The 113,992-nt window shown below is 59.8% G+C and carries 112 protein-coding genes and 1 pseudogene (2 of these 113 cut by a window edge); 70 read left to right on the top strand and 43 right to left on the bottom strand.

The window, feature by feature from the left end; genetic code table 11:
* The 3 genes in view from X265_RS37770 to X265_RS37780 are tightly spaced (at most 35 nt apart) and all read right to left on the bottom strand, a layout consistent with a single transcriptional unit that may run on beyond the window.
* Positions 1 to 603, bottom strand: partial view of an RraA family protein gene (locus X265_RS37770; protein WP_210326182.1) — the 5' portion only. The gene continues 18 nt to the left of window position 1, outside the view; the window shows 603 of its 621 coding nt (coding positions 1-603); the start codon lies at positions 601 to 603; its stop codon lies off the left edge, out of view.
* Positions 604 to 638: 35 nt separating this feature from the next.
* Positions 639 to 1,028 (bottom strand): RidA family protein, encoded by a 390-nt coding sequence (locus X265_RS37775; protein ID WP_128930019.1) that lies wholly within the window; start codon positions 1,026 to 1,028, stop codon positions 639 to 641.
* Between the two features lie 20 nt (positions 1,029 to 1,048).
* Complete coding sequence (locus tag X265_RS37780) at positions 1,049 to 2,047, bottom strand: amidohydrolase family protein (protein WP_128930020.1); 999 nt, start codon at positions 2,045 to 2,047, stop codon at positions 1,049 to 1,051.
* Between the two features lie 109 nt (positions 2,048 to 2,156).
* Here X265_RS37780 and X265_RS37785 point away from each other — a divergent pair, with 109 nt between their 5' ends.
* Both X265_RS37785 and X265_RS37790 read left to right on the top strand, forming a co-directional pair.
* Positions 2,157 to 3,215: a DODA-type extradiol aromatic ring-opening family dioxygenase gene (locus tag X265_RS37785; protein WP_164935432.1), complete on the top strand. Its 1,059-nt coding sequence runs from the start codon at positions 2,157 to 2,159 to the stop codon at positions 3,213 to 3,215.
* 172 nt (positions 3,216 to 3,387) lie between these two features.
* Positions 3,388 to 4,125 carry a TetR/AcrR family transcriptional regulator gene (locus X265_RS37790; protein WP_164933590.1) on the top strand — a complete coding sequence of 246 codons (738 nt, stop codon included), beginning with the start codon at positions 3,388 to 3,390 and terminating at the stop codon, positions 4,123 to 4,125.
* On the opposite strand, the gene X265_RS37795 is transcribed toward X265_RS37790, so the two are convergent.
* The 7 genes from X265_RS37795 to X265_RS37825 all read right to left on the bottom strand — a co-directional run bounded on the left by X265_RS37795 (position 4,100) and on the right by X265_RS37825 (position 10,968).
* Positions 4,100 to 5,266, bottom strand: coding sequence for a cytochrome P450 (locus X265_RS37795; protein WP_128930023.1), 1,167 nt, complete (start codon positions 5,264 to 5,266; stop codon positions 4,100 to 4,102). The genes X265_RS37790 and X265_RS37795 overlap by 26 nt on opposite strands.
* A complete protein-coding gene (locus tag X265_RS37800; RefSeq protein WP_128930024.1) occupies positions 5,263 to 6,423 on the bottom strand; it encodes a cytochrome P450 in 1,161 nt (386 codons plus the stop codon). Before X265_RS37800 ends, X265_RS37795 begins: the two co-directional genes overlap by 4 nt.
* Positions 6,424 to 6,492: 69 nt before the next feature.
* A complete protein-coding gene (locus X265_RS37805; protein WP_232995550.1) occupies positions 6,493 to 7,215 on the bottom strand; it encodes an ABC transporter ATP-binding protein in 723 nt (240 codons plus the stop codon).
* Complete coding sequence (locus X265_RS37810) at positions 7,208 to 7,960, bottom strand: ABC transporter ATP-binding protein (protein ID WP_128930026.1); 753 nt, start codon at positions 7,958 to 7,960, stop codon at positions 7,208 to 7,210. The genes X265_RS37805 and X265_RS37810 overlap by 8 nt, the downstream gene beginning before the upstream one ends.
* A gap of 63 nt (positions 7,961 to 8,023) precedes the next feature.
* Positions 8,024 to 8,941 (bottom strand): branched-chain amino acid ABC transporter permease, encoded by a 918-nt coding sequence (locus X265_RS37815; protein ID WP_128930027.1) that lies wholly within the window; start codon positions 8,939 to 8,941, stop codon positions 8,024 to 8,026.
* Positions 8,938 to 9,801 (bottom strand): branched-chain amino acid ABC transporter permease, encoded by an 864-nt coding sequence (locus X265_RS37820; RefSeq protein ID WP_128930028.1) that lies wholly within the window; start codon positions 9,799 to 9,801, stop codon positions 8,938 to 8,940. The genes X265_RS37815 and X265_RS37820 overlap by 4 nt, the downstream gene beginning before the upstream one ends.
* 3 nt (positions 9,802 to 9,804) lie before the next feature.
* Positions 9,805 to 10,968, bottom strand: coding sequence for an ABC transporter substrate-binding protein (locus tag X265_RS37825; protein ID WP_128930029.1), 1,164 nt, complete (start codon positions 10,966 to 10,968; stop codon positions 9,805 to 9,807).
* A gap of 154 nt (positions 10,969 to 11,122) precedes the next feature.
* Here X265_RS37825 and X265_RS37830 point away from each other — a divergent pair, with 154 nt between their 5' ends.
* Positions 11,123 to 12,736: an acyl-CoA synthetase gene (locus X265_RS37830; RefSeq protein ID WP_128930030.1), complete on the top strand. Its 1,614-nt coding sequence runs from the start codon at positions 11,123 to 11,125 to the stop codon at positions 12,734 to 12,736.
* Between the two features lie 62 nt (positions 12,737 to 12,798).
* Complete coding sequence (locus X265_RS37835) at positions 12,799 to 13,737, top strand: SDR family oxidoreductase (RefSeq protein ID WP_128955140.1); 939 nt, start codon at positions 12,799 to 12,801, stop codon at positions 13,735 to 13,737.
* Positions 13,738 to 14,006: 269 nt separating this feature from the next.
* Here the strand turns inward: X265_RS37835 and X265_RS37840 are convergent, their stop codons facing one another.
* Entirely contained in the window at positions 14,007 to 14,435 is a 429-nt protein-coding gene (locus X265_RS37840; protein ID WP_128930032.1) for a DoxX family protein, read from the bottom strand.
* Positions 14,436 to 14,543: 108 nt separating this feature from the next.
* On the opposite strand from X265_RS37840, the gene X265_RS37845 reads away from it, so the two are divergent.
* Complete coding sequence (locus X265_RS37845) at positions 14,544 to 15,431, top strand: LysR family transcriptional regulator (RefSeq protein ID WP_128930033.1); 888 nt, start codon at positions 14,544 to 14,546, stop codon at positions 15,429 to 15,431.
* 43 nt (positions 15,432 to 15,474) lie between these two features.
* Here the strand turns inward: X265_RS37845 and X265_RS37850 are convergent, their stop codons facing one another.
* Complete coding sequence (locus X265_RS37850) at positions 15,475 to 16,449, bottom strand: LysR family transcriptional regulator (protein WP_237864940.1); 975 nt, start codon at positions 16,447 to 16,449, stop codon at positions 15,475 to 15,477.
* 59 nt (positions 16,450 to 16,508) lie between these two features.
* On the opposite strand from X265_RS37850, the gene leuC reads away from it, so the two are divergent.
* The 7 genes from leuC to X265_RS37885 all read left to right on the top strand — a co-directional run bounded on the left by leuC (position 16,509) and on the right by X265_RS37885 (position 24,218).
* Entirely contained in the window at positions 16,509 to 17,933 is a 1,425-nt protein-coding gene (leuC, locus tag X265_RS37855; protein ID WP_128930035.1) for a 3-isopropylmalate dehydratase large subunit, read from the top strand.
* A complete protein-coding gene (gene leuD / locus X265_RS37860; protein WP_128930036.1) occupies positions 17,930 to 18,538 on the top strand; it encodes a 3-isopropylmalate dehydratase small subunit in 609 nt (202 codons plus the stop codon). The genes leuC and leuD overlap by 4 nt, the downstream gene beginning before the upstream one ends.
* A 74-nt stretch (positions 18,539 to 18,612) precedes the next feature.
* Positions 18,613 to 19,932 carry a 2-hydroxycarboxylate transporter family protein gene (locus X265_RS37865; RefSeq protein ID WP_237864939.1) on the top strand — a complete coding sequence of 440 codons (1,320 nt, stop codon included), beginning with the start codon at positions 18,613 to 18,615 and terminating at the stop codon, positions 19,930 to 19,932.
* 24 nt (positions 19,933 to 19,956) lie between these two features.
* Complete coding sequence (locus X265_RS37870; RefSeq protein ID WP_164933591.1) at positions 19,957 to 21,171, top strand: mannonate dehydratase; 1,215 nt, start codon at positions 19,957 to 19,959, stop codon at positions 21,169 to 21,171.
* A gap of 21 nt (positions 21,172 to 21,192) precedes the next feature.
* Positions 21,193 to 22,500, top strand: a complete 1,308-nt coding sequence (locus X265_RS37875) for a lipase family protein (RefSeq protein WP_232995552.1) — start codon at positions 21,193 to 21,195, stop codon at positions 22,498 to 22,500.
* Positions 22,501 to 22,782: 282 nt separating this feature from the next.
* Positions 22,783 to 23,103 carry a putative quinol monooxygenase gene (locus X265_RS37880; RefSeq protein WP_128930039.1) on the top strand — a complete coding sequence of 107 codons (321 nt, stop codon included), beginning with the start codon at positions 22,783 to 22,785 and terminating at the stop codon, positions 23,101 to 23,103.
* Between the two features lie 83 nt (positions 23,104 to 23,186).
* Positions 23,187 to 24,218, top strand: coding sequence for an aldo/keto reductase (locus X265_RS37885; protein ID WP_128930040.1), 1,032 nt, complete (start codon positions 23,187 to 23,189; stop codon positions 24,216 to 24,218).
* A 146-nt stretch (positions 24,219 to 24,364) separates the two neighbouring features.
* On the opposite strand, the gene X265_RS37890 is transcribed toward X265_RS37885, so the two are convergent.
* From X265_RS37890 to X265_RS37935, 10 genes are all read right to left on the bottom strand, one after another.
* Entirely contained in the window at positions 24,365 to 25,261 is an 897-nt protein-coding gene (locus X265_RS37890) for an aldose epimerase family protein (RefSeq protein WP_128930041.1), read from the bottom strand.
* Between the two features lie 58 nt (positions 25,262 to 25,319).
* Positions 25,320 to 26,054, bottom strand: a complete 735-nt coding sequence (locus tag X265_RS37895; RefSeq protein ID WP_128930042.1) for an amino acid ABC transporter ATP-binding protein — start codon at positions 26,052 to 26,054, stop codon at positions 25,320 to 25,322.
* Positions 26,038 to 26,685 carry an amino acid ABC transporter permease gene (locus X265_RS37900; RefSeq protein ID WP_128930043.1) on the bottom strand — a complete coding sequence of 216 codons (648 nt, stop codon included), beginning with the start codon at positions 26,683 to 26,685 and terminating at the stop codon, positions 26,038 to 26,040. Before X265_RS37900 ends, X265_RS37895 begins: the two co-directional genes overlap by 17 nt.
* A gap of 15 nt (positions 26,686 to 26,700) precedes the next feature.
* On the bottom strand, positions 26,701 to 27,384 hold the full coding sequence (locus X265_RS37905) for an amino acid ABC transporter permease (protein WP_128930044.1): 684 nt from the start codon (positions 27,382 to 27,384) through the stop codon (positions 26,701 to 26,703).
* 34 nt (positions 27,385 to 27,418) lie between these two features.
* Positions 27,419 to 28,216: a transporter substrate-binding domain-containing protein gene (locus tag X265_RS37910; protein ID WP_128930045.1), complete on the bottom strand. Its 798-nt coding sequence runs from the start codon at positions 28,214 to 28,216 to the stop codon at positions 27,419 to 27,421.
* A gap of 354 nt (positions 28,217 to 28,570) precedes the next feature.
* Positions 28,571 to 29,365 (bottom strand): shikimate dehydrogenase family protein, encoded by a 795-nt coding sequence (locus X265_RS37915; protein WP_128930046.1) that lies wholly within the window; start codon positions 29,363 to 29,365, stop codon positions 28,571 to 28,573.
* A 17-nt stretch (positions 29,366 to 29,382) separates the two neighbouring features.
* Positions 29,383 to 29,856, bottom strand: a complete 474-nt coding sequence (locus X265_RS37920) for a nuclear transport factor 2 family protein (protein WP_128930047.1) — start codon at positions 29,854 to 29,856, stop codon at positions 29,383 to 29,385.
* A gap of 4 nt (positions 29,857 to 29,860) precedes the next feature.
* Positions 29,861 to 30,589 carry a ribonuclease activity regulator RraA gene (locus tag X265_RS37925; RefSeq protein ID WP_128930048.1) on the bottom strand — a complete coding sequence of 243 codons (729 nt, stop codon included), beginning with the start codon at positions 30,587 to 30,589 and terminating at the stop codon, positions 29,861 to 29,863.
* A gap of 138 nt (positions 30,590 to 30,727) precedes the next feature.
* Complete coding sequence (locus tag X265_RS37930) at positions 30,728 to 31,834, bottom strand: mandelate racemase/muconate lactonizing enzyme family protein (RefSeq protein ID WP_128955142.1); 1,107 nt, start codon at positions 31,832 to 31,834, stop codon at positions 30,728 to 30,730.
* 17 nt (positions 31,835 to 31,851) lie between these two features.
* Positions 31,852 to 33,504 carry an IclR family transcriptional regulator domain-containing protein gene (locus X265_RS37935; RefSeq protein ID WP_128930050.1) on the bottom strand — a complete coding sequence of 551 codons (1,653 nt, stop codon included), beginning with the start codon at positions 33,502 to 33,504 and terminating at the stop codon, positions 31,852 to 31,854.
* Between the two features lie 233 nt (positions 33,505 to 33,737).
* On the opposite strand from X265_RS37935, the gene X265_RS37940 reads away from it, so the two are divergent.
* Entirely contained in the window at positions 33,738 to 34,385 is a 648-nt protein-coding gene (locus tag X265_RS37940; protein ID WP_128930201.1) for a type IV toxin-antitoxin system AbiEi family antitoxin domain-containing protein, read from the top strand.
* A gap of 218 nt (positions 34,386 to 34,603) precedes the next feature.
* On the opposite strand, the gene X265_RS37950 is transcribed toward X265_RS37940, so the two are convergent.
* From X265_RS37950 to X265_RS37960, 3 genes are all read right to left on the bottom strand, one after another.
* The gene (locus X265_RS37950) at positions 34,604 to 35,194 is read right to left on the bottom strand and encodes a mobile mystery protein B (protein WP_128930051.1); all 591 of its coding nucleotides are present in this window, start codon (positions 35,192 to 35,194) and stop codon (positions 34,604 to 34,606) included.
* Positions 35,191 to 35,643 carry a mobile mystery protein A gene (locus X265_RS37955; RefSeq protein WP_128955143.1) on the bottom strand — a complete coding sequence of 151 codons (453 nt, stop codon included), beginning with the start codon at positions 35,641 to 35,643 and terminating at the stop codon, positions 35,191 to 35,193. The genes X265_RS37950 and X265_RS37955 overlap by 4 nt, the downstream gene beginning before the upstream one ends.
* Before the next feature lie 246 nt (positions 35,644 to 35,889).
* Positions 35,890 to 36,807 carry a LysR family transcriptional regulator gene (locus X265_RS37960; RefSeq protein WP_128930053.1) on the bottom strand — a complete coding sequence of 306 codons (918 nt, stop codon included), beginning with the start codon at positions 36,805 to 36,807 and terminating at the stop codon, positions 35,890 to 35,892.
* Between the two features lie 122 nt (positions 36,808 to 36,929).
* Here X265_RS37960 and X265_RS37965 point away from each other — a divergent pair, with 122 nt between their 5' ends.
* The 3 genes from X265_RS37965 (at position 36,930) to X265_RS37975 (ending at position 40,859) form a co-directional block, all read left to right on the top strand.
* Complete coding sequence (locus X265_RS37965) at positions 36,930 to 38,282, top strand: MFS transporter (protein ID WP_128930054.1); 1,353 nt, start codon at positions 36,930 to 36,932, stop codon at positions 38,280 to 38,282.
* 55 nt (positions 38,283 to 38,337) lie between these two features.
* The gene (locus X265_RS37970; RefSeq protein ID WP_128930202.1) at positions 38,338 to 39,525 is read left to right on the top strand and encodes an L-talarate/galactarate dehydratase; all 1,188 of its coding nucleotides are present in this window, start codon (positions 38,338 to 38,340) and stop codon (positions 39,523 to 39,525) included.
* 83 nt (positions 39,526 to 39,608) lie between these two features.
* On the top strand, positions 39,609 to 40,859 hold the full coding sequence (locus tag X265_RS37975; RefSeq protein WP_164933592.1) for a lactonase family protein: 1,251 nt from the start codon (positions 39,609 to 39,611) through the stop codon (positions 40,857 to 40,859).
* Between the two features lie 83 nt (positions 40,860 to 40,942).
* On the opposite strand, the gene X265_RS37980 is transcribed toward X265_RS37975, so the two are convergent.
* From X265_RS37980 to X265_RS37990, 3 genes are read right to left on the bottom strand one after another with little or no spacing between them, the layout of a single operon-like run.
* Positions 40,943 to 42,238: a glycerate kinase type-2 family protein gene (locus X265_RS37980; protein ID WP_128955144.1), complete on the bottom strand. Its 1,296-nt coding sequence runs from the start codon at positions 42,236 to 42,238 to the stop codon at positions 40,943 to 40,945.
* A gap of 9 nt (positions 42,239 to 42,247) precedes the next feature.
* On the bottom strand, positions 42,248 to 43,324 hold the full coding sequence (locus X265_RS37985) for a tartrate dehydrogenase (protein ID WP_128930057.1): 1,077 nt from the start codon (positions 43,322 to 43,324) through the stop codon (positions 42,248 to 42,250).
* A gap of 27 nt (positions 43,325 to 43,351) precedes the next feature.
* The gene (locus X265_RS37990) at positions 43,352 to 44,644 is read right to left on the bottom strand and encodes an MFS transporter (protein WP_128930058.1); all 1,293 of its coding nucleotides are present in this window, start codon (positions 44,642 to 44,644) and stop codon (positions 43,352 to 43,354) included.
* A 153-nt stretch (positions 44,645 to 44,797) separates the two neighbouring features.
* Here X265_RS37990 and X265_RS37995 point away from each other — a divergent pair, with 153 nt between their 5' ends.
* The gene (locus X265_RS37995) at positions 44,798 to 45,715 is read left to right on the top strand and encodes a LysR family transcriptional regulator (protein ID WP_128930059.1); all 918 of its coding nucleotides are present in this window, start codon (positions 44,798 to 44,800) and stop codon (positions 45,713 to 45,715) included.
* A 608-nt stretch (positions 45,716 to 46,323) separates the two neighbouring features.
* On the top strand, positions 46,324 to 46,578 hold the full coding sequence (locus X265_RS38000) for a type 2 periplasmic-binding domain-containing protein (RefSeq protein ID WP_232995554.1): 255 nt from the start codon (positions 46,324 to 46,326) through the stop codon (positions 46,576 to 46,578).
* Positions 46,579 to 47,021: 443 nt separating this feature from the next.
* Here the strand turns inward: X265_RS38000 and X265_RS38005 are convergent, their stop codons facing one another.
* The gene (locus tag X265_RS38005; protein WP_128955145.1) at positions 47,022 to 47,927 is read right to left on the bottom strand and encodes a LysR family transcriptional regulator; all 906 of its coding nucleotides are present in this window, start codon (positions 47,925 to 47,927) and stop codon (positions 47,022 to 47,024) included.
* 442 nt (positions 47,928 to 48,369) lie between these two features.
* Between X265_RS38005 and X265_RS38010 the strand changes: the two are divergent.
* The 17 genes and pseudogenes from X265_RS38010 (at position 48,370) to X265_RS38090 (ending at position 64,834) form a co-directional block, all read left to right on the top strand.
* Positions 48,370 to 49,354: pseudogene (locus X265_RS38010) on the top strand (pyruvate kinase).
* Positions 49,355 to 49,586: 232 nt separating this feature from the next.
* Positions 49,587 to 50,564 (top strand): LysR substrate-binding domain-containing protein, encoded by a 978-nt coding sequence (locus X265_RS38015; RefSeq protein WP_128930062.1) that lies wholly within the window; start codon positions 49,587 to 49,589, stop codon positions 50,562 to 50,564.
* Positions 50,554 to 52,221 (top strand): GspE/PulE family protein, encoded by a 1,668-nt coding sequence (locus X265_RS38020; RefSeq protein WP_128930063.1) that lies wholly within the window; start codon positions 50,554 to 50,556, stop codon positions 52,219 to 52,221. The genes X265_RS38015 and X265_RS38020 overlap by 11 nt, the downstream gene beginning before the upstream one ends.
* A 4-nt stretch (positions 52,222 to 52,225) precedes the next feature.
* Complete coding sequence (locus X265_RS38025; protein WP_128955146.1) at positions 52,226 to 53,440, top strand: type II secretion system F family protein; 1,215 nt, start codon at positions 52,226 to 52,228, stop codon at positions 53,438 to 53,440.
* Between the two features lie 20 nt (positions 53,441 to 53,460).
* Entirely contained in the window at positions 53,461 to 53,931 is a 471-nt protein-coding gene (gene gspG / locus X265_RS38030; protein ID WP_128930065.1) for a type II secretion system major pseudopilin GspG, read from the top strand.
* The gene (locus tag X265_RS38035) at positions 53,921 to 54,385 is read left to right on the top strand and encodes a GspH/FimT family pseudopilin (RefSeq protein WP_128930066.1); all 465 of its coding nucleotides are present in this window, start codon (positions 53,921 to 53,923) and stop codon (positions 54,383 to 54,385) included. The genes gspG and X265_RS38035 overlap by 11 nt, the downstream gene beginning before the upstream one ends.
* Positions 54,363 to 54,761, top strand: coding sequence for a general secretion pathway protein GspI (locus tag X265_RS38040; protein WP_128930067.1), 399 nt, complete (start codon positions 54,363 to 54,365; stop codon positions 54,759 to 54,761). The genes X265_RS38035 and X265_RS38040 overlap by 23 nt, the downstream gene beginning before the upstream one ends.
* A complete protein-coding gene (locus X265_RS38045) occupies positions 54,758 to 55,492 on the top strand; it encodes a general secretion pathway protein GspJ (protein WP_128930068.1) in 735 nt (244 codons plus the stop codon). Before X265_RS38040 ends, X265_RS38045 begins: the two co-directional genes overlap by 4 nt.
* 82 nt (positions 55,493 to 55,574) lie before the next feature.
* The gene (locus X265_RS38050) at positions 55,575 to 56,438 is read left to right on the top strand and encodes a type II secretion system minor pseudopilin (protein ID WP_164933593.1); all 864 of its coding nucleotides are present in this window, start codon (positions 55,575 to 55,577) and stop codon (positions 56,436 to 56,438) included.
* Complete coding sequence (locus X265_RS38055) at positions 56,435 to 57,508, top strand: PilN domain-containing protein (RefSeq protein ID WP_128930070.1); 1,074 nt, start codon at positions 56,435 to 56,437, stop codon at positions 57,506 to 57,508. Before X265_RS38050 ends, X265_RS38055 begins: the two co-directional genes overlap by 4 nt.
* Positions 57,486 to 58,043 carry a type II secretion system protein GspM gene (gene gspM / locus X265_RS38060; RefSeq protein ID WP_128930071.1) on the top strand — a complete coding sequence of 186 codons (558 nt, stop codon included), beginning with the start codon at positions 57,486 to 57,488 and terminating at the stop codon, positions 58,041 to 58,043. Before X265_RS38055 ends, gspM begins: the two co-directional genes overlap by 23 nt.
* The gene (locus tag X265_RS38065; protein WP_128930072.1) at positions 58,040 to 58,639 is read left to right on the top strand and encodes a hypothetical protein; all 600 of its coding nucleotides are present in this window, start codon (positions 58,040 to 58,042) and stop codon (positions 58,637 to 58,639) included. The genes gspM and X265_RS38065 overlap by 4 nt, the downstream gene beginning before the upstream one ends.
* A 460-nt stretch (positions 58,640 to 59,099) precedes the next feature.
* Positions 59,100 to 60,377, top strand: coding sequence for an MBL fold metallo-hydrolase (locus X265_RS38070; protein WP_128955148.1), 1,278 nt, complete (start codon positions 59,100 to 59,102; stop codon positions 60,375 to 60,377).
* 82 nt (positions 60,378 to 60,459) lie between these two features.
* Positions 60,460 to 61,110, top strand: a complete 651-nt coding sequence (locus tag X265_RS38075) for a DUF1007 family protein (RefSeq protein WP_128930074.1) — start codon at positions 60,460 to 60,462, stop codon at positions 61,108 to 61,110.
* 279 nt (positions 61,111 to 61,389) lie between these two features.
* The gene (gene gspD, locus X265_RS38080) at positions 61,390 to 63,687 is read left to right on the top strand and encodes a type II secretion system secretin GspD (RefSeq protein WP_128955149.1); all 2,298 of its coding nucleotides are present in this window, start codon (positions 61,390 to 61,392) and stop codon (positions 63,685 to 63,687) included.
* Positions 63,688 to 63,703: 16 nt separating this feature from the next.
* Complete coding sequence (locus X265_RS38085; RefSeq protein ID WP_128930076.1) at positions 63,704 to 64,303, top strand: prepilin peptidase; 600 nt, start codon at positions 63,704 to 63,706, stop codon at positions 64,301 to 64,303.
* A 45-nt stretch (positions 64,304 to 64,348) separates the two neighbouring features.
* Complete coding sequence (locus X265_RS38090; RefSeq protein WP_128930077.1) at positions 64,349 to 64,834, top strand: SEL1-like repeat protein; 486 nt, start codon at positions 64,349 to 64,351, stop codon at positions 64,832 to 64,834.
* 732 nt (positions 64,835 to 65,566) lie between these two features.
* Here X265_RS38090 and X265_RS38100 read toward each other — a convergent pair.
* A complete protein-coding gene (locus X265_RS38100) occupies positions 65,567 to 66,652 on the bottom strand; it encodes a TRAP transporter substrate-binding protein (RefSeq protein ID WP_128930203.1) in 1,086 nt (361 codons plus the stop codon).
* An 88-nt stretch (positions 66,653 to 66,740) separates the two neighbouring features.
* Positions 66,741 to 68,417 carry a thiamine pyrophosphate-binding protein gene (locus X265_RS38105; protein ID WP_164933594.1) on the bottom strand — a complete coding sequence of 559 codons (1,677 nt, stop codon included), beginning with the start codon at positions 68,415 to 68,417 and terminating at the stop codon, positions 66,741 to 66,743.
* Between the two features lie 183 nt (positions 68,418 to 68,600).
* On the opposite strand from X265_RS38105, the gene X265_RS38110 reads away from it, so the two are divergent.
* The 3 genes from X265_RS38110 to X265_RS38120 all read left to right on the top strand — a co-directional run bounded on the left by X265_RS38110 (position 68,601) and on the right by X265_RS38120 (position 72,651).
* Positions 68,601 to 70,076 carry an aldehyde dehydrogenase gene (locus X265_RS38110; RefSeq protein WP_128955150.1) on the top strand — a complete coding sequence of 492 codons (1,476 nt, stop codon included), beginning with the start codon at positions 68,601 to 68,603 and terminating at the stop codon, positions 70,074 to 70,076.
* Positions 70,077 to 70,207: 131 nt separating this feature from the next.
* Complete coding sequence (locus X265_RS38115) at positions 70,208 to 71,578, top strand: amidohydrolase family protein (RefSeq protein WP_128930081.1); 1,371 nt, start codon at positions 70,208 to 70,210, stop codon at positions 71,576 to 71,578.
* A gap of 101 nt (positions 71,579 to 71,679) precedes the next feature.
* A complete protein-coding gene (locus X265_RS38120) occupies positions 71,680 to 72,651 on the top strand; it encodes a Bug family tripartite tricarboxylate transporter substrate binding protein (protein WP_164933595.1) in 972 nt (323 codons plus the stop codon).
* 27 nt (positions 72,652 to 72,678) lie between these two features.
* On the opposite strand, the gene X265_RS38125 is transcribed toward X265_RS38120, so the two are convergent.
* The gene (locus tag X265_RS38125) at positions 72,679 to 73,473 is read right to left on the bottom strand and encodes a GntR family transcriptional regulator (RefSeq protein ID WP_128930083.1); all 795 of its coding nucleotides are present in this window, start codon (positions 73,471 to 73,473) and stop codon (positions 72,679 to 72,681) included.
* Between the two features lie 553 nt (positions 73,474 to 74,026).
* Here X265_RS38125 and X265_RS38130 point away from each other — a divergent pair.
* Positions 74,027 to 74,986 carry a LysR family transcriptional regulator gene (locus X265_RS38130; RefSeq protein WP_128930084.1) on the top strand — a complete coding sequence of 320 codons (960 nt, stop codon included), beginning with the start codon at positions 74,027 to 74,029 and terminating at the stop codon, positions 74,984 to 74,986.
* 790 nt (positions 74,987 to 75,776) lie between these two features.
* Here X265_RS38130 and X265_RS38135 read toward each other — a convergent pair.
* Both X265_RS38135 and X265_RS38140 read right to left on the bottom strand, forming a co-directional pair.
* Positions 75,777 to 76,304 carry a GNAT family N-acetyltransferase gene (locus X265_RS38135; RefSeq protein ID WP_128930085.1) on the bottom strand — a complete coding sequence of 176 codons (528 nt, stop codon included), beginning with the start codon at positions 76,302 to 76,304 and terminating at the stop codon, positions 75,777 to 75,779.
* The gene (locus tag X265_RS38140; protein ID WP_128930086.1) at positions 76,292 to 76,606 is read right to left on the bottom strand and encodes a type II toxin-antitoxin system TacA family antitoxin; all 315 of its coding nucleotides are present in this window, start codon (positions 76,604 to 76,606) and stop codon (positions 76,292 to 76,294) included. Before X265_RS38140 ends, X265_RS38135 begins: the two co-directional genes overlap by 13 nt.
* A gap of 421 nt (positions 76,607 to 77,027) precedes the next feature.
* On the opposite strand from X265_RS38140, the gene X265_RS38145 reads away from it, so the two are divergent.
* Complete coding sequence (locus tag X265_RS38145) at positions 77,028 to 77,315, top strand: type II toxin-antitoxin system Y4mF family antitoxin (RefSeq protein WP_128930087.1); 288 nt, start codon at positions 77,028 to 77,030, stop codon at positions 77,313 to 77,315.
* A 9-nt stretch (positions 77,316 to 77,324) separates the two neighbouring features.
* Here X265_RS38145 and X265_RS41130 read toward each other — a convergent pair whose 3' ends face one another.
* From X265_RS41130 to X265_RS38155, 4 genes are all read right to left on the bottom strand, one after another.
* A complete protein-coding gene (locus tag X265_RS41130) occupies positions 77,325 to 77,555 on the bottom strand; it encodes a hypothetical protein (RefSeq protein ID WP_188637393.1) in 231 nt (76 codons plus the stop codon).
* Positions 77,556 to 77,592: 37 nt separating this feature from the next.
* Complete coding sequence (locus X265_RS41135; RefSeq protein ID WP_188637394.1) at positions 77,593 to 77,775, bottom strand: hypothetical protein; 183 nt, start codon at positions 77,773 to 77,775, stop codon at positions 77,593 to 77,595.
* A gap of 49 nt (positions 77,776 to 77,824) precedes the next feature.
* Positions 77,825 to 78,055 carry a hypothetical protein gene (locus X265_RS41140; protein ID WP_188637395.1) on the bottom strand — a complete coding sequence of 77 codons (231 nt, stop codon included), beginning with the start codon at positions 78,053 to 78,055 and terminating at the stop codon, positions 77,825 to 77,827.
* 209 nt (positions 78,056 to 78,264) lie between these two features.
* Positions 78,265 to 78,621, bottom strand: a complete 357-nt coding sequence (locus X265_RS38155; protein WP_232995558.1) for an XRE family transcriptional regulator — start codon at positions 78,619 to 78,621, stop codon at positions 78,265 to 78,267.
* A gap of 291 nt (positions 78,622 to 78,912) precedes the next feature.
* Here X265_RS38155 and X265_RS38160 point away from each other — a divergent pair, with 291 nt between their 5' ends.
* The 8 genes from X265_RS38160 (at position 78,913) to X265_RS38195 (ending at position 87,189) form a co-directional block, all read left to right on the top strand.
* The gene (locus X265_RS38160; RefSeq protein WP_128930088.1) at positions 78,913 to 79,092 is read left to right on the top strand and encodes a hypothetical protein; all 180 of its coding nucleotides are present in this window, start codon (positions 78,913 to 78,915) and stop codon (positions 79,090 to 79,092) included.
* Between the two features lie 612 nt (positions 79,093 to 79,704).
* A complete protein-coding gene (locus X265_RS38165) occupies positions 79,705 to 81,768 on the top strand; it encodes a hydantoinase/oxoprolinase family protein (protein WP_128930089.1) in 2,064 nt (687 codons plus the stop codon).
* A complete protein-coding gene (locus X265_RS38170) occupies positions 81,765 to 83,426 on the top strand; it encodes a hydantoinase B/oxoprolinase family protein (RefSeq protein WP_128955152.1) in 1,662 nt (553 codons plus the stop codon). Before X265_RS38165 ends, X265_RS38170 begins: the two co-directional genes overlap by 4 nt.
* A gap of 14 nt (positions 83,427 to 83,440) precedes the next feature.
* A complete protein-coding gene (locus X265_RS38175) occupies positions 83,441 to 83,800 on the top strand; it encodes a DUF4286 family protein (RefSeq protein WP_128930091.1) in 360 nt (119 codons plus the stop codon).
* 152 nt (positions 83,801 to 83,952) lie between these two features.
* On the top strand, positions 83,953 to 85,209 hold the full coding sequence (locus tag X265_RS38180; protein WP_245477392.1) for an MFS transporter: 1,257 nt from the start codon (positions 83,953 to 83,955) through the stop codon (positions 85,207 to 85,209).
* Between the two features lie 71 nt (positions 85,210 to 85,280).
* Positions 85,281 to 85,916 carry an RraA family protein gene (locus tag X265_RS38185; RefSeq protein WP_128930093.1) on the top strand — a complete coding sequence of 212 codons (636 nt, stop codon included), beginning with the start codon at positions 85,281 to 85,283 and terminating at the stop codon, positions 85,914 to 85,916.
* A gap of 21 nt (positions 85,917 to 85,937) precedes the next feature.
* Positions 85,938 to 86,312 (top strand): cupin domain-containing protein, encoded by a 375-nt coding sequence (locus tag X265_RS38190; protein ID WP_128930094.1) that lies wholly within the window; start codon positions 85,938 to 85,940, stop codon positions 86,310 to 86,312.
* Positions 86,313 to 86,379: 67 nt separating this feature from the next.
* On the top strand, positions 86,380 to 87,189 hold the full coding sequence (locus X265_RS38195) for an alpha/beta fold hydrolase (RefSeq protein WP_128930095.1): 810 nt from the start codon (positions 86,380 to 86,382) through the stop codon (positions 87,187 to 87,189).
* Between the two features lie 73 nt (positions 87,190 to 87,262).
* Here X265_RS38195 and X265_RS38200 read toward each other — a convergent pair whose 3' ends face one another.
* Complete coding sequence (locus X265_RS38200) at positions 87,263 to 88,210, bottom strand: AEC family transporter (protein WP_128930096.1); 948 nt, start codon at positions 88,208 to 88,210, stop codon at positions 87,263 to 87,265.
* Positions 88,211 to 88,547: 337 nt separating this feature from the next.
* Positions 88,548 to 89,003, bottom strand: coding sequence for a MarR family winged helix-turn-helix transcriptional regulator (locus X265_RS38205; protein ID WP_128930097.1), 456 nt, complete (start codon positions 89,001 to 89,003; stop codon positions 88,548 to 88,550).
* Between the two features lie 125 nt (positions 89,004 to 89,128).
* Here X265_RS38205 and X265_RS38210 point away from each other — a divergent pair, with 125 nt between their 5' ends.
* Together X265_RS38210 and X265_RS38215 are read left to right on the top strand one after the other, a co-directional pair.
* Positions 89,129 to 90,337 carry an ABC transporter substrate-binding protein gene (locus X265_RS38210; protein WP_128930098.1) on the top strand — a complete coding sequence of 403 codons (1,209 nt, stop codon included), beginning with the start codon at positions 89,129 to 89,131 and terminating at the stop codon, positions 90,335 to 90,337.
* 14 nt (positions 90,338 to 90,351) lie between these two features.
* Entirely contained in the window at positions 90,352 to 91,530 is a 1,179-nt protein-coding gene (locus X265_RS38215; protein WP_128930099.1) for a cytochrome P450, read from the top strand.
* Between the two features lie 676 nt (positions 91,531 to 92,206).
* Here the strand turns inward: X265_RS38215 and X265_RS38220 are convergent.
* Positions 92,207 to 94,015 (bottom strand): putative bifunctional diguanylate cyclase/phosphodiesterase, encoded by a 1,809-nt coding sequence (locus X265_RS38220; protein WP_128930100.1) that lies wholly within the window; start codon positions 94,013 to 94,015, stop codon positions 92,207 to 92,209.
* 198 nt (positions 94,016 to 94,213) lie between these two features.
* Between X265_RS38220 and X265_RS38225 the strand changes: the two genes are divergently transcribed.
* The 17 genes from X265_RS38225 to X265_RS38315 all read left to right on the top strand — a co-directional run bounded on the left by X265_RS38225 (position 94,214) and on the right by X265_RS38315 (position 110,078).
* On the top strand, positions 94,214 to 95,656 hold the full coding sequence (locus tag X265_RS38225; protein WP_128930101.1) for a sigma-54 dependent transcriptional regulator: 1,443 nt from the start codon (positions 94,214 to 94,216) through the stop codon (positions 95,654 to 95,656).
* A gap of 593 nt (positions 95,657 to 96,249) precedes the next feature.
* The gene (locus X265_RS38235; RefSeq protein WP_128930103.1) at positions 96,250 to 97,212 is read left to right on the top strand and encodes an NADH-quinone oxidoreductase subunit B family protein; all 963 of its coding nucleotides are present in this window, start codon (positions 96,250 to 96,252) and stop codon (positions 97,210 to 97,212) included.
* A gap of 57 nt (positions 97,213 to 97,269) precedes the next feature.
* Positions 97,270 to 98,868, top strand: coding sequence for a nickel-dependent hydrogenase large subunit (locus X265_RS38240; RefSeq protein ID WP_128930104.1), 1,599 nt, complete (start codon positions 97,270 to 97,272; stop codon positions 98,866 to 98,868).
* Between the two features lie 107 nt (positions 98,869 to 98,975).
* Positions 98,976 to 99,287, top strand: a complete 312-nt coding sequence (locus X265_RS38245; RefSeq protein ID WP_128930105.1) for a hypothetical protein — start codon at positions 98,976 to 98,978, stop codon at positions 99,285 to 99,287.
* 22 nt (positions 99,288 to 99,309) lie between these two features.
* Positions 99,310 to 99,627 (top strand): hypothetical protein, encoded by a 318-nt coding sequence (locus tag X265_RS38250; protein WP_128930106.1) that lies wholly within the window; start codon positions 99,310 to 99,312, stop codon positions 99,625 to 99,627.
* Positions 99,628 to 99,651: 24 nt separating this feature from the next.
* The gene (locus X265_RS38255; protein ID WP_128930107.1) at positions 99,652 to 100,134 is read left to right on the top strand and encodes a hydrogenase maturation protease; all 483 of its coding nucleotides are present in this window, start codon (positions 99,652 to 99,654) and stop codon (positions 100,132 to 100,134) included.
* Positions 100,134 to 100,442, top strand: a complete 309-nt coding sequence (locus X265_RS38260) for a hypothetical protein (protein WP_128930108.1) — start codon at positions 100,134 to 100,136, stop codon at positions 100,440 to 100,442. The genes X265_RS38255 and X265_RS38260 overlap by 1 nt, the downstream gene beginning before the upstream one ends.
* 54 nt (positions 100,443 to 100,496) lie before the next feature.
* On the top strand, positions 100,497 to 101,558 hold the full coding sequence (locus X265_RS38265) for a tetratricopeptide repeat protein (protein ID WP_232995559.1): 1,062 nt from the start codon (positions 100,497 to 100,499) through the stop codon (positions 101,556 to 101,558).
* A 28-nt stretch (positions 101,559 to 101,586) separates the two neighbouring features.
* Complete coding sequence (locus X265_RS38270) at positions 101,587 to 101,796, top strand: hypothetical protein (RefSeq protein ID WP_128930109.1); 210 nt, start codon at positions 101,587 to 101,589, stop codon at positions 101,794 to 101,796.
* A 259-nt stretch (positions 101,797 to 102,055) separates the two neighbouring features.
* The gene (locus tag X265_RS38280; RefSeq protein ID WP_128930111.1) at positions 102,056 to 102,925 is read left to right on the top strand and encodes a NifU family protein; all 870 of its coding nucleotides are present in this window, start codon (positions 102,056 to 102,058) and stop codon (positions 102,923 to 102,925) included.
* A 50-nt stretch (positions 102,926 to 102,975) separates the two neighbouring features.
* Positions 102,976 to 104,127, top strand: a complete 1,152-nt coding sequence (locus tag X265_RS38285) for an NHL repeat-containing protein (RefSeq protein ID WP_245478060.1) — start codon at positions 102,976 to 102,978, stop codon at positions 104,125 to 104,127.
* A complete protein-coding gene (gene hypF / locus X265_RS38290; protein WP_128955153.1) occupies positions 104,124 to 106,580 on the top strand; it encodes a carbamoyltransferase HypF in 2,457 nt (818 codons plus the stop codon). Before X265_RS38285 ends, hypF begins: the two co-directional genes overlap by 4 nt.
* Positions 106,550 to 106,840 (top strand): HypC/HybG/HupF family hydrogenase formation chaperone, encoded by a 291-nt coding sequence (locus tag X265_RS38295; protein ID WP_128930114.1) that lies wholly within the window; start codon positions 106,550 to 106,552, stop codon positions 106,838 to 106,840. Before hypF ends, X265_RS38295 begins: the two co-directional genes overlap by 31 nt.
* 4 nt (positions 106,841 to 106,844) lie before the next feature.
* Positions 106,845 to 107,537 carry a D-sedoheptulose-7-phosphate isomerase gene (locus X265_RS38300; RefSeq protein WP_128930115.1) on the top strand — a complete coding sequence of 231 codons (693 nt, stop codon included), beginning with the start codon at positions 106,845 to 106,847 and terminating at the stop codon, positions 107,535 to 107,537.
* Positions 107,534 to 108,664 carry a hydrogenase formation protein HypD gene (gene hypD, locus X265_RS38305; RefSeq protein WP_128930116.1) on the top strand — a complete coding sequence of 377 codons (1,131 nt, stop codon included), beginning with the start codon at positions 107,534 to 107,536 and terminating at the stop codon, positions 108,662 to 108,664. The genes X265_RS38300 and hypD overlap by 4 nt, the downstream gene beginning before the upstream one ends.
* Positions 108,661 to 109,728, top strand: a complete 1,068-nt coding sequence (gene hypE, locus X265_RS38310) for a hydrogenase expression/formation protein HypE (RefSeq protein ID WP_128955154.1) — start codon at positions 108,661 to 108,663, stop codon at positions 109,726 to 109,728. Before hypD ends, hypE begins: the two co-directional genes overlap by 4 nt.
* A gap of 8 nt (positions 109,729 to 109,736) precedes the next feature.
* On the top strand, positions 109,737 to 110,078 hold the full coding sequence (locus X265_RS38315; protein ID WP_128930118.1) for a hydrogenase maturation nickel metallochaperone HypA/HybF: 342 nt from the start codon (positions 109,737 to 109,739) through the stop codon (positions 110,076 to 110,078).
* Here the strand turns inward: X265_RS38315 and X265_RS42540 are convergent.
* On the bottom strand, positions 110,024 to 110,368 hold the full coding sequence (locus X265_RS42540) for a hypothetical protein (RefSeq protein ID WP_308421686.1): 345 nt from the start codon (positions 110,366 to 110,368) through the stop codon (positions 110,024 to 110,026). The genes X265_RS38315 and X265_RS42540 overlap by 55 nt on opposite strands.
* A gap of 18 nt (positions 110,369 to 110,386) precedes the next feature.
* On the opposite strand from X265_RS42540, the gene hypB reads away from it, so the two are divergent.
* Together hypB and X265_RS38325 are read left to right on the top strand one after the other, a co-directional pair.
* On the top strand, positions 110,387 to 111,055 hold the full coding sequence (gene hypB, locus X265_RS38320) for a hydrogenase nickel incorporation protein HypB (RefSeq protein ID WP_308421687.1): 669 nt from the start codon (positions 110,387 to 110,389) through the stop codon (positions 111,053 to 111,055).
* Between the two features lie 15 nt (positions 111,056 to 111,070).
* A complete protein-coding gene (locus X265_RS38325; protein WP_128930120.1) occupies positions 111,071 to 111,757 on the top strand; it encodes a sulfite exporter TauE/SafE family protein in 687 nt (228 codons plus the stop codon).
* A gap of 642 nt (positions 111,758 to 112,399) precedes the next feature.
* Here the strand turns inward: X265_RS38325 and X265_RS38330 are convergent.
* Positions 112,400 to 112,903: a MarR family winged helix-turn-helix transcriptional regulator gene (locus tag X265_RS38330; protein WP_128930206.1), complete on the bottom strand. Its 504-nt coding sequence runs from the start codon at positions 112,901 to 112,903 to the stop codon at positions 112,400 to 112,402.
* Between the two features lie 83 nt (positions 112,904 to 112,986).
* Between X265_RS38330 and X265_RS38335 the strand changes: the two genes are divergently transcribed.
* Positions 112,987 to 113,992 carry the 5' portion of a cytochrome P450 gene (locus X265_RS38335; protein ID WP_128930121.1) on the top strand. Its footprint extends 218 nt past the window's final position, so only the first 1,006 of its 1,224 coding nucleotides appear in the window; its start codon is at positions 112,987 to 112,989; its stop codon lies beyond the right edge, outside the window.

The raw sequence follows: 113,992 nt of genomic DNA on the forward strand, positions 1-113,992 counted from the left end.
TCCCGGCCATGACGTTGCCGATCGCTTCGCCGCGATCGATGGCTGCCGCCATCGCCCGCTCGCGCCCAAAAATGTCCTCGGCTCCGTAGCGATGATCTCCTCGGCGCGGAGTTGGTCGACGAACACCACGCCGCTGCCATCGGCTAGGACATAGTCTCCCGGCTTGACGGCGACGTTGCCGAACGTGATCGGCTCCTGGAACGAATGCTCCGCGATCCGGCCGCGAGCGGTCACGGGTACGGCTGCGCGCGCAAAGACCGGAAGCCCGAGCGCGCGACTTTCATCAAGGTCTCGGCAGGCGCCGTCAATCAGAATAGCGGAAACGCCCTTCTTGACGGCGCCGAGGCTGAGCAGGCCGCCCCAGCCAGACACATCGGTCCGTCCGCGATGCTCGACGACGATGATGTCGCCACGTTCTGCCGCCATCACCGCTCCCGCGCCGAGGTGGCGTTTCGGGAGGTTCGGCAGAGGTGCGCCGAGCTTCGTCGTAACGGCTCGTCCGGCGACTCGCGTCGGGCCGGTGAGGGCCGAGACTCCGATGACAGCGCCCGGCAAGTTGAGCTTGTCGAGCGCGTCGGACACCGCGCAGGTGTCGAGTTCCATCAGTCTGGCGACAATGTCAGATGTCGTTGAGGTGGTCACTCGAGAACCGCCATGGCATCGCATTGGACCAGCATGTTGGCCGGCAGATGATCGTTCTGGAATGTATGCCGTGCAGGTCGCGAAGCTGCATCGGGGAACGCTTCCAGCCAATGCTTGTTGACGGCCGGTCGGGCTTCCGGAACCTTGACGTAAACCGTCATCTTGACGATGCGATCCATCGCACCTCCGGCTGCCGCCATGATGCGCTTGAGATTGTCGAACATCAGTTCAACCTGTTTCTCGACCTCGTCAGGAATCTTTCCTGCCGCGAGATCCAACCCATAGACACCGCCGGTCATGACGATATTGCCGACGCGAGACGCTGCGGGTATCGGCTGAGCGCCATGGCTGAAGCCTTCGATTTCGATGCTGCGGCGTGCAGTCATTGCTGCTCCTCCCCAACCGGTCAGACGTCAAGCCGCGCGAACAGACGGCGCGCGTTGCCTTCGAAAATGCCCTTCTTGTCAGCTTCGCTGATCTCGGTGATCGATTCGATTACCGGCCTGATGTCGTCATAGGGCTTGCCCGAATTTGGATCGATGCCGCCGCCGCTGCCCGGCCGCTCGGTGCCGAAGACGCACCGATCGGCGCCGACCACGTCGAACAGCAGCTCCAGCGATTTCTTGTAGTGCAGTACCGTATCGAACCAGAAGCGCTTGAGCGTCTCGTCGAAAGTCTCGGCCTTCGCCCCCGAGGCGGCGGCGAACATTTGGCGATTCGAGCGCCAGCGACCGACTTGATACGGCACGGAGCCGCCGCCATGGCTGATCAGCAGCTTCAAGCTGGGAAAGCGCTTGAACACGTCGGACCGGGAGATCGAGGTGATGGCAAGGCTCTCTTCCGTGATGAAGTGCTCGTCATACGTTTCGCGGCCGCAGCAGGCGCAGCTGTGGATGTGACCAGGGATATCGTGCTCGCAGAGGAATTCGTATAGGGGATACCAATAGGAATCGCCCATCGGCGGCGACTTGCCGGCCCCCTCCGAAGGATCGGGATTGATCAACACGCCCAGAAAGCCGAGATCGTTGATGCACCGCTTGATCTCGTCGAACATCTTTTCAACCGGCACGCCCGTCGCTTGAGGCAGGCCGCCCACGCCGCGGAAGCGCTTGGGGTGCAACTTGATCGTGCGTGCGATCATGTCGTTGTTGTCCTGCGCCCAGCTGACGATGTCGTCCCAGCGGTTCTCGCCATGCAGCATCATGAAAGGCCGGGGTGAGAGAACCTGGATGTCGGTGCCGACGCCGTCCATGATCTGCACGTTCTGGGCTGCTGATTTCTCAAGCTCTGCATCCGGGATCTTGGCGTGATAGATGCCGTATTGGCCGCGCGCGACCTGGAGATTTCCGCGATGGGCGTAGAAGCTCGGCGGCGCGACGAGATGCGCGTGGGCGTCGATGATCATGCGGACATTTCTCCCTGGATGGATAGCGCGGGTCTTGCGACCACTAAATCTTCCACATGGTATAATTAAAAAGCGACCGTCGCAAGCCCTGGGAATTGCGTCGAGGCGATTGCCATTCGCGATCGCTCGTAGCAATATAGTCCATCTGGTAAAATTAAAAGAGAGGAAATGTCCAATGGCGAAAATCGTTCTCGGCCTCGCCGCGTCGCACACCCCCATGCTCGCGCTGGAGGGAAAGCGTTGGAGCGAGCGCGCGGCTGACGATCTCAAGAACAAAGCTCTCAATCTCTCCGATGGCCGCTATGTGTCCTACGACGAGCTCGCCCGCGAAAACGGCGCTCCTTATGCGGCGCTGGCGACCGAGGCGAAGTTCCTGGAGATCGAGGCCGCATCGCAGAAGGCTCTGGATTACATGGCCGACCGCCTGGCGCAGGTTGCACCCGACGTCGTGCTGATCGTGGGGGACGATCAGGCCGAATTGTTCAGCCTATCCAACATGCCCGCAATCTCCATCTTCTATGGAGAGGAGATCCTGACGCATGAGCGCCATCTCACGCCGCAGACGCCGAATTGGATCGGCACGGTCATGAAGGGATATGCCATGGATGCAGTCCATACGTTTCCGGGCTGTCCAGAGCTCGCCCGCGAGCTGATCCATGGTCTGATCGAGAACGACGTGGACATCGGAGCAGCAGCGAAGGTGGATGACCCGCACAAGGCCGGATTCGGCCATGCCTACGGCTTCATCATCGAGCGGCTGTTCAAGGGAAAGTCCATTCCGGTTCTGCCGGTCCTGCTGAACACCTACTTTCCGCCCAATGCCCCGACGGCACGACGCGCCTATGGCGTCGGACAGGCGATCGCGAGCCTCATTTCACGGTCGAAGTTGGATGCCCGAGTGGCCGTGGTGGCCAGCGGCGGCCTGAGCCATTTTGTCGTGGACGAGAAGCTCGATCGCAAGGTGCTCGATGCGATCAAGCGCAAGGACGTGTCCGTCCTCAAGTCGCTGACCAGGGGAGAGTTGAACTCCGGCTCTTCGGAACTCCTGAATTGGGTGATGGTCGCGGGCATGTCCGAGCATCTCGACAACGACTGGACGGAATACTATCCAGGCTATAGGACCCCGGCCGGTACAGGCACGGGTATCGGCTTCGCCGTCTGGTCCTAAATTTCCCGGCACAGCGAGCGACTGCCGCCGGCGAGGCGACTTGCCGGCGGAGTTCACGCCTGTGTCGCTCCGGTCTGTGTGTTCCGCTTGTGCGCGTCGGGCGCGGTGTTGACAAACCGGTCGCTCCGGCGGATAGGCTTCGTGCGGACATGGCATGCCACGCGGAGCTGTTTTGGCGACGGATCTGACCAAGGAAACCCTCGACGAGGTCGTGAATCAGCGCCGGCGCCAGCAGCGTTCCCTCGACACAAGGGAACGGATCCTGGAGGCCGCTTTCGAGGAATTCGCCGAGCGTGGCTTTGAGGGAGCGTCGACACGGACGGTTGCAGCCAAGGCCGGCGTTCAGCATCCGCTCGTGACTTATCATTTCAAGAACAAGGACGGGCTTTGGCGCGCCGTCCTATCAACGACGAGCGTGAATTTCAGCCGGCACTTCCAAGACTACCTTGCCGGCGTCTCTAAGCAGGACGAGGTGGGACAGCTCAGGGTTCTCCAGGAGCAGTTCATCCGCTTCGCCGCTGCCAATCCGAACTTCCATTGGCTGATGTCACACGAGGGAAAGCGCGAGAGCGAACGGCTGACCTGGCTAGTCGAAGATCGGGTCCGCAACTATTTCAACGTCGTCGCGAAGCTCATCCGTGCGGCTCAAAAGCAAGACCGTTACGTCGAGGGCGATCCCTATCATCTCCAGTATCTGTTCATCGGTGCGGTAACGCGTATCTTCATGCTTTCGGCCGAGGTCCAGCAGGTGATGGGCCACTCGCCTTTTTCAAAGAAATTCGTTGATGAGCACATCCGCACCTGCTGCGCGCTGTTTTTCCGCGAGCCGGCAGAGCAACCTCGCCGGCGTAAGCTCGCTCCGCGAAACAAAGACGCAAAACGCGTTACCAAGCGAGCGGCAAGCTCCTGAAGCCGCGCACCATCAGGTGACGAACACGAACTGCGCGGGCGAGGTCAATCTCGAAGTCCCCGAAAGTGCTCAGCACTTTCGGCAGAATGGTGCGGAGCATGGCGCGTGTCGCGGGGGCGCCGAGGCAAATATGCGGCCCCGAACCGAAGCCGAAATGGCGAACCTTGCCCCGGTCGACATTGAAGGTCTCGGCATTTGTAATTGCGCTCTCATCGCGATTGGCGGAGCCGTAAAGCAACACCACCCGGCTGCCTGCTGGAATGTCGGTTTCGCTGAGGGCGACCGGGCTGGAAGTGATCCGCGCGAAACACTGTGTCGAGGTATCCCAGCGCACACCCTCTTCGATGGTAGCTTCGACCAAGCTCTGATCGGCCAGGATGCGCGATCGCTGCTCGGGGTGGCGCCAGAGCGCATGGACCAGGTTGGGTAGAAAGTGGCCGATGGAGGCATTGCCGGCCAGGAGCACGGTCATCATGTTTGCGACGATCTCGGTATCCGTGAGGGGCGCTCCATCCTGTTGAGCAGCGATCAGGACCGAGAAGAGATCGTCCCCACGTTCGACACGCCGGCGTTCCAACTCCTCGGACAGCAGCGCAATGACCTTGGCGCGTTCTTCCTCGGAGAGCGCAGGCCCCGCGGGGCCGGAATTCCCGCGAAATAAACGCTCCGACAGCTCGGCTGCGCGCTGCGCCGAATCGGGTCCCAGCCCCAGCATCCTGCCTAGCGCGCCGAACAGCACCGGGCGGCTCACTTCGGCGACAAAGTCGCATCGGCGCCGGGTGCCAAGCGCTTCCAGGCCCTTAGCGAGAGTATCGCGGATCCAGGGCAGAACCAGCTCGATACGCGCCGGGCTCAGTCCCCGCATGATGATCCGGCGAAGCTCGTCATGCCGTGGCGGGTCGATCGAGCCGAGCGTCTTGCCCACGCGCAGCGGAGAATCGCTGAGGGCGTTCCCGGCGGAGGACGAGAGCAGGACGGGATTGTTCAGTGCATAGGCGATATCCGCATAGCGGCTCACGAACCAGAGCTTTGTGGTAGGGCAATGATAGACCGGACATTCGGAGCGCAGGCGACGATAGGTCGGATAGGGGTCATCGAGAAACCCATTGCCGGTGAGGTCGAACTCGCTCACCTCGTTCACCAGCGGATCGTCAGCTTGTAAAAGCCGCGTACCATCATGTGAGCGACGCGTTCGGCGTTCGCGACGTCGAGCTCATAGTCGCCGAGCGCCGGCAGCAGAGGGGTCATGACCGTTCGCATCATGGCCCGTGCTGCGGGCGCCCCAAGGCAGATATGGGGGCCGGAGCCGAAGCCAAAATGCCGGGTCTTTGGCCGGCTGATGTCAAAGCGGTCCGGATCCGGGATAGCGCGTTCGTCGCGATTGGCGGCCGCGAAACAGACCACGAGCCGGCTGTCTGCCGGAATTGCGATTCCGTGCAGCTTGACCTCCTTCGTGGTCTGCCGTCCGAAAGCCTGGGTTGACGTATCCCAGCGAACGCCTTCGTTCACGGCGGCATCCAGCAGGGCCGGATCGGCCTGCAACTTGCGACGCTCGTCCGGATTGGTCCAGAGCGCGTAGATCAAGTTAGAGAAATAATGCCCGATGGACGCGTTGCCCGCGAGCAGGACGGTCGACATGTTGCCCAGAATCTCGCCGTCGGAAAGTGGTGCTCCCCCCTCCTGTGCGTCGAGCAGGAACGAGAACAGATCGTCACTGCGGTCCTTGCGACGTCGCTCGAGCTGCTCGGTGAGCAGTTCAAACACCCCTTCCATCAAGCCCGGCCTCGCAGCCGGGCCCATCGGTCCCGTATCGGTATGAAAGATGTCCCGCGACAAATCCGCCGCCCGGTCCGCAGCTTCGCCGTCCAACCCGAGCATCCGCCCGAGTGCGCCATAGAGGATGGGCCTGCTGATATCTGCCATGAAGTCGCACTCACGACGGGTGCCGAACTTGTGCAGCAGTCGATCGACGTCGCGCTGAATGGCGGGCAGCATGGATTCGATGCGCGCGGGCGTGAAGCCCTTCATCACCACACGGCGAAGTTCGTCATGACGCGGCGGATCGGTCGATCCGAGCGTCCTGCCCACCCGCAAGGGTGAATCGACCAGCGCATTGCCACGCGCCGAAGAGAAGACCTCGTAGTCGTTGAGGATGCGCGCCACGTCCTCGTTTCGCGTGATGATGTAGAACCCGCTCCCTTCGTGCAGATAGACCGGATGGTCGTCGCGCAACACCTTGTAGGTGGGATAGGGGTCGTCCACGAAGTTCCGCTCCTCGGGATCGAAACGAAAGGCCATGTGGTTCTCCCAGGAAATTATTATTACGCTAAATCTACCATATGGACAGTATAATGAGCAAGCCTTCGGCTACGCGGCGCGACCGGGTTTGCGGATGCCGACATATTGTTCGAGGGCACCGCGATCCGCCGCAATAGCGCTGCTTTCTCCGTTGCGAACGGCAATGCCGCGCTCCAGGATGATCGCCTGCCGCGCCAGCCTGAGCGCGAAGCCTGCGTGCTGCTCGATCAGAATGACCGCCATGCTCTCGGTCTCGGTGATCGCGGTGATGCAGCGCGCGACGTCCTGCGCGACGACGGGGGCGAGGCCTTCGAGCGGCTCGTCGAGCAGCAGCAAGCGCGGGTTCGTCACCAGGGCTCGACCGATCGCCAGCATCTGCTGTTCGCCGCCCGACAGCTGATCTCCGAAATTGGTGCGACGTGCCTTCAGACTTGGAAACATCTCGAAGATGCGCTCGATTGTCCAAGGTCCGTTCGTCGCGGCAATCTGCAGGTTCTCCTCGACAGTGAGGGGGGCGAATATCTCGCGGCCTTGCGGCACCCACCCGATGCCCAGTCGGCATCGCCGGTGTGGCGCTAGGTCGGCGATCTCGTTGCCGCGAAAACGAATTCGCCCCGAGCGGGGCGTGAGATGACCCGCAAGGGCGAGCATCAGGGTTGATTTTCCGGCCCCGTTTCGGCCCAGAACCGCAAGAGAGCCGCCGGCCTCAATCGCGAAGGACAGTCCGCTGATGACGATTCCTTCACCATAGCCCACGTTGAGCTGGTCGACCTCGAGCAGCGGCTCAGTCACGGTCATCTCCGAGATAAATCCGCCGCACCTCCGGGTCGGTCGCGATCTCGCCGGGCTTGCCTTGGCGAAATACCGAACCGGCGACGAGAACGGTGATCGTGTCGGCAAAACGAAAGACCAGATCCATGTCGTGCTCGATGAAGAGAACGGCGATCTGATCGGGGAGGGATTCGATAGCCTGCATCAGCTCAAAGCTCTCGCCGGCGGGAACTCCCGCCGCCGGCTCGTCCAACAGCAGCACGCGGGGACGGCCGGCGAGGGCGAGAGCAATCTCCACAAGGCGCTGGCGACCGTAAGATAGTTCGGCAGTCCGCCGCAGGCAGTCGCGGTCAAGCCCGACCGAACGCGCCAACTCATACGCCTCGTCCGTGGTGTCGGGCTGCCGATGTAAGGCCTGAAGAGGCCTGCCAAGCCGTCCGCGGCGCCGGGCGACCGCGAGCATGATCGATTCCAGCGGCGTCAGATGCGGGAACAGGGCGTTAATCTGGAAAGTCCGCCCCAATCCGCGTGCGACACGCTGATCGGTGCTCAATCGATCGATTGGCTCGCCCTCCAGCAGAATGCTGCCGCTGCTCGGGGCCAGCACGCCGGTGAGCAGGTTGATCAGCGTGCTCTTGCCGGCGCCGTTCGGCCCGATCAGGGCATGTCGACCGCCTGCCTTTAGCACGAGGCTGACGGCATTGGTGACCTTCAAGGCGCCAAATTGCTTGCAAAGGTCGCGTGTCTGGAGCGCGGCAACCGTCATCTCGCTCGCCTCCAGCGCACGATCTTGCTCCGAACCAGGCTCACGACGCCGAGTAGGCCGCCTCTAGCCGTCAACACGATCGCGATCAGCACCAGGCCGAGCCAGAACATCCAATATACAGGATTGACCGTCGACAGCAGGTCGCGCATCCAGATGAACGCGGCAGCCCCAATGAAGCCGCCGATAAGCGTGCCAATTCCGCCGACGATCAGCATGACGAGGGCCGACACCGATCGTTCGAAGCTCAACGTTTCCAGTGCGACGATCTGTGTGGTCTGCGCCAGCAGCGCGCCTCGCCGCCGATATCGTGAAAGCGATCATCTTGCGCCGTGTGATGGAGACGCCGAGCATCGGAACGCGGGTCTGGTTCTCGCGAATGGCCTGCAGCGCGAGACCCTCCGGCGAGTGGACATAACGCCGGGCGACAAGATAAAGCGTCAATGCGCTGCAATAGGCATACCAGAACGCGGTTCGGCCGAAGAGATCGAACTCGAACAGCCCGAGCAGCGGCCACATCTCGATTCCCTGGAGACCGCTGTCGCCGCCGGTGAGCCAAGGCAGGCGGCTTGCGCCTTCATAGAGCAGAAGCCCGATGCAAAGCGTCACCATGAGCACTGCGGCGCCGCGGACTTTTGCAATCAGCGTGCTGAAGGCGAAGCCGAGAGCGCCGGTCACGAGCCCGGCAGCAAGAACGCCGGAGATCGGCTCGCCCCAGCCATGCGCAGCGAGCAATCCCGCCGTGTAGGCGCCGAGTCCGAAAAAGGCGGCATGTCCGAAGGACGGAATCCCGCCATAGCCGAGCAACAGATCGAGCGACATCGCAAACAGGCCGCCGATTAGGATCTGTGTGAGAAGGACGAGCTTGCCGGGAAAGAGGACATAGCAGGCCGCTGCAGCGATCCAAAAGACCAGCTCGACCAAGGTCCATCTGGCGCGAAAGCGCACCGCAGTTCGCGCGAGGTCGAGAGTGATGTCGCTCATTGCGGACGGCCGGCTAGGCCTTGCGGGCGCACCGTCAGGACGGAAAGCGCCGTTGCATAGATGATAAACGCGCCGATCTCCGGAAGCAGATATTTCCCGGCCACGTCAAGGACCCCGAACATGAGGCAGGCGGCAAACGTTCCGCGCAAGGAGCCGAGCCCGCCGACGCTGACCACGATCAGCAACTCCGTCAGAAATTTGATGGGGAAGTTCGGGTCGAGGCCAAGGAGCTTCACGCTGAGCGCGCCGCCTAGTCCAGCAAGCGCGGAGCCGAGAGCGAAGGCGAGGGCGTACAGTCTTGCGACGTCGATGCCGCAGGATGCCGTCATCCGCCGGTTGAAAACGGCCGCCCTTATCCTGGCGCCAAAATTCGTATGATCGATCAGAACAAGCAGCGACAGAAGAAGTGCCGTGCCGAAGCCGATCAGAAAAAGCCGGTAGCGGCTGACCTCGACAGCGCCGATGCGGACGTTTCCGTCCAGCCATGAAGGCACCGCGATCGCCATCTGCTCTGGACCGACCAGATAGGTGGCTGCGGCAATCGACACGTAGACGACGCCGATCGTCAGCAGGACCTGTTCCAGCTCCGAGGCCTCGTACAGTCTCCGGAAAAGGCTGCGCTCGAGGATCGCACCCACGGCGGCCGCGATGGCGGCAGCCGCTGCCACCGCCGCAAGGAACGGCCACCCGGCCTTGCCGATCAGCAATGCCGCCGTGTAGCCTCCAACCATGGCCAGCGCCGCATGCGCCATATTGGCGAAGCCCATCAGCCCGAGCGTGATGGAGAGGCCACCAGCCATCAGAAACAGCACGAACCCATAAGCGATGCCGCCGATCAGAACGTTGACGAAGCCGACCATGATCTAGCGCGCCGATCCAGGATCCTTGACGTCGGGAATGGTCGCAAACTCCAAATTGACCATCTGTCCGTCCCGATTCTCGACCCTTCGGAAGTAGATGTTCTGCACGATCTCACGGGTCGACGGGTCGATCGCAATCGGGCCGCGCGGGCTTTCGAATCTTGTTTGCTTCAGAAGCTCGATCGTGCGCTCGGGATTGAGATCGCCCTTCTGCGCATCAACGACCGTATAGATGGCACGCAGGACGTCGTAGCTGACGACCGGTATGAAACCGAGCGGCCGGCCCTGCGCGACCGCGTTGAACGCGGCTGCGAACTCTCGGTTGACCTCCGAATCATGCGTCGGGGTGTAATGGAAGGCCGTAACAACTCCGAGAGCGGCCTCGCCCGCGGCAGGTAGTGACGATTCGTCCGTGATGTCCCCGATGCCGATGATCTTGGCCGGATCCAGCCCTGCCTCCTTGAACTGGCGGAGAAAGATCGGCGTCAATTCGCCGGCAGCCATGAACACGAAGATGCCATCCGGGTTCGCGTCCTTGATGCGCTGGATATAGGCGGAGAAGTCCGTGGCCTTGAGCGGCGCCCGCACAGATCCGGCAATCACGCCGCCGGCCGCTTTGTATTCACGGACGAACATCGCCTCCGCATCGAGGCCCGGCTCGTATTCATGCACGAACGTATATACGGATTTCAGCTTTTGCTTGGCGGCGTAGAGCGCGAGCTGCTGCGCCATTTCGGTGGTCGTGAAGCCGAACCGAACGGCGAAGGGATGCTTGGCGAGGATGCCCGAAGTTGCCGAGTTGACGATGAGGAGGGGCACCTTGGCGCTGGTCGATAGCGGCGCAACAGCCATTGTGTTGGGCGTGTAGTCCATTCCTGCGAGGAAATCGACATTCTCGCTGACGATCAGCTCCTGGGCCAGGCGGCGGGCCACGTCAGGTGCGGGTCCCGTCGTGTCGCGCTTGATGATCTCGATCCTGCGACCGGCGACCGTAGTGCCGAACTTGCGGAAAAACACCTGGATCGCGGCATCGGACGCGGCGCCGGCCGCGGCGCCCGGCCCGGTATAGCTCATCAGCCAGCCGATCTTCAGCGGACGGTCGTCGGCCTTTGCCTGAATGCTGACGGCCAACATGGCCGCGGCCACGATTGCGATCCTGGCGATCATGCCGCTTATCCTCCCTTAGACTGATCATGCGGGGTCTCTCCCGGACCCTTGATACAAATTAGACCATATGGAAAATATATGCAAGATAGCGCGAGGCCGGTGGGGCTGCCCTAGCAGGACACGGTCTGACAGAAGCGAGCACAAGGGAGGGGAGATGAACGCAGATATCGGAGTTACGATCGCGAAAGCCCGCGAGCATTCGATTGGCGATCTCTTGCGCCGCTCGGCTGCCCGCGAGCCGAGCAAGCTAGCCTTGAGCTGCGGCGCGGTGCGCTGGACGTTTGCCGAACTGGACGCGATCTGCAATCGACTGGCGCGTGGCCTACCCGGCCTCGGCGTCGGGAAGGGCGACCGTCTCGCCGTGCTGTCGCGCAACTCGCATGCCTTTGCGGCGCTGCGCTTCGCGGTAGCGCGGATCGGCGCGGTGCTGGTGCCGATCAACTTCATGCTCAATCCCGACGAGATCAATTTCATCCTGAAAAGCTCCGGCGCCAGGCTGCTCGCGACCGGCCCCGATTTCGTCGAGGCCGCACGCGCCGCGAGCAGTAAGGGCTGCGCGGTGGAGAAGCTCATCTGGTTGCCGGGCGAGGATCCCGCTGCGCAGCCGGCGGGCCTCACCAGCTTCGACGATCTTCTCGATGCCGACAGCTCGTTGTTTGAGGCCTCCGTCGACAGCCGCGATCTCGCACAGATTGTTTACACCTCGGGCACGGAATCCCTGCCCAAGGGTGCGATGCTGAGCCATGAAGCCGTGATGTGGCAGTATGTGAGCTGCATCATCGACGGCGGCATGAGCGCCGACGATAAAGTGCTGCACGCGCTGCCGCTCTATCATTGCGCTCAGCTCGACGTCTTCCTCGGCCCGCAAGTCTATCTCGGCGCCTCCGGCGTGATCACGGGCAAGCCGACCGCAGACAACATTCTGGCGCTGATCCAGGCGCACGGGATCACCTGCTTCTTCGCGCCGCCGACGATCTGGATCGCGATGCTGCGCTCGCCAAATTTCGACAAGAGCGATCTGTCGTCGCTGCAAAAGGGCTATTACGGCGCTTCGATCATGCCGGTGGAGGTGCTGCTCGAGCTCCAGCGCCGCCTGCCCAACGTCAAGTTCTGGAACTTTTACGGTCAGACCGAGATCGCGCCGCTTGCGACCGTGCTGACGCCCGAGGACCAGCTCCGCAAGGCGGGCTCCGCCGGCAAACCCGCCATCAACGTCGAGACCCGCGTCGTCAACACGGCAATGGAGGACGTTGGCGTCGGCGAGATCGGCGAAATCGTACACCGCTCGCCGCATCTGTTGTCGGGCTATTACAACGATCCCGTGAAGACCGCGGCGGCTTTCGCTGGCGGCTGGTTCCACTCCGGCGACCTCGCCACCGTCGATGCCGAGGGCTACATCACCGTTGTCGACCGCGTGAAGGACATGATCAAGTCCGGCGGCGAGAATGTCGCCAGCCGCGAGGTCGAGGAGATGATCTACAAGATCCCGGCGATCTCCGAGGTCGCCGTCGTGGGCCTGCCCGATCCGCACTGGATCGAGGCCGTAACCGCGATTGTCGTGGTTAAGAGCGGCGAGAAGCTCGACGAGGATGCCGTCATCACGCATTGTGCGGGATCGATGGCGCATTTCAAGGTGCCCAAGCGCGTGATCTTTGTCGACAGCCTGCCGAAGAATCCGTCCGGCAAGCTGCTCAAGCGGGAATTGCGCCAGCGTTTCATCGGCGGCGAGACGCTCGACAAGGCGATCCAGAAAAACTTCGGGGCTTGAGGCGGCCACCCAGCCGCTCGCGGCAGGTTGGGGCCTTCGCCAGGGTTTATTGAGGTCTGTTAATGCGACACGGTCAGAAGAAGATTCCGAGCACGATTCTCATTTTCGGTGCAGCGGCTCATATCGGCGGCCCACTTGCGCACTTCTTGCGCGAGGAGGCGCCGCAGATCAAGCTGCGCCTCGTAACAAGCAATCCCGCCAATTGTGACGTCCTTCGCCGCGAGCACCCGCATGCGGAGGTCGTCATTGCCAGCTATTTTGATCTCGCATCGCTTGAGAAGGCGGTCGACGGAATGGAAGGAATCTTCGTACTGACCAGAAGCGGCACGAACGAGGCCGACGCGATGACAAATCTCGTTGTCCTGCTCAAGAAGGCAAGGTCCGCCGTTCACGTTATACGTCTTGTCGGCCTACAACCCGAAGCGAATCGAAGGCGAATTCCTCAGTCTCTCCGCGAGCATGGTCTTGGTTTACCCATCCAACACCCCATCGCAAAAGAAATCCTCGACGAAAGCGGTCTGCCTGTCACCTACCTGAACATCGGCGCAACCTTCATGGACAACTTCTACTGGATGAAGGACGGCTTGAGGAAGGAGCGAAAGCTGATCTGGCCCGAACGCTTGATTCCCTATATCGATCCACGCGACATTGCGGAAGTGGCCGGACGTCTTTTCCTGTCGAGCAATCATCGGCACATTGGTCAATTTCACACTCTGAACAACGGACAGGACATACTGAGGTTCAGCGACGTCGCCGATCTCATGACCAAGGTTTTTCAGGAAAGAATTGTTCACGACGGCAGCAGAGCGGGCTTCTTCGAGGCGTACCGGGAGCTCGGAGAGATCCGGCTGCACTATCTCTGGGATTTCTTCCAGTACGAAGAACAGAACGAGGTGGTTTGGGCGCGCAATGACTTCGTTGAGCGCACCCTAGGACGGATGCCCGTCTCCTTGAGCGAATGGCTGGCCGAACATCGGCAAGCCTTGCTGTTCGGAATATAGGCCTAAAGCGCCCTCGCGCGATGGAGATCTAGGGATCATTGCCCAGCGGGACCTCCGCTATATCGTACTCATGAAACGCTTTAAGTGGCGCGCAACTGGACACCCGGTTTGCCTGAGGCTGATTGCTGCTACCATCCATTTGGAGGGGCGAAGACATGCTGCGATGAGCGAAGCTGCATCGTGGGAGCGTGCCGCCGGGATAATTCGACGCCAATCGATCCCCTGAGAGCCTTCGGGAAGCACCGCCATGGCTGGTTAGGAGCTCGGCATCAGGATCGGCGCGGCGCGACCGGTATCTTGCGCCCGCGCCCCCAGACAACAAAGACGCTAAGGGCCAGCAAGATGAAGTTGAGAGGCGTGAGCTCGGCCTCGCCGCGAGAGACATGAAAAACGATAGCGAAGACCTGCAACACGGAGCAGCCAAGCGCGGCAAGCACTGTCAGCCGCGGCATAATCCGGGTTAACGCAGGCACGAGAACGCCAATTCCTCCGGCGAGGTCGATCAGTCCGATGACCCGGACAAATGCTTCAGAGTGCTGACCTGTCCATGGCATCATTGCCGCTAACTGCGGAATCGGCATGAACAGCTTCGCGAGCCCGGACGAAGCGAACACGCAAAAGAGGAGGGCTTGAGCGATCCAAAGGCTCACGCATAGGGGACGTTCCCGCGGGGCGGCTTGGGCGGTGGCGGTGGACATGGCAGGCACTCCGACGATCACAGGGCTGTCACCATGTTTGGTCGCTTCACGATTTTGGATCATTATCTGTTTTGGGATGGATTCATTTCCTATATGTTGATGATCTGAATGGATACGCTGGTCAGCATGAAGGTCTTTTGCCTGGTTGCCGAGCTCAAGAGCTTTGCAGCCGCGGCAGAGCGGCTGGGCATCTCGCCCGCCATGGCGAGTAAGCATGTGATGCAGCTTGAGAAGCGTCTGGGCTCACGGCTGCTCAACCGCACGAGCCGACGCGTCAGCCTGAGCGAAAGCGGCGCATTATATTTCGAGCAGACGCGTCAAATGCTCGAGTCCCTGGATGAGGTAGAGGCGGCCGTCAGCAACGTGACCGTAGTTCCTCGCGGCACATTGCGGCTAACCGCACCGGTCTGGATGGCCAATCCGAAGTTTTCGAAAGTCTTGGCAGACTATCAGGCTCGCTATCCACAGGTGCGGCTGAACATCGATCTCAGTGGACGATTGGTCAATCTGGTCGAGGAAGGTTTTGACCTGGCCTTGCGTGCGACGGGCACGCCTGACGAGGCATTGATCGCGCGGCCGATCACAAGGGTCCCATTTTATATGGTTGCCACGCCCGCTTATCTCGATCGCGCAAAGCGCCCGAAGAATCTGGCTGAATTGTCCGGACACAGCCTCTTGCACTATGCGCTGCACTCTCCAGGCGAGAGTATCACCATCCAGGGCGAAAGTGGGACGCAGACTATCAAATTCAACCCCGTTTTGCTCAGCGGCAACGAGACTCTGCTGCACCTGGCCGCCCTGGAAGGCATGGGGCTCGCGGTGCTGCCCAAATGGCTGATCAGCGAGGATCTCGCCGCCGGGCGCCTGGAACAAGTGCTGCCGGAGCAGAGCATCTTCGAAAGCCAATTGTTCGCGGTTTATCCGACGCGCAAATACCTCTCAGCCAAGGTCCGGACATTTATCGACTTCATCGCTGCTGATAAGCGACTGAGATAGCCGGGCCAAAAGCGTGACTGCTGCGGCATCAACTTTACTTACGTCATCGTGAATGTGTGGCTGCTTTCTCGATGTGCTGCCAGAATGCCTCCGCCGCCTGGGCGAGCCGCAGTTTAGGCCGGAATACGTGGATCTCGATCGGCACGTACCACTGCTGCCCGCCTGCCGCGACAATCTCGCCAGAGGCAAGCTGATCACTGATCAGGCTTTCCGGCAGCCACGCCATGCCCCGGCCTGCCTGAACCATCGTGACCAAAAGCTTCGCCAGATGCGACGTGAATGTTGTGTGAAGATGAGCTTGCAAGGGGGAGGTGGCACGCACCGCTTCCAGGATCCGTCCCATCCCTGATTCTGAACGGAAGCTCAAGAACTGTACAGGCGCGCCCTCCGTTCCCGGAAGCTTGAAGCGAGGCTTGCGGTTGCGGCGCGAAACCGGCACCGATGCGGGGATCAGCCGATCGTCACCAACATGCAGCGAGCGAAAATGCGACGGCGTCAACGCCGTCGTGGCGGCCGGATGATAATGGCAAAGCAAAAAATGGGCATCGCTCGCCAAGAGGATCCGTTCGCAGCCTTCCATATGATTGGCAACGAGCTGTACGTTGGGCACGAATGGTAGCTCGGTCTCGATGCGACGCAGCCAATCCGGAAAGAACGTCAGCGACAGCGCATTGGTCGAGGCGAACTTCAGTACGTCCGAGGCACCGCGCGCCCGCTCCTGCGCCTCGAGCCGGCCGGCACTCAATCTGCGCACGATATCGTCAGCAGTGTGACGAAAGGCTTCACCAGCGGGCGTCAGATTGACGCTGTGCGTGGTGCGATCGAGCAGCGATGCGCCAGCCCAGACCTCGAGCGCCTGTATCCTCCGGCTGAGCGCCGGCTGGGAACAGTTTCGCTCCTCTGCGGCCCGTGAAAAACTGCGCGCTGTCGCAACCGCGATGAAATCGTATAACCAGTTGATCTCCATGGAGAGCTCTCGTTTATGCAGGCCTTGCATAACGATATCAGCATCCGGCATTGGATTTCTAGTCGCGCGCGCGTCACGGTGGCCGGAAAGAAGCTTTGGAGGAAGGCGGGATGGCCGCGCGCACGTTGTATGACAAGCTGGTGGACTCCCATGTGGTCCGCAATCTGGATGATGCCGGGCTCGTCCTGCTGTACGTCGACCGAACCGTCCTCAACGAGTATACCAGCCCCCAGGCGTTTGCCGGCCTGCGCGCCGCGGGGCGGAAAGTTTGGAATCCCAAAGCGGCGCTGATGGTGGTCGATCACGTCAACCCTACAGCCGCACAACGCACCCGCGCCATGCCGGATAGCGGCGCCGCGCGCCAAGTTGACTACTTCGCTGAAAACGCCCGGGATTTCGGCATCGAATATTTCGATATTCTCGATCCGCGCCAAGGCATCGAGCACGTCGTCGCCCCCGAGCAGGGCCTCGTCATGCCAGGTATGGTCATCGCCGCCGGCGACAGCCACAGCACCGCCTATGGCGCCTTCGGCGCGCTCGGCTATGGCATCGGGACCTCCGATATCGAGCACTATCTTGCAACCTCGACGGTGCGCTACCGACGCCTCAAAACGATGCGCATCCACCTCACCGGAGACGTCCCGTTCGGGGTCACGCCGAAAGATATCGTCATGGAGATCATCCGGCGGATCGGCGCCGACGGGGCTACTGGCTATGCCGTTGAGTTCACTGGCCCCGTCGTCTCAAACATGAGCGTCGAAGGCCGCATCGTCATGTCCATCATGATCGTCGAAGCGGGCGCGCGTGGTGTCGTGGTCGCCCCGGACCAGAAGGTGCTGGACTATTTAAAGGGCCGGCCGCGCGCGCCAAAGGGCGAGATGTGGGAGCGAGCGGCCAAGAAATGGCTGACGCTCGCCTCGGACCCCGATGCCCGGTTCGACCGCGAGGTTGCGCTCGATGTCGCGGATGTCGCCCCTCTCGTCACCTGGGGAACCAGCCCCGACCAGGCAATTGCAGTGACCGATATTATCCCCGATCCTGCGCAACAGGTGGCGCCTGAACGCAAGGCCGCGGCCCTTCGCGCCCTGAGCTATATGGGGCTTCGAGCCGGTGATCCCATTCAATCCGTCCCGATCGATTTTGCGTTCATCGGCTCCTGCACGAATTCGCGCATCGAGGATTTGCGCGACGCGGCCGAGGTCTTTCGTGGCCGCCGTGTTGCGGCCGGTGTACGGGCAATCGTAGTGCCGGGATCGACCCACGTCAGAGCGCAAGCCGAGGCTGAAGGCCTTGCAAAAGTGTTCACGGATGCCGGCGTCGAATGGCGGCAATCCGGCTGCTCGATGTGCCTTGCCATGAATGACGATGTGCTCAAGCCCGGAGAGCGGTGTGCGTCCTCGACCAACCGAAATTTCGAAGGCCGCCAGGGACCAGGCGCCCGCACGCATCTCATGAGTCCGGCAATGGTGGCCGCGGCCGCGGTCACCGGCCACATCGCTGACGTTCGTTCACTGCTGGGAGTTGCAGGCCAATGATGCCATTCGATCAAGTTTCAGGCGTCGCTGCACCCATGATGTCGCCAAACATCGACACCGACGTGATCATGCCCAAAATGTTTCTTAAGGGCGTGGACCGGAGCGGGCTGGGCGAGGGCGCCTTCAATCTGCTGCGCTTCTCCGCCGGTAAACCCAATCCCGAGTTTATTCTCAATCAGGACGGTTATCGCAACGCTTGCTTCCTCGTGGTCGGCCCAAATTTCGGCTGCGGTTCGAGCCGCGAGCACGCGGTGTGGGGGCTTCAACAGCTCGGCATCCGGGCATTGATCGGCACCAGCTTCGCCGGGATATTCAATGACAATTGCGGCAACAACGGCCTGTTGACGATCTCGCTCGAACCCGATCTCGTAGCTGAGATCGCTAACGCTGTGGCACATCGTGAGCGCAACGACGTCTTCGTTGATCTTGCAGCGCAGACGATCCGCTTCGACCGTGGCCGCCGCCCGATCAAATTCGACATCGAGCCGACGAGGAAAGAGGCGTTCCTGACGGGCCGGGATTTCGTCGCATCAACCCTGGTCCTTGCTGACGACATCCGCGCTTTCGAAGCACGCCATGCTGCGGAGAATCCCTGGATCTTCTGACTGGCAAGCCAGTCCTCGCGGCCAGCAGACTGGCCGCAGCCCGGATGACGAAAATAACAAAATTGGAGGGAACTTTGGTTGACACGACTTTTCGTCCGGCCGCGCCGGAGGCAATCCCTTCGACGAAGCTCAACGGCGTCAAGATCGGCCCGTTGCCAATCAGCATATACGTCGGAGCGGCCATCGTCTGTGCTGCCGCGGTTTACTCTGGAAAGCTCCCGAACGATGTGATCGGCGGTCTCCTGGTCCTCATGCTGCTCGGCTTTCTGCTGGGCAAGCTTGGCCAGACGATACCGGTTCTCAAGCAGATCGGTGGGACCGCGATCCTATGCCTGTTCGTTCCGGCAGCACTGGTAAGCTATGGCTTGATGCCGGATGCCGCCCTTAAAGCAATCACCACGACGTTCCGGACCGCCAATTTTCAATACTTCTTCATCGCCTGTCTCGTCGCAGGCTCAATCCTCGGAATGCCCTACCGCGTCTTGGTTCAAGGCTTCATCCGCATGTTCGTTCCGCTTCTGATCGGGACCATTGCCGCCGTCTCGGCCGGCATTCTGGTCGGGCTGGCATTCGGGTATACTCCCAAGGACACGTTCTTCTTCATCATCATTCCGATCGTCGGCGGCGGCCTTGCCGAGGGCGTATTGCCGCTCTCCATTGCTTATTCCGAGATCTTGCAGCGGCCGCAAGCCGATCTTGTCGCACACATGGTGCCTGCGGCATTGCTCGGCAACGTGGTCGCAATCGTTTGCGCCGGGCTTCTTGCGCGCCTTGGCGAGAGACGGCGCGATCTGAGCGGGCAGGGCATGCTGGTCAAGACCGGCGACAATGACATCCTAGGCGACGTGCGGCCCGATCGGCCTATTGATCTCGGATTGCTGGGAGCAGGTATGGTGCTGTCCTGCGGTCTATTCGTGCTTGGCATGACCCTAGCGCCATTTACAGGGATACCTGGACCGATCATGATGATCATCGCGGCGGTCGCGTTGAAGCTGACCAAGATCCTACCGAACGAGATGGAGCTCGGCGCCTACCAGATCAACAAGTTCATGTCGACCAACCTGACCTTTGCGATCCTCGTCGCCATGGGCGCATTGCTGGTCAAATGGGAACAACTCGTCGCCTCCTTCAACCCGGGATACATCATGATCTGCACCGCGACCGTGCTGGCCATGATTGCCTCCGGCTTTTATGTCGGCAAGTGGCTAAACATGTATCCGGTCGAGGCTGCGATCGTCACCGCCTGCCATTCGGGACTGGGCGGCACCGGGGATGTTGCCATCCTTGGCGCCGCCGATCGCATGGGCCTCATGGCATTCGCCCAGATCGCCACTCGTGTCGGCGGGGCGATCATGATTGTGATCGCGACCCTGCTGCTGAAGTCGCTATCCTGATCTGGCGTGTTGGAGATGCAACAAATGGATCGGCGCGACTTTACAAAGGCCCTATTGGCCATGTCCGCCAGCGCTGGCATGTCAGGTGCAGCGGTCGCGGAGCAGGAGCCAAGCGGCGGCGTCCCTTCGCTTGCCGTGCGCGTCAACGACAAGATCAGGCTGGGTGGCCAACGCAACTTCGACAGAGGACCGGTGACCTCGCGGCAGAACATGCAGTGGCACCAGCGGTGGGGCATTCGCTATCTCGATGTCTCGCTGGAGACGAGAAACGCCGCTCCGGACGTCTTTGGAAGCGATACGCCCGACGAGGGTGCGCTTGCTCGCGCTCAGGCGCTCGGCACGGGCATGGGAGGCGCGCGGCTTCAGCCCACCACGCGCTGGAGCCTCGAAGGCATGATGCGCATCGCCGACACGCTGCAGAAAAACGATCTCATCTGGGAGAGCATCCGGATGGATTCGGCGTACATCGCGATGGCGCCGGGGCCGGAACGCGACCGTTATCTGGATCTGATTTGCGAAAACGTCCAAACCGCCGGCCGCGCCGGGGTCAAGATCATCAGCTATCATTGGAATTTGACCCCGATCCGGCGCAATCGCAAAGTTCAGGGCCGTGGTGGGTCGGAATACGACGCGTTCAAGCTAGAAGACAATTGGCGCGACCTCCCGCCGACCCCTGCAGGCCGTGTCTCAGCGGACGACTATTGGGAGCGCCTGCATGTTTGGGCGTCCCGCGTCATCCCCGTGGCCGCGGAGAGCGGGGTCAAAATGGCTTGCCACCCCTACGATCCGGGCGGCCTGCCTCTCGGCTATCTCGGTGTCGACAGCTTCGATGCCGGCGATTATGCGAACGCGCTGCTCAAATACGAGAAGCTGTACGATTCACCTCATAATGGCTTTCAATACGATACCGGGGTCTCACGGGAATCGATGCCTGAAGGGGTTGATCAGCTTGCGCTGTTATACGGTTTGATCAAGAGAAAGAAGATTCATCAGATCCACTTCCGCAATGTCCGCGCCAGCCAGAACGACTTCGTCGAGGTCTATCATGACGAGGGCGATGTGGACTTGTTCAACATCATTCGCCTGCTTCGCGACAGCGGCGGCTCACTGCTGGCCGATCATAGTCCGCGTCATCAGGATGATCCCTCTTACGTGATAGGCTTTGCGTTCGCAAACGGCTACATTCTCGGCCTCCTGCGCGCTGCCCATGAAGAGGCGCTCAAGTCCATCGCACGATAGCCCGTTATGGAACCAGATCGGATGAAGAAAATGAACAGGCTGCTAAAGCTCAATCCCAACAGGTTCACAATGAAGTCGGTGCTCGCAATCTCGATCCTTTCGGCCTTGGCATTATCCGAGGCCTTCGCGCAGAACACCGCGCTGCCGACTGGCCCCCAATGGGGCGATCAAAACCTATCGGCTTTTTATCGTTGGACCGATCCGCTGCCCACAAGGCCGGGCGTGATGCTGCGTGAAGAGCCAATGAAGGCCCAGCCGGAGATCACGAAAGCGGCTCTCGCCGAACGCATTCTCTACAGTTCGACGGATGTACGTTGGCACGCCGGGATCGTACCGGTGAGCGGGACACTGTATCTGCCGGTTGGAGAACCGCCGGCCGGAGGCTGGCCCCTCGTGGCCTGGGCTCATGGCACGCTGGGCGTTGCGGACGTGTGCGCGCCGTCCTGGGCCGGGCACAAGCCGCGCGATGCAACCTACATCCAAAAATGGCTAGAGAATGGGTTTGCGGTCGTTGCCACCGATTACCAGGGTCTCGGCGGTCCCGGCCCGCATCCTTACCTGATCTGGGAAGCTGAAGGGCATTCCGTGCTCGATGCCGTCCGGGCAGCGCGCGCCGCCCATGGCGACAAGCTCGCTCCCAAGGTCTTCATCAGTGGTCAGTCGCAAGGCTCAGGCGCAGCTTTGGGCGCAACAACGGTCGCACCGAACTATGCGCCAGATGTACCCTTGCTCGCCACAGTCGCCACAGGGGTCGTGTCGACCTTTCCCGACGGCCCTTACCGGCCTGCGGAGGCATTCAAGGTTGGCTCGCCGATTTACCTCACCCTCATGATGCTCGGCGGTTCGCTTCCCGATGAGGCACCCCCCGTAGACAACCTCGTGACTGACAAGGGAAGGCTCGTCTTACGCGCAGCACGAGAAGGCTGCACCGGCGAGATGCGCGCGATCGCGCAGAAAGATACTGTCACCGCCGACAACGCCTATGTCCAACCGATCGCGAACATCGAAGCGAGCCTTGCGTCTCCGACCGACATGAAGCCCGTGCGGCTGCCGGTGCCCGTTCTGCTTGGCACGGGTCTGGCCGATTCAGTACTGCCGCCCCGTCGCCAATATGCAGCCGTGGCGGCCTTATGCTCGGCCGGAAACGAGGTCGTTTGGAACACCTATCCTGGTGCCACTCACAACGGGGGCCTGATTGCCGCTTTCCCGGACGCATTGGCGTTCTTCAAACAGACACTTGAAGGCAAAAAGACGCCAAGCAACTGCGCGCGCATTACCGAGCCGGGGCTTCCGACGACACCGGCGCCTGGTATACCCTTCAATGACTGACTAGCGGTTCTTTGCATCTTAGCGCATCGGTTTGCACGAACCGATGCGATCCAAGCCAGGCAGTCCTTTCTGAGAAGCTCTGGGCTGCCGGTTTGACCTGCGCCTTCGGCTAAATTGAGCCCCTTCCAAGTGCGCCAGGGGAGGCTTTCGTTGGGTTAGTCTCGTCGAGCGCGATCCTTTCGATTTCTAGCGCTCGCGCCCGTGACGACCGGCGGCTTATTTCTTGTTTCTTATCGGTCGGCATATGCCGCGACCGTCTCTCCGCTCTTGAGGTAGAAAGCCATGTCAGGAACTTTAGCCATCGTCGCGCGCTTTGTCGCGAAGGCGGGTTGTGAGGAGGAATTGAGGGCTACACTACTAGAGGCTGCGGCAATCGCCCTGGCGGAGGAGCCTGGCTGTCGTCGCTTCGAAATCCTGCAGGCGGTTAATCCTGATGGCGTGGTGCTGCCGGATACTTTCATGTCCAATGAACTCTTCGACGACTACGAGGCCGTCGAGGCGCACCGTAACTCCAGGCACGCTCCCGTCCGCAAGGCTCGGATCCGTGCTCTTGTGTCGAGCCAGACCCGGATCGAGATGGGCGCTGTGATTGATGAAGTCTGATGACGCTCCCCCGAGATCGAGCATCCAAAATGAGCCGCTTTGCAACGAGGCAAGCACAGGGTGCTTATGGCTAGGACAATGTGATGGAACATAGGGGTGTCGGCCGTTCAGGGCTGAGGATCCCAGCCCTGGCCTTTGGGACAGCGACTTTCGGCGGTGGGAACGAGTTCTTTCGCAAGTGGGGCACGACCGATCTATCGGAGGCCCGACGGCTCGTCGACATATGCCTCGATGCGGGGCTGAATCTCTTTGACACCGCCGACGTCTACTCGATGGGCGCGGCGGAAGAAATCCTCGGAAAGGCTCTGGGCTCACGCCGATCGCAGGCCCTGATCGCCACCAAGCTCGGCTACCGCTCGCATAGCGGGCCGAACGGAATGGGGGCGAGCCGGCAGCACATCATAATGGCGTGCGAGGCCTCGCTGAAGCGACTTGGCTGCGATCACCTCGACCTGCTGCAACTCCACGGCTATGACGAAAATACACCGATCGAGGAAACACTGCGCGCCTTCGAGGAACTGATCAAGGCCGGGAAGGTCCGCTATATTGGGGCGTCTAACTTCTCCGGATGGCAGCTGGCCAAGATGGCCACCACCGCTGACTGGCTTGGCTTGCCGCGCCCCATCTCGCATCAGGTCCACTATTCCTTGCTGTGCAGGGACTATGAACACGAATTGATGCCCGCGGGTTTCGATCAGGGCATAGGCGCCATCATATGGAGCCCGCTATCCGGCGGCAAGCTTAGCGGCAAGATCAGCCGTGACCGGCCGCCGCAGGCCGACAGCCGAGCGGCGAAATTCGGAGGCCTGACCGAGCGCGACGCCAAGCTCTTTGACATCGTGGATGCGCTCAACGATATCGCGCAGGAGCGCGGGACAAGCGCGTCTCAAGTTGCGATCAATTGGCTACTCGCCCGGCCAACCGTCTCAAGTGTCGTCATTGGCGCCCGCACGGCCGAACAGCTCGTTGAAAACATCGCAGCCCTCGACTGGCAACTTTCCATCAAGGAGGTGGAGCGCTTGAACCAAGTGAGCGCCTCGCCAGCACCCTATCCCTATTCACATCAGTCTATGTTCCCTGAATTACTTCGTCCGCTCAGCGGAATCTCTCGGTAATGCATGCAACTGGCAGGCTAGGGTCTCGCAATGTTTGGCACTTTCGAACAATGCTCGCCTGAACGGTCCATCCCTGCCGGGGCGCGGCGCTTGCAAAGGGAGACCAAATGTCCGACGCCATCCGCAGCTTTGACCATCCGCGGCTATCAACTCATGGAAATCACAACAGAGCCCTTCAGCTCGTCTCCGGGTTCCAGAATCACAGTTCCAGTGTCAGCACAACCGCGAGCGAACAGGTTGAACCCGTCCGCAACGTGGCTGACGGGCTCTGCGCATAGATGTGCGGCATCAGCGGGCCGATGCAGCACAAAATGCGAAAATGCAGGATCCCCTCGCATTTCAATCCGATCACCATTCGAGCGGTGAATAACGCAGAGCCCGCGCCATCCACTGCGATAAAGCGTCACCTCACCGGGCGGCAATGAATCTGCTGTGGGCCCGGCAGAATGGGCATCCGGCAGCGCGGCGAGATAGTCCGTCGTCACGGCCCAGTCGATCGGTGCGTCAAACTCTATGTTGTCATCGACTTGGTGCTCGAAATAGGGATGCAGGCCGATTCCACCCGGCATCGGCGTCTGCGCCTCGTTTCGAAGATTGAGACAAAATATGGCACGCGAGGGTTCAAGTTCGACCTTAAGAGTTGCGCTGAACGCCCAAGGCCAGTCGGCGCCTCCCTTGTGCGAGTATCGCATCGTCACCTGCGATGGCGTCAGCGAGATCGTCTCCCAAGGCATCCTGTGCGCATGCCCGTGCAACGTATGCGGCAGCGCGTCGGGATGGGCCGCAAGCTCGTACCGCTTACCCTGGAAGAGAAGAACCCCATCCCTCACGCGGTTGCTATAGGGGACGAGGGGATAGATACCACCCTTGGGCCAGCGCAGTAACTGAGCGGGCTCTACCCCGGCCGGGAACGGACGCAAGACCCGTCGCGGCAAGCCGCTACCCTTGCTGCTGCACAGCTCGAGAGAGGTCACGCGTCCGCCAGCGGACGCCGAGAAGCCAAGTCGAGCCGCACCGGCCGTCAAAAGCTGGTTGGTGATCATAGAACGCCATTCAAACCATTTGAGATGGACCGTTTGAGCGCCCGTTCACTGCCGCAGCTTAATGCTCAGCTGATTCGGCGACGAACGCCGCCAGCTCGGGCGTCGCAGGCATCCGCAGGATGTCCGACGATCCCATTTCGTGCACCTTGCCATCGCGCATATAAATGACGCGGTCCGCCACCTTGCGGGCAAAGGCCATTTCATGGGTCACCAGGATCATGGTCATGCCGTCGGCCGCGAGCTGCTCCATGACACGCAACACTTCTCCCGTAAGCTGCGGGTCGAGCGCTGAAGTCACTTCATCGAACAGCATCAACTTAGGCTCCATGGCAAGGCTGCGGGCAATGGCTACGCGCTGCTGTTGCCCGCCGGAAAGCTGTTCCGGATAGCAGTCCATCTTCTCCCGCAGCCCCACTTTGGCGATCACAGTATCCGCAATTTCGCGGGCCTGCCGCTGCTTCATGCCTTTTACCATGCGCGGGGCCAACATGATATTTTCGGCCACGGTCAGGTGCGGGAAGAGGTTATAGCTTTGAAAAACGATTCCGACATCGCGTCTCAAAGACTTCAAGTCGATGTCGTCATCATGGAGCTCGTGGCCGCAGATCAGCATCGAGCCGCCTTGGATGGTCTCCAGGCGATCCATGCAACGTAGCGCCGTGCTCTTGCCCGATCCGCTCTGGCCGATGATAGCGGCGACTTCGCCCCTGTTCACCTCAAAGGTGACACCTTTAAGGACTTCCAGCTCGCCAAAGCTCTTGCGCACGTCCTTTAATTCAACGATTGGCGACATTGAGTTTCCTTTCGAGGGCTCTGCTTTGAACCGACAGCGGATAGCAGATCGCAAAGTACATCAGGGCAGCGATGCCGAAGTAGAGAAACGGCTCAAATGTTGCGTTGTTGATGATCTTTGCGTTGTAGGAGAGCTCGGCGTATCCGACCACAAGTGAGGCGATCGATGTGTTCTTGACGATCTGGACCAAGAAGCCGACTGTCGGTGGAATGGCAATGCGCAGAGCTTGCGGCAGGATGACAGCCCTCATGCGCTGCCAGCGCGTCAGGCCGAGGCACTCTGCGGCTTCCCATTGCGGCTTCGCCACCGCCTGAATGCAGCCGCGCCAGATCTCGCCCAGATAGGCGCTGCTGTAAAGTGTGAGCGCGAAGGTCGCTGCCGTCAGCGGAGATAAGGAGTCGTAGCCCAAAATGCTCGGCCCGTAAAAGCACAGACCCATGAGGACGAGCAACGGAAGTCCCTGCATGATCTCGATATAGGCCGCCGCCCCGCGCGAAATCGCCCAATTCCGCGAGATGCGTGCCAGAGCGACGATGAAGCCGGCGATGCCGCCAAACAGGAAAGTTAACAGGCTCAATACGACCGTCGCCCATAGCCCCTGGAGCAACGAGAGAATGTAGGCGCTATTCATCTGCTATCTCCATGCTCACAGCGGGGTTCCGAGCTTGCGGCGGCGAGGAAACATCGCAAGCCCGAGGAGAGCAAAACCCCCACGTACCAGTATGGCGAGACCTAGATAGATGCCGCCGAGCACGACGAAGATTTCGAAATTGCGATAAGTCTCGCTCTGGATACGGTTAGAGATCCCGAATAGCTCCTCAACGCCAACCGAGGACACGATGCTCGAGGCCAGCATCAACAGAACATACTGGCTCGACAGCGCCGGATAGACGCGCTCCAGCGCTGGCCGAATAATCACATGCAGATAGGTTTGGGTGCGCGACAGTCCAAGGCAGGTCGCCGCCTCAAGCTGGCCGCGATGGATCGATTCAATGCCCGCACGCACGATCTCAGTCGTATAAGCTCCGATATTGACCGTCAGCGCGATGGTCGCACCAACCAGGATGGGCAACCGAATTCCCATGCTCGCAATGCCAAAGATTAGGAAGTAGCACTGCACGAGCAGCGGCGTATTGCGGATGAACTCCACATACAAGGAGACGATCCAACGGGCCCAGGTTGGCCCGCCGGTCCGGACCACGGCGCAGGCACCACCTAAAAGGATGCCGAACACCGTGCAGAATAAAGTGAGCCGTAGCGTCGTCCAGATACCCTCCAACAGGAGCGGCCAATAAGCCAGCACGGCTGCGAAGTCGAAATTGTAAGTCATAGGACTTTGCTCGTTTCAAGGGCCGTAGGCCATGTCATTGAGACGCGGCGATGACTTCCTGGGGCAGGTCGGCGCCCTGAAACTTCTTGAAGATCGCTTGGAGTTTTCCGTTGGCGATGTTCTTCTTCACCCAGCTGTCGACCCATTCCTTCAGATCCGTATCCTCCTTACGCATGCCAACACCCATAGGCGCGGTCCGAAGCGGCAGCTTCAGCTCAAGCTCTTTGGCCGGGTTCTTCTTATTGATCAGGTCGACAAGGGTCGGCACCTGCGCGACCAAGTCAAGCTGGTTGGACACGACCGCCGTCATGGTCGTTGCTTCATCCTCAAAGCGCACGATTTCCGCATCTCGCGGGGCCGCCGCAGTCACATCCGCATCGTTCGTCGTGCCGCGCGTGACGGCAATGCGCTTTCCCGACAAATCAGCGAACGTCTTGATCTGCATGCTCTTCGGTGCTGCCACATAGGACGTCGCTCCAGAATATGGCAGCGAGAACGCGATCAGCTTCTTGCGCTCATCAGTGATCGACAAGGCCGAAAGGACTGCGTCTGCGCGATGCGACATCAGGAAAGGAATGCGATTGGCGCTGTTCGTCCCCACGATCTCCATCTTCACGCCGAGATCGGCAGCCAAGAGCTTAGCTGTTTCGACTTCCGAGCCAGTGGGATTGAGGTCTTCGTCCTTGAATGCCCAGGGAGGGACACTGAGATCGACGGCGATGCGAATGATACCCGCGGACTTGATCTTCTCAAGCGTCCCGGCTGTCGCTGTTTGCCCCAAGAGGGCCAGCGAGACAACAGCAGCTGTCAAAACTCTAGCAAGAGTCTTCATTTTCAATCCTCCCGATGGCAATTGACTGTTCGAATTAGAGCTACGCCCAGATTTTCGGCTAGAAGAGGTCGATTCGGACTCGGTATTCGGAGCGCATCCGCTTCCGCCCCGGCGTTATTCTCGTCGCGGCGGTGCCAGGCAGAGCGACCACTCAGGGAGCAGGCGGCGATCGATTCCTTTGGCCCGACCGCCTCGATGGCGTTCGCAAGTGTCTCCTCCAGAGTGCCAAGTATTGTTGTTATGATTGCGCGAAACGTTAGCGAGCGCGGCTTTCAACGTGAAGCCCGTCTTTCATTGTCCGCGAGAGATCGTCTCACTTCGTGAGACTGTCGCCGTTAGTGAGCGGTCTGATGCTCAATGACCAGAGGTCATGAAGGAGAACAGAAGCGCGATCTGTCCATCCAGCATGTGCGTGCCGTCTCGCGTGGCGCAGCCAATCTTGGCTGCCTCCGACAGGAGCCTTGTCGGGACCGGATCGGTGATAACGTCGGCAACGATCATGTGCGGCGCAAGTTGAGCGGGATCGACTGGTAGCGGGTCGCCGTCCCGCAAGCCTGCCGACGTCGCATTGACGACAATATCGCAATCGCGAGGAACGGCAGTATCGATGGAGACCTTGCCTGGATATGCCTTACTAAGCCTGTCAAACAGGCTGTTCTGGTTTGACGCGTCGAGGTCGTGGAAGGTCAACCGGCGGGCGCCTTCTTCGAGCATGGAGACGCCGATCGAGGAGCCTGCACCGCCCGCGCCGACCATGAACACGTTTTTGCCGGCGATGGCATGGCCCGCCTTCTTCAATCCGGCAGTCAGACCGGCACCGTCGAAATTGTCGCCGAGCCAGCGGCCGTCCTGTTCTCGTCGCATGGCGTTGATCGCCCCGAGGACCTTGGCGCGATCAGACAGGCGGTCGCAATGCGCGATCGCCCCGAATTTGTGTGGCAGCGTGATAAGAATACTGTCGATGTTGAGCATTGCTTTGAGGGCCGCCAGAGCCGTGTCAAGATTGCCTCTCTCGACCTGCAGCGGCACCAGCACACCGTCATATCCGGCATCCTCCATTCGCTTGGTCAGCCAGCCCGGTGCCAGCACCTGCGAAATAGGCGAGCCTATTAGCGCATGAACGCGTGTCTTTCCGGTCAGTGAGGTCATGAACAGGCCCGGGCGCTTCAGGACAATTTGGGCGGAGGCGAGGGCGGCGCCATGGCATAGCCCCTGGCCTCATAGTCGAAGTCATGCAGCTTGTTGACTGTCTCGGCCTTGTTGACGGGAGAGGCATAGTAGGCCCGGATCTCGGCAATCCGTGTGACGTCGTCGTTGAAGACGTACCATTCATCGCCGCGCAGCACCTCACCAAGGGCCGTCTTCCAATGGGTCCATTCGATCACCGCTTCGTGGCCGTCCGAGCTGGCCAGAACCTTCTCAATGGTCCAGCGCGATCCCATCGTTTTGACACACCAGACCCAGCCGTCGGCTATTGCCTGAGCGCCGCGCCAGGGCGCACCAGGCAGGCCGGGTGGGAAATAGTGGACAGCATTGCTCGTGAAGCAGTCCAGCAGCGCCTGGTGATCGGCATCGTTGCAGGCTTGAAAGTATCGGCGGATCAAGGCCTCCGCCTGCGCGGCTTTCGTGAGCGCACCCATCGCTTTACTCCGCCGCTCGCCGGGCTCGCCATTCCGCGTATTCCTTCAGCGTTGCCTCGTTCGGCGGGTAGGTGCCCCAAAGAGGCGCGCCAGCATCGATCTTGGTGAATAGAAATCTCTCGCGCAGCTCCTGCTCATGAGACTCCTCCGCCACCTCCTCGGCGATGGCACGTGGGATGACGACGACGCCATCGCTGTCCCCGACGATGATGTCGCCGGGGTAAACGGCAACATCGGCGCAGCCGATTGGCAATTGCATGTCAACCGCGCGATGATAGGCAGGGCGCGTCGAGGCCGTGTTGGCCCTGCAGTAAGCGGGAAACGCCATTTTTGAGATTTCTGTCCCGTCGCGGAATGCGCCGTCGGTAATGGCTGCCGCAACGCCCTTGCGCATCATGCGCGTCATCAACATGTTGCCGGCCGATGCGGCACGCGGGTCGTTGCGGCTGTCGATCATCAGGACTTGGCCTGCACCAATCGCCTCCACGGCCTCCCACTGCATATTGTCCTCACCCCGCTTGCGGAGATCAGAAAGATCCCAGTCCTTGTCTTCCCGCGAGGGAATGAAGCGCAAGGTGAAAGCCTCCCCGGCAAACGCACCAGCGCTCGGATTGAGCGGCGTGATCCCAACCAGGAATTGCTGACGATAGTTGCGCTTGAAGAGCTGCGTGGTCAGCGTCGCTGTCGAGCAGGCCTTCAGCTTTTCGAGGGTTTGGGAAGCAATCGGAGCCATGCGTATCTACCTCCAAGAACGGAATCTAAACCAGCGCAAGCAGTGCAATGCTTGCCTTCAGGCATCACCATAGCGGCAGCAGTGCTCGGCGGAAGGCCTATCAAGCTCGCAGCGAGTGCGCCGTCTCACATGTTGAGATCAGGTGCGGGGAGCGTAGCGCTTGAGGACATCGAGATCTGGTTCAAAGCCGATGCCGATGCGATCAGATGCGCTGACAACCCCCTTCACCGGCTTCGGTGTGCTCGCGAGCCACACTTCAGGGTCGACGAACAGGAACTCGATCAGCGTCTTCTCCTGCATCAAAGGCAGCATCGCCAGGGTCGCAAGATATCCCGGCCCGAAGTAAGGCGTATGTGGCATGACGCTCTTACCGTGTCGCTCGCATGCGGCCAAGATCTTGACGAATTCGGAGATCCCGCCGACTTTTGTCATACTCGGCTGTGGATAGGTAACAGCGTTGATGATCCGCATGAAATCAAAGGCCGTGCTGGCGTTCTCACCGCTGCCAACGGGGATTGCGGCCTTCTCAATCTCCTCCATACTCTTGTAGTCGTCGGGCGGGAATACCGGCTCCTCCACCCACAAGGTGTTGCAGGCGCGGAACGTTTCTCGCAAAGCGATCGTCTCCTGCATGGACCAGGCGCAATTGGCGTCAACCATCAGCGCGACACCGGGCCCGATGACCTCGCGCGCGTGCCTGATTACATCCGGGGCGATCTCGTGAAGCTTGATGTGCCGGTAGCCGCGCTCGAGCGCCCGCTTGCATTGCTCAGCGACGAGGTCCTTGTCGCCATACCTGACGAGGCTCGCATAGGCCGGCCGGTGCGTCGGCGCATTCGCCCGGAAAAGCCGCCATAGCGGCACGCCCTGCCGTTTCGCCTTCAAGTCCCACAGCGCGATGTCGACCCCTGACAGCGCGAACATGGTTATGCCGTAGCGTCCAAAGAGATGAAGTTTCTTTTGCACCTCCAGGTTCCAGGCAGCGATATCGTCGATGGCTGCCTCGGTCACAAACGGCGCGATCATGTGATCGACGGCCGCGCGCACCGCCTCCAAGCAGAAATAGGCAAAGGCATCGCCCCAGCCGACATGCCCATCCTCATCTTCGATACGAATCAGCACCATGTCGAGGCGATGCCAGCGGGACGGCGTGCCGCCCGTGCCCGGGCCGCCATCGGCGAACGGAATGCGCACCGGAAAGGTTTGCAGTGAGATGATCTTGGGTACGGTGTTGCTTTGGGGCATAATGCGAGTGGCCTGGGTCAAAGCCTTGCGACTGGATCGGCGAGGCCGCGCTCGCCGACATCGATCGACAGGAGGTGTCCCGAAAGAGGAGCATTGGCGAGGCTTTCGCGCGACAGGCCGGTGCGGGCACTGGTCACGAAGAGCTCGGACAGGGAGGCTCCTCCAAACGCGATACCGGTTGGTCTTGGCACGGGGAGGGCGACGGTTCGCTCAATCTCTCCGCTCTCATTAAGCTTCACGACGCTCCAGCCGTCCGACAATCCAACCCATGGGTTAAATTGCTCGTCGACGGCGAGGGCGCAAGGAGCGCCCGCGACCTTCGGAATATCGGCGAATTTTCGCTTTCGCGCCGCCTTTCGCTCAAGCAGATAGACGCATTGACGCGATGGCTCCGTCGCGAACAGGCCGGCATCACCGCAAAAGGCGATGTCGCTCACCTGGCCTTGCACTTCGAACACCGGTTCCATCCCCGATTGCCGTCGCCACGGTCCAACCAGGCTTATGTTGGCCTCGGCGCTGTAGGCTGCTGCCCAGATCTCACCAGCCTCCGAGACGCGCAGCACTTTGAAGGAAATACCCGGCTTTCCTTCAATGCGCTCCTGGCCGCCCGATAAATTGTCGATCACGATGTCATGGCCAACTGAATAGGCGACGCCGCCCTCGACAAGGCACAGCGAGTTGATGCCCTCAGAGAGCGCCTGCAGCGAGACGGTGAAGGGATGCCCGCCGTCGGCGCGGATAGCAGGCGCCAACAGGTCGGCCCAAACCAAGTTCTGCGCGCGCGCATCCCAGCGCGGCGCCGCGCCCACAAAGGCTGTGCTCTTCGTCCAGACCTTGTAATTTCCCGGATCATGCCGAGCGCTCTTGATGGCAGGTGCGAGCAGGCTCGAAATCCGTCTTGCGACATCAACGAGCTCTTGCCCTAATCGTTCGGCGCGCTCGGCGGTGATGCGAAAAGTCGGGCCGGCCACGCTGATGGCCGCAAGCGGTTTGCCGGCGGGATCGAGAATAGCCGTTCCGACGCAGCGGGTGCCGAGAACTATCTCTTCGTCATCGATCGCATAGCCGCGCGCACGGACGATGGCCAGATGTGCCTTCAACTGCTCGCCGTCACAAATCGTCTTCTCGGTAAACTTGGCAAGCCCGTCGCGGACCACCAAGTCGAGTTGCGCGTCGGAGAGATGAGCGAGGATCGCCTTGCCCTGGCTTGTGCAATGCATCGGTTTAAGCGCGCCGAGCCTCGCATTGGATCGCTCGGAATGTGCGCTCTCGAAGCGGCCGAGCGAGAGCACGTGGTGACCGTCTTGAACCGCGAGATAGGCGGTCTCACCGGTCAAATCGCGTAAGCGCCTCAACTCTACGGACGCAATTGACGCAAGGTCAGACGACGACCAAGCATTCTGTGCAAGATCGAGAAAGTTGAAACCAAGCGTGTAGGCCTGGGTGCGCGGATCTGCCCGGATCAGTCCACGCGAGATCAGCGCCGCAAGGATGCGATACAGGGTCGCCCTGGGGATGCCCGTCTGGTCCGCAAGACGCGCCTGGTCGAGGACGCCGGGTGATCTGCCGATCAGCTCGAGAATATCGCAGGCCTTTCCCAGAAGCGCCGTCCCGGCGACATTCTTAGGATGGATCAGCTCCGGCGACCACTCGACTTCGTGTTCAGACATGGCCCAATTTTAGGTTCACGAGACGAGACCATCCAGCCTGTCGCAGGCTTGGTGCGCCTCATCCAGCCGGGTTGCCCACATGGTGAGACCCGGAGGGGCAGATTCCGAGCCAGTGAAGCGAGGGGTTATGTGCTTGGTTTCAAAAAGGCATTTGTCTTGTGGGAACGTCGCATTGATATAACTCCTTGTGCAAAATCTTGACACTTGCAAGGTTTTGTATCATGCGGGTTTCCATGAGGAAGCAACCACAACGCCAGAGGGATAGGGCGATCTCGCTTCTTCAGAAGCGGGGCATGATGCGCCTTTCTGAATTTCTCCAGGAAGGGATCACGGCCGCAACCATTTCCCGAATGGAACAGAAGGGCACGCTCAATCAGCTCAGCCGCGGCCTTTACCAGCTACCCGATGCACTGCTCGACAGTAACCACTCGCTCGCAGTTGCTGCGAAACTCATTCGAAACGGCGTCATCTGTTACGAGTCTGCGCTCGCCTTCCATGAGCTGACAGACCGCATCCCGCCCTATGTATGGATGGCGATCGGTCCGCGCGACTGGCGGCCCAAGATTGCGCGGCCTCGCATTCAAATTACGCGCTTTGGTCCCAAGGAGTTTGACAAGGGGATCAAGCATTACACCATCGAAGGGATCTCGGTACCGATCTACACACCGGCCAAAACTATCGTCGATCTCTTCAAGAGCGGCCAACGTCAAAAAGCCTTCTACAACGTCCCCACAGGCCTTGCGCACGCCACGCAAGCGATGAAAGACGCGATCAGACTGCGCAAAGCGACACCCTCCGAAATCGCAAAATACGCCGCCGAAGCCGGCATATGGGACAAAATCGTTCAGCCGCGCCTTGAGACGCTGACCTTGAATGCGTAGGCCGCTGACGAATGTCGGAGCATCCATCCGTGGCCGCCTGCTCAATCTTGCAAACAGCGTAACGAGCCTTTCGATCTCTTGCTCACACAGTATGCGTTCGAACGGCTGCTCTACAGGCGAAATCTGCGGATCCCTGCTGTTGATTCCGACGTAGACCGAGTTAGCTAAGGAAAGCGCCTTGGTTTAGTTAGGGTTTGCCCGATGGTGGGCCGGGCATTTTATGATCGCGCGAAAGCGATGAGGGGCCCGAAATCATGGTTGTCGGCAGCCTGAAGCGCTGCAATGTAGGCCCTGCGTGCGGTGCCGGCTGTCTGCAAGCCGGCGGCGCCCCATGTAAAGCGCCGGCCCCCAAGCTGCACGATCAACAAGTCAGCAGCCAATCGTGACCAGCGACCGTTGCCGTTTGGGAACGGATGTACGGATACGAGGCGGTGATGGAAGCGAACCGCAAGTTCGTCCGGTGGATAGGTGTTGTTCTCAATCCAATACCTTGCGTCGTCGAGCACCTGATGCAGCGAAATTTCGATCAGATGTGGCGCGACACCAAGATTGCGCTCCGTCGTTCGAAATTTTCCAGCCCAGCGCCAGACGCGTTCGAACATGCGCCGATGCAAACTCTTGAGAAAACTTTCCCGCGTCGGAACCTTGCGGCGGCCAAACGCCCAGCGGTTTGCCGTCGCGATGTTCTGCTGCTCCAGTTCGTTCAACTCGCTACGTAAGGTAATGTGCGTTGGGATAAGATCTTCGCGCTCCTGAGGGGTCAGCGGTGTCGCGTGATCGTCGGCGGCATGCAGATCAGTCTCAGTCATTCGTCGTCCCAGAGGCGCGCGGGGCGTTTCAACAAATCCTCGATCGCTTGTTCCCGAAGCGCGCGGGCAGCCTGATTGTCCTCCACCGCTTGGTCCTCGAGCCGCATCGTTTGCTCGATAGCTCGTGATTGCCGCTCGGCGACCTCAGCAGCTCGCTTGGTTACAACTTCTGCGAGGGGGCGGTCGGGTACAAGCACATAGACCAGCCTGCAGCCGAGGGCCTCGGCCGCGCGTTGAAGCGTATTGAGGGTTACGCTGCCGCCTTGCTCGGATTTTTCGAGTTCCACGATGCGTGGCTGCGAAACCCCCAGCCTCTTGGCATATTGGGCGGTGGTCATGCCGAGGGCGTCGCGGATCGCGCGAATCCAGCCCTTGGGAGGGCGCTGGGAGTGCGAGAGCGCTCGGAGCGCGGCAAAGCGGCTGTCGAGATGCCGGATAGCGTCTTTCATCCGATAAGATATACCATATAACGAGCTGATAAATCTATAAGGAATACCATATTAATATTTCCCGCGGTAATAAGCTTTTTCTTATAATACACAAGGTTGACAATAAGATAAATCTTATCGAAGTGACGCAGGGCCTTCACTACGACCTTTCGTCAACCATTTAACATCATTGCAGAAGTAAGCGACGAGCCACCCCAGGGCGGCGGTGGCGGACCGAATCCGGGTCCGCGTTCTGGTTAGTGGCCTCTAGGGCTGCAGCTGCAAGGGCCGGCGGACACCGCTGCCCTCGTCCCGAAAGGCAAGCTCGCGCAGGCGCGGTAAAACAGGATTGCGATTGTCACTTCTCCAGATGGCGTGCAATTCAGCAAAGATAGAGCGCCCAAAGCGGATAGGCCGAAACACGACATTGTCGAAGCAGGCATTGCGGGTCTCTCCGGGAACAATCGCAAGACCCAACCCCGTGCTGACCAGCGCGAGGATGGCTTGTGCCTGGCTCATCGACTGCACGACATTCGGCCGGATGCCGGCGGCTCCAAACGCCATGGTCAGCAGCGAGTTCATGTAGGGGCCAGCGCTCGAATACATGATGAAGGGTTGCCCATCGAGCTGCTCAAGCTCGGGCCGGCGCCGCCCCGCGAGCGGGTGATCGAGTGGCAGGGCGAGCGCCAGCTCCTCGCGGAACACGCATGCGCTTCTGACCGTCTCGGCCGTCTGCAATGGGCGCACCAAGCCGAAATCGATTTGCCCTGATTTGAGAGCTTCGAGCTGCTCGCGCGAGGTCAGCTCGACAAAGCTTGCTTCGATGTGCGGTAGTTCGCTGCGCAAGCACGAGGCAAGCCAAGGCAAATACCCGTAAGTTGTAGCACCCACGAAGCCGATCGTCAGGGCACCACCAGCCAATAAGGCTGCTTGTCGCGCAGCCTTCACCGCATTCTCCCGTTGCTGAAGCAGCCCTCGCGCTTCAGAGAGAAACGCCCTTCCAGCGACGGTCAGCTCAACCGACCGGCTCGTTCGCTCAAGCAGCGTCACATCGAGCTGTTGCTCGAGCATCTGGATGTGCCGGCTGAGTGGCGGCTGAGTCATGTTGAGGCGCTTGGCCGCTCGCCCGAAATGAAGCTCGTCGGCAACCGCAACAAAGGCACGAATTTGTGCAAATTCGATCATTGATAACTTTAAGGTATTAGCTCGATCCAAAATTGAGTTTAGACGTGAATTGATCCTGCGTCTAGGTTGGGCTCCGTGATCGGCGAGAGATCGATCCGGGAAAACCTCGACGGGAGGATCGTATGTCAGGGAGCAGAGTGGCGCGCTTCCAATTTCGTTTCGTGATCTTGGCACTCATCACGATGTTGCTGGCACTAAGCAGCGGCGATCGAGCGACGCTCTCGATCGCGGGCCCCAATATGTCCAAGGCTCTTGGCATCAGCCCGGTCGAACTCGGCTGGATGTTTTCCGCTTTCGCATGGGCCTACGTGCTGGCTCAGGTGCCCGCTGGCTGGATCACGGACAAGCTCGGCGCAAAGCTCAGCATCCTGGTCGGATTGATCCTCTGGTCGGTCGTCACGTTCCTGATGAGCGGCGTGGCCTGGCTCGCCTATCCGTTTCTGGCCATGCTCGCCTTGCGCTTCCTGCTTGGCGTGTTCGAATCTCCAGTCGGGCCGGCTGCTGGGCGCATCATCGCTGCCTGGTTTCCATCGAGCGAGCGCGGCATTGCCGGCGCGATCTTCAACAGCGCGCAATATGTCTCCCTCGTGATCTTCACGCCTTTGATGGGCTATCTAGATCATCGCTTCGGCTGGGAGCACATCTTCACTGTGATGGGCGTCCTAGGGCTCGCATTCTCCGCCCTCTGGTTCGTCACGTACTATCCGCCTGCTCAACATCCAAAAGTCGCGCCAGCTGAACTCGATCACATTCGCTCTGGTGGCGGCCTTGTCGACCTCGGCGCAGCTCCTGTGCGCTCCGCCGAGCGCGGTCCAAAATGGTCGGATCTGGCCGAAGTCTTCCGCAGCCGCATGCTCGTCGGCATCTTCCTCGCGCAGTACGGCATTACATCCATCACCTGGTTCTTCGTCTCCTGGTTTCCGAGCTATCTCGTCAAGGCCCGCGGCTTTTCGGTACTCGACGCAAGTTTAGTGGCGACCATCCCGGCCATCGCCGGCTTCGTTGGCGGCGTCATGACCGGCTTCTTCTCAGATTGGCTTCTTCGCAGGACCGGATCGCTAAGCACCGCGAGGAAGACGCCGATTACGATTGGTCTGTTGATGACGATGCTGATCATCGGCTGCAATTACACAGACTCCACCACGTTGATCCTAGTCCTGATGAGCGCCGCCTTTTTCGGCAAGGGCTTTGGATCGCTAGGTTGGACCGTAGTGGCCGATACCGCGCCAAAAGAAGTCATCGGGCTGACCGGCGGCGTCTTCAACGCGATCGGTAATACTGCCGGCATCACGACCCCGGTTGCGATCGGCTACATCCTTGCAGCGACCGGATCCTTCAATGGCGCGCTGCTCTATGTCGGCCTCCATGGCCTACTCGCCATTATCAGCTACTGGGTCATCGTGGGCCCGATTCAACGTGCCGTCATTCAGGAAAGGCCCGAGCTTCCTCGCGCTGCGCCAATACCAGCCGAATAGACGCCGGGCCGCAGAAGAGTATTCAACGACGAAAGAGGACGAACAGATGAACTTTATGCAAAACACGACACGCATCATTGCCAATCCGCTAGCTGCGGGACTTGCGCCCGGCGAAGCCACCACCGATCGAATCGCATGGGTCAAGCTATCGCTGGTTTTCCTTCCACTTGCCGCACCGATCAGCGACGCGAAGGTGCTTACCGGCCGCCAAAAGCCGCTCACGGAGATCGCGTTCCTGTTCGCGGAGATCGAAACCGAGCAGGGCCATAGTGGCATCGGCTATAGCTATTCGAAGCGCGCGGGAGGGCCCGGGCAGTTCGCTCATGCCAAGGAAATTGCCGGTGAACTTATAGGTGAGGATCCCAATGACATCGCGCGCATCTGGGACAAGCTGGTCTGGGCCGGCGCTTCCGTCGGGCGTAGTGGACTGTCAACCCAGGCAATTGCCGCCTTTGACATTGCGTTGTGGGATCTCAAGGCCAAGCGAGCGAAGCTGCCGCTGGCCAAATTGCTCGGCGCCCACCGAGATTCGGTTCGCTGCTACAACACATCCGGCGGCTATCTCTCCATGCCCATCGAGGAGGTCAAGGAGCGCGTCTCGATGGCGCTCGAAAAGGGCATCGGCGCCATCAAGCTCAAAGTCGGCCAGCCCGACCCGATGGTTGATCTCGCCCGCATCGAGGCAGTGCGCAAACATATTGGCGACGTACCGCTGGCGATCGATGCCAATCAGCAATGGGACCGCACGACTGCACTGAGGTTTGGTCGCATTGCCGAGCAGTTCAGCCTGACCTGGATCGAAGAGCCGCTGGATGCTTACGATTACGAAGGGCATGCCGCGCTCGCCAAGGAGCTTGCAACCCCGATCGCCACGGGTGAGATGCTAACAAGCGTCGATGAACATTACGAGCTGATCCGGCACAATTCGGTCGACTTCATTCAGCCAGACGCCCCCCGCGTCGGGGGCATCACCCCCTTCCTGAAGATCCTCGCGCTTGCCGACCATAAGAAGCTGCAGCTCGCTCCCCATTACTGCATGGAGATCCACCTTCATCTGACGGCGGCTTACGGCCGCGAGCCCTGGGTCGAGCACTTCGAGTGGTCGGAAGCCATGTTCAACGAGAAACTCCATGTCGTGAATGGACGCATGATCGTGCCAAACCGACCGGGCCTCGGCTTCAGCCTCTCGGATCAGGCTCGGGCATGGACTCGCGCCACTCACGAAGCCGGAAAGCGGCCCTAATAAACAGAAGGCTGGTCCGGCCCCGCCGGCCCAGCCTTTTGAGGCCGAGTAGACTTAGCAGCACGTTACGAGGAGTTGAACGCATGAACCGCGCAGTGTCACTCAGCCGCCGTACGTTTGTAGGCCTCCTTGCCGCAGCGGGGCTATCGCCACGAGCAGTTGCTGCGCAGAACACAGCTCGCGCGGTCCTCTACGTCGCAGTTGGGTCCGAGCTGATGTGTTACGAGGCCGACGACACGAAGCTCGCCTTGCAGAAAATTGACACTATTCGCGTGCCAGAGGCGGTTCAGTACGCCTGGAAGCATCCATCAAAGCCGCTGCTCTACGTGGCTTTTAGCAACCGGTATACCTCCAAGGCTGACGACCGGCACGGGGTCGCGGTCTATGCGATCGATCAAGACACGGGGCGGCTGCAGCAATTTGGAGAGCCTGTCTTTCTCAAGAACCGCCCAGTTAACCTCACGCTCGATCCGGCAGGGCGCTATCTGCTTGTTGCTTACAACATGCCGTCAGATCTGACCGTCCATGCGCTCGGGGAGAACGGCTCCATCGGAGTTGAAATCAAGCAGTCCGGCTCAATCGATGCCGGCATCTATGCTCACCAAGTCCGTGTCTCACCGTCTGGCAAGCTCGTCGTGCTTCCGACGCGCGGCAACGATCCGGGCGCCGGCAAGCCCGAAGATCCCGGAGCCCTGAAAGTCTTCCGATTTGAAGCGGGGCAGCTTTCGCATGAGACTTCGATCACTAAAGGAAACGGACTTGGCTTCGGCCCGCGGCACGTCGACTTTCATCCGGAAAAACCGTGGATGTTCGTATCGATGGAACGCAACAACCAGCTGCTGGTCTATGGGACGAGTGACGAAGGCATCGATCCTAAGCCGCTGTTCGAAAGATATACTGCTGAAAACCACGAAGCTAGGCTACCGGTCCAGTTCGTCGGCCCCATCCACGTGCACCCCAACGGCCGGTTCGTCTATCTTGCCAACCGCTCGGACGGAACGATCGATTTCGCGGGCCGAAAGGTCCATGGGGAGGGAGAAAATACTGTCGCCGTGTTTTCGATCAATCCCGCAAGCGGAGAGCCGACGCTCATCCAGACCATTGATACCCTGACCTTCCATTGCAGGACATTCTCAATCCATCCGGCCGGACGAATGCTGGTCACAGCTGCGGTTGCGCCGCTTGACGTTCGCGACGGTGGCGCCGTTCGGACGGTTCCAGCAGGGTTGACAGTATTCGACGTCGCCGACGATGGCAAACTGAACTTCGCTCGCAAATACGAGGTCGATATCGGCAAAGATTGGATGTTCTGGTGTGGAATGGTTGCTCTCTGAGCATGCAGCTCTGCACGACGCGCTCGCGGGAGCTCTCGCACGAGCGGGCGCCTTATGTAGGCGAACGAACGAGCTTTGCCAGCTTACGACGTCTGTTGCCTAGTCGGCGCAATCAGAACGGCCCGAATGTCATTGACATTTGTGAGAGTGGGACCTGTTCGAACGAGATCACCAAGACGCTCGAAAAAGGTGTAACTATCGTGAGCCGTCAGAAGCGCGCGGGCATCGAGCTGGCTCGCAGCGGCGCGATGCAAGGTATCTGGCGTCACCAAAGCGCCGGCGGCATCCTCCGTTCCATCAATCCCGTCACTATCCCCGGCAATGGCCCAAATGCCCGCCGCTCCATCAAGGGCCACCGCAAGTCCGAGCAAGAACTCGGTATTGCGACCACCACGACCTGCTCGGCCATGACCGATGCTAACTGTCGTCTCTCCTCCTGAAAGCAGAACGGCCGGCGCCTTTACAGGATGCCCGTGCTGAGCGACCGACCGGGCAATTCCGGCCATCATGGTACCGAGCTCTCGGGCCTCCCCCTCGATTGCGTCCCCAAGTACAACAGCGCTCAATCCCTCGCGCTTGGCGAGCTGCGCTGCAGCATCAAGGGCCGTGAGTGGCGCGGCGATAATACGGACATCTTCGGCAATGTCCCCAGGCTTCGCCGTATCTTGTCCGCCGTCTAGAACGGCTTGCGCAGAGTCGGGCAGCTTGATCCCGAAACGGCGAACGATCTCGCGCGCATTGGCCTTCGTGCTGGCATCCGGCAGCGTCGGGCCGGAGGCGATCGCAGCCGGATCGTCCCCCGGAATGTCTGAGATCACGAGGGTGAGGAGGCGCGCAGGGCGCGCTGCAAGCGCCAGCCGACCGCCTTTGATCGCCGACAGGTGCTTGCGCACCACATTCATCTCCGCAATCGTCGCCCCGCTCGCGAGTAATGCCCGGTTTACCGCTTGCTTGTCCGCGAGGGTCATCGGAGGGGCGGGAAGGGCCATCAGTGCGGACCCGCCACCGGACATCAACGCTAGGACCAGGTCATCCTTCGTCAGCCCTCTGACCGCATCCAGCATCCGCAGCGCCGCGGCCTCGCTCGAGTGGTCCGGGACGGGGTGCGACGCCTCAAGGACTTCGATCCCGCCCGCCGGCACCGCGTGCCCGTGCCGCGTCACAACGACCCCCGACAATTCGACGTCGGGCCAGGCCGCATCGACCACCGCAGCCATTGCCGCGGACGCCTTGCCGGCTCCGACAACAATACAGCGTCCGCTGGGCTTTGGCGGCAGATGCGTCGTGACGGCTATGCGCGGATCAGCGCTCGCGATTGCGGCATCAAAGAGTTGCCGCAGCAAGCTGCGAGCCCGTGCGTCGGTCCACACAGCGGACATTGGGGGGCTTCACGCGTTTTCCGCTTGGATCGCGCTCACGACAGCGTCTGTCACCTTGCGGGTGTTCGCCGATCCTCCAAGGTCTGGCGTATGCAGTTCGGGGTTGGCGGTGACGCGCTCGATTGCCTTCATGAGCCGCTGCGCGGCTGCATTCTCCCCCAGATGCTCAAGCATCATAACCGCCGACCAGAATGTCCCGACGGGATTGGCAATGCCCTTGCCTGTGATGTCGAAGGCGGAGCCATGGATGGGCTCGAACATCGATGGGAATTTGCGCTCGGGATTGAGATTGGCGGTCGGGGCGATGCCAAGCGAACCGGCAAGGGCAGCGGCAAGGTCGGACAGCACATCAGCATGGAGATTGGTAGCCACGATCGTATCGAGGCTCTGCGGGCGCATGACCATGCGCATCGTCATGGCATCGACCAGCATCTTGTCCCACGTCACGTCAGAAAACTCGCGCGCGACCTCCGCTGCAATTTCATCCCACATGACCATTGCATGCCGCTGTGCATTGGATTTCGTCACGACGGTCAACAACTTGCGGGGACGAGACCGTGCAAGGCCGAAGGCAAAGCGCATGATCCGCTCCACACCGGCGCGCGTGAACATAGCGACATCGGTTGCTGCCTCCAAAGGAGATCCCTGATGGACCCGTCCGCCGACGCCCGCATACTCGCCTTCCGAATTTTCCCGAACGATGACCCAGTCGAGCTCCTTGTCCTTGACGGCACGCAAGGGCGAGGTGATGCCGGGAAGGATGCGGGTCGGACGCACATTCGCATATTGATCGAACGGCTGACAGATCGCGAGCCGCAGGCCCCAAAGCGTGATGTGGTCCGGAATTTCTGGGTGCCCTGCGGAGCCAAACAGGATTGCATCGTGATTACGGATCAGATCGCGCCCGTTTTCGGGCATCATGCGGCCATGCCGCTTATAATATTCCCCACCCCAATCAAAGTGGTCGAAGTGAAAGGTGAATGCCCCATCGCGCTTCGCCAGCGCCTTAAGAACTTCGACGCCGGCATCCACAACTTCGGAGCCGATACCGTCGCCTGGGATTGCCGCAACGTTGTAGGTCTTCATGAGAGATATCCTTCCTCTTCCGTATGATTAGTGCGCGACGGCCGCCTGATGGCGGCCGATCGAGCGCGCGAGCAGCAACGTCAGCGTGGCGGACAACAACAAGAGTGCGCAGACGAAATAGAGCCCGCCCTCGAAGCTGCCGGTGAGGTCCTTGATCCATCCGATCATGGCCGGACCGACGAAGCCGCCGAGATTGCCGATGGAGTTGATGGTTGCGATGCCGCTCGCCGCGGCCGGACCGGCCAGGAACAGTGTCGGCATGCTCCAAAGCGGCGGCTTGGCGGCGCTGATGCCGACGTTCACCAGCACCAGCGCAGCGATAACTGAAGCAACGCCAGTCGACATGCCTGCCAGCGCGAGCCCGGCCGCCGCAACGAGGCAAGCGATGACTACATGCCACGTCCGTTCGTTGGTGCGGTCCGAATGCCTTGACCACAGATACATGGCCACCACGGCGATCGTCGGCGGGATCGCATTGAGCGATCCAACCGCCATATTCGACAGGCCGAAGCCTTTGATGATCTGCGGCGCCCATACCCCCAGCGTGTACAGTCCCGCCGACGTGCCGAAGTAGACGAGGGACAAAGCCAGAACGCGTAGATCCGTCAGTCCCCGCCAGACGCTATGGCTCGCCGACCCTGCCTTGGCCGCCCGCTCCGCATTCATGGCCTCGACCAGCCAGGCCCGCTCATCATCGGCAAGCCACTTCGCCTGTTCCGGCCGATCCGTCATGAATCCGAGCACGATGAACCCAAGCACGATGGCGGGTAGCGCCTCGAGGAGAAATAGCCATTGCCACCCCTTAAGGCCGAACAAGCCGTGCAACTCCAGAAGAGCGGCCGAGACGGGCGATCCGAGGACCGTTGAAAGAGGCGCCGCTGCCATGAACAGAGCGGTGATCCCGGCACGCTGGCGCGCGGGAAACCAATAGGACAGATAGAGGATAATTCCTGGGAAGAACCCAGCTTCGGCCGCGCCGAGCAAGAAGCGAAGAACGTAGAAGCTTGTTTGCCCTTGGACGAACGCCATTGCCCCGGATATCAAGCCCCAGGTGATCATGACCCGAGCGATCCACAGTCGGGCTCCCACCTTGTCCAAAATGATGTTGGAGGGCACCTCGAACAGGAAGTAACCCCAGAAGAAAATGCCCGCACCAAATCCGTATACGGAGGAGGAGAAACCAAGATCCTTGTTCATCGTCAGCGCTGCGAAGCCGATGTTCACTCGGTCGATAAACGCGACGAAGTAGAGTAGCATCACGAATGGCACGATCCGGTAAGCTACTCGACGGATCGTGCGCTTCTGAACCTCGTTCACCACCTTGGGCCTCCTCGTTTTTCGGCTGGCGCCCCGGCTGGCAGCCATGCCTTTTATCTACGGCCAGCCTAGAAGGAAGAGACGGCGTCACTCAATACGCCCTTATTTGTACAAAAAAATGGTATAATGGCTCGGATTCGACAAAAGGGCCTGCTCATGGAGCTGCGTCAATTGAGATGTTTCGTCGCCGCCGCCGAGCAGCTGCATTTTGGCCGCGCGGCCCAACACCTGCAGATGCTACCTTCCGCCTTCGGCCGCCACATCAAACTCTTGGAAGAGGATCTTGGTACGCGGCTGTTTGCAAGGACCACGCGAGCCGTCTCTTTGACCGACGACGGCGCGCTACTTCTTCGGGAGGCGCGCATCATTCTCTCAAAGGTCTCGACCGTGGAGGCCGTCTTGCGCGGTCGCTCGCGTTCGGTCGGAGCCCGGAATCTCAAGGTAGGCGCCATAGACAGTGCTGCGGCCGGGCTTATGCCGCAGCTGTTGCGAGACTTCCGCGCGAAATACCCCGACGTCACCGTTCATCTTCTGGAGGAAAAGACGTTCCGGCTGCTTCCCAAGGTCCTTTCCGGAGCGCTCGATCTCGTTTTCATCCGTCCTCCGGAGAAGATGGACCGAAGGCTCGAATGTAAAACTCTGCTCATGGAAACCGCAGTGGTCGCCCTTCCCCGCAGGCACGCGCTTGCACGTAACGAATGTCTGTCGCTCTCGGCGATCGCTCATCAACCGATGATCGTTCCTGATCGGCGATCTCGGCCCCACAGCCACGACTTGACCATGAAGCTGTTCGAGGACGCCGGGCTGACGCCCCGCATCGCTCAGCTCGCCGATGAAAAGCAGACGATCGTGAACATGGTTGCGGCTGGACTGGGACTGGCCGTCGTCCCCCGCTGGACCTCTCGCATGGCTGTTGCGGGCGTTCGCTTTGTTCCGCTCAAGCTGGAGCGCTTTGGAGCAGTTGGACGGCTTCCGCTCGCTGCAAGTTGGCTGCGTGGTTCCCGCGATCCTATTCGCGATACGCTTTTGACGGTCCTCGAAAAGCGGTTGCGGTCTTATGCCAAAGGTGCCTGATGATTCTTGCAGAAAGCCAGGCGCCGAGCTCCGATGCGAGCGCAAATGTCAAGCTCGCCGGTCCGAAAGTGTTTGAACCGTGTTCGGTCGGGTACCGATGGTCATCGTTGAGCGCATCTGGAAAGGGAGGCAAGGAGCACGAATACTCATGAGCCGTCGATTGTCGAGGCATCCTGCAAGCCCACTTCGCGTGCGTTTCGATGTTCATCAGCGCGATCCAAGTTGGACGACCGATCGGGGGTGCGATCCGCTGCTAGCCCCCGAGCCGTAACTATTGCGTTTCACAAACACCTCTGTTCGACCGCGACGGTCGAGGAATGCAGATGACCGAGGCAAGCCTTCTCTTGCACCGGAGCGCATCTCAGATCCTGCGTGACCTTGCCGGTTAGGAAGTCATGGCCGACGGAAAGCATCTCACCAGTGATGTCATCATCGGTGCTACCCCGTCCGTCATTGCATTGGCAGGCGCGGAGCTGATCAGGGCCTACCGGGAGCGTCTGCCCGAGTACGCCCGCACTTGCTAGAGGGACGTTGACGCGCTCGATCGACGTCGCGTTGGTCCACGTCTTCAACCAGAAAGCCCACGCTTAATCAGCAAGCGCCTCGCAGTGGAGCGGCTGTTCGCAATCGGGCCGCCAGAAATGTTCGCCGGCGATCCGGTCAGCCCCGCGAGCCTGCTTGCTATACTCTTTCCCTCTGCTCAAAATCCGATTCGAAGCCTTCTCGACGCCGGTGCCGCGGGCATCGATCTGTCGGTGTCGATTGTGCTGGAGATCGACACGATGATTCCTCTAAAAGACCTCGTCCGGCAGCGCCTTGCCCCGGCGTCCTCCCGTTCTGCGCGGTCAGACATGAGTTCGTGACGGAACTTTGAGCGCCGGCTCAATCGTCAGGCCGAAATCAGAAGGGATCTGGGCCTTATCTGCCTTGCGGATCCGGCCGCCGACGCGCGTCGCCTCCGAGCTGATTGCCCGCTTCGGTATATCCTGCGCAAGATCGTCTCCGGAAAGAGAGGACACGGTTTCGTCGATCCGATAACCGCCTAAGATAGTAGGCCCCTAAATATACAGCGATGGCGCGATGAGGCGGCGCTCCACCAACTTTGGAAGCACAACAAAACCAAGATCCGCGGTGTCTATAACGCGGCCGCTTGAACCCCATGGGCTTCTTCCGAATCTACCTCGAGTGGCCCGAAATGATGTAGCCTTCCGGCCCGGTGGTTTTCCCAGTCTGCCTAACTCCCAAAAAAACGCCCGCCATAGGTGGCGGGCAGTCTGCGGGAGAGAGTAGTGCGATCGGGTGCGACTCAAGCTTCCTTTGCGTAAGCTGCAAGATCGGCCCGCAGCATCTTCAATATGTCGTCTCGGATGGGATCCCTGGTCCCGCGCGACCAAGCAGCCGCAAGGGGAAGTTTGTTCATGTCCGACGCCACGAGCCGGACATAGCGAACCCCGCGGCTCGCCAGGCGCGACGTCCAGCTAGGTACGATAGCGATCCCCAAACCGGCCGACACCAGGTTGACGATCGTTTGCTTTTCCTCCGCAATCTGAGCAATCCGGGCGTCTAGCCCGGCTTCCGCAAAGAGCTTCATCGTTAGATCGTGGCTATGAGGCCTGGACCGCCGTTCGGGAACGATCAGTGGCTCGTTCTTGAGATCCGCAACCTTGACCATCTTCCTCGACGCAAGTCGATGATGGTGCGGAAGGGCTACGACGGCTGTCTCAAAGAAGAGAAATAGAAACTCCAGCCGCTTGTTGGCGTCTTTTGGGGGGCGCACGAAGGCGAGATCAAGCCGTCCGGTCAAAAGGCGCGGCAACAGACGAATGGTCTTATCCTCGACCAGTTGAATCGTTGCATCAGGCCGACGCTTGCGAAAGTCTTTAAGAAGTTTCGGAATAAGTCCGGCGGCAGCACTGTCGATGGCACCAACGCGTATGATTGTTGCCCCTTTGCGCGAGCGCGTCCGAAATCTGACCGCAAGCGCATCGGCTTGCGTCAGCAGCGCACGCGCATCTTTAAGCAAGACAACACCGTCGTCCGTCAGCGCGACGTTTCGCGTCGTGCGCGTCAGAAGCCGCGTGCCGAGATCCTCCTCCAGCAGCCGAACAAACCGCCCCAGGGCCGAGGGAAGCATATTCATTCGTTGCGCCGCTCTTCCGAAGTGAAGCTCTTCGGCTGTTGCTACGAAGCAGCGCAGTTGTTGCAGGTCCATCAGTTCCTCCGTACGACGACGATAACATCAAAAACGCCGGTCTTATTATGTCATTCCTTTGTATAAACGATTGGAGATTGAATCCGCTCTGCCTTGATTGCAGCGTTTTCTCGATAGCGCCGTCGATGCGCAGAACAATCAAACGCCGATCGGGCCAGGAGCCCATCCGGCTTGACGAACGATCTGGAGGTCCGGTTTGCGAAAGTGATGCTGCTCTACTTGGCTGGGACGGAGACGCCGAGTGCGCCAGGCACGATCGTGCGCCGAGCGCGCTAGGCCAGGCACATGCGGCACACTTCGATCCGCTCTTGCCTCGCGGCCCGCGATAGCAACGGCCTTCTTGATCGCGTCGGCGCTCTCATTCGCATCGATTCGATACGCACGAACGTCGGCAATGTCAGGGCTGTTTGATGGGCGGCCCCGCAATTTCGCGAGGTAAAACATGCATCGTCGGCGAGCCAAGATTATTGCGACCGTCGGACCCGCCAGCCGTTCGCCAGAGATGCTCGCGGCATTGGGCCAGGCGGGCGGATACGTTCCGACTTACAGGCAGATCACGCAAGGCGTCATGGCGCAATTCGTCAACTCGAACGAAGATTCAGCCGCCCTATTGGTATTCTTCAGGACTTGCAGGGGCCAAAGATCCGGGTTGGTACCATAAGGAATGGCAGATTTTCCCTCAGTGCCGGTGACGCCGTTCGCTTTGTTCCGTCGGTCGGCGTCCGGGCATATCGATGACATCGTGCGCCTCTCCGATGGGATAGTGATCGCGCGCGTTGATCTTGGCGTCGCAATTCCGCATGCGGAGGTTCCCGGCCGACAAAAGGAATTGATCCGATCGTGCCGCCTCGACGCTCAATGGTTGCTGCGCCGACGCCGACACGCGCCGACACTTCGGATGCGGCCACAGCGATCTATGGCGGAGCCGACGCGATCATGCTGTCCGCGGAATCTGCGACCGCGCAATATCCGTGCGAGGCCGCCACCAACATGAGCCGCATAATCGAAAGCACCGAGCGACATAAAATGTATCGTTCGATCGTCAATGCGTCGGAGCCGGACGAGGAGCAGACCGCCCCGACCGCGGCGGCTGCGGATCTCGCAACGATGATCGGAGCCTCAGCGATCCTCGCCTTCACCTCGAGCGGTACGACTGCAACGCGCATCGCGCGCAAACGTCCCAAGGTACTGATCCTCGCGATCACACCGGAGGAACGGGTCTCGCGCCAACTATGCCTGTTGTGGGGGCGCCCACGGCATGAAGTCCCCCAACATAAGCTCCTACGAGGAGATGGTCGAACGCGCGACGCAAACCGCTCTCAACGTGAACTTTTGCGGAGAATGCCGATGTCATCGTCGCCGTGGCCGGCATACGTTTCGGCGATGCCGGCACAACCAATAATTTACGCGTGGTGACGATTGCTTAAGCGCTTCGCCGCCATCCTGGCCGCCCCCTTCCTCTAACCAGCTGACGTCGCAGCGCGGCCTATGCCGTTTGCCGGCCCAACCTTGCGCAACTGCCCAGCAGATCACGTCCTCGCAAGAAATTATTCTAATCGTTTGTATATTATAATGAGCATTGAGGTCAGCGAGCCAGTGACCTTAAGATTATAGATTAGCGGGCGAATAAGTTCCGTTTTGCAATCGGGAAACGTCGGGGTGAAACCATTAGCACAAGATCTTGAGGTGTTTATCGTTGCGGCGCGGCGGGGAAGTTTTGCTGCGGCGGCGACAGAGTTAGGTGCGTCGCCTGCCTACGTCAGCAAGCGCGTCGCGCTACTTGAGCGGGCACTCGGACGCGTGTTGTTCCTGCGTACCGCTCGACAAGCGGTGCTCAGCAGCGATGGGGAAGTGTTGCTGTCCAAAGCGCAGCGCGTTCTCGATGCCTATGCGGATTTTGTAGCTGACGGTCCTGAGACCGATTCCGTCGCCCGCGGCAGCGTACGAATTACGGCAAGCTCGGGTATTGGCTGCAATCATGTCGCACCACTTGTATCGGAGTTGGCGCTCCTACACCCGGAATTGGATATTCGGCTGGAAATCGTCGATCGGAGCGTGGATCTGGTTGAGGAGAATGTCGACATTGACATTCGGGTCGGCAGGGTACGCGAGCCTCACTTGCTCGTGCATCCTATTGCGCAGGGAAGACGCATTCTCTGCGCGGCTCCCAGCTATCTCAATCGACGCGGCATGCCGGAGGAACTCGGCGATCTCGCTGGACATTCGTGCCTGGTCATGCGCGAACGTGACGAGGTGTTCGAGCGCTGGACTTTGCATGGTCCCATCGGGATGCGCACCATCAACGTCACCGCTGCCCTCTCCACCAACCATGGCGATATCATCCGCAATTGGGCGATTGCCGGCCGTGGGATAATGCTGCGTTCTTATTGGGACGTGGCCAAGGGGCTCGCGAATGGCCAATTAGTCCACGTGCTTCCCCTCTGGTGGCAGCCGGCTGATATATCTGCCGTCACCAAAGTCCGCTCAAGCAGTGTGTACCGATATTATCTTTGCGTCCGCTATATTCGCGAGCGGCTCCGTGACGGGCCATTCGCACTTGCCACAAAGCGATGGCCCGAGACTCCAGGTGAAACAGAGCTCACACTTGAGGAGGCTCCCGCGCTTCATGAGGCCTGAAACCGTGACTGAGTTTGCAGAGCGCCTTCGGGGCGATGCGCATGTCGCAGCCGGCATGGGCGGCCTTGTCGCCGAAAAGCTCACGCTGCGCCAGCTTTTCGAATCGTCCGACCTGTCGGCCCAGGAGTTTGCCGACGCGGTCGCAGCCTTTTTCAAACATGACCGTGCGGCTTTAGCCGACCTCTTGGCTGGGACGAGCTTGGTCGAACACTTCTCGCCTCGCTTCCTCCGGGAAATGACGATTTTTCCGTATCAGCTCGCGAATGGACGCGCCGTGATTGCCCTGTTCGATCCCACGGACACGGCAGCGATCAGCGCCGCGGAGATTGTACTCGGCCCCGCGGTAAAGGTCGCCATCGCGTCGTTTGAGGACATTGATACCGCGCTCTCTCAGCGCCTTAGCGAAGGCGAGACCACCGCAGCGAATAGGGATAATACCATCGCTGTCCGCGAGGAGGATATCGAAAGCCTCCGCGACCTAGCTAGCGGCGCGCCGGTCGTCCGTGCCGTCTCCGAATTGATCGAAAAGGCCGCCGAGCTTCGCGCCAGTGACATACACATTGAGCCTTTCAGGACGGAACTGGCAGTGCGTATGCGGGTTGATGGCCTGCTTCGCCATATCCCCTCACCATCCCATGTACTCCCACAGGCCATAGTCTCCCGCATCAAGATCCTGGCGGGTCTCAACATAGCCGAGCGCCGATTGCCTCAAGATGGCGCCGCGCGTGTCCAACTTGGGCGAGCTGAAATGGATTTGCGCGTCGCTATCATGCCGACGCAGCATGGTGAGTCTGCCGTCATTCGGCTTCTGCCCAAGGAGCGGGGACTCCTTGCGATCGAGAAGCTCGGCTTTGCGCCCGACGACGAAGCAAAGCTCCGCGCAGTCCTGACGCTCCCGCACGGTCTCATCGTGGTCACCGGACCAACCGGCAGCGGTAAAACCACGACGCTTGCGACCGTGCTCGGCCTCCTCAACGAATCCTCCCGGAAGATACTGACGATCGAGGATCCGGTAGAATACGAAATCAAGGGCATCAATCAGTCCCAGGTAAACTCTGCTATCGGCCTGACTTTCGCGAAGGCATTGCGCGCTTTCGTGCGGCAAGATCCGGATGTCATCATGGTGGGCGAGATCCGTGATGCCGAGACAGCGGAAGTAGCGATCCACGCTGCCCTGACCGGGCACCTCGTCCTGACCACGCTGCACACCGAAACCGCTGCGGCCGCCGTGCCGCGACTGCTGGACCTCGGCGTCGAGGCGTTTCTGTTGAGTTCAACCCTCCGTGCCGTGATCGCGCAGCGGCTGGTGCGGCAGCTTTGCGACCGGTGCAAAACAACGAGCCGGCTCGAGCACTCGGAGTTTGCGGCCGATCGGCGGTACGCCGCGATCGGCCTTCGGGTTGGTGATGAAGTTTACAAGGCAGGCCGATGCGAGCGTTGCGGCGGAACGGGCTACCGCGGCCGCGTTGGCCTGTTCGAGGTCCTTGAAGTGGCCGATGAGGTTCGTCAGCTGATGAATGCGCACTGCGACGCCGTGTCGATTGATCGAACAGCGGTTCGATCTGGAATGACCACCATGATCCAAGACGGCCTCGCGAAATGCCGAGCCGGCGTCACGTCGCCCGCGGAAGTTCTCCGCGTAACGACCATACGATAACGTGATGCAAACCTTTCGCTATCTAGCTATGACCCAGAGCGGTGAGCTCGTAAACGGTATGATCTCCGCGTCCACCGCGAAGGAAGTTTTCGCGCGTATCGAGTATCTCGGTCTCGTTCCGATCGAAACAGTCGCTCAGGACACTAAGGTTGCGGTCGCTCATATCGCTGCTGGTTTTCTTGGGCGACCACGCGCCGAAGACGTGACCATCTTTACACGTGATCTTTCTTTGCTGCTCAAGGCGGGCGCGAGGCTTGACGATGCACTGGAGTTGTTGTGCTCAGATGACGACATCGGCCGCCTGCGCCCGATTGTGAGTAAACTCCGCGTCGCAGTGCTTGCGGGCGAAAGCTTCGCTGAAGCCGTCGGCAAATATCCGAGTTGCTTTCCGCCTATCTATGCGGCGCTCGTGCAAGTCGGCGAAACGTCCGGGAAGCTCGGCCACCTTCTCGATATGCTGGCAAGCGAGCGCGCGCGCACGGAGGCCTTGCGCCGAAGAATTACTGATGCGCTGCAATATCCTGCATTCGTGTTGCTCGCTGCATCCTGCGTGCTGGCATTTTTTGTTCTCGTGGTACTGCCACAGTTCGGAGCTGTGTTGCGCGATTTCGGCGCCAAGCAGGACTCGCTGATTGTCACGGTGCTTGGCGTTTCTGAATGGACGCGCTCCAACGGTCTGGCGATTCTTGGAGTCGCAGGGGCCGCCATCTTTGCAGCCTATGCCGTCCTCCGCCGGCCCGTGATCCGGTTCCGGCTGCTCGCAACACTGATGCGATTGCCGGGCCCCAGTTCGATTTTTCGGGCCTACCAAACTGCGGTGTTCTGCCGCAATCTCGGCATCCTTGCTGGCAGTCAGGTACCTTTGACCACCACCCTGCGCATCCTCGTCGATATCATGTCCTTTTCGGGCGATGTTCCCGCCTGGACAACCGCGGCTGATCAAGTACGACACGGCGCGAAGCTTTCTGACGCCCTTTCCCAGTCAACGGTCTTGCCCATGATGGCGATCCGCATGATCCGCATTGGCGAAGAAACCGGCCAGCTGCCAATACTCGCCGGGCGCATCGCGGAGTTCTACGAAGCCAAGCTACAGAGGAGTCTTGACCGGCTCGTCGCCGTTATCGGACCGGCGGCCGTGATCGGCATTAGCGTGGTTGTCGGCGGTCTCATCGTTTCCATTATGACGGCCCTGCTGTCTATCACTCAACTCGTATCGTGATCTCAAAACAGCGAGCGCAAATGACGCTTATCTCATCCCGCGCAATGGCCTGGCGGCGGCGGTCGTTCGCAGCGGGCGAGAATGGATTCACCTTGGTCGAGATGCTGGTCGTCATTACGATCATCGGGCTGATCATGGGACTGATCGGCCCCCGCGTGTTGAACTATCTCGCTGAGTCCAAGGTCAAGACGGCCAAGATACAAATCCGCAGCCTCGCCAGTTCGCTCGATCTCATGTTTCTCGACACGGGACGCTATCCGTCATCTTCGGAAGGCCTTAACGCCCTGGTAAAACCCGCAGCTTCGATGGCCGGATGGCACGGTCCCTACATCGATGGAAATAGCCTACCGAACGACCCGTGGGGTAGGCCCTATGTTTACCGGTCGCCCAGTGGGAACGCCAAGTTTGAGATCATGTCCTACGGGGCTGACGGGCATGAGGGCGGTGCGGATTCTGCCGCCGATATCTCGTCAAACAGCAATGAGAAATAGCCCGGAAGCACAAAACGGATTTACTTTGCTTGAGATGGTCTGCGTGTTGTCCATCGTCGCAATGCTGGTCGGTATCCTTCTGCCACGGCTTTCGCCTGGAACGTCGCGGCCGCGGCTCGAGGCATCGGCACTCGAAATCGCGTCCCTATTGAAGATCGACCGGAACGCGGCAGTTAAGAGCGGGATGCGCGTGCTGACCAGAATCGACGCGAGCACCCGGCGCCTGCAATCAGGTTCGAACGGCAGCGTTCTCGTGGTACCGGACGATGTGACGCTGGACGCACTATTGCCACGGGATTGCGAAGGACGACCCGCCCTTTCGACCATAAGTTTTTTCCCGAGCGGGTTCTCGTGCGGTGGCACGCTTAGACTCTCGCGTCTGAATACTGTCTACGAAGTTCGTGTGAATTGGCTTACGGGGGGAATCGAGATTGTGCGCGTTCCGGCTGTGTAATGCCTCCCGCAGCGTCGCGGGGTTTACGATCGTCGAGGCATTGGCCGCTCTCGCGATCGCCACCGCCATGCTGGCGGCGATCGGCTCGCTCATGTCGACCAGCATAAAAGGCGCGCGGAGGATTGATGATCGCATGGTCTTGGTGGAGACGGCGCGCACTCTGGCGGCAGCATTGCCGCCGCGCGGCGACGCAACCACGGGCGTAACGTCGGGTGAACTCAACGGCATTGTCTGGCGCGTCGATATATCGCCCTTGCTCAGGACAGCGTCCGACAAGCAGCAATGGGTGCCGAAACGGGTCCGGATCCAGGTTAAATCTTCAGCAGGTACGAGCTTCGCCCTGGAAACTGCGCGTCTGGGCCGGAGGTCGCAGTGATAGCCCGGGATCACCTCTCCCAAGCCTTGCACCGCGCGAGTATCGCGGGGTTCACGCTGTTCGAAGCTCTCGCGGCGATCGTACTTATGGGGATTGTTGTTTTTTGTCTAAGCACAATCGCGACGCATTGGCTACCCAGCTGGGATCGTGGCCTGGCGCGCGCGCAACGCGCCGAGCTTATTGGCATCGCCCTTGACCGTTTAACCGCCGATCTTGCGGCATCGCAGTTCATTTCCGCCAACGGCGGAAGCAAAAAGCCGCTGTTCAACGGCACAGAAGGATCTGTCACTTTTGTGCGCACGGTTACAAGCCCCAACGCCAAGTCGGGCCTCGAGATCGTTAAAATCGAAACAATCAAGGACCCTACTGGTCTCGTCCTCATACGCTCTTCGAGGCCCTTCGTCTTGTTTGAAGGTGCGATTGACCCGTCTGGCTTTGGTAATCCCGTCGTCCTGCTGCGATCGCCCTATCGGGCCGAGTTCGCCTATGCGGGACCCGGCGGCGTGTGGAAGGCGAACTGGCTGAATGTCGGCCACTTGCCGGCCGCCATCCGCCTCACGGTCCAAGATCACACCCTTGGGGAGGCGAGGGTAATCTCGACCACGACGCTTATTCATGTTGACGCGCCTGCACTATGCATCAGCGGAAAGAGCACGGATTGCACGGGAGAGCCCGACACTAGTCCCGATACGGCTCCCGCAGCGGACTCTCTCGAGAGCCGTCGGACCTGAGGCCACAATGATATTTTGCAATCCGCAGGAAGGACACTTATCTGGGGGGCGGGAGGGCTTTATCCTCATTGCGGTCCTCTGGATGTTGATTGCACTCGCGACACTTGCGTCCATCTATTCGATTTACATAGGCAGTTCTTCCTGGTCGAGTTCGGTGATCGAGCGCCGTCTGCAAGCCGATCAATTGGTGTCAGCCAGCCTTAATCTCGCGACCCAACGCCTTGCTGTGGCAGACCAGCGCGATCGACCTACGCATGGCCACTTCAGCTTCCGGCTAGGCCAAGCCAACGCATCGGTCAGATTCGTTTCCGAAGCGGCCCGGCTCGATCTCAATCAGGCCCCGCGCGAACTACTATCGAGTTTCTTCATAGCGATCGGCGCATCGGAGGAGGATGCCCCGCGTTTTGCTGCGCGGATTGTTGGTTGGCGAGAGCGCTTAAGACCATCCGATCGCGCTAATGAAGCGCAGCTTTACCGCGCCGCCGGCCGCGGCTATGGACCGCGAGGCGCTCCCTTCGCACATGTAGGAGAGTTATGGTTAGTTCAAGGTCTGCCGCAGGTCATCATAGAACGAATGTTGCCTCTGGTGACCGTTTACAGCGGCAGGTCCGATATTAACGTCTTCGACGCGCCGCCCGAGCTTGTTGCGGCTTTGCCTGGCATGACCCTAGATCGTCTGAATGGTTTTCTTGGCCAACGGCAGCTCGTGGCTCCCAGTAAGGACGCTCTAGTCCGACTGCTCGGTTCAGATCAAACCGCCGCGACCGCCGATGCAAGTGACGCGTTCCGGCTGGACATAAAAATAGGGGGCGCAGGGGGATGGAATAGCTGTGCGGAAGCGGTCATCTTGCTACAGGGTCCGGACGATCCTTTTCATATCCTTGCCTGGGATGACAGTTTGCGCGGTGACTGTCGTCAGGGCATGGCAACGGCGAACCCGCCATGATCCTGTTTAATTCGATAGCGGCAGGCCTCGCTTCGTGGGTACAAGCCGTGGCGTCCGAAGTTTCATCGCTCTCGAACGGCTTGCGCCGACGCTCGCAGGTTCGGATGGTGGAATTCGAGAAGGATCAATTCACCCTTCATCTCGTGACCGACCCCAAAAACGCGAAAGCGCCTGACCACGCGCTCGCGGTCCTGGAGGGAGCGGTTGCTAGCCCAATCCCTCCAGCATGGAAGTTAGCTCTGACTGGAAGTCAGCTTGAACTTGTCCTTCACCCGGCGCGATTTCTGTTTCGCCCGCTGGATTTGCCGAGGCGCGCTGCCGAATATGCGGCGGGTGTCGTGAGGTCCCAAATCGACCGACTAACCCCGTGGGATGTGCAAGAAGCGGTCTATGGTTGGAGTGCTTCACCTGACGAGACTGGCGACCGCATTCAGCTGACAATCGCTGCCACGCCTCGCGCTAAGCTAACGCCCTTGCTCGATGCTATCGGATCGCTTGGGACTTGGTCAATCCTGGTCTCCACGTCACGTTCGAACGTGCCAATTAGGATCGTTGAGACACAAATACACGGACCGACCGATTTCCGTCGTGTTCGTACGTGCCTGATGGTAGTTCTGCTGTTAAGCGGCTTTGCTGCCACTTCGTCGCTTTGCATTTCAGCGCTCATTTCGGACGGTTTGGCCCTGAGACGGGAAGAACTCTCTCGAAAGATATCGGTGCTCACAAGAGCGTCGCAGAATGTTGTTGCCGAATCCGCTTTGCGAGAGCTCGAACAACAGAAGCGCAACACTCCTTCGCCCGTAATGGCGATTGAGGCGCTGTCGGATCTACTGCCAGACAACACGTTCCTAACGGAGCTGCGTATCGATCACGCGAAACTACAGATAGCGGGCCTTACGAGCGACGCCGCATCGCTCATCCGCCTGATCGAGCAGTCGCCCCAGTTTTCACACGCGATCTTCTTCGCTCCAACCACACGGTCTGAAGGAGCAACCAAAGAGCAATTCCACGTCGAGGCTCAAATCAACCCCGCATTCGCCGCTATCCATGAACCAGACCTACCGCATTAGACGCTACGTCAGCGCCATTCCGTTCGTTGCCACAATTTGTTACGCGGCAATGACGGGATTTCTATTGCTGATCACGGGCTGGACGGCGTTGGACCTGGCGGAACAGCATCGTACGCTGGCGAACGCGAACGAAATGTTCGACAGGTTGCAGTCACAACAGCGGGCGGCCCGCAGCACGAACGACGGGGCGCTCGCTGTGAGTCCACCAGTTGTCGAAGGTCCCACGGTCACAGTCGCGGCCGCCGTGGTGCTGCAGCACGTTTCTGCAGAAGCGACGCGGATGGGAAGCAACATCTTATCGTCGCAGGTCGATCTGCAGGACGCAGGAGCACAACACGGGATCGTCAGAGTCTCTGTCGATCTCGAGATCGAGCAGCCGGCCCTTCAAGGCCTCCTTTACGAGCTGGAGGCGGGATCGCCCTTCCTGTTCATCGATCAATTGGTCATACAGGTACCCGAGTCGTCGACAAGACACGCCGCGACGAAGGTGCGCGTCGCAATTGTCGTCTCCGGATGGTGGCGGAGTGTCAAATGAAGTGCCCCCTCACGATTCAAGCTCTCGCGCTGGCCTTCCTGATCTTGGCAGTCGAATCGGGGAGGCGGCCTGCCGAGGCGAGTCAGACTTCAACGGCTACTGGCCTGAATCCGCCAGTGTCGCCCACAATGGAGTACCTGCTTGCGAAGGAGCCATTCGAGGCTACCCGATCGGAGCATAATCCCATTGCCAAAGTCCCCCTTGCGCAGCTCAATAAAACGCAAGAGCGCCCGCTATTCTCTCCGTCACGCCGCCCTCCGTCTCTGCCGCCGCCGAACGCGCCCACTATCCCCGTTGTCGTCGCGGCTCCCAAGCCGCTCGAGCCTGAGCTTCCGCCATTTGAACTCGTGGGCACGATAACTGGGGGCGCCGACAGCATCGCCGTCTTTGTGAATCGCGCGACTGGCGAGACGGTGAAGTTGCGGCAGGATGAAGTTCAATCAGGATGGACGTTGCGCGACATCGGAGCGCGTGAAGCCACGCTTTCGAACGGCGAGAACATCAAGGTTCTGGCTCTCGCCTTGCCCGGCACGACCGCAGATCCGGCGCCTGTGGAAGCCAGCACCGCTTCAATACGGCATCCTGCGAAGCGTTAAGGGTAAATGCGATTATGTTAGCGGATCAATCGCAACCGCCAAGTGTGCCGCGCTGCGATGGGTCGCCTTCAGGTACACCGACACGACGATCTCGTAGCCGCTCGTGCCATTGCGTGCAATGCCGCAGACCCTACGTTGCAGCGCACAGAGGCAATTCATCTTGACAAGCAACACTTCGTGTCGCTCGACAACACACCTCAGATATTGATGTCCGTCATTCAGTCCCTAGCATCGCGAGAAAGCGCCTTATGAACCGCTTTTCGTTTGGCGCGGCTGGCGGGGGACTTTCAAACATCAATGGCCCGATCCGATCTGTCGCCTATCTACTCGGAAACACGAGCGAGGCTTTTCGAGATGGCGACCTTCACTCTAACGATTGAACAACCGAAAGAGGAACCTTTATATGTTACGCAGGAACTCAATCCCAACCAAGTGTGCCTTGGCTTTGGCCGCGACGCTCATGGCAGGTTCGGCGTTGTCGACCACGGCTCACGCAAACAATGGCGACTTGATCGCAGCGCGTCAGAAATTTTTCGGCGACGAGAACGTCGATCCCGAGTCCGGGCGGGTCAGTCCCGACAAGGTCATCTTGTCGTGGCTCTCGAATTCAACTCTGGCGGCTTCCATTGCCGGCCACGTTTTGCTTTTGGACACTTACGTCACTCGGCTCGAAGTTTCGCCGGGCCGCACGCCCTTCGTTATCGGCGATTTGGTTGCTCTCAAACCAGAAGGCCTTCTAATCGGGCATGGTCACTTCGATCACGCGGACAACGCGGCCTACATCGCTGCGATGACCGGCGCGAAACTCTACGCCACCGCGGAAACCTGCGTTGCCCTGCAAGCCGATTTCGCGCGCGAGCAGGCCGACCCGGCGATTCAAGGTAATCCGGCTACGGCGTTTCCTCACAAGGCGTCGATCTCCTGCAACACGGTCACGACGACCGGTTCGGTTCCCGGCACCCAAATTGTCAAACTGGACTTCCTGGAACCGGACGCCTGCGTAATCGCCTTCCGACACTTGCACTCGGTTGCAGTCCCGGTCGACCCGACCTGGCCGCGGGCACCTAATCCGTCCGTTTATTATGCGGTTGACCCGCGCGATCCGGGGCTGTTTCCGGCCGGAACGCCGCTTGCGCCCGGGAAAAGTGGGACGCTGCCTGGGCAGATCAACATTGCTACCAGCGGCAGTGGTGGTCCGGGTGGCCCTATTCCGCTGTTTTTCGATTTTGTGTTGCGCGAAGGTCGTCACTTCACCTTTGCTTGGTATAACTCGTCGGGAGCACTCAAAGAAGGATTGGGAAGCGGGTGGCCCAACGGCACGCCAGCTGACGGCCAGCGTATCACGAACATCCTGAAGAGTTTACCGGCCACCGATGTGGATGCCGGTACGATTGCGACAGCCAATTTCGATAACAATTCTTATCGTGATCCCTTCGCGTATATTCAAGCGCTGAACCCGAAGATCTTCATTCCGTTGCATCTGACCACCGGGTCGACCTTCAAGGAATCCATCTCGCCCGCCGTTTACGGCGGATACCTGGATCAAATTAAGCGCCTCGGCCTGACACTCGATCAATGGCCAGACACACGATGGCTCGTTGATCCCGAAGATTACGCAAAGCCCATCGTCTACGACATTCGGGACCCGCGCTGGGACAATCCAAAGAAGCTGCCCGCCATCAAGCATTATTGCGGTTCTGATCCAGACGACCACCACGACGACCACGGGAAGCCGTGACCACCGCGCCGACGGCTGCTCGAAAAGAGGAGCCGTCGCGCCCTTCCACGATCCGCGCGCCGGATGCAACTGAAATGATGCAATGAAACGCTCTCTGATTTGGTTCGTAATCGTCGCAACGCTGTGTGTGTGCATCCACGCAAGGCACGTCGACGCTCATCCGGATATATTGGTTCACATGCATGATGCGGTTATCTTTGATGGAAATGGCTCTATCAGCGGCGTCCGCGTATCTTGGACCTACGATAGGGAAACGTCGGTGACGGCATTGCGAAGTAGCGGCCTCAACGAAAGCGCCCCACACCTCGGGCGTGACCAGCTTGATCCGCTGGCCAGGGCGACGGTTAATTCGCTGCGCGCGTCTGACTTCTATACGTTCGCGCGCGTCAATGGCACCAAGCAGCCATTCGATGGCGCATCCGATTCATGGCTCGAGTGGGATGGATCGGTGCTAACATTGCATATGGCTCTCAACTTCAAGCAGCCCGTGAGCAACAGCAATTTCACGCTCGAGCTCTTCGATGAAACAGACGAGATCGAGTTCGATTTCCAAGAAGGAGACGCCGTCATCATGACGAAGGCACCCAAAGACTGCGCGCTCGTCGTCGCACGGCCAGGCGATGCCGCCGCTCAACGGGAACTTCTCGGCGATGCTTATCTCAATCCCAACGTTCAACCGGTCGGTTGGGATGCGCAATACTCAAACAAGGTTTCGGTGCGATGTCTAAGTTAGAGGCAATTACAGCCTTGCTCAACCGAATGAAGTCGCCGCTCGACGCTGAACAAGCTGTCTTATGAGCGATTTCGCGCGCGGAGACATTGCTTTGCAGAATTGTCACGGGCGAAACGAAAGTGTCGGTGCAGCGATATTGTTGCATGCGGCTTAGCCGTTGCGACAACAACATAAGGAGTAACGTCAATCATTGAGAAGATTGGGCGCCGCGCGGTTCACGCGCTCGACGATCTGCTCGCATTTGTAATGAAGACGCGAGAGAGTGAGAGGCTACGCGCTATGTTGACACGCCTGCACCGTTTGCGATGTGGCGCGAAGCTGAAGAAGACAATTGCCCTAGTTGCCGCGGGGGCTCTGACGGGATGCGGCGCGCCACTCACGTGGCAGGACACTCACACCAAACCTGACGTAATGGATGAGGTTCGTAATCAGGATCTGCTTCCCCGATTTCCGGAACGCACCGCAGAAGCCGATCTGCAAGGCACTGTCCGGCCAGGTCGCGCCCAACTCTTTTCGGCCGAGCCGGTCTCTTCTATGCAGGCAATCGTGGCCCCGGCGACGAGTACCGGCACCGGTCCCGGGTATGAACTGAATTTCGAAAACGCCACGATTGCGTCGGTTGCAAAAACTGTACTCGGCGACATCCTGAAGACGAGCTACACAATCGACCCGCGTGCTCAGGGCAATATCAATATTGCGTCGGGAAGGCCGGTTCCGAAGCAGGACTTGCTGTTCGTGTTCGAGAGTGCGCTCCGATTGGCAGGAGTCGCGCTCGTCCGCGACGGCGCCGCTTATCGAATTGTCCCACAGACAGAGGCACTCGCAGCCGGCAGTCTTGATTCGCAGCCTGCAAACGTGGAGCCGGGATTTGGCGTCTCTGTCGTGCCGCTTCAATACATATCGGCCGGGACGCTGATGCAGCTCCTGGATAGTTTTGCTACGAAGCCCGGTGCGGTTCGCGTGGATAAGGCTCGCAACATGCTGCTGGTTCAGGGCACAGGGCCCGAGCGTCGCACGGTCGTCGATACGGCTGTTGGTTTCGACGTTGATTGGATGCGGGGGCAGTCAGTCGGTATCTTTCCACTCCAGAACAGCGCTCCTGAGCCTGTCCTGACAGAACTCGAAAAAATCTTGAATTCAAAGGAAGGCGACGTTGGGCACGATCTTGTCAAGTTTCAGGTAATGGAGCGCCGCAACGCGATTTTGGCGGTAACCTCCAAGCCGCAGCTCCTGCGAACGGTCCAGACTTGGATTGGCCGACTCGACGCATCAGATCCTGCCCGTGTTGTTGTACATGTCCGCCGGGTCAAGTACGGCGACGCCCGGCAGCTCGCGAAAGTGCTCGGCGAAATCTTCGGCGGAGGCAGCTCAAATGCAACCGACAGCGCGGCGGGACAGGTCGCGCCTGGGAGCGGTTTGGTGAGGACATCGTCCAATGCCGACCGACTACCAGCCATCTCAACGACTTCCAGCTCCTCCACAAGCACAAAAGGCAATACTGATTTCGGCGGAGGCGCACTCGGGGGCGGATCGCGAACAGGGAACGACACTGGCGGCTCGGAGCTACAGAGCGCTGGCCTTAGCGGCAGGCCCGTGATGGAGGGGATTCGCATCGCAGCCGACGTTTCCACGAACTCCCTGCTTATCTATGCGAACGCTCAGAATTACCGGACCGTCGAACAGACCATACGCCAGCTCGACCAACCGCAGGCTCAAGTCGCGATCGATGCGACCATCGCTGAAGTTACGCTCAACAACAATCTGAGCTACGGGGTTCAATTTTTCATCCAAAGCAAAAACCTCGGTATGGCTCCCGATCGAGGCTCCGCCCTGAACGTCCCAAGCTCCCCCCCAGGACAGCAGTCGAGCGTCCTCAATGGCGTCGCATCCGCTTTCCTTAACCGCGCCTTCCCAGGCTTTAATTTCCTCGTCGGCCCTGAGGCGCAGCCCAACATGATCATAGATGCGCTGCACGCGGTGACAGATGTCAAGATATTATCGAACCCTTCGCTGGTTGTGATCGACAATCAGGTCGGCACACTACTCGTTGGGAACGAGATCCCGGTATCGACCGGCACCGGCAACGTTCTCAATTCGGCGACCGGCACCAACAACACGATCATCAACTCAATCGACTATCGCAACACCGGCATTATCTTGCGCGTCATTCCTCGGGTTAGTCCCGACGGCAACGTGCGCCTCGATATCGAGCAAGAAATCAGTCAGGCGACGAACGCGACCGCGAACTCGCTCACGCCGACCGTCTCGCAACGCAAAGTGAAGAGCTCTGTCGCCGTGCCGAACGGGCAAACCGTACTCTTGGCAGGCCTCATTCAGGAAAACACTGAAGTCGATCGTGGTGGGATTCCGGTTCTCGACGAGATACCGAAAATTGGCGACCTCCTGTCGCACCAGAACAAGACGACGACCCGGACCGAGCTCATTATCTTCATCCGTCCGCAAGTCATTCGGGACAGCATTGCCGCCCACTACGTCGCCGAGGAGTTTCGGGCAAAGCTGCGCGGAACGGTCGAGTCCCTTCCTTCCAAGGGAAGACAACCGCCACTACTTCAATGAAGGAGCAACGAGGAAAATGCCGGAACGCCTCTCGCGTTGCTCGCAAAAGTTTCTCACGTTCCGAGCACCGACCCACGTCACGGTCACGGCGGCATTCGTCCTCTGCGCCGTCTGCATGGCGACGAGCGTCGCAGCGGATCCGAGCTCCGCAGGCCTCCTCGGGGCGGCATTCTCCGCCGTTGCCATCGCAATCGCCGTTATAGATGCGCGACTCTTCGTAATACCAGACGAACTGACCATCCTGGCGCTTGTACTCGGATTGGCAAACGTGTTCGTGCAACCTCCAGACTGGATGGTGCCGACGCTCGCGACGGCAGCATCGCGCGGAGCGGCATTAGCCGCGATGTTCTGGCTATTGCGCATCGCCTACAGGTCCGTCCGTCTGCGCGACGGCATCGGGTTGGGGGACGTCAAACTCGCCGGCGTTGCTGGAGTCTGGCTCGATTGGAATCTGATTCCAATCGCAATCGAGGTCGCGGCCGGATCAGCTTTAATCGCCTGCGGAATTGCGGCGCTTCTCCGTCGCGACAGCATCCAAGCCATCACCCGGCTGCCGTTCGGTCTGTTCTTCGCGCCAGCCATTTGGGTCACATGGCTGATATGGAAGGTCTGGTGAGGTTCGAATGATCGTTGCAGATTGCAAATCGACTCGGGAACATCTATGAAGAATGCACGCCCCCTGATCGGAACTTTGTTCCTCACACTGTGGACTATCGGCAACGTGTTCGGCGCCGAACTCTCCGAAAACGGGCGCTCATTCGCGCGGCGACATGTTTCGGCGGCGGGCGGTGCGATTGAAGCATGCCGGTCCGCTCGAGCCGCAGCTGTCTTGGGCTTCAGGCACGAACATGGCTTCAATGTCCCGCAGTCCTACGAGATAGCCGCGGCGTATTACCACACGGCAGCCGCATGCGGTGATCCGACAGGCCAATATTTGTTCGGCCTCTCCTACGATAAGGGGCATGGCGTTGCGCAGGATGGCGTTCTTGCGTACATGTGGCTGAATTTGGCTGCCGCCCACGCTCCTCAGCTACGGCGCCCGTATTACCTTCGAACAAGAGACGCGGTAGCCAATAATCTCACGCCTGCACAACTCAGCCAAGCTCAATGGCTAGCCATTCAATGGCGGCCCGGAACGGCACCTTAATCCCACTTTTCGAGGTTCCGACCAGGCCTTCTTCGATCATGTGCGAATGGTGCTAGCCGTCGCTTTTCGCGGCGCAGCTAGGATGCATCTGTAGACTCTCGGTTCGGCGGCGTGGCGGTCGACGTCGGTTCTGATCTGCTCGGGTTCGGCGCACGAGCCACCGGTCTTGCGCGCCTTCTGCTCAATTCCTTCGCTCGGAATAGCGAAATTCACAGCGAGCAGATCATTGCCGTGCCTTCTTAAGTTACGCCTTGCTTGCGTATTCACGTGGAGCCAGCCCGGCAATTTGGCTATAAAATGCGGAAAGTCAGTCCCATGGGCGGGTGACAAGGTCTGCCGGAGTTGCCGCCCCGGCGCCGAGCGGTTTTGGCGGTCCCAATCCGTCCAACATGATTGCATCGCCTTCCGGCGGCACCAACCTACTCCGCATGCGCCGGCTCGGGCTGTCCTGTGTTCGTGCTGAATTCGTTACTGGGCGTCGTTGCCGAGTAAGAACTCTGCGGCGTAGCACTATATATATCGCGTCAGGGCCCAGAGTTGTGTTACCGCACACAGTTCGAGGGGATGACGGAGCGTGCGCGGTAAGACCCTCACGATCCATATTCGGCCGCAGCCAGTCCAAGAAGGATAGCCAGCACGAAACTTCTTGGGCATCGTTTGAACGCGGCTGCTGGAAGTCGCCTGAGTTGCCGATGCGAAGCGCGGGCCCCCGAGCCCTAGAGACCGATCCGGTCACGTCTTGTACAAGCTATACAGATTGGATTCGAAGCTCGCTTCTGCGACCCTGAACCAGGTCACGATGTCCTCACGAAACTTCAGCCATTCGCTGTAGATCTTGCGAAACTCGGCATTCTTCTCCGTCTCTTCGGCGTAGAGCGAGAATGCCGCGCGATAGCCGCCCTCCATGATCTCGCGCGAGAATGGCCTGAGCTCGGTGCCGTTTGCGATCAGCCGACGCAGCGGCGCCATGTTGCTGGCGTCGTAATGCGACAGCATGTCCCAGGAGGCCTCCGCGGCGGCCACCTCGAATGCCCGCTGATAATGAGCAGGCAAGGCCGACCAAGCCTTCGCTCCTACATAGAAGGCCAACTGCCCCGTGCAATCCCACCAGCCCGGGTAATAGTAATATTTTGCGACTTTGTTGAAGCCCAGCTTCTCGTCATCGTAGGGGCCGACCCATTCGACCGCGTCAATCGTGCCTCTTTCTAGTGCAGCATAGGTGTCGCCGCCGGCAATGTTCTGAGGAACGACGCCGAGGCGTGCGACCACGTCGCCCGCAATGCCGGGGATGCGCATCTTGAGGCCCTTCAGATCATTGAGCGTATTGACCTCGCGGCGAAACCAACCGCCCATCTGCACGCCCGTGCTGCCGCCGGGAAAGTTCACGACGCCGTAGGACTTGAAGAACTCCCTGAACAGTTCGAGCCCGCCGCCGCGATACATCCACGACAGATGCTGGCGTGGCGTCATTCCGAACGGCAGCCCGGTGTCGATCGCAAACGCCTTGTTCTTGCCGCTGTAGTAGATCGATGCCGTGTGTCCTATCTCGACCGTTTCGCTCTGCACGGCATCGAGTACCTGCAGGCCTGGCACGATTTCCCCGGGGCCGAACACCTGAATCTGGAAGCCGCCATCCGTCATCTCCTCGACGTGCTTGGCAAGGCGAACGGCGATACCGTGAATGGTGTCGAGGTTCTTGGGATAGCTGGACGCCAGGCGCCAGCGGATCGTGGCCTTTTGCGCTCGGACGACAGAGGGGGCGGTCAGCGGCAACAGGCCGACCGCGGCAACTCCAACAATAGCTCGACGGGTCTTCATGGTTCCACCCTGGTTCTTTATGATTGTTGATTGTCGTAGGTTGGATCGCTGACGGCGTGCCCGCTCCTCCGGCGCGCCGTCCGCCAATCTAGAGCTTCCGTTCCATCACGGCATCGAAATTGGTGACGGGCGGAAAGGCTTCCTTGTCGATGACGACGTCGATCACGAACGGATTGGATGCCTTCATTGCGACCGCCATGGCTGCCACAAATTCCTCGCGATTGGTGGCGCGTGCGCCCCTTGCACCCAGCGCGATTCCGGCCGCGGCGAAGTCGACGCGCCCGAAATCGTTCGCTTCCGCAACCACATTTCCCTTCCAGCGATATTTCTCGTGATATTCGAAGGCGAGCGCGCTGTTGTTCATGACGATGATCACGACCGGCAGCCTGTAGCGAACCGCCGTCTCGACATCAGCCAGGTGATAGCCGGCGCCGCCGTCGCCGGTAATGCATACCACCTTCTCCGATCGCGCGATCTGGACGCCGAGCGAGGCGGGGAGCGCCCAGCCGAGCGATCCGACTGCGCGGAAGAAGGCGTCGTAACGCAGCGTCGGGAACAGCACGCCGGTCCAGGCAGCCATGTAACCTGTGTCTGCGACCAGCGTGATCTCGCTGCCATAGCGGGAGAGCTCGTCGAGCACCGAAAGCGGGGAGAGGGCCGTGTTGCCACCTGACGCAGCGAGTTGTTCGCGGTGATTAGCTGTCCATTTATCAGTATCGCGGCGGCAGCGGTCCAGCCAGGCGGACGATGTCCGCAAATTCTGCTGTTTAACGAGGTCAAGTAGGTCGGTGAGGAAGATCTTGATGTCGGCGCGGACACCGAGGCGTGGCGCGTAGGTGTTAATGAGGGAAGCCGGATCATGGTCGATCTGGATCACGGTCGCCTTGCGGCTCGGCAAAGTGTAGCCGTTGGTTGCCAGTCCGCCCAATCGGGTCCCGAGAGCGAGGGCGCAATCGGCCTCTGCCACGAGCTTGTTGGCGCTCACCGAGGAATAGCGTCCGACGATGCCGCAGAAATTCGGGTGTGACGTCAGAATGGCCGGCTTGCCGCCAGCCGTGGCGACGATCGGGATGCCCGCAAGGTCCGACAGCAGTGCCAGTTCGGCCCACGCGCCGGCAAGCCGCACGCCCTCGCCGACAAACAGAACCGGGCGCTCCGCGCGCTTGAGGAGGTCGAGCGCCGTAGCAACCTCGGTGCCGAGCGCACGCACCTTGCTGGCGGCATTTGAGTAGGAACGTTCTAGCCGGTTCGCGGTTTGCGGGTCCCCGGGCAGCGCGAAGAAATTCTTCGGCACGTCGAGATGGGTGGGTCCGCATGTCGGTGTCGCCGCGATGTGAAGCGCCTGCGAGACGAGACTCCCTGTCATCTCAGGAGCGGCGACGGCACCGTTCCACTTCGTGACGGGCTGGAAAATGACATGTTGGTCGAGGTCCTGATACTCGTTCATGTGCAGGGCTTGCGTCGCGGTCGCTCCTGTCAGCGCGAATACCGGCGATTGGGCCCAGACGGCATCTGCCAGTGCGGCCGCGACGTTGGCGGCGCCGGGCCCGGCCTGCCCATAGGCCGGCGCGACGCGGCCGCTGGCGCGGGCATAACCGTCCGCCATGTAGACCGCGCTGGCCTCGCTGCGTGCGACCACCATTCGAATTCCGGCATCGCGAAGCGCGATCCACAACGGCTGGTCGCCGCCGGTGAGGAGGAAGAAGTTCTCGACACCGGCATGCTTTAGCGCAGCGGTGATGTCGGTGGCCACGTTGTTTGTCATTCTAGTCCTCCCCGCGCGGGTTCGTCGACCTGCAACGTCAATAAAGTATGTCATACCGTATTATTGCAAAAGATATTTTGTCAAACCTCCCTCAGGGCGCGTAGTAAGCAATAGCTTGACCTCACTAAAAGCCAATAATACGATATTATGATTCCAGATATTTATGCTGCAGGGAGGCGTTCCGTGAAGAAGTACCAGATGTATATCGGTGGAAAGTGGGAGGATCCGGCCTCGGGCGAGTGGTTCGAGACCATGAATCCCTACACCGCCGAGCCATGGGCGTTGATCCCGCGCGGCAATGCCGAGGATGCCGCGCGCGCAGTCCAGGCGGCGCATCGGGCGATGAATGTGGGGCCGTGGCCCAAGCTGAATGCAACGCAGCGCGGCGCGCTGATGCGCAAGCTGGGGGACCTGATCGCGGCGAATGCAGAGCGGCTCGCCGAGATCGAAGTGAGGGACAACGGCAAGCTGATCAGCGAGATGCGAGGGCAGCTCAATTACATTCCGCAATGGTACTATTACTTCGGCGGCCTCGCGGACAAGATTCAGGGCTCGGTCATCCCGATCGACAAGCCCAACATGTTCACCTACACCAAGCACGAGCCGGTCGGCGTCGTCGTCGGTATCATCCCCTGGAATTCGCCGTTGATGCTGGTCGCCTGGAAGCTTGCGCCGGCGCTGGCGGCCGGAAATACCGTGGTGCTCAAGCCCTCGGAATTCACCTCCGCATCGCTCCTCGAGATGATGGCGCTGGTGGAGGAGGCGGGCTTCCCCCCTGGGGTCATCAACGTGGTTACCGGCTTTGGCAATGAGGTCGGGCCGGCGCTGGTCGAGCATCCTCAGGTCGCCAAGGTCGCGTTCACCGGCTCCGATGCCACCGGCCAGAAGATCTACAAGGGCGCTGCGCGCGGCCTGAAACGCGTCAGCCTGGAGCTGGGCGGCAAGTCGCCCAATATCGTGTTCGACGACGCCAATCTCGACAATGCGGTCAACGGCGCCATTGCCGGAATCTTCGCGGCCGTCGGGCAGGCGTGCATCGCCGGTTCGCGAATGCTGGTACAGGAATCTGTCCACGACGCCTTCGTCGAAAAGCTCCTGAAGGCGGCGGCCACGATCAAGATGGGCGATCCAATGCAGAACGAAACACAGGTCGGGCCGGTCGCCAACCGGCCGCAGTTCGACAAGGTCCTCGCCTATATGGAGATCGGCAAGAAGGATGGCGCGCATCTGGCACTCGGAGGCGATCGTGCCCATCGGCCGGAATGCGGCAAGGGTCTCTTCGTCGAGCCCACGGTCTTCACCGGCGTCAAGAACAGCATGAGGATCGCGCAGGAGGAGGTGTTCGGCCCGATCCTGTCCGTGATCCCATTTCGCGATGAGGAGGAAGCCGTCGAGATCGGCAACGACATCCTCTTTGGTCTGGCCGCAGGCGTCTGGACGCAGAACATGAAGCGCGCCCATGTCATGGCTGACCGGCTAAAGGCCGGCATGGTCTGGGTCAATACCTACCGCACGGTGAGCTACATGGCCCCGTTCGGCGGTTACAAGCGCAGCGGTCTCGGTCGCGAAAACGGCATCGAGGCCATCAACGAATACATGCAGACCAAGACCGTCTGGATGAGCAGCGGCGACGAGCCCTATCCGTTCGTGCTGCGATAAATCGCTGAGTTAGGTGATCCAGGGCGCATCGTCTCGGGATCAATTGCTAATTGCTCGTAATATAGTACTATAAGATTTAATGGCCCCTGGGACCAACCCGTGGGGAACGAGGAAACAGGGAGGAGCGCCGCATGAGAGCCGCATCGGTCGTCATCTTGGCCATCGCGGGCCTGTGTCTATCGGGCATGCCGGGACAGGCGCAAACAAAGTCAGTCGTCCTGAAGGGAGCCACTCTGATCGACGGAGCGGGTGGAAAGCCGCTTCCCGATTCCGTCTTGGTCATTCGCGACGGACGCATCGCGGCCGTTGGGTCCGTAACGGCGGTGCCGGTGCCATCCGATGCCGATGTCGTTGACCTCAAGGGCAAGTCCATCATCCCCGGCATGATCTCGGATCATTCCCATGTGGGTATCGTCAGGGGCCTCAAGGCGAGTCCGGACAACTATAATCGCGACTACATCTTGTCCCAACTTCGACAGTGGGAGGCCTATGGCGTCACCACGATCACGTCGCTGGGCCTGAACGCACCTGAATTCTACGATCTGCGAGCGGATCTACATGCCGGCAAGGCGCCAGGGGCCGACATCTTTGGCGCCGACCGCGGCATTGGGGTTGCGATGGGAGCACCGCCCGTGGCGATCGTTCCCGTCGGCCCGAACCAGATCTATCGCCCGGATACGCCCGACGCAGCGCGCGAAGCGGTGAGGGAGATGGCGGGACGCAAGACCGACCTGATCAAGATCTGGCTTGACGACTTCGGCAAGCTGCTGCCAGTCAAAGTGAAGCCGGAGGTCTATACCGCCGCCGTCGACGAGGCCCACAAGAACGCGCTTCGGGTCGCCTTCCACATCAACGACCTCGAAGATGCTCAGGCCGCCCTGAAGGCCGGCGCTGACATTCTGGCGCACGGCATCCGTGACAAAGAGATCGATCCGCCGACGATCGAATTGATGAAGAAGAATGCCGCCTGGTACGTTCCCACCTTGGCGCTCGACGATTCAAATTTCATTTTTGCCGACAAGCCGCAGGTCTCGGCGGATCCGTTCGTGAACCGGGCACTGGATCCCGCCGTGAAGACGCAATTGGAGGATCCGGCTTGGCAGCAGAAGGTCCATGACGCACCAGCTTCCGAGCGCGCCCGCAAGGCGCTGGCGATGAACCAGAAGAACCTGATGACGCTTTACAAGGCAGGTATCGGCATCGGGTTCGGATCCGATTCCGGCGTGGGCCTGCGTTTCCCCGGCATTGCCGAACATCGTGAGCTCGATCTCATGGTTGAAGCCGGCCTCACGCCGATGCAGGCGCTGACCATCGCGACCAGCGGCGCGGCGAAGCTGCTCAAGCTGGATGACCGCGGTGTCCTGCTAGCTGGCAAGCTCGCCGATCTCGTCGTGCTCGACGCCGATCCATCGGCCGACATAGCCAACGTCCACAAGATCTCGGCGGTCTGGCACCGCGGAAAACCTGTTGCAGGGCCGATCGCAACGTTTGCGCAGCGATAAGGAGAATGGGCGGGGCCGGCGACGCTTGCATGCCGTCCTGGGCCACCCCCCGAACTGTTGGTCCGAAGTCTTGTTCTCGATCATCACCTCGGGAGAAACACATGGGACAACTGACACGACGTGCCGTGCTCGCCGGCGCACTCGCCACCCCCTTTGTTGCCAGGGCAGAGGACTGGCCTGCGGGTCAGATGAAGTTCATCATCCCGTTTCCTGCCGGCGGAACGCTGGACGCTATCGCCCGTCTGGTTCAGCCGGGTTTGCAGCAGAGACTGGGAACGACGATCATCATCGAAAACCGTCCGGGCGCAGCGGGCAGCATCGGCGCGGCGGCAGTGGCGAAGTCACCGCCAGATGGCCGCACGTGGCTGTTCGTATTCGATACTCACGCGACCAACCCGGTGACGCAGCCGAGCCTGCCATATAATTCCGAGACAGATCTGGATCCGGTCATGCTGGTCGGTACGGCGCCGAACATCATTGCCTGTCAGCCGTCACGCCCTTACCAGACTTTGGCTGAGTTGATCGCTGCGTCGAAAGCCAAGCAGGGCGGCTTCGCATTTGCGTCGGCTGGAACGGCGAGTCTTGGCCATCTCACGATGCTGCTGCTTGCCAAACGCTCCGGCGCGCAGTGGAGCCACGTTGCCTATAAGGGAGCAGCCCCCGCGGTGAACGACGCGATTGCGGGACATATTGACCTGATCATCGCAGCGACCACGGTGCTCAACAGCCAGATCGACGCCAAGTTGCTGCGCCCTCTCGCTCAGACCGGCGCAACACGCCACCCGACCCTTCCCGACGTACCGACGCTCGCCGAAAGCGGGTTTCCCGATCTCGTCGCGACGCCTTGGTGGGGACTGTATGCGCCCGGGAAGACGCCCAAACAGATCATCGCGCGTTTCAATACAGAGATGCGCGCGGTTCTGAAGGACGCCAGCGTGACGGGACGGATCAACGCGATGGGGCTGACGGTCGCTGCGAGCGATCCGGACTACATGCGCAACTTTTACGCGGAGCAGGCGCATATTTGGGGGCAGGTGGTTCGAGACAACGGTCTCCAGGCCGAGGGTGGATAGCAGATAGACCATCGCGCGGACCGGTTTTTACATCGTCACCCTACCGACCGGATTATTTGGTGCCGCGTCACGGCGCGGCCGTCCCCGCGGACGTTTCGCCCGAAGCGCGGCTTCCGCGTCCAGCGCGGCCTGGTGTTCCGCCGCCACCTCCAGCTGCTCCAGCACCTTGAGGGTTGCTCTCGCGCCCATGTTGACGTGATTGACGGCAGCCTGCCACGCCGCCTGCGGCTTCCGTGTGATGATCGCGTCGATTATCGCATGGACCTCGACAGCGTTTTCCTTCAGGCGTTCGGGCTGCGACAGAACAATGGGACGAAGATAGCTGAGACGTGCGCGAATGACGCTCACGAAGCCCTTGACGACGCTGTTGGCCGAAACGCTCATCAGGAATTCGTCGAGCTGATTCTTGCATTCGAGCACCTTAGCAACGCTACCTGATTTGAAGGCGCGGTCCAAATCTCGTTTGAGCCGGTGCAAGTCCTTGATTTCGCGCTCAGAGATCCGCTCGGCGGCGGTCCTTGCCGTCAGCCCTTCCAGCATACCCCTGACTTCATAGTGTTGCCGCGCCTCGTCGGGGGATACCCGCGCCACCACGGGTCCTTGATTGGGGATGTTGTCGACGATGCCCTCGGCCTCCAGTTGCCGCAGGGCTTCACGGACGGCAGTCCTACTGACGCCGGTCCATGCACACAGCTCGCCTTCCTTCAACCGCTCGCCTGGTTGAAAGCGGCCATCAATGATGGCGGTGCGCAGATTGCTTGCGACCTGTTGCCGGAGCGGTGCGGCCTTGGCCGGTACGCGCTGGACTTTGGAAACCTTCACGCAGTAATTCCTTGTACTAATTCGGTAATTGGTATCATACAATACTAGTTGATTATCCTGCTGCCTAGCTGCGATTTAGTCTCCTCAGGCTTGAGACGCTCGGACTGACATTGCCGAATATCCAACTTGCACTGGGCGAGAACGAGCCGCGGTCGAAAGAGTTGCCGCCGCACGCGCCTTGCCATCCTTGCTCACCAGGCGTCAAGGTCGGAAAGGGGTCCTGCGGATTGCGGCTCAACGAAGCACGTTCTCGCGGTCCTTTTCGCAGATCGCCGTTCAGGCCCCGCAGACCCATTCATACCTACGATGCCGGAGAGCTCGGCAGCCGCCGCCCTTGCGATGCGTTTGCCCAAGCTAGCTGGCGAATGGGCGAGGAAGAAACCAACGTCTACTGGTGCGCTCTGCCAGGCTCGCATAAGCTGAGTGGCTAACATGTGAGGGCCAAAAATTCATGCGGCAAGCTCGGTTTGACGGTTGGTTGCAGAGCTGTCGCGGTCCCGTCCGCACAAGCCGAACGGCATTTGCTATGTATCAATTCGCCCGTTCATAAGCCATGGACCTACGACAGCTTCGGTACTTCGTTTTCGTCGCGGATCTGAAGAGCATCGCCCGCGCTTCGGCTCACCTCGGCGTAGCAGGCCCTGCCATCAGCCGGTCAATCAGTGCTCTCGAAGACGAACTGCGAACGCCGCTGTTCGACCGAGACGGGAGAGGCATGCAGATGACGGAAGCAGGCCTCATGCTGCACCGAAGCGCATCCCAAATCCTGCGCGACGTGGAGCTTGTTCGTCAGGAGGTCATGGCCGAAGGAAAACACCTGACCGGCGACGTGATTATCGGAGCCACGCCGTCGGTTATCGCCATGGCGGGAGCGGAGCTCATCAGGGCCTGTCGCGAACGTCTGCCTCGCGTTCGTCCGCGCTTACTTGAGGGATATAGCGCTTATTTGCAAAACTGGGTGCTGACCGGCTCGATCGATGTCGCATTAGTCAACGGCCTTCAGCCAGATAGCCCGCGCCTCGTCAGTGAGTGCCTTGCCGTCGAGCGGCTGTTCGCCATCGGGCCACCAGGGATGTTCGCTGGCGATCCGGTCGGCCTTGCGAGCCTCCTTGAACATGCTCTGCTGCTTCCGTCGGCTCAAAATCCGATCCGAAGTTTGCTGGATGCGGGCGCCGCTGGCCTCAATCTCTCCGTATCCACGGTGCTGGAGATCGATTCCGTTACCCTTCTGAAAGACCTCGTGCGACAGGGCCTTGCTCCCGCTGTCCTCCCCTTCGGCGCTGTCAAATACGAGCTCGAGACTGGCGTCTTGAGCGCCAGCCCCATTGTCACCCCCGAAATCAGAAGCGATCTGGACCTCATTTACCTTGCCGATCGTCCGCCAACGCGAGTGGCATCCGAGGTGATCGACATGCTTCTGGAAATCCTACGCCAGATCGTTTCCAAAAAGGAGCCGAATGGTTTCGTCGAGATCCGGCATCGCGCCAGCGTCCGCCGCAAGGCAAAGACGTAGCCAAATCGCCGACAGCCAGAAGCGCGTGCCCACATAGCTCGATAGTGTCCACTGCTCGTAAAGGCCGGTGCGCAACACTCGAAACGAGGCAATGGTACCGGAGCCAAAGGCCATCATGGGTGTTAAGCGCTGGCGACTTCGCAATGAAGGCGTGATCCCTTTGTCGGCCTAACTGTTTCTGCGCGTTTGAGATGGGGCGTCTGAGGTTGACCTTCGCCAAACCGTCGCACGGATTCCGGCCGCCGTGAACGGCAGCAACTCCAGCCAAGGCTCAATTTCCCAGACCGTGATCTTCACTGGCCTTTCCGCGTCGGAATTGTGGGGCAGGCAGGGGTCAATGTCGATTTCACCAAGCGTAAGTTTCATGTTCATGAGCGCGCCGACGAATACAATCAGCTCGGCCGCCCGAAATCAGGCTCGGAGGAGCGTTCGTCCCATTGCCGCCGATCGCATTCAATGCGTTGCGTGAATGGAGGCTGCAATGTCCCAAGCCCGATCTCGGATCGGTGTTTCCAGTCCGGTGAAGGACGTCGAGATCGTCACCCGCGATTACATGGTCAAACGGGGCCCTGTGACCGGTGCAAATCGCCGCCGGTATCACCAAGTTAGGTAAGGCTCCAACGAGAAGGCCATGGACGCCGCAAAATATCCGGGCTTCACTCTCTTTCGGCACTTCTTTGCGAGCTGATATATAAACCGCAAGGTTGATGGCGGGCTTGAATTGCGGCGCCTAAGGTGGTCCAGGAGCGGCTCGGCCATTCGGTACTGGGGCAGTTGGATTGTGACGCCATTAGAGTGCGTCGATGGCAGTTTCGATAGGGAGGAAAAATGTTCGGGACCCAATCGGACTTTCTATGAATTCCGCTTCTTTCCAAAAAGCGGCAGCCTTCTCATCGATCGCGTGTACCAGGATGGCGCGAATACCGATCGTTTCAGATGCGTGAACGATTTGGTGGAGGGCATGTTGAAGCAGGTCTTGGCCGAGCCCCTTGCCCTTGTAGGTAAGATCTCGCGCCAAGCGGCCTATAATGGCTACAGGTACGGGATTTGGGAGTCCGTGCCTTTTTATGGGCGGCTTGGGAATTGCAGCCCTCTCAACACTTCCAGAGGCGATGCAGTAGTAGCCTACGACCGAATTGCCCTCGCAAACAACATAGGTGCGAGCAGTCTTGCCCTCGCTGTCGAGGGCGCGATTCTTCAACCAATCGGTCAGGGCTTCATTACCGCAATCAAAGCGGCTAAAGTCATGCGTCGGCTTGAGAAGCGTGGGGGAGGTTATGCCCGCACGCTTCCTCGGATGTTCGATTACTTCTGCCAAAGCGGCTTACGCTTCATCAGTGCCTTCAACTTGGTCCCGGCCGGAGGCGGGTTATCAAGTGCATTCAAGAAGGCATCGTGCTTCTCTGGATCAAGGACAAATAACCTTTGGTCCAAAAGCACATCGATGGCATGTTGCCGCGCACTATCCAGCATGAATTCGCTAAGCGTCTTGCCCACCGCCACTGCAGCGGTATCGATCAAGTGCTTTACCTGTGCGGTAGCGCGAATGTGGATATTGGTTTCGCTCCGGACGCGGCGCGACCTTACTCGCGCCGCAGGGCGCTGTAGTGCTGCTTCCATTGCGGTTACTCCTCACTTCTTATGAAGCGTTATATTGCATTCGTGTACACAATGTCAACACGGTTCGAATGGTTCCGAAGAAACTATCCAAAAAAGGGCCGAAGAGGACATAAGTGACCAATGGATCAACCGAAACGTTCACATAACCCAACTTAACTCCCCAAGTCGATTCTCAACGGGCGAGGTCCCTGGCAACGGTCGGAAAACCAAAAGCGGAAAAAACCCAGCTGCGGTCGAGCGGGGTCGCCGCTTGCTTGGTCAATGCCAAACTAAGCCGCTGTCGGCGTCTCAAATGATTGGACATCCCGGCGCAGATGTCGTCGATCGGCGACATTCTAAAATGTTGTCAAACGCTGACATTTCCGATTGTCAGCGAACGGCGACACGGTAATGTAAGCGATCGCTGACATTTGGATGTTCCATGCTCACACGTACCGCAGCCGATCTTGGCGCCGTCATCCGCGACCGGCGCAAGCGCCTCAAGCTCGATCAGTCGACGCTAGCTAAACAGGTTGGTGTCAGTCGCCAATGGATCATCGAAGTCGAGCATGGCCACCAGCGCGCAGAACTCGGGCTCATCCTTCGCGTCCTTGATGCTCTCGGCATCAAGCTCGATGCAGACAGCAATCTCTCCTCGGGCCACGCCGCCCCGAAGTCCGCCGTCGATCTGGATGCCATTGTGGCGAAAGCCAAGAAAGGCAAGCCATAATGGCCGAGCTCATTGCACTCCTTGAACGAAGTCGGTCGCGTCCGTAGTGATGCACGCGGCCGGCTGATCGTCGACGTTGGAAATCAGTGCATTGAACGTCATGCGTCGAAAAAGTTCTTTCGCATCCTTTCCCGGCTCCTCCGTGACCCGGCGCATCTCTTCCGCCATCAACACATAGGACCAGCGATCGCGCATCTCGACGGCTTCATCAGCTCGCAAACCGGTTAGCCCGCTGATCATCCGCGAACGCAAATATCCCTTGCCCGTCTACGTGCGATCAAAGCGCTTGACGAGAAGAACGTCCTTCGCTGCAAACCTTGGCCAACTCGAGCATCGCGCGTTCGACGCGAGTGTTGTTCCAGCGGTCGTCCGGACGATTGAACTTTGCGATCCAGAATCCGTGGTCATCTTCGACGACAGCTTTCGGACGGGCTCCGCCCATGGAGGTGCCGAGCAGCATCCAGTCTCGAACCTGGGCGCCTTCCTCGGTTTTACATCTTCCTAGAGCATCAAGGCTTCGGCGATTTCCTGAAGCTTTGCAAGTTCGAGCGTCTTGTTGAATTTGCGACGTGGTGCCGGAGGTTGTTGACCAAGTCCAAACCAAGCGCCCCTACGCCGTCGTCGGCTGAATTCAGCAGATAGTCGAGTTCGCCAAGCTGGGGAACCCCGGCATGCTTCTCGATGACGCGGCGACCCCAATAGTCCGAGCTTGCATCGCGTAACGCGCCAAAGACCGCCATTCAGTCGGCCTGTTTCGTAAGTCTCATCCGATAATTCAAGCTCGATAGGATCAATCGCGACCGCATCTCCGTTTGAGAGGTACAACTTGCCGTAGACGAAGCGAGCCAATGCATTGCCACGGCGATCCTTAGCGAGCTAGAATCGGGCCGGCGGTTATCGGTTCGGTCTGACACGGCAGCGTGATGTAGACGAAGCATTCGGTGTTGCTTTAGAAGTCATTGTCGAGCCCTCCGGACTTGCGCGCCCGCTTGCGTTCCCGCGTCGCTTGCAGAGCAATCCCTTCCCTGTCCTTTGAGGGGTCAGCGAGTTCTTCGAGGGGCTGGAGCATATCGTAGAGCCACAGCAGCCCGGCATACACCACGATACCCGTCGATGCTTTGCCCTTTTCGGCGTCCATAACAGCGCGCACGCCCGTTCCAATTCTGCTGGCTGCGTCCTGCATGGTCATGTTGCGGCGGATGCGTGCAGTACGCAGATCCGCTCCCAATTGCGTGAGCGTCCGTGACACCGGGTAAGGGGGCGCCTTTTGAAGTTTGTTGGTTGCTACCATGCTCTTGAAGGCCATTAAGCAGATTATTATGCTCTTAAGAGCATACAGCAATTTCCTGCAGTTTGCCATATTTTGCTTTTAAGAGCGCTTTATGTGCGATAATTTGCTCTCAAGAGCACTTATTCCATTTTCTAGTGCCGTAAATATATCAACGGGATATGTAACCAAAATATGCAGCTATTAGTTGTGAAAGTTCCTATGATAATCTATTTGGGAAGCTCTTTGACTCGTCAGGGGCAGCCATTTGGGACCAGCACCGAGGGTGCCGCCAGTCACGACTAACCAGGCGGGTCGGAATCCAGAAACATGTCTGGAGCCAACAACGAACAGCTTCGTCCGCCGCCGAGCTGGGACAAATTCGAGGAAATCTGCGCGGATCATTTTTCGCGCATCTGCAAGGACAACCAACACGACCGTGCCGGGCAAGGCAACTCGGCGTCGATGACTACGGCAAGGATAGCGGAGCTGATGCGAGATGAAGCGTGAGTTGACCTCCGAGATCGTCACGCGCGTTGTCAAGGAGGTGCGAAGCACTAATGTTGTTGCTGGTCCCAGCCCTGCGCAGGCACCGACCGGTCGGTCTGATCCACTGGACAACGGCTGACGGAAGCGCTCGAGCGCGACTACGCTGCGCGTTGCGAACCCCTTCTCCAGCAATCGGTCTTTCCCGAACTCCACAAACGAGACGAGCTCCCGCCGCTCCTTCCGATTTGCTGGAAACGAAAGGCAGGCCGCGTACGCTTCTCCCGGCACAGACGCTCGCGTCCGTGAATCAGTCGCAGAGATCCAGGCTTCGCCATCGTCTCCGGATCTCTCGCGAAATACGGCCTTGCTGACTTTGTCGCGTGACAGATTGGCCCTCCCAGGCTTGTCACCGTACGCATCAAGACTCTGGAGAAGAGGCTGCTTAGATGGGCACGGAACGGGAGGAACTCTTCTCACACGATGATCAAGAAGGGGGCGTCGGGCACGCCGCCGCCGCAGCAGGCAGCCGCGGGCGGAGGACTAATGCTCCCTTAAAGCTGGATTGCCCAAACGGTAATTCGGCTGTCACCCCATAGTCGCTAATCCTACCAAATCCTGAATTTGGAGGAGCGGATGCGTTTAGGCGCCGATATTGGGGGAACTTTCACAGATATCGTCCTGGTCGACGATGAGACCGGTTTATTTCGGCTCGGTAAGGTCCTGACAACTCCAGATCAGCCTGACAATGGCGTAATCAATGGAATTAAGCAGGTCATCAACGGTGATGCAGGCCAAGTTTCGCATGTTGTGCATGGGACGACGCTTTTCACCAACGCGCTGATCGAGAGAAAGGGGGCGCTGACCGCTCTCGTCACGACCCGCGGATTCCGCGATGCCGTCGAAATTGCGCGCGAGCACCGCTACGACATGTACGACCTTCGGCTGCGTCGTCCCGCCCCGATTGCCCGGCGGCGTCACCGGTTTGAGATTGCCGAGCGAATTCTGTCGGATGGAACAATCCGCCAGGCCCCCAACGAAGACGACGTCGCGCGCATCGCCGAGGAGATGCGCAGAATAGGCATCGAAGCGGTTGCCGTCAGTCTCATCAACGCCTACGTTTGTCCGGATCACGAGCGCATCGTTGGCCGCATCCTACGGGAAAAGCTCCCCGGCGTTGCGATAACTCTCTCCAGCGACATCTCCCCGGAAATCAGGGAATTCGAGCGTTCGACGACGGCGCTCTGCAATGTCTATGTCAAGAGCATCGCCGAGAAATATCTGACGCGGCTCGAAGCGCGTACGCGCGACGAGCTCAGCGATGCAGCCGGTCTTTATGTGATGCAATCGAATGGCGGTCTGCTCACCGCCAGCCAAGCCATCGAAGCGCCGATCCGTCTTGTTGAGTCGGGACCTGCGGCCGGCGCGTTGGCTGCGGCACATTATGCCAAGTCACTCGGACTTTCAGACGTGCTCTCTTTTGACATGGGCGGCACCACCGCCAAGGCCTGCCTCATCGTCGATGGCGAGCCTCTGCTGGCCCCGGAATTCGAGGTCGATCGGCAATATCAGTTCAAGAAAGGCAGCGGTCTCCCAGTCAAGGTGCCCGTCATCGAAATGATCGAGATCGGCACGGGCGGCGGTTCGATCGCGCAGATCGATGCACTCGGCCGCCTCAAGGTCGGGCCGCATAGCGCCGGATCCGTGCCAGGACCTGCCTGCTACGGGGCGGGCGGGGAACGACCAACGGTCACTGATGCCGATCTGCTGCTCGGTTACCTCAATGCAGGCTTCTTCCTCGGCGGAGATATGAAGCTCGACAAGACCGCCGCAGAACGTGCCATTAACGAACAAGTCGGGGCCTCGCTTGATCTCGACACGATAGCCGCAGCCTGGGGAATCCATCAACTGGCAAACGAAGCAATGGCTTCTGCTGCACGCATCCACGCCATCGAGCGGGGGCGCACCATTTCCCAGTTTCCGATGTTTGCGTTTGGTGGCGCGGGGCCGGTTCACGCCTACGGCGTCGCGCGCGTCCTGAAGTTGCCGAAGATCATCTATCCGTTCGGTGCGGGCGTCATGTCGGCCGTCGGCTTCCTCACCGCGCCACTGGCATTTGACTTTGTGCGATCAAGCCCGGCACGGCTGGAACAACTGGATTGGGGCGCAGTCAATCGGTCTCTCAAAGAAATGGAGGAGGAGGGGCGAAGCCGTCTTGCTCATTCAATGGGTGATCGAGAGGTCTCGTTCCGTCGCTGGGCCGATATGCGCTACCGCAAGCAAGGCTTTGACATCCGTGTGCCGATTCCCTCCGGTAAACTTGGGCCAGACAGCATCGCGGAAATCACCGCTTCGTTCGAGCGGGTCTACACCGAACTCTACGGACATACCGTACCCAACACGCCAATCGACGTGATGTCATGGCGAGTGGTCGCATCGGGGCCCAAGCCTGACTTCAAGCTACCGGTCAATACGTCGAAGTCCGACGGTCCACTCAAGGGCTCCAGAAAGATCTACGTCCCTGACGCAGGACTCATCGACGTGCCGGTCTACGACCGTTATCGCCTTGGAGCCGGTGATCGCCTGCAGGGGCCAGCCATCATCGAAGAACGTGAATCGACCGTTGTTATCAACGGACCCGGCGAAATTAGCGTCGATCAGAACCGTAATCTCATTGTCGATCTCGAGGTGGCCCGATGAGCGCCAAGGAACTGGACCCCATTACGCTCGATATCATGTGGGGGCGGCTCATTGCCGCCGTGAACGAGCAGGCCGCGGCCCTGATGCGTTCGTCCTTTACGTCCATCGTCCGGGACGCCGAAGACCTTTCTGCGTGCGTGTTCGATCGCCGCGGCCGGATGGTGGCCCAATCGGTCACGGGCTCGCCGGGGCACATCAATTCCATGGCGACAGGAATGGAACACATCTTGAAGACGTTTCCGCTGGATACGCTCCAGCCCGGGGACGTCATCATCACGAATGATCCTTGGATTACGGTCTCTCAGCTTCACGACATCACGATTGCAACGCCCGTATTCCACAATGGGCGAGTCGTTGCGCTTTTTGCAAACTGCTGTCACGCGCTCGATATCGGCGGCAGGGGGCTGTCGTGTGATGCCCGCTCCGTCTATGAGGAGGGTCTCTTCATCCCGATCATGAAGTTGCATTCGAAAGGAGAACCCGTCGAAGCCGTTTATCGGCTGATCGCGGCCAACGTGCGGACCCCCGATGAAGTGATTGGCGATATTCATGCACAGATCACCGCGAACGAAGTCGGAGCAAAGCAGCTCAAGTCTTTCCTCGAAGAGTTCGATCTTGCGGATATCGAAGGGGTGGCAGACGCCATCGTCGCGCGCACCGAAAGGGCGATGAGAGCCGCCATTACGGCTCTGCCCAACGGATCGCATCCGTTCAAGATCACCATTGACGGGTTCGACAAGCCGATCGAGATTCAGGCCAAGGTCACTATCAAGGACGATGAGGTCATCGTCGACTATGAAGGGTCTTCCTCAACGGTTGATCTCGGTATCAACGTCGGTTTCAATTATACCGTTGCTTACACCACCTATGGCGTGAAGTGCGCAATTGCGCCAGACGTGCCCAATAACGCCGGTTCGTTCACGCCGATACGCACGATCGCCGCCGTCGGGTCAATCCTCAACGCTCAGCATCCTGCTGCCGTCGCTGGCCGTCATACGGTCGGTCACTTCCTCCCTTCAGCCATCATGGGCGCGTTGTCAGGTATCCTGCCGGATAAGGTGATGGCACCCGGCGCCGACAGTCTCTGGAATACGCATATCAGCGGCTTCGATAAGCGCGACAATCAGTTCTTCTCGTACACTTGGTTCTCTACCGGCGGAACTGGCGCCCTCAAGGGACTCGATGGCCTCTCGGCCACCTCCTATCCAAGCGGTGTCGCCGGTGTGCCCGTGGAAATCATCGAAGCTTTGACGCCTCTGGTCGTACGGCAAAGAGCGCTTCGACCTGACTCCGGCGGAGCCGGCGAACATCGTGGTGGCTTGGGCCAGACAATGGAAGTCGAGGTTCTGACCGAGAAGCCCTATCTCTTCTCAGGCATGTACGATCGATGTCACTATCCAGCACCAGGTTTGTACGATGGCAAATCCGGCGCGACCGGTTCGATCGCCAGTTCGAATGGCGAGGAGGTCCGCCCCAAGCTGAGCCGCATGTTGCCGCCAGATACGGTTTTAACGCTCTCGCTACCCGGCGGCGGCGGATTCGGTGACGTTAAACGTCGGGACCGGGAGGCGATCCTCAACGACGTGCTGGACGGTTACGTAACGCCGGAGGCGGCGAAACGTGACTACGGCTTTGAATACACTCCTCCTCACAAGTAGCAACGGAGCGCTTGATGCCGATCCAATCCCGCTTTGTCCTGATTGCTTCAATGGACGTCGATCCTGCGCACGAAGATCTCTTCAACGAGGTGTACGATGGGGAACATGTCCCGCATCTCCTGAAAGTGCCAGGGGTTCACAGCGTTACGCGCGTCAAAGGAGTTCCCTTCGCGTTCGCCATTGCCAACGGCATCAAGGATATGCCGGCGCCCAAGCCGATCTATACGGCCATTTATGAGATTGACCATCCGGACGTCTTGAAGAGCGCCGAATGGGCAAAGGCAGTCGAGGCGGGCAGATGGGCAAGCGAAGTGAGGCCGCATACCCGCAATAGGCACCACGCTGTCTATCAGAGGCAATCCACTAGCCCATAGAGCACAATCACCAATCAAACGTCGTGACGCTTGCCGGGGCGCCAACGACGGGCAGATCAAATGATAACGCGCAGGAGATAGGGATGACGACAAGCGCAGAGACGACATTGACGCCGCAGCTCGACACTGTCGGCCCAAGCACGGCAGGAAAGATGACGCGGCTTGCACTCGCCAGCATGGTGGGTACCTCGCTGGAATGGTACGAGTTCGTAATCTACAATTCCATGGCAGCTCTGATCTTCAATAAGCTCTTTTTCCCGTCATTTGATCCGATTGTCGGTACAATTCTTGCGTTTTCGACTTATGCCGTAGGTTACATCTCGCGTCCCATCGGCGGAATTATCTTCGGTCGCCTCGGAGATAAGGTCGGGCGTCGTGCCGTCCTCGTCTATACGCTCGCTTTGATGGGCATTTCTACCCTGGCGATGGGCTTGCTGCCTACGTACGGGAGCATCGGAATCGCCGCGCCCCTGCTGCTCGTTAGTCTCAGGACCATTCAGGGCATCGCGCTCGGTGGCGAGTGGGCTGGCGCCATCCTTCTTTCCGTGGAGCATGGCAAGCCACAAAATCGCGGGCTCAATGCGTCGTGGACGCAAGTCGGCCCCTCTGCCGGTACTCTTCTCGCCGCAGGGGCCATCGCCGTCACGACGACGCTGCTGAATGAGGCCGATTTCCTGTCCTGGGGCTGGCGCCTTCCGTTTCTGGCCAGCACCGTGCTGGTGTTCTTCGGATTCTGGATCCGCTGGAGCGTTGAGGAAACACCCCACTTCCATCAGCTGCAGGCCGGCCATGCGACGACCAAGGCGCCGGTTGCCGAGGTCCTGAGGGACCATTGGCGCAACCTGTTAGTGGCCGGTAGCGTTCGAATCGGTTCGGACGTGGTGTATGGACTGCTTGCCGTATTCACCTTGACGTATGTCACTCAGAAGCTGGGTTTGAGCCGCACATTGGCCCTGACCGCTGTTCTGATCGGCGCCGGCGTGCATGCCATATCCGTTCCCCTGCTTGCGGCGCTCTCTGACCGGATTGGTCGACGCACTGTCTATGGGCTCGGTGCTCTGGCATCTATCATCGGCAGCTTCCTCCTGTTCGGCTTGTTCGATACAAAATCACCAGCCATCATCATTGCCGCAGTTTCAGTCGGCATGGTGTTTCAAGCCGCGATGTTTGGTCCGCAAGGTGCTTTCGTCACTGAGCAGTTTCCAACACGTGTGCGATACACGGGGTCCTCGCTCGCCTACACCTTCGCAGGTGTCCTCGGTGGCGGTTTTGCCCCGCTGATCTTCGCCACCTTGTTGAGAGAGTATCCCGACACGTATGCGATTCCAGCCTACGTGACCGGAGCCCTCGTCATCACGCTCATTGCTTTGTTGGCAGCAACGGAAAAAGCCGGCCGCGAGATCGATTAGCCACCTTGTGCGATTTGGCGCCGCACATTTGCGATGCGGCGCCAGATCGCCGGATTGACCGGATGTGAACCATGAACGTCAAAACCGCGCTTGCCAGCGTGCCAAAGCCGCCTTCCGCTCTCATTGAAGCCTTCAAAGATGCCCCCACTTCGGTCATCTCGGACAATCTCGACCGATTGGCGGGTGCTGTTGGCTTGAGGCCATTCCATCGTTCCGGACGGTTGGTCGGAACGGCTTTCACCGTGCGGACGCGTCCTGGAGACAACCTCGCAATTCACAAGGCGCTTGAACTGGTCGGCCCCGGGGATGTCATCGTCGTGGACGGAGGCGGCGACGAGACGCGGGCACTGGTGGGTGAGATCATGAAGAATATCGCAGAAGAGAGGGGAGCTGCCGGCTATGTAATCGACGGCGCCATCCGAGACGTCGCGGCCTTCAGCGGTTCGGATTTCCCCTGCTTTGCCCGCGCAGTGACCCACCGCGGCCCCTATAAAAGTGGCCCAGGCTGCATCAACGTGCCAGTGTCGATCGGTGGGTCACCGATCGCCCCTGGCGACATCGTCGTTGGCGATGAGGATGGCGTTGTATCCTTTCCGGCCGCGATGGCAGATTCCCTGATTGAGGCTGTTCGTGCCCAGATCGCGCGCGAAGAGGAGACCATGAAGGCTATTCGCGAGGGGCGTTACGAGGGCTCTTACGGACGGTAGTAACCAGAACCAGAGGACGACATGACTGACCAGAAAAAGGAATTTCACAATCTTGATACACCGGATGACGGCTTGCTTCGCGAGCTGGCGCCCGGACTCACCACGCGCATCTTTTCGGGCGAACACGCGATGCTCTCGGTGGTGAGCTTCGCACCGCACGCCGAAGGCGTGCTCCATCATCATCCTGAGGAACAATGGGGCGTGCTGCTGGACGGCACTGCCATTAGGATTCAGGGAGGGGAGGAGATCCCTGTGCGCAAGGGCGACTTCTGGCGTACGCCCGGCAACGTCCCTCACACCATGCGAGCTGGTCCCGAGGGCGCCCGTGTGCTCGACATCTTCAGCCCACCCCGGCCCGAATATAAGAAGCCGGGATCCGGGTTCGGACAGACTTAGCCAGTGGCCTGGCTCTTGCTGCAAAGCGAGAGCCAGCTTTGCCCGTTAACGCTTCAAAGGGAAAGCCGTGCCGGAAAACCGTGAACTGGCCTTGGTTCGGTTGCCGTCACAAGTTGATGGCGTCGAATTGAACCTGTCAGCGATTCATCGCGCCGGAAAAGCGGCGCCAATCGTCTTCCTGCACGGCTTCGGATCTACCAAAGAAGACTACGCTGACATCGTGCGCCACGAAGCTCTCGCGGCGCATCCGTTTCTCGCCTATGACGCACCGGGTTGCGGAGAGACGTATTGCGCGGATCTATCAGACATTTCAATTCCGTTCTTGTTAAAGACTGCGCAGCGCGTAATCGAGCATTTTAAGCTCGACCGATTTCATCTCGTTGGCCACTCCATGGGTGGTCTGACGGCACTTCTGCTCGCGCACAAGTATCCCCAACACGTACTCAGCTTCGTCAATATCGAGGGAAACATTGCGCCCGAGGACTGCTTCCTCAGCAGGCAGATCTTGCAATTTCCGGAGCAGAACGTGGAGCGGTTCTTCGCCGATTTTATCGACCGAACCCGGCATATGCCAGCCTATGCCAGCGCGCTCTACGCTTCCAGTCTTCATCACAAAGTGAGGGCGGCTGCGGTACCTGGAATATTCCGCTCGATGGTCGATCTGTCGGACAGTGGAAAGTTGATGCAAAAGTTTATCGGCCTTCGCTGCCCGAAGATGTTCATGTACGGCGAACAGAATGCGACGTTATCCTATCTCGGCCTGCTTCGCACAAATGGCGTACGCCTTACCGAGATTCCGGCGTGCGGCCATTTCCCGATGTATTCCAATCCGATCGCCATGTGGACGCAAATTGCAGCGTTCCTGGCTGACGTTTAGAGGTCCCGGCGATCGCTAAAGCGCTCACCGAGGCTGTGCGCAATGAGGCCTTCGGCGGCTGAACGCGGGGTTGCTATTCGAGTGGATTCATCAGCAAGATCGTAATGAGCAAAGGAAGCGTCACTGCCGACAAAAGCGTGCCTAAAGCAACCGCAGCAGACGTTGAGTTCGCCAGCAATTTGTACTGCGTGGCGAACAGGTACGCATTGGCCCCTGCCGGCATGGCCGCAAATAGAACGATGACGTCGCCAACCAAGGGCGGCAGATGTAGAACGGGAAAGGCCAGCGTCCAGGCAACAAGGGGCATGATGATGAGCTTCAGAAAGCACATGACCGCGAGGCTCAGTGCTTCTCCGCGGAGTTCGAATCGCATAAGGCCGACCCCCAGCGCGATCAGAGCTGCCGGAGACCCGGCTTGAGCGAGTTGCTCGCAAGTCCGATCTACCAGCGAATTCAGTCCTGCCCCGGTCATTCGCCAAAAGAAGCCAGCTGCAATCGCGATTATGATCGGATTGCGCAAAAGATCTAACAGGAGGCGAAGCACAAGTGCCCAAATCGAGGCGCCATCTTTCCGCTCGATCCAGGCGATCTGAAGTGTTCCGCTGAGCCATAACAACGGTGTGTTAATGGCAAGGATCAGCGCCATTGGCCCCGCCGCCTTCGGACCGAACGCCGTGAGCGCGAGCGGAATACCGAGCATCGCTATGTTGCCGTACACAGCGCTCGTGGCTGCGACAACGCCGGCCGCGGGCGTCACGCGAAGCAGGCGTGCCGACAGAGCTAGAGCGGCGATCCAGGTGAGGGCGACAGCGCCATAGTAGGCGCCCCATGCCAGCAAAGGATTCATAGCAGGAAATTGCGAGATGACGATGGTCCGGAAGAGAAGCGCTGGTATTGCAATCGAGAATGCGAACTCGGAAATGCCCTTCTGCGCACCTTCTGAAACCAGTCCGCTAACAGCTGCGGCGTAGCCCACAGCAATGAGCCCAAAGGTCGGAGCAACGATCGCAAGTACATTCATATCGGGGTTGACGAGCAGACTGATTGTGATGCCGACGATTAGTCCAGACCGGCGCCGCGGTCCACCCGAAATTCAATAGGCAGTCTGTTTGAATTTCGATGAAGCGCAGCGAGCGAAAAAGCGGTGAGGTGCACCTCGCTCTCGACCGCCTGGCACGCGGCTTCGTTCCAGCAGCAGACTAACTTCGATGTCGAGGCGCATGCGCATCAGCTCGCGCTAAGGCCAGTCGTGGCATCCTGGTGAACTTGGCGCGAGGATGCGCGCGCATCAGCCGCCTGATTGCGAATGGCCAATGTCTTCTCCTTGTAAACGATACGGTCAAGATTTGATTAAGAGTCTAAAAGGGGCAGATCCGATTTAGCAGGCCGATCAAAGTGGATCGCTCCGTTTCATTAAGGGGAGCAAGCATTCGGCGGTTATAGGGCGCCGTGAGCCGGACGGCGTCCCTCATCAATTTCTCGCCTTTCGACGTCAATGTGATCTCAATCGCACGCCGGTCGATTTTGGACCGGCTTCGCTTCACCAGACCCGCGTCCTCGAGCTGGTGCAGAATTTTTGTCAAATTCGGGAGTTGAAGCCGCAACAGTGCTGCGATGCTACTCGGAACGACCCCCGGGTTGTCCCGCACCAGCATGAGGATTGCGTAGGTCGCAGGCGTCAGTCCGAGCTCGGCGAAGGTCTCATAGAAGCCGTCGAAGAACTTCAACTGGATCAATCGGATCACGAAGCCCGGGACGTTGCGAAGTGCGGCCAAATCGAGCTGCTTCTCTGCCGCCGTTGTTGCTATTGTCATTAGCTCCCCTGGGTCATCCACGTTCGCATCTATCATGACGCATGCCGAATTGACATCGCCCAATATACTTATAAAATATAAGTATTATGCGGCTGAGACCGCAACGGTAGCCGGGAGGAGTATCCATGAGGGTGACAAGCCTATTGGCGACGTGCGTCTCCTTGCTTGCGCTGATTTGCGGATCGGCCGATGCGCAGGAAACGGTGAAGCTCGGCGTTCTCAATGACCAGTCCGGAGCATTTGCAAGCTATCAGGGCATTGGGTCCGTCATCGCGGCTCAATTGGCTGTCGAGGATTATGGCGGAAAGGCTGGCGGCAGGCAGGTCGAAGTCGTCAGTGCGGATCACCAGAACAAGTCGGACACCGGCGTCAACATCGCGCGTCGCTGGTATGAGAATGAGGGCGTCGATGCAATCTTCGACGTCCCCAACTCGGCGATTGCGCTGGCAGTCGCGGGGATGAGCGCCGAAAAGAACAAGGTGTTCGTCGGCTCTGGCGCCGGTACGGCATTGTTGACTGGAGAAAAGTGTACGCCGAATACGGTGCACTGGACTTACGACACCTATGCTTATGGCCGCGGGCTCGGCAAGACCATCGTCGAGCAGGGCGGCAAAAAGTGGTTCTTCATCACGGCCGATTATGCCTTCGGCCACGATCTGGAGAAGCAGGCGTCCGAATCGGTCAAGGCATCCGGGGGACAGGTCCTCGGAGCCGTCCGTCATCCCCTCGGGACGGCCGACTTCGCCTCGTTCCTGCTGCAGGCGCAGGCTTCCGGCGCCGACATCATCGGTATCGCCAACGCCGGCGACGATACGATCACTTCGATGAAGCAGGCCGCCGAGTTCGGCCTGACCAAAGATCACAAACTGGTCGGTCTGATTCTGGGCATGAACGGCATTCCGTCTCTCGGGCTGCAATTCGCCCAAGGCGCCCAAATCATGAATCCGTTCTACTGGGACCTCAACGAGGCCACCCGGTCCTTCGCCAAGCGCTTCTCGGAGCGCATCCCATCCAAGGCCTATCCCAACGACATGCAAGCCGGCGTCTACGCTGGCGTCATTCACTACCTGAAGGCCGTCGACAAGGTCGGTGGCGCGAAAGACGGTAGGGCGGTCGTTGCCGCCATGAAGGAGCTTCCGACCGACGATTCCTTGTTCGGCAAAGGTTTCATCCGCAAGGACGGACGTAAGATCCATCCGCTCTATCTCCTCCAGGTCAAATCGCCCGACCAGTCGAAATCCAAGTGGGACCTCCTGAAGGTTGTCGGGATCATCAAGGGCGAAGATGCCTTCAGACCCGAGAACGAGGGCAATTGTCCTCTCAGCAAACAATAAGTCGAGGGGCCGCCATGAGCCAGTTTGCTTCTACTCGGATCGATCCGTTCGCTGATGAGGTGCTGAGGGATCCGTATCCGGCGTACCAGACCTTTCGCGAACTGGGACCGGTGTTCAGGATCGAGCCGTACGACATCTGGGCCATGGCGCGGTATGAGCAGGTTGATTCCACGCTCAAGGATTGGCAGACCTTCATCAGCGGAGAGGGCGTCGGCCTAAAGGGTATGAACCCAGCGCTGCCCCGGCCGATGACGCTACAGATCGACCCGCCCGATCACGAGAAGGGACGCCGAATCCTCGCCCGGACCATGTCACCGGGCGTAGCGAAGAACCTGCGCGACACCTTTCAGAAGGAGGCCGAGAGGAAAATCGGCGAGCTCGTCGAGCGGGGGACCTTCGACGCGATGACAGATCTGGCCATAGCTTATCCCCTAAAGGTGTTCCCCGACGCCATTGGCGTCTCAGAGGAGGGACGCGAGAACCTGCTTGCCTGGAGCACGTTCGTCTTCAACAGCTTCGGACCGGATAATCACATTCTCGCCAGATCTCGTGATCCAGGGCTGACCGCGCAGAAATGGATCATGGACCGTTGCGCACGCAGCGCGCTCAGACCCGATGGCATTGGAACGATGATCTACGAAGCTGCTGATGCAGGTGAGATTACTGAACACGAGGCCACGCATTTGGTCCGGCCATTCCTAACTGCGGGTGTCGACACGACGATCAATGGACTGGGGAATACCTTGCTTGCACTCGCAAGCCATCCAATGCAATTCGCCAAACTACACGAGCGCCCGGCACTCGCCCGCAATGCGTTTGAGGAAGGGCTACGCTATGATTCACCTGTGCAGACCTTCTTCCGCACCACCTCGCGTGAAGTGGAAATGGCGGGCGATATCATACCAGCGAGGACCAAAGTGCTGGTCTTCATGGCATCCGCCAACCGTGATCCGGCTCGTTGGCAAGAGCCCGAGCGCTTCGATGTGGAGCGACCTGTAACAGGACATGTGGGCTTCGGCTCCGGCATTCATGCTTGTGTGGGCCAGATGATCGCACGCTTGGAGGGTGAGTTGGTTCTAACGGAACTTGCGAAGCGGGTAAAATCAATTGAACTCATTGCCGAACCCGAGCGCATGCTAAATAACACCCTTCGGGGGCTCAAAAGTATGCCAGTCCGCGTGACTGCTGCCTGAGCGACCAATGGTGGCACTGTCCGATCTTGAGACCACCATCATCGACAGAGCAATTCCCATGCTACCAACTAGGGTCGGCCGCGAGGCGGGCAAGCCGCAGTTGGTTTGCTGCCCTGTTCAACAGCGTAGCCTCTCAGGCCTTGAAACGTCGCAAGACTACCGTTTTCAGGAGGCGCCAAGTCAAGGACAGACAATCGGCAGAATTTCAGCGTTGGTGCCAAACGACAATGAGCGAGACGATCACGCACTTGTCCCGAATTGGGCTCGCGATGCATGCGGCCTGAGCAATACAAAGGCGCAGTGTCAGGTCAAAAAAGACGAGAGGGAGCTCCGCCAAAAGACCGGTTGTCTGCCCCCTCCCTGACTTGGCCGCCACAAGAGTGTAGGGAGGTCCTTTCAGGCATTCGGGCTTTCTAGAATAGCGTGAAAAGCTTCAAAGCCATGATCGGAGTAGGCAAGGCGTTTTGTTGCCTGAGGGCTGTTTTGTTCTCCTGATCTCCTCGTTGAGTCTCTCCTGCCAGCATGTAGACTAGCTTTGCCCCCAATGGCTACATCAGTAGCGGCCCGCCGCGGTGTTGGCGCGAACGGCTCGAAGTGTTAAGGTGCATCAAGACCTCAGCGGGTGGCTTCCGCTTTAAAATAGCCGAGGGGTTCTCGAACCTTGGGCAGCTCCAGATTAGGCAACAGCTTTCAGCTCCTCAATGACGCGGATCAGCTGCGCCGCAGGCTGGGGGTAAGCGATGAAGTAGCCTTGGGCTTGCGTGCAGCGTTGGTCACCAAGAATCCTAAGCTGCTCAGCTGTCTCAACCCCCTCAGCGACAATGGTCATGTCCAAGGCTTGCCCCAACTCGGAAATTGCCCTGACAATCGCCGCCGCGCTCGTCTCGCGGCTGAGATCCTGCACAAAGGATCGGTCGATCTTGATCTTGTCCAATGGGAAGCTCCGCAGATAGCTCAATGCGGAGTAGCCTGTGCCGAAGTCATCTATGGCGATGTGAACTCCTAGCACCCGCAACCTATTGAGAATGTCGCGCGTGATCTCTTCGTCGTGCAGCAGAATGCTCTCGGTAATCTCCAGTTCGAGACGAGACCCATGCAAGCCCGCAGCAGCCAGGGCGCGGGTCACGGACAGTTCCAAGGCTCCGCGCCTGAATTGAACAGACGACAGATTGACCGCAACTCTTACGTCTTGCGGCCATGATGCGGCATCGCGGCAGGCCTGCTGAAGCACCCAATCACCAATCGGAACGATGAGCCCTGTCTCTTCGGCGAGGGGAATAAAGGTCGTAGGGGGTATCGTCCCTTTTTGCGGATGATGCCAGCGTAAGAGCGCTTCGAACGTGACAATCTGCTTGGATTCGATATTCACGATGGGCTGATAAAACAGTTCGAACTCAGATCGTTGCAAAGCCTGGCGAAGGTCTACCTCGAGCTGCAGGCGCTCTTGCAAACGGACGTTCATTTCGTTCTGGAATATTCGATAGGTGCCGCGTCCATCGGACTTTGCCTGATAGAGCGCCACATCGGCATTCTTAATCACTTCGTCTGTTCCGTTTTCGGAGCATGCCGTGATATTTATGCCAATGCTCGTGCCAATCATCACCCGGTGTTCATCGAGGAAGTAGGGTTCGCCAATGGATGCGAGGATTCTCTCAGCGAGGCTGCTGGCGTCCTCAGGATCGGCGGCATCAACCCGCAGAATCGCGAACTCGTCCCCGCCAAGCCGAGCGACGAGGTCTGTCGTCTTGGCGCAAGATTTCAATCGCTGCGCCACCTCAAGCAGCAGGGCATCGCCAACGCCATGTCCAAGCGTATCATTGACGCTTTTGAAGCCATCAAGGTCCAGACACAAAATCGCAATGCGCTTGTGCCGCCCTCGTGTTCCAACCGCGCGCTCCACAAGCTCGTGAAAGCTGCGCCGGTTGGCCAGTCTTGTGAGGGGATCGTGGGCCGCCAGAAATGCAATTTGCGCCTCGTGCAGCTTGCGCTCGGTCACATTCCGGCAGGTGCCTCGATAACCCTGGAATTTACCCCTCGCAAATGTCGGATTGCCGTTGATCTCCAGCCAAAGCTCGTCCCCCGCACGTCCGTCCAAGCAGATTTCGAACCCCCGAAATGGCTTTCGATTGGAAAGAGCCTGCAGATATTCGATCCAGGATTTGCTCGCGAGCGGATTGATCCCCAAGGCCTCCGCCAACTTGATTCCAATTTGGCCGGCCGGCAGCCCGAGGTCTTCCTTGCCGCTTGTAATCGTCAGCTGGTCATCGGTTTCCCAGACGACCTCCGAAGAGGTATCAAGGAAATCGCTCAGGCGTTTGAGCTCGCGCCTCAAACGGTCATTGTCCAATCTAAGCTGCTCGAGCGGGCCGGCTTCGCCAGAGCGACATGATTCTAGCGGGCTAGGCTTTGCTGCAGTCAACCAACAGCGGACATCGTTCATGCAGCTTGCAAGCGCCGCCGCGATAAAGTTGACCGGAAATGCCATTTGCACTGCCCCCAAACAGCGAGGCCGCGATAGTAAGTGGGGGAAGCTGCGAAAAGGTTGCCGGCCTTTGGGGAATTGCGGCGGGGTTAATTGCGGGTTCACGGACCTGCCGAACCACTATGGACAGCGCAAGCCTCGCGAAGTTGATTTATCTTGCAGATATTGCTAACCTGCTTTGCATTTTGGAAAGAATGTTGCATGCGCGACCTGCAAACAGTGCTGATCATCGCGCGGAGCGGCCCTGAATGGGCTGCCATCGCAGACACCTTGTCAGACCAATACGACTACCGCGTTCTTTCCGCCGATTCGGTCGAAAATGCGAGGGCATCCCTGGCCGACGCCCAAGTAGACATTGCTCTCGTCGAGTATGGCGAAGGCAAAGGTCTGAAGTTCCTCGTTGATCTACGAGTATCTCATCCTGACGTGATCCGCATCCTGGCGCTCGAGGCCAAGACCGAGATCGGCCAACGGGAAATGGCGCCCGCCGGCATCTATCAGCTCATCCGTAAGCCGCTGGACGCCAACCAGATTGGACTTATGGTGGAGCGTGGCCTTGAGGCCCGTGAACTTGCCCGTCGACATCGCCTTCTTACACGAGAGTTCAAATTTCCAGCGAATGCCACAGGCATTCACGCAAGGCCCATTCTGCCGATGCAGCCGGAGAGCCGCCGTTTCGAAAAGCTCGTCTACGTCAGTGAAAAACTACACAACCTCAGCGAGCTCGCGCGAAAAGCAGCCAAAACGGAGCTGCCTATCTTGATTCAGGGGGCAACGGGGACGGGCAAAGAGCTTCTCGCTCGCGCCATTCATTACAACTCTGGCCGCCGCGACAGCCCGTTGCTGGTCCAAAACTGCGGGGGGATGTCCGATGAGCTCTTACAATCCGAGCTCTTTGGGCACAAGCGCGGCGCTTTTACGGGCGCTGTCTCAGACCGGCTGGGCCTTTTTCGCGCCGCGGACCGGGGAACGGTATTCCTCGATGAAATATCCGAGGTGTCTTCATCTTTTCAGGTGAGCCTGCTTCGTTTCCTGCAGGAGGGAGAGGTCAAGCCGCTCGGCTCCGACAAGATCGTCACCAGCAATGTCCGCATTATCGCTGCCTCCAACCGTCCTCTCCGCGCGTTGGTCGCCGCGGGCAAATTCCGACAGGATCTCTATTTCCGCCTGCGGGGATTCGAGCTGGAAGTTCCCTCGCTGAGTGATCGCCGAGAGGATATCCCGGTGCTAGCGGAGTTCTTTGCCGCCAAGCACAGCGAGGCGATGGGGCGCAAGATCCTTGGAATTTCTGCAGCCGTTCTCGAAAAGCTCTCCGCTTACGACTTTCCGGGAAACGTTCGAGAACTTGAGAACGAAATCCGCCGCATGGTGTCACTGACGGAGGAGGGGGAGTACGTCACCACCACGCACATGTCGCCCGCTATATTGGCGGCCCCGCCGCGCTCCCGCTTCAAGTCAGCCGGCGGGTACGAGCTGCGGGGCACCACCTTGAAAGAAAAGGTCGAATGCCTCGAAAAGCAAGTTGTCGCCGAAGTGCTGTCGCGGCATCGGTGGAATCAAAGCAAGGCTGCGAACGAACTTGGACTCTCGCGCGTTGGACTTTCCAACAAGATCAAGCGCTATAGCCTCGATGAGGCAGAGTGAGACAGCCGATGGTACGCAACGAAGATCAGTTTAAGAGGGATCCCTCACCCAACCTGGTGCGCTTCCCCCAGTCGCGAGTTTCGCCTGCTCGCAGGACGCCAGCAAAGGATCTCGGGCTGAGCCTGCTTTCCAGAAGGCTCGGTCTGCCGGAGCGCCAATTGACTGGACATTGGTGCAGCCGCTGCGAGGGCATCTGGTACGGTTATCTGCTCGAGGTCGATTGTCCTGCATGTGGCAATCGTCACGGCTGAGTACCGCTGCTCGTCTTCAAAAAATCAGCACCGAACGAGCGATACTTCAGCCTGCCTCAGGGAAGGAGCTTTGGGCACCGTCACCCCGTAACAAGGACTAATGCCAACCCTTGCAATATTTGATGCGCTGCAACGATCATTGCTTACATTGACAAGCTGGTATGCATAGCAAACTTAGTATGCGCGGCGTCACACACCGTAGATCGCCCTGCGAAGTCAGCTGACGCTTAGAATCCTTGAGCTTTTTGAAAATTGCAAGGTACGAGCCGCTCGGCATGGTCCTTGCTACCTCCTTCCGACAAAGATGCCATGCCAGCGCGTCTGATTTGGTGGAGGAAATAGATGACTAATCTTCTTTGGCTCCAGGGGGGAGCGTGCTCCGGCAACACGATGTCGTTTCTCAATGCCGAGGAGCCAAGCGCCTGTGATCTCGTCACAGATTTCGGCATCAACGTCCTATGGCACCCATCGCTCGGCCTTGAGCTCGGCGAGAATCTGAAGAAGCTTCTCAACGCGCTGACATCAGGACAGATGCCGCTCGATATTTTCGTGTTCGAGGGCACGGTGGTCAACGCGCCGAATGGCACTGGCGAATGGAATCGCTTTGCGGGCCGCCCGATGAAAGATTGGGTCACCGATCTTGCCAAGGTCGCCGGCTATACTGTCGCGATTGGCGACTGTGCAACATATGGCGGTATTCCCGCGACTGCTCCCAATCCGTCAGAAAGCCAAGGACTACAATTTCTCAAACGTCAGCAAGGTGGCTATCTCGGCACAAGCTACCGATCAAAGGCAGGCTTGCCCGTCATCAACATACCGGGATGCCCAGCCCATCCGGATTGGATCACGCAAATTGTCGTCGCGGTGGCGACCGGCAGAGGTGCTGAACTCTCGCTCGACGAGTTTCAACGCCCAAAGACGTTTTTCACGAGCTTCACCCAGACCGGCTGTACGCGGAACATGCATTTTGCCTATAAGGTCTCAGCCACGGAATATGGCCAGCGAAAGGGGTGCCTGTTCTACGATCTCGGCTGCCGTGGACCGATGACGCATTCACCCTGCAACCGCATTCTCTGGAATCGGCAATCGTCGAAGACCCGAGCAGGCATGCCGTGCATGGGCTGTACCGAGCCGGAATTTCCGTTCTTTGAGCTGGCCCCCGGGACGGTATTCAAGACCCAGACTCTGATGGGCGTGCCCAAGGATCTGCCGTCCGGCGTTGACAAAGCCGGTTACGTCAAGCTGACCGCGGCCGCGAAAGCCGCCTCACCAGCATGGGCCGAGGAAGACATCTTCGTCGTCTGACGAGTGTCCTGCTCACAGACCTGTCGCTCAACCATCAGTCATCAGGAACCGATTCACATGCCAAGCGCAGTGCAAACTCTGGACATTTCGCCGGTCGGCCGGGTCGAAGGCGATCTCGACGTGCGTGTCAACATCCAGGATGGGGTCGTGGTCGACGCCTGGACCCAAGCGGAGCTGTTTCGCGGTTTCGAAATCATTCTGCGTGACAAGGATCCCCAAGCCGGCCTCGTTGTCACACCGCGCGCCTGCGGCATTTGCGGCGCCTCGCATCTGACCTGCGCCGCATGGGCGCTCGATACGGCCTGGCAGACCGAGGTGCCACGCAACGCCATCCTGGCCCGAAATCTCGGCCAGCTCGTCGAGAGTCTGCAGAGCCTTCCGCGCCATCACTACGGGCTCTTCATGATCGACTACACTCACAAGAATTATTCGAGCTCGAAATATTATAAAGAGGCGGTGAGGCGCTACGCTCCCTTCACCGGCGCAAATTACGAAATCGGCGTGACGATTTCTGGCAAGCCCGTCGAAATCTATGCTCTGCTGGGCGGGCAATGGCCCCACTCGAGCTACATGGTACCGGGCGGGGTGATGTGTGCCCCGACGCTCACCGACGTGACGCGCGCCTGGTCGATCCTCGAGTATTTCCGCCGCGAATGGATGGAAAAGATATGGCTAGGCTGCTCGCTCGAGCGGTACGAACAAATCAAAAGCTATGACGATTTCATGGCCTGGCTTGATGAAACGCCGCACCACGCCAATTCTGATCTGGGCATGTTCTGGCGGATGAGCATCGATTGCGGCATGGACAAGTATGGTCAAGGTCACGGCCGCTTCGTGTCCTGGGGATACCTTCCCCACGAGGACAAGTATCAGAAACCGACGATCGAAGGCCGCAACGCCGCGGTCATCATGAAGAGCGGCGTCTACGATGGCCGTAGCGATACGTTCAAGCTCATGGACCAGAACTTTACGCGCGAAGACACAGCCCATGCTTGGTACGATGAGCCGGGTGGGCTGCATCCGTTTGACCGCAAGACTGTACCGACCCAGAAGAACGCCGTCGACATGGGTGGAAAGTATTCCTGGGCCACCGCCGTGTGTCACGATGAAAGCGGCCGGCTCGAAGCTGGGCCGCTATCGCGGCAGCTGATCGCAGGCGGCAAGCACGGCGAGAGCTGGCAACATTACGATCCGCTGGTCCTTGATATGTACAAGAAGCTGGGGGGCGCCAGCGTCATGCTCAGGCACTTCGCCCGCATGCACGAAGGTGTCAAGTTATACCGGCAAGCTGAACACGCGCTTCGTGAGTTTCGGCTGAACGACCCGTGGTATATCAAGCCCAACGAGCGCGACGGGCGCGGCTGGGGCGCCACAGAGGCAATCCGAGGAGCGCTGTGCCATTGGATCGACGTCAAGGACGGCAAGATCAAGAACTACCAGATCATTGCGCCGACTACCTGGAATGTTGGACCGCGGGCGGCGGACGGCACCCGAGGACCGATGGAGCAGGCCTTGATCGGCTCGCCTATCAAGGATCCGAGCGATCCCGTTGAAGTCGGCCATGTCTGCCGCTCCTATGATTCGTGCTTGGTTTGCACGGTCCACGCGCACGACGCAAAGACAGGAGAGGAACTGGCGCGCTTTAGAACAGCCTGACCGCAAACTCGCTCGAGTCACTGGATTGCATCAACAGGCTTCGTTTGGTCATTCTCGCAGGCCGAGCGAACCACGGTGGATCACTACGTCAAAAGGCGCGTCGCACAATGGCGTCCGAAAACGGGGCTACCCTGAAAGCCATCGCCGATATGCTTGCGGATGGGCTCGAAACGCAAGTCGAGCCCTTTCCCGAGACGGACAAGGAATTTGCGGAAATTTTGCTGCAGCTGCGTCAGCTCGATACGAAGGACCTCAAGGCCAAACTCGTGATCTCGGGGTTCCTCGACCATCCTTACGGACCTGACAGGCAACGCTGCCTGGAATGCATGTACTATCTCGTGCACCGCAAATGGTGCGATCTGCCAGAGCTGTCTGTGCCTGTCGAGCCGGACTGGTGGTGCCGGCTATGGCGCATCTAGCTTCTCACCCGAGGCGCTCGTCATGGCCTCCGCCAGCGATGAAAGCTTACGTTCCCGCATCATCGGTCTCCTGACCTCTGGTCTTGCCACGGACGTGTATCCGCGCGCAGACAGCCATGAGCAAGTTCAGCGGCTTGTCTGCGACCTTCGCCTTGCAGGCGATGATCTGGAGGCTAAGCTCAAGCTCGCGGGGTTTACCTCATATCCGATTGAGCACGCCGGCATTACGCAGCTTTGCGAAACTTGCATGTACTACAAGGTGCACCAGCGCTTCTGCGAGCTGCCGGAACTGAATGTGCCGGTCGAACCCGATTGGTCCTGTAAGCTCTGGCGCATCTGATGCGCCTCATGGAAAGGGCACGCCGTGATTGCCGTGGTTGCTTGTGGAAATCCAAATCGTTCCGACGACGGCGCCGGTCTTGCTGTTCTCGGGCAGCTCAAAGATCGGGGGTTCGGACAGAATGCTGACATTCGTCTGCTCGACGCTGGCACCGACGGGATGGCGGCGATGTTCGCTGCGCGGGGCTGCCGAACGCTGATTATCGTCGATGCCTGCAGATCCGGCTCCGAGCCGGGCGCAATCTTCGAGGTCCCAGGACACGAATTGACCAAACCTTATGGAGGTGGACTTAATCTGCACGACTTTCGCTGGGAGCACGCACTTTTCGCCGGAAAGGCGATATTTCGCGATGCGTTTCCCGACGATGTCATCGTATTTCTGATCGAGGCAGAGCAACTCGATCTTGGTCTGTCGCTATCTTGTCGTGTATCGCAGGCGGTCATGAAGGTCGCCGCTAGGATCGAAGAGTTGCTGCGAACGCCCCAGGAGGCCGTGCCGGTGGGCTGATGCCAAATCTTGCGGTCACCATCAAAGACGGCTCGCTCTACTTTTCTGCCGCGCTCTGCAGACGCTTCTTCGATGGCCTTCAATGCGTCATCCTGCTCCGACGAGACAACGATCTTTGCATCCTGCCAGTCCGTCACCAGGCGGGCGGTGGATATCTGTTGAAGATGCGCAACATCGCTGGTGATCGCGTGGTGCATGCACCCGACTTCTTCAGCGAGCACAATGTCCCGATAGACGTCCGCGAGTTCGCAGCCGAATGGTCCTCCGCTGACCAAGCTCTCATCATCGCGCATGCGTTCGATTTGTAAACTTTCTTTACATTTCGCTTATTGAGTAGACAGACTGAAAATTTGGCTGCAAGATTGATCCGCATCAATGACGCGCGGCAAATCAAGCGCTCGGTCCGGGAGGACACCTTGGCGGCAGGCCTTCTGAGCGAACAGGTACGCGCAGCCTTGCAAGCAGCGGAGGCCGAGACGGCTACGCCGGCCGAGCGAGCCGAGATGCTCATGGAGATCGGAATAGGGCTGCAAACGAGGCCCAAGTCGCCGGATGAGATCAACTCCGCAATAGAACTCTACGACAAAGCCCTGACCGTCTGTCCCGGTGAGCTGGCTTTGCTGCGATCTCGTATTCTGGCGCGCAAAGCAACGGCGCTGCAGGCGATGCCCGAGCAGGGCACAAAGTCAATCGAGCTCGCTCGGTCCATCTTCGAAGCCATCATGCCAGAGCTCACTCAACTCGCAACGCTTGAAGAAACCGCGGAAGCCGAGATGAATCTCGGGCTGTGCATCCAAAGCCTCGCTGCCGTTGGCCGCGCAAAGATCTCTGAGGCGATAGCAGCCTATCAACGCGCCCTTCGTACCTTCACTCGAACGAGCCACCCCAAAGAGTACGCCATTCTTCAGAACAATTTGGCGACGGCCTTTCTCTCCATGCCGATGACCGATCAGCGCGGCAAAATGCGAGAGGCTCTTGCTGTTCAAGCCTTCGAGGAAGCGCTCAAAGTCGTGACTCTCGTCGATGATCCTGTCGAATACGCGATGTTGCAGAACAACCTCGGCAATGCCCTCCAATATGTCGCCTCGAGCCACGTGCTCGAGAATAATCTTCGCGCGCTTGAGGCCTATGACGAGGCACTTAAGGTCCGCACCCGCGAGACGATGCCGATCGAGTACGCGAACACCATCTCGAACAAGGCAAACTGCCTGTGGAATCTGCCCGGTCATGCCTCGAACTCGGAAACCGGCAGGGGCATCAATCTCTCAATGGCCCTCGTCTATTACAGAGAGGCGCGCGAAATATTCCTGGCCCATGGAGATCCCGGTCGCGCTCAGATCGTCAGCGAGGCCTCCATGCAGATCGAGCGCGAGCTGATGGAGCTGTCGGCGCTTCTCGATCGACCTACCACCCTGCATTCCTAGCAAATCTGGATCGAAGGAGTTCTTGCAAATGAGCGTGTCACTTACTCCGGCAATATTCGCCTTAAGTCTCGGTCTGGCGATGATTGCATCAATCGCAGGAGGAATGGTCGGCGGCCTCATCGTCGGCGGAAAAGTGCTCGGAAATGAGCTCGCAGCGCTGCTCGGTGGTTTCTACGGCCCGTTGGCTGGAATTGCCGGCGTTTTCGTCGGCCTTATCGCTCTTTCGATCATCGCTTGAGGAAGATGACATGTGGGCAATGACACAGAACTCCATCTTGTTGTTCTTCCGCGGAAAGCTTTTCGCAGACCCAGCCAAGGCTTACCGGCAAATTGCGATCGGGGTGGCGGTCACAGCCATGCTGCTCATCATTCTTACGCTGGTCGGGGCGCCGATATGGGCGGCTTCAGCCCTGGCAGCAGCAATTGGTGGGGGCTTGCAGCCTTATCTCTTCCGAAACCTCCGCTATAGGTGAGGAGCGCGGCCGGCGCGAGATCGCATGAACGCTCACGAATCGACACCAACACTTCGGGAGGATCTCGCCGGCTTTGTCGGCGATATCGAGCGGTTGGAAACGGTCGTGGCGACCTGGGATGAAACGCAGCGGGGCGTCGTTTCCGCCTACAAGATCGCGATCGAAGCGCTCAATGCGGAAGCGTTCCGGCGCCTGATACGTGCCTTGAAGGCCGATCCCGCCGCGCTGGCCGCCATGAAGAGCGCAGCTTCGGACGAGCTCGTCTACGCGGTGCTGCGGCGCTACAACCTCTTGAGGGCGGCCCTCAACGAGCGGGTCGAGCAGGCACTCGAAAGCGTCCGGCCGATGCTGAAATCGCATGGTGGGGATGTCGAACTCGTCTCGGTTCGCCCGCCGGCAGTGGAGGTTCGGTTCAAGGGAGCCTGCGACGGCTGTCCCGCCTCGGCGCTGACATTCCATGCCGGCGTGAAGAAGGCGCTTCAGGATGTCTGCCCCGAGATCACCGACGTTATTCAGGTCAAGGGGCTGGCCGCGGCGAGCGAAGGCGGCGTTCGGTTCATCAGCCCCTTCGCGCTGAATGCGGAAGGACAGTGGATACCGGCGGGAGCTTGGGCGGATTTTCCGGAGGGCTTGGTCCGCGCGATGGAATTGGGCGGACGCAAGATCATCCTGTCACGTAGTGGGGAATCGATCTCCTGTTTCGAGAATGCCTGCGCGCATCTCGGCCTTCCGATCCATGATGGCGAGGTGCAGGGCGGCATCATCACCTGTCCCTATCATGGGTTCAGATACGACCTCGCCAGTGGCGAATGCCTGACCGCGCCTGAGGTGCAACTGCAGCCGCACGCGGTCAGGATCATCGGAACCAGGGTTGAAGTGAGGATAACGGCATAGCCATGATCACTTCAGCCGCAACCATTCGCTTGGACCGACCGCGCGCTAGGATGCGCGACAACCACGTGCCACGCCGGTTTCTCTCGCCGGCCGGCGCCCGCGTGATTCTGGGTGGAGAGGTCACGCCGGACGGACTTGTGCAATCGATCGTTCCGTCGGCCCAGACGTTGTTCGGCCCGCGTGGGGTGTGTCTCGACAAGAACGGGCCCATGTTCGTCTGCGACAGTGGCCATCATCGGCTGCTGATCTGGAGCCGCTGTCCGTCCTCCGATCAAGCGCCCGCCGATATTCTGATCGGTCAATCCGACTTCTCGCGCGAGGGCCGCAACGCCAAGCGCGACATCGGCCCCGACACGCTCAACTTCCCGACCGGCGTCGCTGCCGCAGACGGCATCCTGGCCGTGGCGGATGCATGGAATCACCGGATCCTGATCTGGAATCGCTATCCATCCGCCTCGAACCAGCCCGCCGATGTGGTTCTAGGTCAGGCGGACTTCGTCTCAGGCCTAGCCAATCGCGGAAGAGCGGTGTCTCGCTCCGACACACTGAATTGGTGCTACGGGGTCGCGATCTTCCAGGGCAGGCTGATCGTCTGCGACACCGGAAATCGCCGCGTTCTGATCTGGAACGGCATTCCGACCGCCAACGGCACGCCGGCCGATCTGGTCCTCGGCCAAAGAGACTTCGTCACCCGTGATGACAATGCCGGCGGCGACGTCTGTGCCACCAGCATGCGGTGGCCGCACGGCATCGCCTGCCATGACGGCGCACTCGCGATCTCGGACGCGGGCAACAATCGCGTCATGGTATGGCGCCATTTCCCCACCGTCAGCGGGACGCCGTGCGATTTCGTGCTGGGCCAGGACGATTTCGCGGGCGTCGATCACAATCGCAGCTCGTACGATCCATCCTCGAGCGCGATGAGCATGCCCTATGGTCTCGTCATCTGGGATGGCCAGCTCGTGGTCTGCGATACCGCAAATTCGCGGCTGCTTGGCTTCCATCTCCAGGACCTCGCCATGGATGCGCCGGCCACAGGGCTGGCGGCCCAGAACGGCTTTGCCGACAAAGGTGACAATCGCTGGCGCGCGGCAAGTCGCGACAGCCTGTGCTGGCCTTATGCTGCTTCGGCAGTCGGTCGGACTCTGGCGATCGCCGACACCGGCAACAACCGGATCCTGATCTGGGACAAAACACCATGAGCAGGCTCAACCTCGCCGCGCCGCAGAACCCTGTCGAGGTCGTTGAAATCCGGTTTCGCGGACGTGTGCAGGGCGTCGGCTTCCGGCCGGCGGTCTGGCGCCACGCGCGGGAACTGCGGCTTGGCGGCGAGGTGCTGAATGACGGAGAAGGCGTTCTGGTTCGCGTGCAGGGAGAACGGGCGATCATTGACATGCTCGTCGACCGCATCGCTGGCGATCCGCCGCCGCTGAGCCAGATCGAGGCAATCGAGATCACCGCCTATGCGGGCGTGCTGCGCGACGATTTTGCGATAGTCGAGAGCGCACATGGCGGGGCTCATACCGAGATTTCACCTGACGCGGCGCTCTGTGCCGATTGCGCGCGCGAAACCACCGATCCCTTTGCGCGCCGCTTCCGCTACCCCTTCACCAATTGCACCAATTGCGGGCCGCGGCTGAGCATCGTCGACGGCATCCCCTACGATCGCGCCAAGACCGCGATGTCGCCGTTTGCAATGTGCGCCGACTGCGCCCGCGAATACCGCGACCCTTCCGACCGGCGGTTTCACGCCGAACCGATCGCCTGCCATGCCTGCGGGCCCAAGGCGAAGCTGGTCAGGCTCGACGGGCGTCACTTTACCTTCGAGCAGTTTTCCATGCTTGACGATGTGGATGCGGCGTGCAGCCTGATCCAGAAGGGCGAAATCGTCGCCGTCAAAGGGCTCGGCGGCTACCAGCTCGCCTGTGACGCCACCCAGGCCGACACGGTCAGGAGGCTGCGCAAACTGAAACAGCGGGACGGCAAGCCGTTTGCCCTGATGGCCAGGGACGTTGACGTTATCCGCCGGTTCTGCGATCTCGCCGAACACGAGTTGGTCGCGTTGACAAGCCCGGCGGCCCCCATCGTGCTCCTGCATGCGAATGGGCCGGAGCACCTGCCTGACGAGATTGCACCGGGATTGCGGACGCTCGGTTTCATGCTGCCGACGACGCCGCTGCATGTCTTGCTGCTGCGGCGGATGGACCGGCCGGTCGTCATGACCAGCGGCAATTTGTCGAGCGAGCCGCAGGTGACGGGCGATACGGAGATGACGGAGCGCCTCGCGGGGATTGCGACGTTCGCGCTCACCCACGATCGGCGCATCGCCAACCGTGTCGACGATTCTGTGGTCCGGGTGGTGGCGGGCGGGCCGCGGCTCCTGCGTCGCGCCAGAGGATACGCACCGGCGCCGATCGCCCTGCCCAGGGGGTTCGCGAAAGCGCCCGATCTGCTCGCCATGGGCGGGGAGCTGAAGGCCACGTTCTGTTTGCTCAAGGACGGCGCTGCGATCCTGTCCCAGCATCAGGGCGACCTGGAGGATGTCGCGACATTCGACGATTACAGGAAGAACCTATCGCTCTATGCCGCGCTCTTCGAGCACGAGCCTACGGCAGTGATCGCCGACATGCACCCCGAATATCTGTCCTCCAAGCTCGCGCGCGAGCACCTGGCGGGCGGGACGCTGCCTTTGATGGAGGTGCAGCATCATCACGCCCATGTGGCGGCCTGTCTTGCCGAGAACGGATATGCGCTCGACGGCCGTCCGGTCCTCGGGATCGTTCTCGATGGTCTCGGATGGGGCGAGGACGCGACGTTCTGGGGCGGCGAGTTCATGCTCGCCGACTATGTCGGCTACACGCGGGCCGGTACGTTCAAGCCGATCCCGATGCTTGGCGGCGTCCAGGCCGTGCGCGAGCCCTGGCGCAATCTCTATGCGCATCTCATGGCGGAGATGAGCTGGGCCGAGCTGACAATGAATTTCGCCGAGCTCGAGCTCCATTCATATTTGGCGGCAAAGCCGCGCGCGCTGCTGGATTCGATGGCGCGCAACCGCATCAACGCTCCGCCAGCATCATCCTGCGGGCGCTTGTTCGACGCCATGGCCGCCGCCCTCGATGTCTGCCGGGACGCGCAGAGCTATGAGGGCGAGGCGGCGGCGCGGCTGGAAGCCATGGTCGACGAGAAAACTCTCGCCGATGAAGACGAGGCGCTGGCCTATCCGCTGACGATCCCCAATCTCGCCGGCACGGGTTTGCCCTATATCGAGCCGCTCGCGATGTGGCATGCGGTGCTGGGTGACCTGATCCTGAAGACACCGGCGCCGGTGATGGCTGCACGGTTCCACAAGGGGCTGGCCAAGTCCATCGCCGCCATGACACGCAAGCTCGCCGGCTCCCCCGAGGACGGCGAGCGACGCTTCTCGACCGTCGCGCTCACCGGCGGCTGCTTCCAGAACCGCATCCTATTCGAGGAGGTGGTGCGCCGGCTGGAGCGCGAGCAGTTCACTGTGCTGTCACATGCGCGCGTTCCGTCCAACGATGGCGGACTTGCTCTCGGCCAAGCCGTCATTGGAGCTGCGCATCTGATGAAATCAAACAAAGACTTCAGGGAAGGAAAGCCGTCATGTGTCTCGGTATTCCCGGGCGGATCGTAAGGATCGACGACGAAGCGAGAAAGCTTGCGACCGTCGACGTCAGCGGCGTCAAGCGGCAGGTCAACATCGCCTGCATCGTCAGCGAGGATCATCCGCCGTCGGCCTGCCTCGGCGACTGGGTGCTCGTCCATGTCGGATTCGCGATGAGCCGGATCGACGAGGAAGAAGCCGCGCAAACGCTCAAGATTCTCACAGAACTGGGTGAAGCACAGGCTGAAATCGAAGCCATGAAGCGTTCGGCAGCTGAGCCGGGAGGGTAGCGCCATGTCAGGCAACAGCGACCTGAAGGAACTTTATCCGTTTCTGCATGGCGGACAGCAGGAGCCGGCGCGGCTGGATGCCGCCCTCCTGCTCTCGGTCGAAGAGAAGGCACGCGATTCGCGCGACACCAATGCGCGCTTCTTTGCCGAGAACGCCGCGGTGCTGATCGCCGCGGCGAAAACGGTCGCGGATGTCTATCGCAACGGCGGACGGCTATTCTCGATGGGCAATGGCGGCTCGAGCTGCGACGCCTCGCATGTCGCCGTGGAGTTCGTCCACCCGATCACGGCGGGCAGGCCCGCACTGGCCGCAACCAACCTCGTCGCCGATCTGGCGATGATCTCGGCGGTCGGAAACGACCTCGGTTTCGATCACGTCTTCGTCCGCCAGATCGTGGCCCAGGGGCGGAAAGGCGATGCGCTCATTGGCATCTCCACCAGCGGCAATTCGTCGAACCTGATGGCCGCCTTTGCCAAGGCGAAGGAGATGGGCCTCGTGACCATTGGGCTTGCGGGCGGCGACGGCGGAAAGATGAAAACCGCGGGTGTCGTCGACCATTGCCTGGTCGTCCCGACGACGTCGATCCATCGCACCCAGGAGTGCCATGTAACCGCCTACCACATCCTCTGGGATCTCGTTCACACGCTCTTGGCTGACGACCGGGGATCGGCGCGAACGAAGGGAGCCGTGGCATGAAATATGTCGACGAATTCCGCGACGGCGAAAAGGCGCGCGTACTCATCGGCGAGATCGAGTCGCTGGTTTCCGGCATGAAACTTCCGGAGGGCCGGCCGCTTTACCTGATGGAGGTCTGCGGCGGGCACACCCATTCGATCTTCCGCTATGGGCTCGAGGGCATGTTGCCCAAGGCTATCGAGCTGGTTCATGGTCCGGGATGTCCGGTCTGCGTCCTGCCGATGGGACGGGTCGATGATTGCGTCGCGATCGCGGAGAACCCGAAGGTCATCTTCACAACCTTCGGAGACGCGATGCGCGTGCCCGGCTCGCGGAAGAGCCTCCTGCAGGCCAAGGCGGATGGTGCCGACGTGCGCATGGTCTATTCGCCGATGGACGCGCTCCAGCTCGCTCGGCGCAATCCCGCTCGCGAGGTCGTTTTCTTCGGCCTCGGCTTCGAGACCACCATGCCGTCGACCGCATTGACGATCCTGCAGGCGGAGAGCGAGGGGATCCGGAACTTCTCCGTGTTCTGCAACCACATCACGATCGTTCCGACCATCAAGGCGATCCTCGACAGTCCCGGCCTGCAGCTCGACGGCTTCCTCGGGCCCGGCCACGTGTCGATGGTGATCGGCACGGCTCCTTACGAGTTCATCGCCAATTTCTATCGCAAGCCGATGGTGGTCGCCGGCTTCGAGCCGCTCGACATCCTCCAGTCTATCTGGATGCTGCTGAAGCAGATCGCGGAGGGGCGGGTCGAGGTCGAGAACCAGTATGCCCGCGTCGTGCCGAGCGAGGGCAACAACGCGGCGCTGCGCGCGGTGGCCCAAGTATACGAATTGCGCGAGTTCTTCGAGTGGCGCGGGCTTGGATCGATCGATCATTCCGGCGTGCGCCTGCGCGATGCTTATGTGCATTTCGACGCGGAGCGCAAATTCGCGATTCCCAACGTCAGGATCGCCGACCCGAAATCGTGCCAGTGCGGCGAGGTGCTGAAGGGCGCACTCAAGCCGTGGCAATGCAAGGTGTTCGGCACCTCATGCACGCCGGAAACGCCTCTCGGAGCACTGATGGTGTCCTCCGAAGGAGCCTGTGCTGCCTACTACCAGTATGGCGGCCAAAAGCGCCAAGCGGAGGTCGTATGAATTTCGTCCCCTTCGTCAAGACGCGCACGCGCGGCAAAGTCAATGTCAGCTCGGTGACGCTGGCTCATGGCGGCGGCGGCAAAGCCATGAAGGACCTGATTGACGACGTGTTTCTGACGGCCTTCGGCGAGCACGCCTGTGAGCCGCTCGAGGATCAGGCGCGGTTCGATCTGGCGGTCTTCGCAGCCCATGGCGACAGGCTCGCCTTTACGACCGACTCCTTCGTGGTCGATCCCCTGTTCTTCCCGGGCGGCGATATCGGAAAGCTCGCGGTTTGCGGCACGGTGAACGATCTCGCCGTCGGCGGGGCGGTGCCCATGTATCTGTCCTGCGCGGTCATCATCGAGGAGGGCGTGCAGATCGATCTCTTGCGACAGGTCGCGCTTTCCATGGCGCGAACGGCTTCGCAAGCGGGGGTGCAGATCGTCACGGGCGACACCAAGGTCGTGCCACGGGGAGCGTGCGACAAGATCTTCATCACGACCACGGGCGTAGGCGCGATCCCTGCCTCGCTCGCGCTCGGCGTGGACAAGGCCCGCGCCGGCGACGCCGTCCTCGTGAACGGACTGCTGGGTGACCACGGTGCCGCCATCCTGTGCGCCCGCGGCGACATGGCGCTCGAGACGCCGATCGCCAGCGATTGCGCCTGTCTGCACGAGCTGATCGGCGCGATCCTCGCCGCCGCACCGGGCACTCGCTTCATTCGGGACGCGACGCGCGGCGGCGTCGCGACGGTGCTGAACGAGATCGCGGACGGCTCGGGGGTCTCCATCGAGATCGAGGAGGGCATGACGCCGATCCGCGAGGAAGTGAAGGCGTTCTGCGAGGTGCTTGGGCTCGATCCGCTCTATCTCGCCAATGAGGGCAAGATCGTCGTGATCGTTCCCCCCGATCAGGCCGAAGCCGCGCTGGCTGCCATGCGGCGAGATCCACTGGGTTTGGATGCCGCCCGTATCGGCCGGATCACCTCGGACCAGGATAGCCGCGTCATGATGCGGACGAGCTTTGGCGGACACCGAATGGTCGACATGCTCGTCGGCGAACAGCTGCCTCGGATCTGCTGAGAGGACCCATGCACGAGCTCGGCATCACCCGTAACATCGTGGCGATCGTCAGCGATGCCGCCAAGGGCCGCAAGGTCCGCCGCATCACCGTCGATGTTGGAGATCTCTCCGGCGTGATGGGAGAGGCGATCGCATTCTGCTTCGAGACCGTCGCCCGCGGGACGCCTCTTGACGGCACAGCGCTCGACATCAGGCGCGTGGCCGGGCGAGCGCTGTGCGCGACGTGTCGTTCGGAATTCGAGCAGGCGAGCCTGTTTGCGCCGTGCCCTTGTGGCTCGCGGCAGTTTACGCGCCTTCAGGGCGAGGAATTGAAGATCAGAAGCATGGAGATCGAAGGGGAGGCTGCCTGATGTGCGGACATTGCGGTTGCGGCGCCAAGGCGGGTGCCACGGTGATCAATCTCCAGACCGGACATGAAGCGAGCCTGGGCGGTGGGGAGACCGGTGAGCACCTGCATGATCATTTCCATGTCCACGCGGATGGCGTTGCTCACGCCCATTCGCATGACCATGATCCCGCCCACGTCCACTCTCACGCTGGACACGGCCATGATCACCATCATCATGACCATCATGATCACGGACATCATGGACGCCGACATTCGCATGACCATGCCCACGAACACGGGCATACCAATCATGACGAAGCTGCGGGCCTGGTGCTCGATCTGGAAGCCCGGATCCTCGCCAAGAACGACGTTTTGGCAGCAAGGAACCGGGCCTGGTTCGCCGGTCGCGAAATCCTGGCCCTGAACCTCGCAAGCTCGCCCGGCGCCGGCAAGACCACGCTGCTGGAGCGAACCATTGGCGACCTTCATCACGAGGTCAATCTCTTCGTCATCGAAGGAGACCAGGTGACGGCCAATGATGGGGAGCGAATTCGACGCGCAGGCGCCCCAGCAGTCCAGGTCAATACGGGCACGGGTTGCCATCTCGAGGCCGACATGATTGCGCGCGCTCTTTCAGAGCTGCGTCCACCGCCGGAATCGATCGTGATGATCGAGAATGTCGGAAATCTAGTTTGTCCTGCGATGTTCGACCTTGGCGAACATGCAAGGGTCGTCATCCTCTCAGTGACCGAGGGAGAGGACAAGCCGATCAAATATCCTCACATGTTCCGGTCGGCTGACCTCATGATCTTGAACAAGCTCGACTTGCTTCCGCATGTGGATTTCGATGTCGATCGCGCGGTGGCATACGCCAGAGACGTCAACCCGGCCATCGAGGTTCTGCAGGTCTCGGCCAGAAACGGCGCAGGATTTGAGGAGTGGTACGGTTGGATACGACGGCAAAGCAAGTTGCTGAAGGACACCGTATTTCCCTCTTGATGATTGGATCTTGCCATGTTCGGAATATTGGGGCTGGGACTGCTGCTGGGCATGCAGCACGCGCTCGAGGCCGATCACATTGCGGCGGTATCGAGCATTGCGGCGCGCCGCAGCGATGTGGGCGAGATCGTCAAGCATGGGTTGACGTGGGGAATTGGACACACCATCACTTTGTTCCTGTTCTCCGGGGCGGCTTTGGTGCTCGGATATGCAATTCCGCCGGGCGTTTCGCAACCGCTAGAGGCGGCCGTCGGCTTCATGTTGATTCTGTTAGGAAGCAACGTCATATGGCGCTTATGGCGCGAACGTGTCCATGTTCACCATCACATCTCAGATTTTCGTGCTCCTAGTCACAAGAGCGAAATTTGGCGCCCTGAGGCGCGCGCGCATGATCATGACCATGGTGCGCGCTGGCGGACGCTGGCGGTCGGGCTCATGCATGGGATGGCAGGCTCAGCCGCGCTCCTCGTCTTAACCGTCTCACAAGCGCCGAACCATCTAGCGGGGATACTTTACGTGTTACTATTTGGTATGGGCTCGATGATGGGGATGGCCGCACTGTCGTCGCTGATTGCGGTTCCCTTAGTCATCTCAGCCCGAACCTTAACTTGGGTCAACCGGTCTTTGCAGTTCGTTATCGGAAACATCGCGATGGGACTTGGCCTCTTGACCATCTATGGAACAGTCGCCGCCGCTGGCTAGCGAGAGGTCAGCTACCCTTCGCCATTTGAATGCGTCTTTTTTCTAAGGATGGTCCGGAGAATCGATACCGGGGGTGTCTCGACCGCCCCTAGCAGCGCGCTGCTCTCCTCGGTCGTGCCGCTTGGGTGCGACCCGGTAGATACGCTGCGCGAGCCAGCAAGCTCCCAATGACGGCGGCTCCCTTCGCTCTCGCATTTACGGACTTTATCTCTTCATCCTCTCGGCAGTCCCGGGTTGACATTAAACCGCTAGCGCCGTCTCGAACTTGGCCTCTATGTTAGTAGCGATCCTTTCCGATGGCTCGACATTGAGCATCTCGCCGCGCGCGCTGCCAGGATGCTCTGCCAGACGGCGGATTGTCGGCCCCTCGCAATCGACAAAGGGTCTATAAGCGGTTGCCGCCTATCCGCGAACCAGGAGAGGTTCGCGAATAAGGAAGGGAGGGTTCAAGCCGGAGGCAAAGGTTTTTTGTTGCCTAGGCAACTAATTCATGCGAACCTTCGCGCAAGGGAAGATGGCGGGACAACCGCTACGCCTTTCCTGGGAGGACCGATGTTCGGCAGGGATGGTATCGCCAGCAAACGCCGGCGCAAGCGTGAAGGTAACGAAGCCTTGCGTGCACATCGTGCTGTGCGCCCTGGCTTAGCTATCGGTATCCGTCACCGCGCCGAGATTTTCATGCAAACGGCGCAGCAGCCCGATCAGTATTTCCTGCTCATCCCTGGAAAGGCACGACAGCAGCCGCCGCTCGCGCCCAAGCGCCACGGCGATCACCTTGTCGTGGGTGGTGCGCCCCTTCGCTGTCAGGGAGATCGAATGGGTGCGGCCGTCATTCGGGTCGATGCGGATCGCGATCAGGCCTCGCTTCTCCATGGCGGCGAGCGTCCTGCTCACCGGCCCCTTGTCGAAGCCGATGACGTGGCAGATGCGGGCGGCCGGAATGCCTGGCTCGATTGCGAGCAGGGCAATGATGCGCCACTCGGTGACGTTGACGCCGAACGCGGGCTGATAGAACGCGTTCGCGCTCTTGGACAATTTATTGGCGATGAAGGTGATCAGAGCCGGGATGTAGCGGTCGAGATCGAGCAGCGGCGCATCGCCTTCAGTCGCGGTGTTGTGTCTCGATTTGCTGGTCGGTGGCTGCATCACGTCGGGGCTCGCTTCATGCGCTGCTCCAGAAATAAGGACATGCGCGAACGCTTCACAAGCCCAAATTTGCGAGGACTGCAATGACTGTACCGAGCGCCTGTGCTTCGACCGCCGGTCCAATGGCCATTCCACACCTTGACGTCGACCCCTTCGCGATCTCGTTCTTCGACGATCCCTATCCGACCCATGAAAGGCTGCGAGAGGCCGGCCCTGTCGTCTATCTCGATAAATGGAACGTCTACGGCGTGGCGCGTTATGCCGAGGTCTATTCAGTCCTCAACGATCCCCAGACCTTCTGTTCCAGCCGCGGCGTCGGTCTTTCCGACTTCAAGAAGGAAAAGCCCTGGCGGCCGCCGAGCCTGATCCTGGAGGCCGATCCCCCCGCGCACACCCGCACCCGCGCCGTGCTGTCAAAGGTGCTGTCGCCCGCGACCATGAAGCGGATCCGCGACGGCTTCGCTTTGGCGGCCGAAGCCAAGATCGACGAGCTGCTGCAGCGGCGCAAATTCGATGCGGTCGCCGATCTCGCAGAGGCCTATCCGTTGTCTGTATTTCCGGATGCGCTCGGACTGAAGGCGGAAGGGCGCGAGCACCTGATTCCTTATGCTGGTCTCGTCTTCAATGCCTTCGGCCCGCCAAACGAGCTACGTCAGACCGCAATCGAGCGATCGGCGCCGCACCAGGCCTATGTCGCCGAGCAGTGCCAGCGACCGAATCTTAAGCCTGGCGGCTTTGGCGCCTGTATCCATGCGTTCTCCGACACTGGCGAGATCACGTCGGATGAGGCGCCGTTGCTCGTGCGCTCACTGCTGTCCGCAGGCCTCGACACCACAGTCTATGGCATCGGAGCCGCTCTCTATTGCCTGGCACGCTTTCCGAAGGAATTCGCGCGGCTGCGGGCCGATCCGTCGCTGGCGCGCAACGCCTTCGAGGAAGCCGTTCGCTTCGAAAGCCCGGTGCAGACCTTCTTCCGCACCACGACGCGCGAGGTCGAGATCGGCGGCACGCGCGTCGGCGAGGGCGAGAAGGTCCTGATGTTCCTCGGCGCGGCGAACCGCGACCCGCGCCGCTGGATCGAGTCCGATC

Source organism: Bradyrhizobium guangdongense (genome assembly GCF_004114975.1).
GTDB lineage: Bacteria > Pseudomonadota > Alphaproteobacteria > Rhizobiales > Xanthobacteraceae > Bradyrhizobium > Bradyrhizobium guangdongense.

Bases quoted from the DNA above. Each gene is read 5' to 3' on its own strand.
- gspM (WP_128930071.1), top strand. From the start codon at position 57,486: ATGAACCAGACCTACCGCATTAGACGCTACGTCAGCGCCATTCCGTTC.
- X265_RS37890 (WP_128930041.1), bottom strand. From the start codon at position 25,261: ATGATCACCAACCAGCTTTTGACGGCCGGTGCGGCTCGACTTGGCTTC.
- X265_RS41130 (WP_188637393.1), bottom strand. From the start codon at position 77,555: ATGATCAGCGGGCTAACCGGTTTGCGAGCTGATGAAGCCGTCGAGATG.
- X265_RS38100 (WP_128930203.1), bottom strand. From the start codon at position 66,652: ATGAAGACCCGTCGAGCTATTGTTGGAGTTGCCGCGGTCGGCCTGTTG.
- X265_RS38160 (WP_128930088.1), top strand. From the start codon at position 78,913: ATGTCTGGAGCCAACAACGAACAGCTTCGTCCGCCGCCGAGCTGGGAC.
- X265_RS38220 (WP_128930100.1), bottom strand. From the start codon at position 94,015: ATGGCATTTCCGGTCAACTTTATCGCGGCGGCGCTTGCAAGCTGCATG.
- X265_RS37885 (WP_128930040.1), top strand. From the start codon at position 23,187: ATGGAACATAGGGGTGTCGGCCGTTCAGGGCTGAGGATCCCAGCCCTG.
- X265_RS37775 (WP_128930019.1), bottom strand. From the start codon at position 1,028: ATGACTGCACGCCGCAGCATCGAAATCGAAGGCTTCAGCCATGGCGCT.
- X265_RS38145 (WP_128930087.1), top strand. From the start codon at position 77,028: ATGCTCACACGTACCGCAGCCGATCTTGGCGCCGTCATCCGCGACCGG.
- leuC (WP_128930035.1), top strand. From the start codon at position 16,509: ATGGCCGCGCGCACGTTGTATGACAAGCTGGTGGACTCCCATGTGGTC.
- X265_RS37960 (WP_128930053.1), bottom strand. From the start codon at position 36,807: ATGATCGAATTTGCACAAATTCGTGCCTTTGTTGCGGTTGCCGACGAG.
- X265_RS37820 (WP_128930028.1), bottom strand. From the start codon at position 9,801: ATGGTCGGCTTCGTCAACGTTCTGATCGGCGGCATCGCTTATGGGTTC.
- hypD (WP_128930116.1), top strand. From the start codon at position 107,534: ATGAAATATGTCGACGAATTCCGCGACGGCGAAAAGGCGCGCGTACTC.
- X265_RS38315 (WP_128930118.1), top strand. From the start codon at position 109,737: ATGCACGAGCTCGGCATCACCCGTAACATCGTGGCGATCGTCAGCGAT.
- X265_RS38105 (WP_164933594.1), bottom strand. From the start codon at position 68,417: ATGACAAACAACGTGGCCACCGACATCACCGCTGCGCTAAAGCATGCC.
- X265_RS38285 (WP_245478060.1), top strand. From the start codon at position 102,976: ATGCGCGACAACCACGTGCCACGCCGGTTTCTCTCGCCGGCCGGCGCC.
- leuD (WP_128930036.1), top strand. From the start codon at position 17,930: ATGATGCCATTCGATCAAGTTTCAGGCGTCGCTGCACCCATGATGTCG.
- X265_RS38140 (WP_128930086.1), bottom strand. From the start codon at position 76,606: ATGGAAGCAGCACTACAGCGCCCTGCGGCGCGAGTAAGGTCGCGCCGC.
- X265_RS38020 (WP_128930063.1), top strand. From the start codon at position 50,554: ATGAGGCCTGAAACCGTGACTGAGTTTGCAGAGCGCCTTCGGGGCGAT.
- X265_RS37830 (WP_128930030.1), top strand. From the start codon at position 11,123: ATGAACGCAGATATCGGAGTTACGATCGCGAAAGCCCGCGAGCATTCG.
- X265_RS37880 (WP_128930039.1), top strand. From the start codon at position 22,783: ATGTCAGGAACTTTAGCCATCGTCGCGCGCTTTGTCGCGAAGGCGGGT.
- X265_RS37900 (WP_128930043.1), bottom strand. From the start codon at position 26,685: ATGAATAGCGCCTACATTCTCTCGTTGCTCCAGGGGCTATGGGCGACG.
- X265_RS38075 (WP_128930074.1), top strand. From the start codon at position 60,460: ATGAAACGCTCTCTGATTTGGTTCGTAATCGTCGCAACGCTGTGTGTG.
- X265_RS37925 (WP_128930048.1), bottom strand. From the start codon at position 30,589: ATGGCTCCGATTGCTTCCCAAACCCTCGAAAAGCTGAAGGCCTGCTCG.
- X265_RS38325 (WP_128930120.1), top strand. From the start codon at position 111,071: ATGTTCGGAATATTGGGGCTGGGACTGCTGCTGGGCATGCAGCACGCG.
- X265_RS38070 (WP_128955148.1), top strand. From the start codon at position 59,100: ATGGCAGGTTCGGCGTTGTCGACCACGGCTCACGCAAACAATGGCGAC.
- X265_RS41140 (WP_188637395.1), bottom strand. From the start codon at position 78,055: ATGGCGGTCTTTGGCGCGTTACGCGATGCAAGCTCGGACTATTGGGGT.
- X265_RS37950 (WP_128930051.1), bottom strand. From the start codon at position 35,194: ATGACTGAGACTGATCTGCATGCCGCCGACGATCACGCGACACCGCTG.
- gspG (WP_128930065.1), top strand. From the start codon at position 53,461: ATGACGCTTATCTCATCCCGCGCAATGGCCTGGCGGCGGCGGTCGTTC.
- X265_RS38260 (WP_128930108.1), top strand. From the start codon at position 100,134: ATGCCAAATCTTGCGGTCACCATCAAAGACGGCTCGCTCTACTTTTCT.
- X265_RS37835 (WP_128955140.1), top strand. From the start codon at position 12,799: ATGCGACACGGTCAGAAGAAGATTCCGAGCACGATTCTCATTTTCGGT.
- X265_RS38330 (WP_128930206.1), bottom strand. From the start codon at position 112,903: ATGCAGCCACCGACCAGCAAATCGAGACACAACACCGCGACTGAAGGC.
- X265_RS38180 (WP_245477392.1), top strand. From the start codon at position 83,953: ATGACGCGGCTTGCACTCGCCAGCATGGTGGGTACCTCGCTGGAATGG.
- X265_RS37905 (WP_128930044.1), bottom strand. From the start codon at position 27,384: ATGACTTACAATTTCGACTTCGCAGCCGTGCTGGCTTATTGGCCGCTC.
- X265_RS38025 (WP_128955146.1), top strand. From the start codon at position 52,226: ATGCAAACCTTTCGCTATCTAGCTATGACCCAGAGCGGTGAGCTCGTA.
- X265_RS41135 (WP_188637394.1), bottom strand. From the start codon at position 77,775: ATGCTGCTCGGCACCTCCATGGGCGGAGCCCGTCCGAAAGCTGTCGTC.
- X265_RS42540 (WP_308421686.1), bottom strand. From the start codon at position 110,368: ATGATTGGTATGCCCGTGTTCGTGGGCATGGTCATGCGAATGTCGGCG.
- X265_RS37845 (WP_128930033.1), top strand. From the start codon at position 14,544: ATGGATACGCTGGTCAGCATGAAGGTCTTTTGCCTGGTTGCCGAGCTC.
- X265_RS38215 (WP_128930099.1), top strand. From the start codon at position 90,352: ATGAGCCAGTTTGCTTCTACTCGGATCGATCCGTTCGCTGATGAGGTG.
- X265_RS38085 (WP_128930076.1), top strand. From the start codon at position 63,704: ATGCCGGAACGCCTCTCGCGTTGCTCGCAAAAGTTTCTCACGTTCCGA.
- hypF (WP_128955153.1), top strand. From the start codon at position 104,124: ATGAGCAGGCTCAACCTCGCCGCGCCGCAGAACCCTGTCGAGGTCGTT.
- X265_RS38280 (WP_128930111.1), top strand. From the start codon at position 102,056: ATGAACGCTCACGAATCGACACCAACACTTCGGGAGGATCTCGCCGGC.
- X265_RS37965 (WP_128930054.1), top strand. From the start codon at position 36,930: ATGTCAGGGAGCAGAGTGGCGCGCTTCCAATTTCGTTTCGTGATCTTG.
- X265_RS38120 (WP_164933595.1), top strand. From the start codon at position 71,680: ATGGGACAACTGACACGACGTGCCGTGCTCGCCGGCGCACTCGCCACC.
- X265_RS38035 (WP_128930066.1), top strand. From the start codon at position 53,921: ATGAGAAATAGCCCGGAAGCACAAAACGGATTTACTTTGCTTGAGATG.
- X265_RS38185 (WP_128930093.1), top strand. From the start codon at position 85,281: ATGAACGTCAAAACCGCGCTTGCCAGCGTGCCAAAGCCGCCTTCCGCT.
- X265_RS37825 (WP_128930029.1), bottom strand. From the start codon at position 10,968: ATGATCGCCAGGATCGCAATCGTGGCCGCGGCCATGTTGGCCGTCAGC.
- X265_RS38065 (WP_128930072.1), top strand. From the start codon at position 58,040: ATGAAGTGCCCCCTCACGATTCAAGCTCTCGCGCTGGCCTTCCTGATC.
- X265_RS38130 (WP_128930084.1), top strand. From the start codon at position 74,027: ATGGACCTACGACAGCTTCGGTACTTCGTTTTCGTCGCGGATCTGAAG.
- X265_RS38050 (WP_164933593.1), top strand. From the start codon at position 55,575: ATGTTGATTGCACTCGCGACACTTGCGTCCATCTATTCGATTTACATA.
- X265_RS38055 (WP_128930070.1), top strand. From the start codon at position 56,435: ATGATCCTGTTTAATTCGATAGCGGCAGGCCTCGCTTCGTGGGTACAA.
- X265_RS37810 (WP_128930026.1), bottom strand. From the start codon at position 7,960: ATGACGGTTGCCGCGCTCCAGACACGCGACCTTTGCAAGCAATTTGGC.
- X265_RS38115 (WP_128930081.1), top strand. From the start codon at position 70,208: ATGAGAGCCGCATCGGTCGTCATCTTGGCCATCGCGGGCCTGTGTCTA.
- X265_RS38300 (WP_128930115.1), top strand. From the start codon at position 106,845: ATGTCAGGCAACAGCGACCTGAAGGAACTTTATCCGTTTCTGCATGGC.
- X265_RS38270 (WP_128930109.1), top strand. From the start codon at position 101,587: ATGAGCGTGTCACTTACTCCGGCAATATTCGCCTTAAGTCTCGGTCTG.
- gspD (WP_128955149.1), top strand. From the start codon at position 61,390: ATGTTGACACGCCTGCACCGTTTGCGATGTGGCGCGAAGCTGAAGAAG.
- X265_RS37930 (WP_128955142.1), bottom strand. From the start codon at position 31,834: ATGCCCCAAAGCAACACCGTACCCAAGATCATCTCACTGCAAACCTTT.
- X265_RS37780 (WP_128930020.1), bottom strand. From the start codon at position 2,047: ATGATCATCGACGCCCACGCGCATCTCGTCGCGCCGCCGAGCTTCTAC.
- X265_RS37970 (WP_128930202.1), top strand. From the start codon at position 38,338: ATGCAAAACACGACACGCATCATTGCCAATCCGCTAGCTGCGGGACTT.
- X265_RS38205 (WP_128930097.1), bottom strand. From the start codon at position 89,003: ATGACAATAGCAACAACGGCGGCAGAGAAGCAGCTCGATTTGGCCGCA.
- X265_RS38200 (WP_128930096.1), bottom strand. From the start codon at position 88,210: ATGAATGTACTTGCGATCGTTGCTCCGACCTTTGGGCTCATTGCTGTG.
- X265_RS38250 (WP_128930106.1), top strand. From the start codon at position 99,310: ATGGCCTCCGCCAGCGATGAAAGCTTACGTTCCCGCATCATCGGTCTC.
- X265_RS37895 (WP_128930042.1), bottom strand. From the start codon at position 26,054: ATGTCGCCAATCGTTGAATTAAAGGACGTGCGCAAGAGCTTTGGCGAG.
- X265_RS37985 (WP_128930057.1), bottom strand. From the start codon at position 43,324: ATGAAGACCTACAACGTTGCGGCAATCCCAGGCGACGGTATCGGCTCC.
- X265_RS38225 (WP_128930101.1), top strand. From the start codon at position 94,214: ATGCGCGACCTGCAAACAGTGCTGATCATCGCGCGGAGCGGCCCTGAA.
- X265_RS38170 (WP_128955152.1), top strand. From the start codon at position 81,765: ATGAGCGCCAAGGAACTGGACCCCATTACGCTCGATATCATGTGGGGG.
- X265_RS37940 (WP_128930201.1), top strand. From the start codon at position 33,738: ATGAGGAAGCAACCACAACGCCAGAGGGATAGGGCGATCTCGCTTCTT.
- X265_RS38190 (WP_128930094.1), top strand. From the start codon at position 85,938: ATGACTGACCAGAAAAAGGAATTTCACAATCTTGATACACCGGATGAC.
- X265_RS38005 (WP_128955145.1), bottom strand. From the start codon at position 47,927: ATGGACCTGCAACAACTGCGCTGCTTCGTAGCAACAGCCGAAGAGCTT.
- X265_RS38295 (WP_128930114.1), top strand. From the start codon at position 106,550: ATGTGTCTCGGTATTCCCGGGCGGATCGTAAGGATCGACGACGAAGCG.
- X265_RS38090 (WP_128930077.1), top strand. From the start codon at position 64,349: ATGAAGAATGCACGCCCCCTGATCGGAACTTTGTTCCTCACACTGTGG.
- X265_RS37910 (WP_128930045.1), bottom strand. From the start codon at position 28,216: ATGAAGACTCTTGCTAGAGTTTTGACAGCTGCTGTTGTCTCGCTGGCC.
- X265_RS37840 (WP_128930032.1), bottom strand. From the start codon at position 14,435: ATGTCCACCGCCACCGCCCAAGCCGCCCCGCGGGAACGTCCCCTATGC.
- X265_RS38165 (WP_128930089.1), top strand. From the start codon at position 79,705: ATGCGTTTAGGCGCCGATATTGGGGGAACTTTCACAGATATCGTCCTG.
- X265_RS38155 (WP_232995558.1), bottom strand. From the start codon at position 78,621: ATGGCCTTCAAGAGCATGGTAGCAACCAACAAACTTCAAAAGGCGCCC.
- X265_RS37870 (WP_164933591.1), top strand. From the start codon at position 19,957: ATGGATCGGCGCGACTTTACAAAGGCCCTATTGGCCATGTCCGCCAGC.
- X265_RS37875 (WP_232995552.1), top strand. From the start codon at position 21,193: ATGAAGAAAATGAACAGGCTGCTAAAGCTCAATCCCAACAGGTTCACA.
- X265_RS37850 (WP_237864940.1), bottom strand. From the start codon at position 16,449: ATGCCGGATGCTGATATCGTTATGCAAGGCCTGCATAAACGAGAGCTC.
- X265_RS38245 (WP_128930105.1), top strand. From the start codon at position 98,976: ATGGCGTCCGAAAACGGGGCTACCCTGAAAGCCATCGCCGATATGCTT.
- X265_RS37980 (WP_128955144.1), bottom strand. From the start codon at position 42,238: ATGTCCGCTGTGTGGACCGACGCACGGGCTCGCAGCTTGCTGCGGCAA.
- X265_RS38240 (WP_128930104.1), top strand. From the start codon at position 97,270: ATGCCAAGCGCAGTGCAAACTCTGGACATTTCGCCGGTCGGCCGGGTC.
- X265_RS37975 (WP_164933592.1), top strand. From the start codon at position 39,609: ATGAACCGCGCAGTGTCACTCAGCCGCCGTACGTTTGTAGGCCTCCTT.
- X265_RS38175 (WP_128930091.1), top strand. From the start codon at position 83,441: ATGCCGATCCAATCCCGCTTTGTCCTGATTGCTTCAATGGACGTCGAT.
- X265_RS37915 (WP_128930046.1), bottom strand. From the start codon at position 29,365: ATGACCTCACTGACCGGAAAGACACGCGTTCATGCGCTAATAGGCTCG.
- X265_RS37800 (WP_128930024.1), bottom strand. From the start codon at position 6,423: ATGGCCTTTCGTTTCGATCCCGAGGAGCGGAACTTCGTGGACGACCCC.
- X265_RS38235 (WP_128930103.1), top strand. From the start codon at position 96,250: ATGACTAATCTTCTTTGGCTCCAGGGGGGAGCGTGCTCCGGCAACACG.
- X265_RS38210 (WP_128930098.1), top strand. From the start codon at position 89,129: ATGAGGGTGACAAGCCTATTGGCGACGTGCGTCTCCTTGCTTGCGCTG.
- hypE (WP_128955154.1), top strand. From the start codon at position 108,661: ATGAATTTCGTCCCCTTCGTCAAGACGCGCACGCGCGGCAAAGTCAAT.
- X265_RS37920 (WP_128930047.1), bottom strand. From the start codon at position 29,856: ATGGGTGCGCTCACGAAAGCCGCGCAGGCGGAGGCCTTGATCCGCCGA.
- X265_RS37935 (WP_128930050.1), bottom strand. From the start codon at position 33,504: ATGTCTGAACACGAAGTCGAGTGGTCGCCGGAGCTGATCCATCCTAAG.
- X265_RS37995 (WP_128930059.1), top strand. From the start codon at position 44,798: ATGGAGCTGCGTCAATTGAGATGTTTCGTCGCCGCCGCCGAGCAGCTG.
- X265_RS37955 (WP_128955143.1), bottom strand. From the start codon at position 35,643: ATGAAAGACGCTATCCGGCATCTCGACAGCCGCTTTGCCGCGCTCCGA.
- X265_RS37815 (WP_128930027.1), bottom strand. From the start codon at position 8,941: ATGAGCGACATCACTCTCGACCTCGCGCGAACTGCGGTGCGCTTTCGC.